The sequence below is a fragment of the Flagellimonas sp. MMG031 genome (assembly GCF_040112705.1).
GTDB lineage: Bacteria > Bacteroidota > Bacteroidia > Flavobacteriales > Flavobacteriaceae > Flagellimonas.
Genome location: NZ_CP157804.1, coordinates 3,343,880 through 3,458,337, shown reverse-complemented (window position 1 = coordinate 3,458,337; position 114,458 = coordinate 3,343,880). Strand labels below are relative to the sequence as shown.

117 protein-coding genes and 1 other RNA gene (2 of these 118 running past the window's edge) are annotated in these 114,458 nt (G+C 43.6%); 54 read left to right on the top strand and 64 right to left on the bottom strand.

Features of this window, described 5'->3' with window-relative positions:
* The 3 genes from ABNE31_RS15715 to ABNE31_RS15705 form a co-directional block, all read left to right on the top strand.
* Positions 1–127 carry the 3' portion of an Lrp/AsnC family transcriptional regulator gene (locus ABNE31_RS15715; protein ID WP_179384261.1) on the top strand. The gene continues 326 nt to the left of window position 1, outside the view, so the window shows 127 of its 453 coding nt (coding positions 327–453); the start codon falls outside the window, past its left edge; the stop codon is at positions 125–127.
* Positions 128–178: 51 nt separating this feature from the next.
* Complete coding sequence (locus ABNE31_RS15710) at positions 179–1,612, top strand: alpha/beta hydrolase (protein WP_349351810.1); 1,434 nt, start codon at positions 179–181, stop codon at positions 1,610–1,612.
* Positions 1,613–1,676: 64 nt separating this feature from the next.
* Positions 1,677–2,315: a DUF1684 domain-containing protein gene (locus tag ABNE31_RS15705; protein ID WP_349351809.1), complete on the top strand. Its 639-nt coding sequence runs from the start codon at positions 1,677–1,679 to the stop codon at positions 2,313–2,315.
* A 54-nt stretch (positions 2,316–2,369) separates the two neighbouring features.
* Here the strand turns inward: ABNE31_RS15705 and ABNE31_RS15700 are convergent, their stop codons facing one another.
* The 5 genes from ABNE31_RS15700 to ABNE31_RS15680 form a co-directional block, all read right to left on the bottom strand.
* Entirely contained in the window at positions 2,370–3,407 is a 1,038-nt protein-coding gene (locus ABNE31_RS15700) for an outer membrane beta-barrel protein (protein WP_349351808.1), read from the bottom strand.
* A gap of 145 nt (positions 3,408–3,552) precedes the next feature.
* Entirely contained in the window at positions 3,553–4,833 is a 1,281-nt protein-coding gene (gene amt / locus ABNE31_RS15695; RefSeq protein ID WP_349351807.1) for an ammonium transporter, read from the bottom strand.
* A gap of 33 nt (positions 4,834–4,866) precedes the next feature.
* Positions 4,867–5,205: a P-II family nitrogen regulator gene (locus ABNE31_RS15690; RefSeq protein ID WP_349351806.1), complete on the bottom strand. Its 339-nt coding sequence runs from the start codon at positions 5,203–5,205 to the stop codon at positions 4,867–4,869.
* Positions 5,206–5,476: 271 nt separating this feature from the next.
* Complete coding sequence (crcB, locus tag ABNE31_RS15685) at positions 5,477–5,848, bottom strand: fluoride efflux transporter CrcB (RefSeq protein ID WP_349351805.1); 372 nt, start codon at positions 5,846–5,848, stop codon at positions 5,477–5,479.
* Between the two features lie 313 nt (positions 5,849–6,161).
* Positions 6,162–6,350 carry a hypothetical protein gene (locus ABNE31_RS15680; protein ID WP_257023969.1) on the bottom strand — a complete coding sequence of 63 codons (189 nt, stop codon included), beginning with the start codon at positions 6,348–6,350 and terminating at the stop codon, positions 6,162–6,164.
* A gap of 39 nt (positions 6,351–6,389) precedes the next feature.
* On the opposite strand from ABNE31_RS15680, the gene ABNE31_RS15675 reads away from it, so the two are divergent.
* On the top strand, positions 6,390–6,776 hold the full coding sequence (locus ABNE31_RS15675; RefSeq protein ID WP_179384255.1) for a nucleoside triphosphate pyrophosphohydrolase family protein: 387 nt from the start codon (positions 6,390–6,392) through the stop codon (positions 6,774–6,776).
* Between the two features lie 25 nt (positions 6,777–6,801).
* Here the strand turns inward: ABNE31_RS15675 and ABNE31_RS15670 are convergent, their stop codons facing one another.
* A complete protein-coding gene (locus ABNE31_RS15670; protein WP_349351804.1) occupies positions 6,802–7,878 on the bottom strand; it encodes a branched-chain amino acid aminotransferase in 1,077 nt (358 codons plus the stop codon).
* 105 nt (positions 7,879–7,983) lie between these two features.
* Between ABNE31_RS15670 and ABNE31_RS15665 the strand changes: the two genes are divergently transcribed.
* The 10 genes from ABNE31_RS15665 (at position 7,984) to ABNE31_RS15620 (ending at position 17,472) form a co-directional block, all read left to right on the top strand.
* Positions 7,984–8,457: a DUF4920 domain-containing protein gene (locus tag ABNE31_RS15665; protein ID WP_349351803.1), complete on the top strand. Its 474-nt coding sequence runs from the start codon at positions 7,984–7,986 to the stop codon at positions 8,455–8,457.
* Complete coding sequence (mnmD, locus tag ABNE31_RS15660) at positions 8,454–9,119, top strand: tRNA (5-methylaminomethyl-2-thiouridine)(34)-methyltransferase MnmD (RefSeq protein ID WP_349351802.1); 666 nt, start codon at positions 8,454–8,456, stop codon at positions 9,117–9,119. Before ABNE31_RS15665 ends, mnmD begins: the two co-directional genes overlap by 4 nt.
* A gap of 137 nt (positions 9,120–9,256) precedes the next feature.
* On the top strand, positions 9,257–10,201 hold the full coding sequence (locus ABNE31_RS15655; RefSeq protein WP_349351801.1) for a TIGR01777 family oxidoreductase: 945 nt from the start codon (positions 9,257–9,259) through the stop codon (positions 10,199–10,201).
* Positions 10,202–10,346: 145 nt separating this feature from the next.
* The gene (locus ABNE31_RS15650) at positions 10,347–10,922 is read left to right on the top strand and encodes a nucleotide exchange factor GrpE (RefSeq protein ID WP_179384250.1); all 576 of its coding nucleotides are present in this window, start codon (positions 10,347–10,349) and stop codon (positions 10,920–10,922) included.
* Between the two features lie 6 nt (positions 10,923–10,928).
* A complete protein-coding gene (gene dnaJ / locus ABNE31_RS15645; protein WP_293284448.1) occupies positions 10,929–12,050 on the top strand; it encodes a molecular chaperone DnaJ in 1,122 nt (373 codons plus the stop codon).
* Between the two features lie 181 nt (positions 12,051–12,231).
* Positions 12,232–13,170: an ATP-binding cassette domain-containing protein gene (locus ABNE31_RS15640; protein WP_293284450.1), complete on the top strand. Its 939-nt coding sequence runs from the start codon at positions 12,232–12,234 to the stop codon at positions 13,168–13,170.
* Positions 13,160–14,503: an ABC transporter permease gene (locus tag ABNE31_RS15635; RefSeq protein WP_293284452.1), complete on the top strand. Its 1,344-nt coding sequence runs from the start codon at positions 13,160–13,162 to the stop codon at positions 14,501–14,503. Before ABNE31_RS15640 ends, ABNE31_RS15635 begins: the two co-directional genes overlap by 11 nt.
* Before the next feature lie 4 nt (positions 14,504–14,507).
* Positions 14,508–15,395 (top strand): mechanosensitive ion channel domain-containing protein, encoded by an 888-nt coding sequence (locus tag ABNE31_RS15630; RefSeq protein ID WP_179384246.1) that lies wholly within the window; start codon positions 14,508–14,510, stop codon positions 15,393–15,395.
* A 78-nt stretch (positions 15,396–15,473) separates the two neighbouring features.
* Positions 15,474–16,298, top strand: a complete 825-nt coding sequence (locus ABNE31_RS15625; RefSeq protein WP_349351800.1) for a DUF6268 family outer membrane beta-barrel protein — start codon at positions 15,474–15,476, stop codon at positions 16,296–16,298.
* Between the two features lie 10 nt (positions 16,299–16,308).
* Positions 16,309–17,472, top strand: a complete 1,164-nt coding sequence (locus tag ABNE31_RS15620; protein WP_179384245.1) for a sigma-54 dependent transcriptional regulator — start codon at positions 16,309–16,311, stop codon at positions 17,470–17,472.
* On the opposite strand, the gene ABNE31_RS15615 is transcribed toward ABNE31_RS15620, so the two are convergent.
* The gene (locus tag ABNE31_RS15615; protein ID WP_349351799.1) at positions 17,473–18,174 is read right to left on the bottom strand and encodes a hypothetical protein; all 702 of its coding nucleotides are present in this window, start codon (positions 18,172–18,174) and stop codon (positions 17,473–17,475) included. It lies immediately after the preceding gene.
* 180 nt (positions 18,175–18,354) lie between these two features.
* Here ABNE31_RS15615 and ABNE31_RS15610 point away from each other — a divergent pair, with 180 nt between their 5' ends.
* Positions 18,355–19,239 carry a PPK2 family polyphosphate kinase gene (locus ABNE31_RS15610; RefSeq protein ID WP_349351798.1) on the top strand — a complete coding sequence of 295 codons (885 nt, stop codon included), beginning with the start codon at positions 18,355–18,357 and terminating at the stop codon, positions 19,237–19,239.
* Positions 19,236–20,633 (top strand): M28 family peptidase, encoded by a 1,398-nt coding sequence (locus ABNE31_RS15605; RefSeq protein ID WP_349351797.1) that lies wholly within the window; start codon positions 19,236–19,238, stop codon positions 20,631–20,633. The genes ABNE31_RS15610 and ABNE31_RS15605 overlap by 4 nt, the downstream gene beginning before the upstream one ends.
* Before the next feature lie 93 nt (positions 20,634–20,726).
* Here ABNE31_RS15605 and ABNE31_RS15600 read toward each other — a convergent pair whose 3' ends face one another.
* The 5 genes from ABNE31_RS15600 to pepT all read right to left on the bottom strand — a co-directional run bounded on the left by ABNE31_RS15600 (position 20,727) and on the right by pepT (position 25,248).
* Positions 20,727–21,290, bottom strand: coding sequence for a PepSY domain-containing protein (locus ABNE31_RS15600; RefSeq protein WP_349351796.1), 564 nt, complete (start codon positions 21,288–21,290; stop codon positions 20,727–20,729).
* A 142-nt stretch (positions 21,291–21,432) separates the two neighbouring features.
* On the bottom strand, positions 21,433–21,720 hold the full coding sequence (locus tag ABNE31_RS15595) for a hypothetical protein (protein WP_306013379.1): 288 nt from the start codon (positions 21,718–21,720) through the stop codon (positions 21,433–21,435).
* A gap of 125 nt (positions 21,721–21,845) precedes the next feature.
* Complete coding sequence (locus ABNE31_RS15590; RefSeq protein ID WP_349351795.1) at positions 21,846–23,201, bottom strand: AAA family ATPase; 1,356 nt, start codon at positions 23,199–23,201, stop codon at positions 21,846–21,848.
* Between the two features lie 224 nt (positions 23,202–23,425).
* Entirely contained in the window at positions 23,426–24,016 is a 591-nt protein-coding gene (locus ABNE31_RS15585) for a DUF1801 domain-containing protein (protein WP_349351794.1), read from the bottom strand.
* A gap of 2 nt (positions 24,017–24,018) precedes the next feature.
* The gene (pepT, locus tag ABNE31_RS15580; protein WP_349351793.1) at positions 24,019–25,248 is read right to left on the bottom strand and encodes a peptidase T; all 1,230 of its coding nucleotides are present in this window, start codon (positions 25,246–25,248) and stop codon (positions 24,019–24,021) included.
* A gap of 102 nt (positions 25,249–25,350) precedes the next feature.
* Here pepT and ABNE31_RS15575 point away from each other — a divergent pair, with 102 nt between their 5' ends.
* From ABNE31_RS15575 to ABNE31_RS15560, 4 genes are read left to right on the top strand one after another with little or no spacing between them, the layout of a single operon-like run.
* A complete protein-coding gene (locus ABNE31_RS15575) occupies positions 25,351–25,770 on the top strand; it encodes a hypothetical protein (protein ID WP_349351792.1) in 420 nt (139 codons plus the stop codon).
* 56 nt (positions 25,771–25,826) lie between these two features.
* Positions 25,827–26,867 (top strand): quinone-dependent dihydroorotate dehydrogenase, encoded by a 1,041-nt coding sequence (locus tag ABNE31_RS15570; RefSeq protein ID WP_349351791.1) that lies wholly within the window; start codon positions 25,827–25,829, stop codon positions 26,865–26,867.
* 5 nt (positions 26,868–26,872) lie between these two features.
* The gene (locus ABNE31_RS15565; RefSeq protein ID WP_349351790.1) at positions 26,873–27,529 is read left to right on the top strand and encodes a LysE family translocator; all 657 of its coding nucleotides are present in this window, start codon (positions 26,873–26,875) and stop codon (positions 27,527–27,529) included.
* A gap of 21 nt (positions 27,530–27,550) precedes the next feature.
* Positions 27,551–28,414: a hydroxymethylglutaryl-CoA lyase gene (locus tag ABNE31_RS15560; protein WP_349351789.1), complete on the top strand. Its 864-nt coding sequence runs from the start codon at positions 27,551–27,553 to the stop codon at positions 28,412–28,414.
* Positions 28,415–28,464: 50 nt separating this feature from the next.
* Here the strand turns inward: ABNE31_RS15560 and ABNE31_RS15555 are convergent, their stop codons facing one another.
* Positions 28,465–30,687: a TonB-dependent receptor gene (locus ABNE31_RS15555; RefSeq protein WP_349351788.1), complete on the bottom strand. Its 2,223-nt coding sequence runs from the start codon at positions 30,685–30,687 to the stop codon at positions 28,465–28,467.
* A gap of 277 nt (positions 30,688–30,964) precedes the next feature.
* On the opposite strand from ABNE31_RS15555, the gene ABNE31_RS15550 reads away from it, so the two are divergent.
* From ABNE31_RS15550 to ABNE31_RS15540, 3 genes are all read left to right on the top strand, one after another.
* Positions 30,965–31,465, top strand: coding sequence for a hypothetical protein (locus ABNE31_RS15550; protein WP_349351787.1), 501 nt, complete (start codon positions 30,965–30,967; stop codon positions 31,463–31,465).
* A gap of 85 nt (positions 31,466–31,550) precedes the next feature.
* Complete coding sequence (guaB, locus tag ABNE31_RS15545) at positions 31,551–33,023, top strand: IMP dehydrogenase (RefSeq protein WP_127141366.1); 1,473 nt, start codon at positions 31,551–31,553, stop codon at positions 33,021–33,023.
* 93 nt (positions 33,024–33,116) lie between these two features.
* On the top strand, positions 33,117–35,411 hold the full coding sequence (locus ABNE31_RS15540) for a fibronectin type III domain-containing protein (RefSeq protein WP_349351786.1): 2,295 nt from the start codon (positions 33,117–33,119) through the stop codon (positions 35,409–35,411).
* Positions 35,412–35,423: 12 nt separating this feature from the next.
* Here the strand turns inward: ABNE31_RS15540 and ABNE31_RS15535 are convergent, their stop codons facing one another.
* Both ABNE31_RS15535 and lysA read right to left on the bottom strand, forming a co-directional pair.
* Positions 35,424–35,939, bottom strand: coding sequence for a DUF255 domain-containing protein (locus tag ABNE31_RS15535; protein WP_293289634.1), 516 nt, complete (start codon positions 35,937–35,939; stop codon positions 35,424–35,426).
* A gap of 98 nt (positions 35,940–36,037) precedes the next feature.
* On the bottom strand, positions 36,038–37,276 hold the full coding sequence (gene lysA / locus ABNE31_RS15530; RefSeq protein ID WP_179384231.1) for a diaminopimelate decarboxylase: 1,239 nt from the start codon (positions 37,274–37,276) through the stop codon (positions 36,038–36,040).
* Between the two features lie 171 nt (positions 37,277–37,447).
* Here lysA and ABNE31_RS15525 point away from each other — a divergent pair, with 171 nt between their 5' ends.
* The 5 genes from ABNE31_RS15525 to ABNE31_RS15505 all read left to right on the top strand — a co-directional run bounded on the left by ABNE31_RS15525 (position 37,448) and on the right by ABNE31_RS15505 (position 41,141).
* Positions 37,448–38,086: an LON peptidase substrate-binding domain-containing protein gene (locus ABNE31_RS15525; protein WP_293289638.1), complete on the top strand. Its 639-nt coding sequence runs from the start codon at positions 37,448–37,450 to the stop codon at positions 38,084–38,086.
* 117 nt (positions 38,087–38,203) lie between these two features.
* Positions 38,204–39,397, top strand: coding sequence for an ADP-forming succinate--CoA ligase subunit beta (gene sucC, locus ABNE31_RS15520; RefSeq protein ID WP_127141370.1), 1,194 nt, complete (start codon positions 38,204–38,206; stop codon positions 39,395–39,397).
* Between the two features lie 348 nt (positions 39,398–39,745).
* Positions 39,746–40,081, top strand: coding sequence for a hypothetical protein (locus ABNE31_RS15515; RefSeq protein ID WP_349351785.1), 336 nt, complete (start codon positions 39,746–39,748; stop codon positions 40,079–40,081).
* Between the two features lie 117 nt (positions 40,082–40,198).
* Positions 40,199–40,600 carry a TerB family tellurite resistance protein gene (locus ABNE31_RS15510; protein WP_349351784.1) on the top strand — a complete coding sequence of 134 codons (402 nt, stop codon included), beginning with the start codon at positions 40,199–40,201 and terminating at the stop codon, positions 40,598–40,600.
* A 115-nt stretch (positions 40,601–40,715) separates the two neighbouring features.
* On the top strand, positions 40,716–41,141 hold the full coding sequence (locus ABNE31_RS15505) for an Hsp20/alpha crystallin family protein (protein ID WP_127141373.1): 426 nt from the start codon (positions 40,716–40,718) through the stop codon (positions 41,139–41,141).
* A gap of 90 nt (positions 41,142–41,231) precedes the next feature.
* On the opposite strand, the gene uvrB is transcribed toward ABNE31_RS15505, so the two are convergent.
* The 4 genes from uvrB to ABNE31_RS15485 are packed head-to-tail and all read right to left on the bottom strand — an operon-like array spanning position 41,232 to position 46,771.
* Positions 41,232–43,220 carry an excinuclease ABC subunit UvrB gene (gene uvrB / locus ABNE31_RS15500; RefSeq protein WP_179384225.1) on the bottom strand — a complete coding sequence of 663 codons (1,989 nt, stop codon included), beginning with the start codon at positions 43,218–43,220 and terminating at the stop codon, positions 41,232–41,234.
* A gap of 49 nt (positions 43,221–43,269) precedes the next feature.
* The gene (locus tag ABNE31_RS15495; RefSeq protein WP_349351783.1) at positions 43,270–45,000 is read right to left on the bottom strand and encodes a T9SS type B sorting domain-containing protein; all 1,731 of its coding nucleotides are present in this window, start codon (positions 44,998–45,000) and stop codon (positions 43,270–43,272) included.
* A 29-nt stretch (positions 45,001–45,029) separates the two neighbouring features.
* Complete coding sequence (locus tag ABNE31_RS15490) at positions 45,030–45,863, bottom strand: ABC transporter permease subunit (protein ID WP_179384223.1); 834 nt, start codon at positions 45,861–45,863, stop codon at positions 45,030–45,032.
* An 11-nt stretch (positions 45,864–45,874) separates the two neighbouring features.
* Positions 45,875–46,771, bottom strand: coding sequence for an ABC transporter ATP-binding protein (locus tag ABNE31_RS15485; protein ID WP_179384222.1), 897 nt, complete (start codon positions 46,769–46,771; stop codon positions 45,875–45,877).
* Positions 46,772–46,849: 78 nt separating this feature from the next.
* Here ABNE31_RS15485 and ABNE31_RS15480 point away from each other — a divergent pair, with 78 nt between their 5' ends.
* Positions 46,850–47,926, top strand: a complete 1,077-nt coding sequence (locus ABNE31_RS15480; protein ID WP_179384221.1) for a hypothetical protein — start codon at positions 46,850–46,852, stop codon at positions 47,924–47,926.
* Here the strand turns inward: ABNE31_RS15480 and ABNE31_RS15475 are convergent.
* The 6 genes from ABNE31_RS15475 to ABNE31_RS15450 are packed head-to-tail and all read right to left on the bottom strand — an operon-like array spanning position 47,923 to position 53,393.
* A complete protein-coding gene (locus tag ABNE31_RS15475) occupies positions 47,923–48,981 on the bottom strand; it encodes a nucleoid-associated protein (protein WP_349351782.1) in 1,059 nt (352 codons plus the stop codon). The genes ABNE31_RS15480 and ABNE31_RS15475 overlap by 4 nt on opposite strands.
* 41 nt (positions 48,982–49,022) lie before the next feature.
* Complete coding sequence (locus ABNE31_RS15470; protein ID WP_179384219.1) at positions 49,023–49,526, bottom strand: hypothetical protein; 504 nt, start codon at positions 49,524–49,526, stop codon at positions 49,023–49,025.
* A 43-nt stretch (positions 49,527–49,569) separates the two neighbouring features.
* A complete protein-coding gene (locus ABNE31_RS15465; RefSeq protein WP_349351781.1) occupies positions 49,570–50,583 on the bottom strand; it encodes a COX15/CtaA family protein in 1,014 nt (337 codons plus the stop codon).
* Positions 50,580–52,010 (bottom strand): HD domain-containing protein, encoded by a 1,431-nt coding sequence (locus ABNE31_RS15460; protein ID WP_349351780.1) that lies wholly within the window; start codon positions 52,008–52,010, stop codon positions 50,580–50,582. Before ABNE31_RS15460 ends, ABNE31_RS15465 begins: the two co-directional genes overlap by 4 nt.
* A gap of 2 nt (positions 52,011–52,012) precedes the next feature.
* The gene (locus tag ABNE31_RS15455; RefSeq protein WP_349351779.1) at positions 52,013–52,573 is read right to left on the bottom strand and encodes an L-threonylcarbamoyladenylate synthase; all 561 of its coding nucleotides are present in this window, start codon (positions 52,571–52,573) and stop codon (positions 52,013–52,015) included.
* The gene (locus ABNE31_RS15450; protein ID WP_349351778.1) at positions 52,566–53,393 is read right to left on the bottom strand and encodes a zinc-binding alcohol dehydrogenase; all 828 of its coding nucleotides are present in this window, start codon (positions 53,391–53,393) and stop codon (positions 52,566–52,568) included. The genes ABNE31_RS15455 and ABNE31_RS15450 overlap by 8 nt, the downstream gene beginning before the upstream one ends.
* 66 nt (positions 53,394–53,459) lie before the next feature.
* On the opposite strand from ABNE31_RS15450, the gene ABNE31_RS15445 reads away from it, so the two are divergent.
* Entirely contained in the window at positions 53,460–54,293 is an 834-nt protein-coding gene (locus tag ABNE31_RS15445; protein WP_293284510.1) for a glycosyltransferase family 2 protein, read from the top strand.
* On the opposite strand, the gene ABNE31_RS15440 is transcribed toward ABNE31_RS15445, so the two are convergent.
* Complete coding sequence (locus ABNE31_RS15440; protein ID WP_349351777.1) at positions 54,275–55,078, bottom strand: glycosyltransferase family 2 protein; 804 nt, start codon at positions 55,076–55,078, stop codon at positions 54,275–54,277. The genes ABNE31_RS15445 and ABNE31_RS15440 overlap by 19 nt on opposite strands.
* 209 nt (positions 55,079–55,287) lie before the next feature.
* Here ABNE31_RS15440 and ABNE31_RS15435 point away from each other — a divergent pair, with 209 nt between their 5' ends.
* Entirely contained in the window at positions 55,288–55,965 is a 678-nt protein-coding gene (locus tag ABNE31_RS15435; protein ID WP_349351776.1) for a class I SAM-dependent methyltransferase, read from the top strand.
* On the opposite strand, the gene ABNE31_RS15430 is transcribed toward ABNE31_RS15435, so the two are convergent.
* Together ABNE31_RS15430 and ABNE31_RS15425 are read right to left on the bottom strand one after the other, a co-directional pair.
* Entirely contained in the window at positions 55,924–56,997 is a 1,074-nt protein-coding gene (locus tag ABNE31_RS15430; RefSeq protein WP_349351775.1) for a glycosyltransferase family 9 protein, read from the bottom strand. The two genes, ABNE31_RS15435 and ABNE31_RS15430, sit on opposite strands and share 42 nt — an antisense overlap.
* Positions 56,998–57,138: 141 nt before the next feature.
* Positions 57,139–57,954: a 2,3,4,5-tetrahydropyridine-2,6-dicarboxylate N-succinyltransferase gene (locus tag ABNE31_RS15425; RefSeq protein WP_349351774.1), complete on the bottom strand. Its 816-nt coding sequence runs from the start codon at positions 57,952–57,954 to the stop codon at positions 57,139–57,141.
* A 100-nt stretch (positions 57,955–58,054) separates the two neighbouring features.
* Between ABNE31_RS15425 and ruvX the strand changes: the two genes are divergently transcribed.
* The 3 genes from ruvX to ABNE31_RS15410 are packed head-to-tail and all read left to right on the top strand — an operon-like array spanning position 58,055 to position 59,558.
* Complete coding sequence (gene ruvX / locus ABNE31_RS15420; protein ID WP_293284520.1) at positions 58,055–58,465, top strand: Holliday junction resolvase RuvX; 411 nt, start codon at positions 58,055–58,057, stop codon at positions 58,463–58,465.
* Between the two features lie 3 nt (positions 58,466–58,468).
* Positions 58,469–59,059: a peptide deformylase gene (gene def, locus ABNE31_RS15415; RefSeq protein WP_349351773.1), complete on the top strand. Its 591-nt coding sequence runs from the start codon at positions 58,469–58,471 to the stop codon at positions 59,057–59,059.
* A 55-nt stretch (positions 59,060–59,114) separates the two neighbouring features.
* Positions 59,115–59,558, top strand: coding sequence for a DUF5606 domain-containing protein (locus ABNE31_RS15410; protein WP_179384207.1), 444 nt, complete (start codon positions 59,115–59,117; stop codon positions 59,556–59,558).
* Positions 59,559–59,561: 3 nt separating this feature from the next.
* Here ABNE31_RS15410 and ABNE31_RS15405 read toward each other — a convergent pair whose 3' ends face one another.
* Together ABNE31_RS15405 and ABNE31_RS15400 are read right to left on the bottom strand one after the other, a co-directional pair.
* The gene (locus ABNE31_RS15405; RefSeq protein WP_349351772.1) at positions 59,562–61,139 is read right to left on the bottom strand and encodes a family 20 glycosylhydrolase; all 1,578 of its coding nucleotides are present in this window, start codon (positions 61,137–61,139) and stop codon (positions 59,562–59,564) included.
* 12 nt (positions 61,140–61,151) lie between these two features.
* Complete coding sequence (locus tag ABNE31_RS15400; protein ID WP_349351771.1) at positions 61,152–61,796, bottom strand: GDSL-type esterase/lipase family protein; 645 nt, start codon at positions 61,794–61,796, stop codon at positions 61,152–61,154.
* 155 nt (positions 61,797–61,951) lie between these two features.
* On the opposite strand from ABNE31_RS15400, the gene mazG reads away from it, so the two are divergent.
* The 5 genes from mazG to ABNE31_RS15375 all read left to right on the top strand — a co-directional run bounded on the left by mazG (position 61,952) and on the right by ABNE31_RS15375 (position 66,757).
* Positions 61,952–62,725 (top strand): nucleoside triphosphate pyrophosphohydrolase, encoded by a 774-nt coding sequence (gene mazG, locus ABNE31_RS15395; RefSeq protein WP_349351770.1) that lies wholly within the window; start codon positions 61,952–61,954, stop codon positions 62,723–62,725.
* Between the two features lie 80 nt (positions 62,726–62,805).
* The gene (locus ABNE31_RS15390) at positions 62,806–64,173 is read left to right on the top strand and encodes an MATE family efflux transporter (RefSeq protein WP_349351769.1); all 1,368 of its coding nucleotides are present in this window, start codon (positions 62,806–62,808) and stop codon (positions 64,171–64,173) included.
* Positions 64,174–64,305: 132 nt separating this feature from the next.
* A complete protein-coding gene (locus tag ABNE31_RS15385; RefSeq protein WP_179384202.1) occupies positions 64,306–64,533 on the top strand; it encodes a hypothetical protein in 228 nt (75 codons plus the stop codon).
* Positions 64,533–65,102, top strand: a complete 570-nt coding sequence (locus tag ABNE31_RS15380) for a phosphatase PAP2 family protein (RefSeq protein WP_349351768.1) — start codon at positions 64,533–64,535, stop codon at positions 65,100–65,102. The genes ABNE31_RS15385 and ABNE31_RS15380 overlap by 1 nt, the downstream gene beginning before the upstream one ends.
* A complete protein-coding gene (locus tag ABNE31_RS15375) occupies positions 65,099–66,757 on the top strand; it encodes a glycosyltransferase family 39 protein (protein ID WP_349351767.1) in 1,659 nt (552 codons plus the stop codon). The genes ABNE31_RS15380 and ABNE31_RS15375 overlap by 4 nt, the downstream gene beginning before the upstream one ends.
* Here the strand turns inward: ABNE31_RS15375 and ABNE31_RS15370 are convergent.
* Genes ABNE31_RS15370 through meaB form a run of 3 tightly spaced genes read right to left on the bottom strand, consistent with a single transcriptional unit; the run spans position 66,754 to position 69,648 of the window.
* Positions 66,754–67,626: a lysylphosphatidylglycerol synthase transmembrane domain-containing protein gene (locus ABNE31_RS15370; protein ID WP_349351766.1), complete on the bottom strand. Its 873-nt coding sequence runs from the start codon at positions 67,624–67,626 to the stop codon at positions 66,754–66,756. The genes ABNE31_RS15375 and ABNE31_RS15370 overlap by 4 nt on opposite strands.
* Entirely contained in the window at positions 67,607–68,569 is a 963-nt protein-coding gene (locus tag ABNE31_RS15365) for a glycosyltransferase family 2 protein (protein WP_349351765.1), read from the bottom strand. Before ABNE31_RS15365 ends, ABNE31_RS15370 begins: the two co-directional genes overlap by 20 nt.
* 35 nt (positions 68,570–68,604) lie before the next feature.
* Positions 68,605–69,648, bottom strand: coding sequence for a methylmalonyl Co-A mutase-associated GTPase MeaB (gene meaB / locus ABNE31_RS15360; RefSeq protein WP_349351764.1), 1,044 nt, complete (start codon positions 69,646–69,648; stop codon positions 68,605–68,607).
* A gap of 206 nt (positions 69,649–69,854) precedes the next feature.
* On the opposite strand from meaB, the gene ABNE31_RS15355 reads away from it, so the two are divergent.
* From ABNE31_RS15355 to ABNE31_RS15340, 4 genes are all read left to right on the top strand, one after another.
* A complete protein-coding gene (locus ABNE31_RS15355) occupies positions 69,855–70,280 on the top strand; it encodes an Ohr family peroxiredoxin (protein WP_179384196.1) in 426 nt (141 codons plus the stop codon).
* A 205-nt stretch (positions 70,281–70,485) separates the two neighbouring features.
* Positions 70,486–70,968: a sigma-70 family RNA polymerase sigma factor gene (locus ABNE31_RS15350; RefSeq protein WP_349353056.1), complete on the top strand. Its 483-nt coding sequence runs from the start codon at positions 70,486–70,488 to the stop codon at positions 70,966–70,968.
* A complete protein-coding gene (locus ABNE31_RS15345; RefSeq protein WP_349351763.1) occupies positions 70,958–71,557 on the top strand; it encodes a hypothetical protein in 600 nt (199 codons plus the stop codon). The genes ABNE31_RS15350 and ABNE31_RS15345 overlap by 11 nt, the downstream gene beginning before the upstream one ends.
* Positions 71,529–72,977 carry a hypothetical protein gene (locus tag ABNE31_RS15340; protein ID WP_349351762.1) on the top strand — a complete coding sequence of 483 codons (1,449 nt, stop codon included), beginning with the start codon at positions 71,529–71,531 and terminating at the stop codon, positions 72,975–72,977. Before ABNE31_RS15345 ends, ABNE31_RS15340 begins: the two co-directional genes overlap by 29 nt.
* A 78-nt stretch (positions 72,978–73,055) precedes the next feature.
* Here ABNE31_RS15340 and msrA read toward each other — a convergent pair whose 3' ends face one another.
* Positions 73,056–73,751, bottom strand: coding sequence for a peptide-methionine (S)-S-oxide reductase MsrA (gene msrA, locus ABNE31_RS15335; RefSeq protein ID WP_349351761.1), 696 nt, complete (start codon positions 73,749–73,751; stop codon positions 73,056–73,058).
* A gap of 400 nt (positions 73,752–74,151) precedes the next feature.
* Here msrA and ABNE31_RS15330 point away from each other — a divergent pair, with 400 nt between their 5' ends.
* Positions 74,152–74,388 carry a hypothetical protein gene (locus ABNE31_RS15330; protein WP_293284548.1) on the top strand — a complete coding sequence of 79 codons (237 nt, stop codon included), beginning with the start codon at positions 74,152–74,154 and terminating at the stop codon, positions 74,386–74,388.
* A 162-nt stretch (positions 74,389–74,550) separates the two neighbouring features.
* Here the strand turns inward: ABNE31_RS15330 and ABNE31_RS15325 are convergent, their stop codons facing one another.
* The 8 genes from ABNE31_RS15325 to ABNE31_RS15290 form a co-directional block, all read right to left on the bottom strand.
* Positions 74,551–75,771: a sensor histidine kinase gene (locus ABNE31_RS15325; protein WP_293284550.1), complete on the bottom strand. Its 1,221-nt coding sequence runs from the start codon at positions 75,769–75,771 to the stop codon at positions 74,551–74,553.
* A gap of 158 nt (positions 75,772–75,929) precedes the next feature.
* Positions 75,930–79,292: a preprotein translocase subunit SecA gene (gene secA, locus ABNE31_RS15320; protein WP_306013343.1), complete on the bottom strand. Its 3,363-nt coding sequence runs from the start codon at positions 79,290–79,292 to the stop codon at positions 75,930–75,932.
* Positions 79,293–79,427: 135 nt separating this feature from the next.
* Complete coding sequence (locus tag ABNE31_RS15315) at positions 79,428–79,652, bottom strand: DUF2795 domain-containing protein (protein ID WP_013551418.1); 225 nt, start codon at positions 79,650–79,652, stop codon at positions 79,428–79,430.
* A gap of 125 nt (positions 79,653–79,777) precedes the next feature.
* Positions 79,778–80,335, bottom strand: a complete 558-nt coding sequence (locus ABNE31_RS15310; RefSeq protein WP_349351760.1) for a cob(I)yrinic acid a,c-diamide adenosyltransferase — start codon at positions 80,333–80,335, stop codon at positions 79,778–79,780.
* Between the two features lie 48 nt (positions 80,336–80,383).
* Positions 80,384–80,545: a hypothetical protein gene (locus ABNE31_RS15305; protein WP_179384187.1), complete on the bottom strand. Its 162-nt coding sequence runs from the start codon at positions 80,543–80,545 to the stop codon at positions 80,384–80,386.
* 17 nt (positions 80,546–80,562) lie between these two features.
* Positions 80,563–80,946 (bottom strand): hypothetical protein, encoded by a 384-nt coding sequence (locus ABNE31_RS15300; protein ID WP_349351759.1) that lies wholly within the window; start codon positions 80,944–80,946, stop codon positions 80,563–80,565.
* Positions 80,947–81,065: 119 nt separating this feature from the next.
* Entirely contained in the window at positions 81,066–82,937 is a 1,872-nt protein-coding gene (locus tag ABNE31_RS15295) for an ABC-F family ATP-binding cassette domain-containing protein (RefSeq protein WP_349351758.1), read from the bottom strand.
* Between the two features lie 21 nt (positions 82,938–82,958).
* Positions 82,959–84,128 (bottom strand): DUF4105 domain-containing protein, encoded by a 1,170-nt coding sequence (locus ABNE31_RS15290; RefSeq protein WP_349351757.1) that lies wholly within the window; start codon positions 84,126–84,128, stop codon positions 82,959–82,961.
* A gap of 103 nt (positions 84,129–84,231) precedes the next feature.
* On the opposite strand from ABNE31_RS15290, the gene ABNE31_RS15285 reads away from it, so the two are divergent.
* Both ABNE31_RS15285 and ABNE31_RS15280 read left to right on the top strand, forming a co-directional pair.
* Positions 84,232–84,963, top strand: coding sequence for a CDP-alcohol phosphatidyltransferase family protein (locus ABNE31_RS15285; RefSeq protein ID WP_349351756.1), 732 nt, complete (start codon positions 84,232–84,234; stop codon positions 84,961–84,963).
* Positions 84,941–85,396: a PH domain-containing protein gene (locus ABNE31_RS15280; protein ID WP_349351755.1), complete on the top strand. Its 456-nt coding sequence runs from the start codon at positions 84,941–84,943 to the stop codon at positions 85,394–85,396. Before ABNE31_RS15285 ends, ABNE31_RS15280 begins: the two co-directional genes overlap by 23 nt.
* 7 nt (positions 85,397–85,403) lie before the next feature.
* Here ABNE31_RS15280 and lptB read toward each other — a convergent pair whose 3' ends face one another.
* The 4 genes from lptB to ABNE31_RS15260 are packed head-to-tail and all read right to left on the bottom strand — an operon-like array spanning position 85,404 to position 88,349.
* Complete coding sequence (gene lptB / locus ABNE31_RS15275; protein ID WP_179384181.1) at positions 85,404–86,144, bottom strand: LPS export ABC transporter ATP-binding protein; 741 nt, start codon at positions 86,142–86,144, stop codon at positions 85,404–85,406.
* A 57-nt stretch (positions 86,145–86,201) separates the two neighbouring features.
* Positions 86,202–86,552 (bottom strand): carboxymuconolactone decarboxylase family protein, encoded by a 351-nt coding sequence (locus ABNE31_RS15270; protein WP_349351754.1) that lies wholly within the window; start codon positions 86,550–86,552, stop codon positions 86,202–86,204.
* Positions 86,542–87,384, bottom strand: coding sequence for a twin-arginine translocase subunit TatC (gene tatC / locus ABNE31_RS15265; RefSeq protein ID WP_306013336.1), 843 nt, complete (start codon positions 87,382–87,384; stop codon positions 86,542–86,544). Before tatC ends, ABNE31_RS15270 begins: the two co-directional genes overlap by 11 nt.
* Positions 87,384–88,349, bottom strand: a complete 966-nt coding sequence (locus ABNE31_RS15260; protein ID WP_349351753.1) for a KpsF/GutQ family sugar-phosphate isomerase — start codon at positions 88,347–88,349, stop codon at positions 87,384–87,386. The genes tatC and ABNE31_RS15260 overlap by 1 nt, the downstream gene beginning before the upstream one ends.
* Positions 88,350–88,546: 197 nt before the next feature.
* Between ABNE31_RS15260 and recQ the strand changes: the two genes are divergently transcribed.
* Positions 88,547–90,748 carry a DNA helicase RecQ gene (gene recQ / locus ABNE31_RS15255; RefSeq protein WP_349351752.1) on the top strand — a complete coding sequence of 734 codons (2,202 nt, stop codon included), beginning with the start codon at positions 88,547–88,549 and terminating at the stop codon, positions 90,746–90,748.
* Here recQ and ABNE31_RS15250 read toward each other — a convergent pair.
* The 3 genes from ABNE31_RS15250 to ABNE31_RS15240 are packed head-to-tail and all read right to left on the bottom strand — an operon-like array spanning position 90,745 to position 91,698.
* On the bottom strand, positions 90,745–91,056 hold the full coding sequence (locus tag ABNE31_RS15250; protein WP_179384176.1) for a CCC motif membrane protein: 312 nt from the start codon (positions 91,054–91,056) through the stop codon (positions 90,745–90,747). The genes recQ and ABNE31_RS15250 overlap by 4 nt on opposite strands.
* A 7-nt stretch (positions 91,057–91,063) precedes the next feature.
* Positions 91,064–91,387 carry a CCC motif membrane protein gene (locus tag ABNE31_RS15245; protein ID WP_179384175.1) on the bottom strand — a complete coding sequence of 108 codons (324 nt, stop codon included), beginning with the start codon at positions 91,385–91,387 and terminating at the stop codon, positions 91,064–91,066.
* Positions 91,388–91,398: 11 nt separating this feature from the next.
* The gene (locus ABNE31_RS15240) at positions 91,399–91,698 is read right to left on the bottom strand and encodes a DUF2752 domain-containing protein (protein ID WP_349351751.1); all 300 of its coding nucleotides are present in this window, start codon (positions 91,696–91,698) and stop codon (positions 91,399–91,401) included.
* 93 nt (positions 91,699–91,791) lie between these two features.
* On the opposite strand from ABNE31_RS15240, the gene ABNE31_RS15235 reads away from it, so the two are divergent.
* Positions 91,792–92,334 carry a Smr/MutS family protein gene (locus ABNE31_RS15235; protein WP_349351750.1) on the top strand — a complete coding sequence of 181 codons (543 nt, stop codon included), beginning with the start codon at positions 91,792–91,794 and terminating at the stop codon, positions 92,332–92,334.
* Here the strand turns inward: ABNE31_RS15235 and ABNE31_RS15230 are convergent.
* Positions 92,331–92,852, bottom strand: a complete 522-nt coding sequence (locus ABNE31_RS15230; protein WP_349351749.1) for a hypothetical protein — start codon at positions 92,850–92,852, stop codon at positions 92,331–92,333. The genes ABNE31_RS15235 and ABNE31_RS15230 overlap by 4 nt on opposite strands.
* Before the next feature lie 110 nt (positions 92,853–92,962).
* On the opposite strand from ABNE31_RS15230, the gene ABNE31_RS15225 reads away from it, so the two are divergent.
* A complete protein-coding gene (locus ABNE31_RS15225) occupies positions 92,963–94,111 on the top strand; it encodes a cysteine desulfurase family protein (RefSeq protein WP_349351748.1) in 1,149 nt (382 codons plus the stop codon).
* Positions 94,112–94,124: 13 nt separating this feature from the next.
* Here the strand turns inward: ABNE31_RS15225 and ABNE31_RS15220 are convergent, their stop codons facing one another.
* Both ABNE31_RS15220 and ABNE31_RS15215 read right to left on the bottom strand, forming a co-directional pair.
* Positions 94,125–94,772, bottom strand: a complete 648-nt coding sequence (locus tag ABNE31_RS15220) for a hypothetical protein (RefSeq protein WP_179384170.1) — start codon at positions 94,770–94,772, stop codon at positions 94,125–94,127.
* A 138-nt stretch (positions 94,773–94,910) separates the two neighbouring features.
* Entirely contained in the window at positions 94,911–96,602 is a 1,692-nt protein-coding gene (locus ABNE31_RS15215) for a M23 family metallopeptidase (RefSeq protein WP_349351747.1), read from the bottom strand.
* A gap of 168 nt (positions 96,603–96,770) precedes the next feature.
* Here ABNE31_RS15215 and ABNE31_RS15210 point away from each other — a divergent pair, with 168 nt between their 5' ends.
* From ABNE31_RS15210 to rny, 4 genes are all read left to right on the top strand, one after another.
* A complete protein-coding gene (locus tag ABNE31_RS15210) occupies positions 96,771–97,061 on the top strand; it encodes a hypothetical protein (protein WP_179384168.1) in 291 nt (96 codons plus the stop codon).
* Positions 97,062–97,075: 14 nt separating this feature from the next.
* Complete coding sequence (locus ABNE31_RS15205) at positions 97,076–97,369, top strand: cell division protein ZapA (RefSeq protein ID WP_127141430.1); 294 nt, start codon at positions 97,076–97,078, stop codon at positions 97,367–97,369.
* A 54-nt stretch (positions 97,370–97,423) separates the two neighbouring features.
* Positions 97,424–97,533, top strand: a non-coding RNA gene (ssrS, locus tag ABNE31_RS15200) — 6S RNA.
* 53 nt (positions 97,534–97,586) lie between these two features.
* Positions 97,587–99,158: a ribonuclease Y gene (rny, locus tag ABNE31_RS15195; RefSeq protein ID WP_179384167.1), complete on the top strand. Its 1,572-nt coding sequence runs from the start codon at positions 97,587–97,589 to the stop codon at positions 99,156–99,158.
* Here rny and ABNE31_RS15190 read toward each other — a convergent pair whose 3' ends face one another.
* Positions 99,159–100,322: a hypothetical protein gene (locus ABNE31_RS15190; protein ID WP_349351746.1), complete on the bottom strand. Its 1,164-nt coding sequence runs from the start codon at positions 100,320–100,322 to the stop codon at positions 99,159–99,161. It lies immediately after the preceding gene.
* A gap of 306 nt (positions 100,323–100,628) precedes the next feature.
* Here ABNE31_RS15190 and ABNE31_RS15185 point away from each other — a divergent pair, with 306 nt between their 5' ends.
* Positions 100,629–101,054, top strand: a complete 426-nt coding sequence (locus tag ABNE31_RS15185; RefSeq protein ID WP_179384165.1) for a CBS domain-containing protein — start codon at positions 100,629–100,631, stop codon at positions 101,052–101,054.
* 62 nt (positions 101,055–101,116) lie between these two features.
* Here ABNE31_RS15185 and ABNE31_RS15180 read toward each other — a convergent pair whose 3' ends face one another.
* From ABNE31_RS15180 to ABNE31_RS15130, 11 genes are all read right to left on the bottom strand, one after another.
* Positions 101,117–103,177 carry a DUF349 domain-containing protein gene (locus ABNE31_RS15180; RefSeq protein WP_349351745.1) on the bottom strand — a complete coding sequence of 687 codons (2,061 nt, stop codon included), beginning with the start codon at positions 103,175–103,177 and terminating at the stop codon, positions 101,117–101,119.
* A 142-nt stretch (positions 103,178–103,319) separates the two neighbouring features.
* The gene (locus tag ABNE31_RS15175) at positions 103,320–104,051 is read right to left on the bottom strand and encodes a shikimate dehydrogenase (RefSeq protein WP_349351744.1); all 732 of its coding nucleotides are present in this window, start codon (positions 104,049–104,051) and stop codon (positions 103,320–103,322) included.
* Positions 104,026–105,063 (bottom strand): DUF368 domain-containing protein, encoded by a 1,038-nt coding sequence (locus ABNE31_RS15170; protein WP_349351743.1) that lies wholly within the window; start codon positions 105,061–105,063, stop codon positions 104,026–104,028. The genes ABNE31_RS15175 and ABNE31_RS15170 overlap by 26 nt, the downstream gene beginning before the upstream one ends.
* 19 nt (positions 105,064–105,082) lie before the next feature.
* Positions 105,083–106,000 carry a DUF368 domain-containing protein gene (locus ABNE31_RS15165; protein ID WP_349351742.1) on the bottom strand — a complete coding sequence of 306 codons (918 nt, stop codon included), beginning with the start codon at positions 105,998–106,000 and terminating at the stop codon, positions 105,083–105,085.
* Positions 106,001–106,022: 22 nt separating this feature from the next.
* Entirely contained in the window at positions 106,023–107,423 is a 1,401-nt protein-coding gene (locus tag ABNE31_RS15160) for a tetratricopeptide repeat protein (RefSeq protein ID WP_293284599.1), read from the bottom strand.
* 86 nt (positions 107,424–107,509) lie between these two features.
* Positions 107,510–108,706, bottom strand: coding sequence for an aspartate aminotransferase family protein (locus ABNE31_RS15155; RefSeq protein WP_349351741.1), 1,197 nt, complete (start codon positions 108,704–108,706; stop codon positions 107,510–107,512).
* A gap of 2 nt (positions 108,707–108,708) precedes the next feature.
* Positions 108,709–110,412 carry an OstA-like protein gene (locus ABNE31_RS15150; RefSeq protein WP_349351740.1) on the bottom strand — a complete coding sequence of 568 codons (1,704 nt, stop codon included), beginning with the start codon at positions 110,410–110,412 and terminating at the stop codon, positions 108,709–108,711.
* 97 nt (positions 110,413–110,509) lie between these two features.
* Positions 110,510–110,950 carry a DinB family protein gene (locus ABNE31_RS15145; protein ID WP_349351739.1) on the bottom strand — a complete coding sequence of 147 codons (441 nt, stop codon included), beginning with the start codon at positions 110,948–110,950 and terminating at the stop codon, positions 110,510–110,512.
* A 5-nt stretch (positions 110,951–110,955) separates the two neighbouring features.
* Complete coding sequence (locus tag ABNE31_RS15140; protein ID WP_293287959.1) at positions 110,956–111,435, bottom strand: Dps family protein; 480 nt, start codon at positions 111,433–111,435, stop codon at positions 110,956–110,958.
* Positions 111,436–111,520: 85 nt separating this feature from the next.
* Positions 111,521–113,632 (bottom strand): glycoside hydrolase family 97 protein, encoded by a 2,112-nt coding sequence (locus tag ABNE31_RS15135; RefSeq protein WP_349351738.1) that lies wholly within the window; start codon positions 113,630–113,632, stop codon positions 111,521–111,523.
* A 96-nt stretch (positions 113,633–113,728) separates the two neighbouring features.
* On the bottom strand, positions 113,729–114,458 hold the 3' portion of the coding sequence (locus ABNE31_RS15130; protein ID WP_293284609.1) for an adenylosuccinate synthase. Its footprint extends 539 nt past the window's final position; 730 of the gene's 1,269 nt are visible here — the last part of the coding sequence; the start codon falls outside the window, past its right edge — the gene reads right to left on this strand; it ends in the stop codon at positions 113,729–113,731.

Genomic DNA, 114,458 nt, shown 5'->3' with positions numbered 1-114,458 from the left:
GCGGGATCAGTCGCACCTGGAAAAATTTATTGATGAGCTTATCGTCTACGGGGAGTGCCGCACCCATATTGTGCTATCCAATGTTGTTGGGAATGCCCCCATCAAAAAAAGCAAATCAGTGAAGTAGATGTCATTTTAATTTGATAATTTCAGAGTAAACTTTGGCCAGATTTTTGTTATGATAAGAATTATGAGAAAAGCATATCTGTTACCGCTCCTGACTATTTTTTGCTCCGTTCACGTTTTTTCGCAACAAATAGTGCTTCGAAAAGGGGAGATTATCGAAAACCTTCCCATGAACGATTCCACCCAAAACACCTATTCATTATATCTCCCAAAGGATTTTACCAAAGATAAAAAGTGGCCGCTCCTTTTGTTGGCCGATTTGGATGGGAATGATGAAAAGGTGATTTCCATGTTTTTGAACGCTGCAGAGGAGGAGGGATATGTTTTGGCGGCTCCAAAGCTATATGACAGTATTTCGCTGACCAATAAAATGGTGTTGATAGGCAATACCATCCAGCGGGTCGGTGATATGTTGCCCATTCATACGGACCGTATCTACACGGGTGGTGAGGATTCCAGTGGTCGTTTTGCCACGCTGGCACCCGTATTGCTCAATGGGGTAAATGGTTCTTTGGCCATTGGAGCATCACTGGCCAATAGCGAATTGATCAATGTGAAAAAACCATTTCACTTTGTGGGTATTATAAGTAAGGAAAACTATAATTACCCTTATATGCTCACGGATTCCAAGCTCTTGGACCGCTTAAAGTTTCCCAATCAGGTGTTGATCTACGACGGCAACGGGGAATGGCCAAGTACCGCCTATATCCGAAAAGGTCTCCAATTATTCACTTTGGATGCCATGGGCAGAAAGTGGATACCCAAGGATACGATGTACGTTGAAAATGCGTACAAGGAGGACTTGGAAAAGGTCAATCAACTTATCGGAATTGGCGATTTCTTATGGGCGGAGCAGTACATGACCGAGATGATGTCCATGTACGGTGCCCTCAAAAACACGGATTCCTTAAGGTCTGTCCAGCGGGATTTGAGACGCGACAGGGAGTATAGGGTGATGCAGCGTGCCGAAAACGCAGCCTTTTTGCAGGAATCCATTCTAAAGGAGGATTACCAATATTATATGGAGGATGATATGTACACCCATAACTTCAATAATTTGGGATGGTGGAACTATCAAATGGGAGAGATCGGGAAGTTTATAGCCAGTGCGAAACCTTTTGAGAGGCAAATGGGACATCGATTAAGAGGTTACGTGAACGCCTTGGCCGAAGACAGTATTACCCTTGTGCTGGCTGAGGAAGTGGTGGATGAGGACGCGCTCGCTTTTTTATACATGTTGAAAACCATCTTGGATCCCGAGGATACCGAGTATTATTTTAAGATCATTTCATTGAGCGCCAAAAATGATGATTTTGGTACTTCGCTGTTCTACTTGGAGGAACTATTGAAAAAAGGCTACAAGGATCGCGAAAAAATATACAGTTTGGAGGATACGGCGCTCCTGCGTATCACCCCAGAATTTAATGAAATGGTTTCCAAATACTTGGAAGATGCCAGGTACGACATTAAGATTGAGGACAATTAAGGTGCTTCTGACCTAATCCTTTGTTTGTGCGGGATAAGCTGTATTTTTGCACAAATACTTCAAGATGAAATATGCAGTCTTACTTTTGGCAATTGGCTTGGTGGCCTGTGGTAGAGGTAAAAAGTACCACGACGAGGAAGACACAGTTACCGCCACATCTGATTTGGTAGCAGAAATCTTGGAATACCAAAAACAGCAGAACGAAAATTTCAAAGACCCCGATTCTTCTCCCTTACCCGATAAATACCGAAAGGATTTTGAGAGTTTGGACTTCTTTGAGCCCGATACCTCTTACATTGTAAAGGCCAGGTTTGAAAGAACTCCTGATGCCGAACCTTTTTTGATGCCAACAACAACAGATAGGCAGACTCAGGAAGTTGTCTACGGCATTGCCCATTTTTCGTTGAACGGTAAAGCGCATCAATTGGAAGTGTACCAGAGTTTGGGCCTGCTGGACGATGAGGAATTTGAGGATTACCTTTTTTTGCCTTTTATGGATGAGACCAACGGTGAGGAAACCTACGGTGGTGGTCGGTACATCGACCTTTCCATTCCCGATGGGGATACCCTAGTGATCGATTTTAACCGAGCGTACAATCCCTATTGTGTGTACAACAAAAAGTTCTCCTGCCCTCTAGTGCCAAGGCAAAATTATTTGAGAACTGAGGTGAGAGCAGGAGAGAAAAATTTTAACAAGGATTAAAAAAAGCCTTAATCCTATTGGAATAAGGCTTTTTTCATATCATATCTATATCGGTTAGAAAGAGTAAATAGCGGCAATCAAGAAAGAAGATTGATTGCTGGTAAAAGCTCCATCACCGTCGTTATAAGGCTCTATATCGTTCCCCCAGCTATCCAAACGGATTTCAGGTTTGATGATGAGGTTGTCCTTGGTGAAACTACCTGTCAAGGTTAGTCCGAGAACGGGAGAATCATCCTCAACAGCATCATCGGTAAATGTCATGTATTCCCCACGAAGTCCGATTGCAAAACTATCAGATGTTGTTAATTGTGGGTAAATGGCCGCACCATAGAAACCAGTTCCAGTTTCTGAGTTGTCGTTATAGGCTGCATTGATTCCAAAGAAGAAATCTTCGGTGATATCAAATCCGCCGGTATAATCAATTTCGAAACCAAGACCGCCACTTTTTCCGCTGTCATAGTAAAGGTTCAAGAATTGATCGTAAAAGCCCAACTGACCACCTAAAGAGTATTCACCAGTATCACTGATGTCGTTGGTATCCCAAGGATTCATTACTGCAAGCATTAAGCTTACATCATCAGATAAAGCAAAATCTGCTTTTAAGCCCAGGTGCGAAAATGGTCCGTTGGAAAACAAGTAGGAAACACTATAGTTGAAGTTTGCTTGTGGAGCGATTACTTCATATCCTAAAAAGGTGTTGAAACGACCCATGGTCAAAGTAGTGCTTTCGGAAACATTCCAGTAAACATATGCCTGGTTGATGATACCGTTGAGTACATCATTGTTAAAAGTGGCTTCTGTACCTCTTGGACCAAAAACCAAATCAACCACAACACCTGTATCTCCCATATCGTAGGTACCTATCAAGTTGGCCATACCTAATGCAAAACCTGTTTGGTTTGCAAATGATGTAAAAGTAGCAGTTGTAGCTTCGCCTCCATCTTTTGTGGTAGTTCTGTAATAAGCGTCAACAGAACCACTTAAAGTAAACTTTGATTCTTCTTCCTCCTGTGCAGAGACAGAGAAAGTTACCATGAAAATCATGGCGATAGCCAAAAATTTTACGAAATTTGTATTTATAATCGTTTTCATATCATAATCGTTTAAAGATTGTCCTTTTAGTCAAGGACAGTTAGTTGTATAAATGTGAGTTTGATTGAAAAGGTTATTAGACGGAGCGTTTGGCAGAACGCTCCGTTCCTTTTTGTACAATCTTGTGAGTTTGATTTACTTGTTTTTATTTGTCTTGAGAAATGTGTTCTGGATAAGATTCCACACCGTGTTCATGGATATCCAAACCTTCGACCTCCTCTTTTTCGGACACTCGCAATCCAATGGTTTTCTTCAAAATGAAAAGTACTATGAAGGATGCAACGGCTGCCCAAAGTATGTAAGCCAATGAGCCGTAGGTCTGTACCCAAAGCAGTTTTCCACCACCACCGTAGAACAATCCACCGTCCAGTGCAAAAAGGCCAATAAGAACGGTTCCAAGGAATCCGCAAACTCCGTGAACGGAAATCGCACCTACTGGGTCGTCAATCTTAAGTTTTTTATCGATAAATTCAATGGAGATTACCACTACGATACCGCATAGTAGACCAATGGCAAGTGCTCCCCATGCGTTTACAGAACCACATCCGGCAGTAATACCTACCAAACCGGCCAAAGCGCCGTTCAATGTCATGGAAATATCAGCTTTTCCGTATCTGGCCCATGTAAAGAACAGGGCACCAATGGCACCAATGGCGGCAGCTAAGTTGGTATTGATGATAACACTGGTCGCTGCGATGGTATCGTCACCGCCCCAAGCCAATTGGGAACCACCGTTAAATCCGAACCATCCCAACCAAAGGATGAATACACCCAATGCTCCGAAAGCCATGTTGTGACCAGGGATTGCCTGCGCTTTCCCGTCTACGTATTTACCAATTCTTGGCCCCACTAAAATGGCAGCCACCAATGCAGCGGCACCACCTACGGCGTGTACTACGGAAGAACCGGCAAAATCAACAAATCCTGCGGTGTTCAACCAAGCATCGTCATCAAATGGCCAATACCAGCTACCGGAAATTGGGTAGATCAACGTGGTAAGTACGGCAGAGAAAATCAAATAGGTTGAAAATTTGGTTCTACCTGCAATTGCTCCAGATACAATGGTTGCGGCTGTGGCACAGAATACCGTTTGGAAAAACAGGTTGTACCAATCGTCCGCACTAAAAAAGAAGTATCCTTGGTCCGATGGACTTGATCTAAAAAATCCTCCACCTACAAGGTCGCTACCATACATAATGGCATAACCTACTGCCCAGAACATGACCGAACCAACGGCCAAATCCATAACGTTTTTCATAATAATGTTACCAGTATTCTTGCTACGGGTAAAACCTATTTCCAACAATGTGAACCCTGCCTGCATAAAAAAGACCAAAATGGCCGCAAGGGTAATCCACAATGCACCCATGTCGCCAGTAATGGCTTCCACGGCTTTATCTATCGCTTCTTGTTCTTGAATAATCATAATCTAAGTTTTTAAGTTTTTCGGCTATTAATGTTAGTTGATTCCTGCGCTTCCGCTTTCCTTGGTTCTGATCCTGTAGACCTCGATGACATCGGAGACGAAAATTTTTCCATCACCAACGTTACCGGTACTTGCGGTGTCCAATAAAACATTCACGGTTTTTTCCAGGAAGTCATCGCTAACCACGATAACCAAATACCTTCGCTGTATATCGCTAGTGCTGTACGATATGCCACGATACACATGTCCTTGTTTCTCATTTCCAACTCCAGTTACATCCCAGTAACTAAAGAAGTTCACCTCAATTTGATGCAGGGCTTTTTTTACCTCATCAAATTTGGATTTTCTAATAATTGCCTCGACTTTTTTCATAATTAAGTAGTTAATTGATGAGTCAAATATATAGGATAAAACGGAAGACCATCAAAAATGGGAGGGGGTGATGGGTATTTTTATGGGTATAAGAAAAATACCCCCAATATTTTAGGGGTATTTAATTTTATAACTTATTTTCTTAGCTACTTGTTGATTTTTATTTAACACAAAACAATTGAAAATGCATTTTTTGCATCAAACGGAATAAATGAATTGATTTTGTTCAATTTTTAACAAATTTTCACTGTAAAAATGTAATCTGTAACGGTTATAGTTGTTTGGATAGCCAAAGCCCCAAAACTACGGCCAATACGCCTATAATGATGCTGGAAACCATGTAAATGGCGAAAGGCAGTAGGTCGCCATTTTTTAAAAGGGAATGTTTTTCAAAAGCAAATGCGGAAAAAGTGGTGAAGCCTCCACAAAATCCCGTGGCTAAAAATATAGTGTTGTTATAGGATAGCAAGTTGCCTTTGGCAGATAACCCCAAGAATAGTCCAATGAGGAAACAACCAACAATGTTTACCAAGAAGGTGCCCAGAAAAAAATTTTGGAAAACGGGATTAAGAGATTTTGAGATGAGATAGCGCAATACGCTTCCAAATCCCCCGCCCAAAAAAACAAGTAAGGCCTGTTTCATGCCTTAAAAGTACAAACTAAACCGCTTCTTTGTACTCGGTCTCTAAAGCCTCTCGGGGGAAAAGTTTGGTAGTAGAGGTTGCTGAAATCCGCTGAATCGGTTTTGTAAATCTTTCTTTTGCTCCGTTGACGCTGAAAATCAACAGAATGGCATTAATTGCAAGCAAAACGAACAGAATACTAAAAAAAACAGTCATTTAGGTTAGGTGCTAAATTAGTGTTAAACAAAAGTACGGTTTTTCCTATAAGAACGAAATGGAACGGTCACTATTGTTGCAAAACCGCTCATTTTTGTGGTTAAGTCAAATCTGTTGTTAATTTTTAAGAAAGAACTTAATAATGAAGAGGATAATTATAAAAGTTATGAAAGAAACCAGGATCCAAATAACGCCCTTGTAGTTCTTTTTGTGCAATTTTTTGTCCTTTCGGTAGGAAAGGGAGATGATTACAACAAAAGCGATGAAAAATAAGGCGGCAAAAATGAGCTGTCCCGTGCTGAACATATTTTATATTTTTATGCAAAGCTAAATCAAAATTAAGTAATGAAACGTAAAATTAAAGCAGTGGAGCTCTTTCACAATTCCTTTGGATTGGGAGTTTTGCAACAACCGAAAGCCAATTTAGGTCCCGAAAAGAACACATTGAGGTTTAATTTAATGGATGAAGAAAATAAGGAATACCTCGAGGCCGCGAACAGTGGCGACCTAGTGGAAGTAGCCGATGCTTTGGGAGATATGCTCTATATTTTGTGCGGAACCATTTTGGAGCATGGCATGCAATATAAAATAGAGGAGGTTTTTGAAGAGATACAGCGTAGTAATATGAGCAAATTGGGTGCCGATGGAAAACCGATATACCGGGAAGATGGAAAAGTGCTCAAAGGACCCAATTATTTTAAACCGGATATACAGACCATCATGGATAAGTAAAAAAGGCGCCAAATGGCGCCTTTTTTTATTCTTGTGAAACCACTTCTTGTCTCCATCCAAAGGGGTCGGATGCGCGGTTGTATTGAATGTCCGTGATTCTTTTCTTTAAGCGGGAAGCATAGCTTTCCTCCAATTCGGGCAGATCGTAATCCTTGCCGCTATAGCCAAAGCCCGAGATGGGGGATATGACCGCTGCGGTTCCAGCTCCGAACATTTCCTTTAGGGAGCCGTTCTTGGCGGCTTCCACCAATTCGTGTACCGAAATTTTTCTCACCTCGGTTGGGATCCCTTCGTCCTTAGCAATGTCCAAAATACTTTTTCTAGTGATTCCATCCAGGATACGGTCACTGGTCGGTGCCGTCAGGAGGGTATCATTAATACGTACAAAAACGTTCATGGCACCTGCTTCCTCAATAAACTCATGGGTATTGTCATCTGTCCATATCACCTGTTGGTATCCTTTGTCGGCTGCCAATTTGGTAGGATAGAACTGTCCAGCATAATTACCACCTGCCTTTGCATACCCAACGCCACCATTTGCCGCGCGCGAGTAGGTCTCTTCAATCAACACCTTGACCTTACCTGAAAAGTAGGAGCCCGAAGGTGCACAGGCGATTATGAATTTGTACTCATTGGCAGGGGAAGCGTGGAACCCATTTCCTGAGGCAAACACAAATGGCCTTATGTATAAGGAACTGCCTGGGTTTGTTGGAATCCAATCGCGCTCCAAATCGATAAGCGCGTTCAACCCTTCCATAAAGTAAGCTTCTGGAATTTCGGGAATGGCCAATCTTTTGGCGGATTTATTCAATCGTGCACAGTTTTGTTCCGGTCTAAAAAGCCATACCTTTCCATTTTCATCCTTGTAGGCCTTCATGCCTTCAAAAATGGACTGTCCGTAATGGAATATTTTTGCCGAAGGGTCTAAAGTGATGGGCTGGTAGGGAACAATCTTAGGGATTTCCCATTTTCCGTTTTTATAATCACAGACCAACATGTGGTCCGAATACACACTTCCAAAGGAAAGGTTGTCAAAATCCACCTGTTGGATCTTCGAAGACTTCGTTTTTTCTATCGCTATTTTATGGGCCACTGTTTCCATATCAGTTATATTTTCAGGCTAAAATTAGCTAATTATTGTTAGTTTTGGACTTTTCTCAAATCTAAATATGATACTTCATCTTAATTCATTTAAATCTTATCAAAAATGAGGGTTTTTAACATTTTCACTGTTGCACTTCTAGGTATTTGCTTGGTTTCCTGTAAGCAAGAGACCATGAAAGGAGATTATTTTGGCGAGGAATTTGCCATTTCCGACCAAGCATCAAAGACTGCCGCTCCGTATGATCAAATTGTGGGGAAAGATTCATTACAAACACAAGTGGTTGGGGAAATAAAAGAGGTTTGCCAAGCCAAAGGTTGCTGGATGAAGGTCCAATTGGGGTCCAACGAAGAAGTTTTTGTCCGTTTTAAGGATTACGGTTTTTTTGTGCCCAAGGATGCTGCCGGAAAAAGGGTGGTAATGAATGGATCCGCCTTTTTTGAAGAAATGTCGGTAGAAGACCAAAGGCATTATGCCGAAGATGAAGGTGCATCGGAAGATGAGCTGGCCTCGATCACCTCACCAAAGAAAACGCTCAGGTTCGAGGCCGATGGTGTGCTGATCGAAAGCCAACCTTGAAACGAAAAATCATCACCACTGGAGATGGTTCCAAAACCATCCAAATAGAGGACTGGAACGAACAGTACCACTCCAAGCACGGCGCCATTCAGGAAGCGTACCACGTTTTTATCCAGCATGGCCTCAGATTGTTCAACAGCACTGAGGTCAAGCTTTTGGAAATTGGTTTTGGTACGGGACTTAACGCATTGATTACGTTGTTGGAAGCCCCCAAGTTGGAGCTCGCCATTGATTATGTCGGGGTGGAGGCATACCCCGTGTCCATGGAAGAAATTGAGGCCTTGGATTATGTACATCAATTGGGAGTTGATAAACTGCAGGAGCCTTTCCAACACATGCACTCTTCACCATGGGAAAAGCACATCTCCATTGCTGATCACTTCTCACTTTGTAAGCAAAAGAAGGATTTTAAGGATATTGATGCCCAAAACTTGTTCAACCTTATTTATTTTGATGCCTTTGGGGCAAGGGTGCAGCCCGAGTTATGGACAGAGGAACTTTTTTCCAAGATGTATGAAGCCGCCAAACCCAGAGGTGTTTTAGTGACCTACGCCGCCAAAGGCAGTGTGCGTAGGGCCATGCAAGCAGTCGGTTTTGTCGTGGAAAGATTGCCCGGTCCACCAGGAAAAAGGGAAATGTTGAGGGCTACCAAACCCGGCTAGTTGCCAACAATCTGTTAAGGAGAGTTCTTTGGGTGGTCATAAATTGTTTTAAAGTTTGAACAAATATGTTAAACCTAAATTAAGGTCTCATAAACAGTCGATTAAACCTATAACTTTGTGTCAAAGAATAGGATAGTATGAAGGTGTTGATAACAGGAGCGACGGGATTGGTTGGGCAGGCCATTGTAAAGGTGCTGTACCAAAAAGGCATTCCCGTAAATTATTTGACTACGAGCAAGGATAAAATTTCCACCGCGGAAGATTATACTGGTTTTTATTGGAATCCCGCTAAAGGGGAGATTGATTTGAAGTGTTTTGAGAATGTCCAGGCCATTATCAATTTGGCAGGGACCAGTATCGCCAAACGCTGGACTCCAGAGCACAAAAAAAAGGTGCTTTCCAGCAGAATCGATAGCTTGAGAACCCTTAAAAAGGGAGTGGAGCAGTCGGAGAGCCATGAGGTGGAATGTTTGGTATCTGCTTCGGCCATAGGAATTTATCCAGATTCCACCAGTGCCTATTACCATGAATCCACTACCGAGAGTGATAATGGTTTTTTAGGTGAAGTAGTGACCAAATGGGAGTCCGAAGCCGACACTTTTAAAGCATTGGATATTGACGTCGCCAAAATCAGGATAGGTTTGGTATTGTCCAAAGAAGGAGGGGCCCTGCCCAAAATGGCCCTGCCCGTTAAAAACTTTGTAGGTGCACCTATTGGTAGCGGTGACCAATGGCAATCTTGGGTCCATATCGAGGATTTGGCCCAGTTGTTCGTGTTTGCCGTGGAAAACAATCTAACAGGAGTGTACAACGCAGTGGCGCCCAACCCGGTAACCAATGCCAAGTTGACCAAGGAGCTCGCCAAAGTTTTGGAACGACCCTTGTGGTTGCCCAATGTTCCTGCCTTTGTGCTCAAAATGGTTTTAGGAAAAATGGCAACCCTCTTATTGGCCAGTCAACGAGTAAGTGGCAAAAAAATAGAGGAAGAGGGCTTCGTATTTCAGCATGCCAACATCTGTCAGGCACTTGAGGCCATTTATGCCTCCCATGAAAATGGTGTTGCGGCATCCTTGGAGGTATAATATCCTTGATACATTCGTTACAATGAGTTTGTCATTATAGAAAGACCGCTTCGGCGGCTTTTTTTATGTTTTGCGGTGACATTTTGACATTTTTAGACAATTGGCAGTACTTTTGCCATTTCAAATCCGAATAAAACAATAGAATATGAGCAATAAAAGTAAGGTTGAGGAAATGGAAGATGAGCCTAAAAAAGGGCAAACCGAAGAGAGTACTGAGCTGAACGATGAGCATATAGAGGGCGATACTGCCGAAGAAAACGAGGAGGAAAAATCCGAAGAGGAGCAGTTGCGCGAGGATTTGGCCAAGGAAAAGGAAAAATTTCTACGGCTTTTTGCCGAGTTTGAAAACTACAAACGCAGAACATCCAAGGAGCGAATGGACCTGTTCAAAACGGCAGGACAAGAGGTCATGGTAGCACTGCTTCCCATTATGGACGATTTTGACAGAGCGTTGAAAGAGCTTTCCAAGTCGGAGGACAAAGAAATGTTCAAGGGTGTGGAGCTCATCAGTAATAAGTTCAAGGAAACCCTTAAAAACAAGGGCTTGGAGGAAGTAGAGGTAAGTGCTGGGGACGCTTTTGATGCCGAGGTGCACGATGCCATCACCCAAATCCCTGCACCTGATAAAAAAATGAAAGGGAAAATTATCGATGTGGTGGAAAAGGGCTTCAAATTGGGAGACCGCATCATTAGACACCCAAAAGTAGTAGTAGGAAACTAGAGTTTTATGAAGGAGGATTATTACGACATATTAGGAGTTTCCAAAGGAGCTTCGGCCGCAGAAATCAAAAAGGCCTACCGAAAAAAGGCAATTGAATTCCACCCGGATAAAAATCCCGGAGATGCCAAAGCGGAGGAAATGTTCAAAAAATCTGCCGAGGCTTACGAGGTTTTGGGCAACCCTGACAAAAGGGCAAAATACGACCAGTTTGGTCATGCCGCATTCGATGGAAGCGGCGGATTTGGCGGTGGCGGCATGAACATGGACGATATCTTTAGCCAATTCGGCGACATCTTTGGCGGCGCCTTTGGAGGCGGTGGCGGATTCAGCGGATTTGGCGGCTTTGGTGGCGGACAGCGCAGGGCCAAGGGCAGCAACCTTCGCATCCGCGTTAAATTGACACTGGAAGAAGTAGCCAATGGCGTGGAGAAAAAGGTGAAGGTGCGTCGTAAAAGACAAGCGGATGGGGTTACCTACAAAACCTGTCCCACCTGTAATGGTACTGGACAAATCACGAAAATCACCAACACCATTTTGGGCCGAATGCAAACGGCTACCACCTGTACCACTTGTGGTGGGGCAGGCCAGTCCATTGATAACAGACCGGCAGGTGCCGATGCGCAAGGCCTTAAGGTAGAGGAAGAGACCGTATCCATTAAAATACCGGCTGGAGTGGAAGACGGGATGCAGCTCAAAGTTACCGGAAAAGGAAACGATGCACCAGGCAATGGCATCGCTGGTGACTTGCTTGTAGCCATTGAAACGGTGGAGCACGAAACCCTAAAACGTGAGGGAGACAACCTGCATTACGATTTGTACATCAGTATCCCCGAAGCCGTGTTGGGCAGTTCAAAGGAAATTGATGCTATCGGCGGCAAAGTACGGATCAAATTGGAGCCTGGACTTCAATCCGGAAAAATTTTGAGACTACGTGGAAAAGGTATCAACAGCCTTAATGGTTATGGTGCGGGGGATTTATTGGTCCACGTAAATGTGTGGACCCCAAAAACGGTGAACAAGGAACAGAAGGAGTTTTTTGAGCGCATGCAAGACGATGAAAACTTCGCTCCAAGGCCCGAAAAATCGGATAAATCCTTTTTTGAAAAGGTAAAAGATATGTTCTCTTAAAATTTAGAACTGTCTGTTTAAATAAAAAACGTATATTTGAAACTGATGTTGGGTGACCGATATCTAATTTTCTTTTTCATAGCAATTTTTTTCCCATCCTTGATTCTTTTAAGGGTGGGTTTTTGTTTTTAGGGAAAATGTAGGTATGCCGCAAATGCATATCTTTGAAAAAATTGTTTACATGGATCATATCCTTGTTGCCAAAAATGTGACCAAAACGTATGGTGACTACACAGCGTTGAGCAACATTTCGCTTCAAATTCCCAAGAATTGTATTTATGGACTTTTAGGTCCGAATGGAGCCGGCAAAACCTCATTTATCCGAATCATCAACCAAATCACTTACCAAGATGCTGGCGAACTTTGGCTCAATGGCGAGCCCTTGGCCCCGAAGCATATTGCATCCATTGGCTATTTGCCCGAGGAGCGCGGGTTGTACAAGAGCATGAAGGTAGGTGAACAGGCACTCTACTTGGCACAATTGAAAGGATTGACCAAGGCAGAGGCCAAAGTGCGATTGGCCCATTGGTTCGACCGTCTGAATATTGGCGACTGGTGGGACAAGAAGATTCAGGAACTCTCCAAAGGGATGGCCCAAAAGATTCAGTTTATCGTCACCGTATTGCACGAGCCCAAATTGCTGATTTTTGATGAACCTTTTAGTGGTTTTGATCCCATTAATGCCAATATCATAAAGGATGAAATATTACGGTTGAAGGAAAATGGTACTTCCATTATTTTTTCTACCCATCGCATGGAATCCGTGGAGGAGCTTTGCGAGTACATCGCACTGATTCACAAATCCGAAAAAATTCTGGACGGCAAGCTATCCGATATCAAAAGAGCCTATAAAAACAACATTTTCAATGTAGGCGTGCATATAGAAAAGGATGCCGATGCCTTTCTAAAGTCTTTGGAAGAGAAATTCAATATTCTTTCTTCAGAAATCGACCCTATGGAGCATCAATTGAACTTCAAGGTACAATTGCCTTCGGACCATACCGGAGAGATTCTGGCAGCACTTTCAAAAGTGTCAAACATCAATAGGTTCGAGGAAACCATACCTTCGGCCAACGATATTTTTATTCAAACCGTAAATAGCAAGGACAATGGCAAGTAAGCTTGGGCTGATCATAAAACGCGAATATTTGGCCAAAGTGCGGAATCGTTCCTTTATAGTGATGACGATTTTGAGCCCGATTCTTATTGTGGGAATGATTGTGCTTATCGCTTTTTTGACCAAGATCAATGATGATGAAACACGCGTAATCACCATTTTGAACGAAAGCACTTTTTATCGAGATGCGTTTAAGCCATCCAAGAATATATCTTTCTTGCAATTCAATGACTTGACGGTAGAGCAGGCCAAGGACTCTACAAATGCCTTGGAGTATTATGGTTTGCTGCATATTCCTGAAGGGGCAACCGTGGAGGAAGTTGCCAGGTCGGCCTTTCTCTTTACCAAGGACAACCCTAATACTTCGGTCACCAAGGAATTGGAGAACGTATTTCAAAATCGTTTGCGACAGGAACGTTTGCAAAAATTGGGAGTAACACCCGAACAGTTTTCGAGTGTTGAAAAGCCATTTGAAATTAATCTCTCCACTTTTGATGGGGAGCGTAGCATTCGAGGGGTCAATGAAATTAAGGCCATCATTGGCGGCAGCTTTGGCTATGCCATTATGATGTTCATCATTATTTACGGCGGTTTTGTGATGCGGAGCGTGATCGAGGAAAAGACCAGCCGAATCATTGAAGTGATCATATCATCCGTAAAACCATTTCAGTTGATGCTGGGAAAAATTATCGGTAATTCCTTGGCCGGGGTGACCCAATTTTCCATTTGGATTGTTTCTGCATCAGCTTTGCTGTTTGTTGCCGTATTGATTTTTGGGATAGACCTAAGTGCATTGTCGGAGAACAATGCCATGCCGCCCAACGCAATGGGAGGCATGTCCGAAGTGGGAGGTATGGACGGAAAAATGCTTTTGTACGCCAAGGAAATTTATGGCATCCCGTGGGGACTGCTCATTGTTTCGTTCTTTATCTACTTCGTACTTGGCTATTTGATCTACAGTTCCATTTATGCGGCCATTGGTGCGGCAGTGGACAATGAGACCGATACGCAGCAATTTATTTTCCCCATTATATTACCTTTAATGTTGGCCATTTATGTTGGATTCTTTTCCGTGTTCAGCAATCCGCATGGGCCCATTGCAGTAGGGTTTTCATTATTCCCGTTGACCTCGCCCATAGTAATGCTGATGCGTTTGCCCGGAGGTATAGGGGAAGGAGGCGTACCCTTATGGCAGTTTATAGTGTCCATTTCACTATTGATTGTGACTTTTTTAGGAATAGTGTCGTTAGCGGCAAAGATTTATAGAACGGGTATCTTGATGTACGGTAAGAAGCCTACATACAAGGAATTGTTTAAATGGTTGAGATATAAATAGGAGTATGCAAGACGGAACGGAAGATATAAAGGAAATAATCAAGGAAGATGTTTGGGGGTCCATTAAAAACTTTTTGGACCTTGGATTTCATATTGGCGAAGGGGAAAAGGCCATAGACCTTACCATTGGACTTCTATTGCTCTTAACAGTCACTATTGTGGTGGTAAAATTTCTCCTAAAGTGGTTGCGGTACATCTTTACCCGAAAAATGCAGCAGGAGGATAAACAAAAGTTTACCAGCGTATTCAAGTTTATCAACTATGTCATCTATATCATTGCCGTACTCGTTACCTTAAGTGCGGCAGGTGTTGATATTACTTTGGTGATTACCGCCTCCGCGGCCCTTTTTGTTGGTTTGGGTCTCGCCCTGCAAGAACTCTTCAAGGATGTCTTGGGCGGAATTTTTATCATTATTGACAAATCCCTTCAAGTCGGCGACGTGGTCGAGGTAGATGGCAAAGTAGGTAAGGTGTTCGAGATAAAGCTCAGGACCACAAGGGCCATCACTCGGGATGATAAGGTGTTGATCCTGCCCAATCATAAATTTATCAGCGATATTGTTTATAACTATACCCAAAATCACAGGACCACTAGGGAAAGAGTGAGCGTGGGCGTTGCCTATGGCAGTGATGTGGATTTAGTGACCAAAATTTTGGAAGAGGTGGCATCGACCCAAAAGCAAGTGCTCAAAAACCCAAAGCCTTTTGTGCTTTTTGAGGACTTTGGGGATTCCGCACTGATTTTTTCCATATACTTCTTTACCAACGACACCTTTCGAGATCCTAGGATAAAAAGTGAAATGCGCTATAAAATAAATACCAAATTCAAGGAGAACAACGTTACTATACCGTTCCCGCAGCGCGACGTACATATTTTTCAGCCAAAACAATAGAAAGCGATAAAAACCTCAGCCCACCATAATACACTCTGGAAGTCATTGGCTTTCGTTGTAATGCTTTGCAGTTCTGTATTGAGTGCTCAGAGTACGGATATTTTTCGAGTGGAATACCTCAATATCCCGGAAAACGATAGCGGTGTAAAGACACAGCGCTATAAAGCATTGCTCAATTTTCCCATTCAATTGAACGATAACAAGGATTACCTCGTAACTGGCGCCGAATACAACCGTTTTGATATGGGATATTCCGCCGACTTGCCGTTTGATAAAAAGGAGATGATCAGGTTCCATGTGATTGACTTTAACTTGGGAATGGTCAAAAAATGGAACGAGAATTGGAATGTAGTGGCCATTTTAACCCCAAGGATAGCCTCCAATTTATTGGATGGAGTATCTCAGGACGACTTTTTTATGAATGCCTCCGCAGCTTTTTGGAAGGAAAAACCAAAGGCCGATAAGCCTTTCAGGATAGTTTTGGGGCTTACGTATAACAGTACAACGGGTATTCCTGTGCCGTTACCACTGATTCATTATTATAGAAAGTTCCATCCAGATTGGTCTTTTGTAATGGGCGTTCCAAAATCCAATCTAAAATATCATTTCAACGAAAAGCACAGTTTGGAGTTGGCACTGTTCTTGGATGGTTACTTTTTGAACCTTCAAAACGATATTATTTTGGATAACGGATTGGCAGCTTCTCGAATTTCCTTCAATACGTTGGTGGGCAGTTTGGGGTATCAATATAACCTGTCCAAGAGCATGTCCTTTTTTGCGATTGCCGGAAGCAGTGTCTACCAAGAAGGCAAATTGAGGGACAAAGATCGCGGAGAGGTGTTTTTATTCAATAACGATTGGAATTTTTATATTAGAACAGGCTTCAAAATCGGAATATTTTAAATAGCAGCATATGTCAAAAATACTGGTAATAGAGGACGAATCGGCAATTAGAAGGGTATTGGTCAAAATATTGGCCGAAGAAAACGATAGCTACAATGTGGTAGAGGCAGAGGATGGCCTGGCCGGTATGGAGGTTATCAAAAAGGAAGATTTTGACCTTGTGCTGTGCGATATCAAAATGCCAAAAATGGACGGTGTGGAAGTGCTAGAAGCCGCCAAAAAGATAAAACCCGAAATTCCTTTTATCATGATTTCTGGTCACGGTGATTTGGATACAGCGGTAAATACCATGAGGTTGGGGGCGTATGACTATATTTCCAAGCCACCGGATTTGAACCGATTGCTTACCACGGTGCGCAATGCACTCGAACGAAAAGAACTTGCCGTGGAGAACAAGGTGCTCAAGAAAAAAGTCTCCAAAAATTACGAGATGATCGGTGAGAGCAAGGAAATCGAGGCGATTAAGGAGATGATAGAAAAAGTGGCTCCAACGGATGCCCGTGTGTTGATTACGGGTTCCAACGGTACCGGAAAGGAACTGGTGGCCCATTGGGTGCACCAAAAAAGCCCACGTTCCTCTTCCCCGTTTGTTGAGGTCAATTGTGCCGCCATCCCATCCGAGTTGATTGAAAGTGAATTGTTTGGCCATGTAAAGGGTGCGTTTACATCGGCAGTAAAAGATAGAGCCGGAAAGTTTGAAGCAGCCAACAAGGGTACCATATTCCTTGACGAGATTGGAGATATGAGTCTTTCTGCGCAGGCCAAGGTGCTTCGAGCATTACAGGAGAACAAAATCAGCAGGGTCGGTTCCGATAAGGACATCAAAGTGGATGTTCGCGTACTTGCAGCCACAAATAAAGATCTAAAGAAGGAAATTGAAGATGGAAAATTCCGGGAGGACCTCTATCACCGTTTAGCGGTTATTTTAATCAAGGTTCCCTCATTGAACGATAGGAGGGACGATATTCCGTTATTGATAGAACATTTTTCCAAAAAGATCGCTTCCGAACAGGGAACGGCCCAAAAGAGCTTTTCCAAAAAGGCCATTGATCTCCTAAAAAGTTATGACTGGACAGGTAACGTTCGGGAATTGCGAAACGTGGTCGAGCGCTTGATCATTCTAGGTGGTAAGGAAGTATCCGAGGAAGATGTAAAACTCTTCGCCAGTAAGTAATCAGTTGCAATCGCCCAATTGTTGCAGGGCCTCTTGTGTCAAGGTCTTCACTCTTTGGTGGTATTCCTTTTTATGCTGTGATAACTCGGTGTTCAATAAAATCAGTCGGGATTCTTCATAAATATTGGTGATAAATCGGTGCGCATCTTCGCAATCCACTTCGGTCACCACTTTCTCCAAGGAGGATTCAAATCCCAGCAAACATTGATGCACCTGTTTTTTTACGGCGGAACCCTGGGTCAAAAACATTCCATCTTGAAAATCAATTGCATTTTTAGTGTTCAGCACCAAAACGTTGCTGCCATATTCGCTAGAGGTCTCCTGTGCAAAGGCATTAAGCACGTTGCTACCGATAGTCGCCGTTTCCAAAGCCTTGTGCAAAGCGGATTTCGATTTTTTCAAGTCGCTGGATTTGGTTGCCGACTTTAAGTGGGTCAGGGTGTTTTCCAAACTCTCCAGAGCGCCTTCGCAGCCGCAATCCAAAAAGTTTTCCCTAGTCTTTTCAATACCGTTGAGTGCTTTGTAGGCATGGTACTTTGCCATTTGCAAGGCATCTGCCATGATGGCTTCCTGAATTTTACTTTTGATATATTCCAAGTTGGAACTAGCATATTGGCAAGCATTGGCCGGCTTGGAAAAGGATGTCATAATAAAGAGGCCCATGGCGAGCCCCACAAGTAGGATACTCTTTGAGGTTTTCATAACGCTATACAGATTTGGGACGTGGCGTCATTGATTTTCATAAAGTTACATTTTCATCCGTTGGGCGGACAAATAGATCGATTAAATCCCGATCTTGAGGTATAAGTGGTCAAACCATCGATGAACTGCACTTTTGCAAAGGGCTTGAAGGAATAATCAAAAAGAAGTATATTCAGTCCTATGAAAGAAATCGACACAGAAAAGTATCGGGTCAAAGGAGATGTCCGTTTGTCCGAAATAACTACCTATCAGGATTTTGGTGCCTCCAAGGATGAGCTCAAAGACCAATTAAAGGATATTAGAAAGGATCTCGGCGATTTTCAGGATACGCTTTACGCCCATGGAAAATATGGGGTTTTGGTCTGCCTGCAGGGAATGGATACGGCAGGGAAGGACAGTTTGATTCGGGAAGTATTCAAGGATTTCAATGTGAGGGGAGTGGTGGTACACAGCTTCAAAGTGCCATCCACCAAAGAAAAGAAACACGATTACCTTTGGCGACACTACATCGCCTTACCAGAAAGAGGCAAGTTTTCCGTGTTCAACCGGACCCATTATGAAAATGTATTGGTGACCAAGGTCCACCCAGAATATATTTTGGCCGAAAACATTCCAAAAATTGATTCGGTGGAAGATATAGACGAAGCTTTTTGGGAAAGGCGCTATGAGCAGATCAATGCCTTCGAAAAGCATATTTCGGAGAACGGGACCATTATATTCAAGTTTTTTCTACATCTGTCCAAAGAAGAGCAACGCCATCGGTTGTTGCGACGCATCCGATTAAAGCAGAAAAACTGGAAGTTTTCACCAGGGGATTTGAAAGAACGCAAACTCTGGGACAAATATGTGGCTTGTTATGAGGAGGCATTGGGTAAGACTTCCAAGGAACACGCTCCTTGGTTTGTGATTCCAGCTGATAACAAAAAGGCGGCGAGAGTGATTGTGGCATCCATTCTTATGGAAGCGTTAAAAAAGTACAAAGATATCGAGGAACCTGAGTTGGACGATGAAATAAAGGCTAATTTAGAAATCTTTAAACAGGAATTGGAAAAAGAAACCACATGAGAACCGTACTACTTTTGGCCTTTTTGATGGTCAGTACCCCCTTTTTAGCCCAAACCGAGGATGAGAAACAGATAAAGGCCATCTACGACGAAGCATTGACCAATGGGAAGGCCTATGATTGGCTCAATTACCTCTCCAACCAGATTGGTGGGCGACTTTCGGGCTCCGTACAGGCTCAACAGGCGGTAGACTATACCAAGGCCCAATTGGACTCGTTGGGACTGGACAAGGTTTGGCTACAACCCGTAATGGTGCCCAAATGGGTAAGGGGCATTCCTGAATTTGCCTACTTTGAAACCAAACCTGGACTAACGACCAATGTGCCGATTTGTGCTCTCGGAGGTTCCGTAGCCACCCCAGATGGTGGCCTTAAGGCCAATGTAGTGGAAGTAATGGGGATTGAGGACTTGGAAAAATTGGGACGCGACCAAATTGAAGGGAAGATTGTCTTTTACAATCGCCCTATGGACCCTACGCTTATAAATACTTTTGCCTCCTATTCCGGATGTGTGGACCAGCGATATTCCGGTGCAGCAGAAGCAGCCAAGTACGGTGCGGTCGGTGTCATAGTGCGTTCCATGAACCTTCGGTTGGACGATTATCCACATACCGGATCTATGGGATACGGAGATATGCCAGTCAATCAACGAATACCGGCGGCAGCCATCAGCACCAACGGAGCGGAGTTGCTGAGTACTACCTTAAAATTAAATCCTGACGCCAAGTTTTATTTCAAACAAAACTGTAAGCAACTGGAAGATGTGCAATCCTACAATGTAATCGGGCAGATTACGGGAAGTACCTACCCTGATGAAATTATGGTAGTCGGCGGACATTTGGATTCCTGGGATTTGGGCGATGGTTCCCACGATGATGGTGCAGGATGCGTGCAGAGCATGGATGTGCTTCGACTTTTAAAAGAAACGGGATACCGTCCGAAGCGAACCTTGCGTGTAGTTCTTTTTATGAACGAGGAAAACGGACTTCGCGGCGGAAACAAATATGCCGAGGTGGCACGTAGCAAAAATGAAAGGCACATTTTCGCCTTGGAAAGTGATTCTGGCGGATTCACGCCCAGAGGTTTTTCCATTGATGCCAATCCCGAAAATATCCAACAGATTCAAGGTTGGAAAGAATTGTTTGAACCCTATCTGATACATTTATTTTACGAAGGTGGAAGTGGGGCGGATATTGGACCTTTAAAGGATGAAGGAATCGTTTTGGCAGGATTGCGTCCCGATTCCCAACGGTACTTTGACCACCATCATGCCGAAAACGACACTTTTGAGCACGTGAACAAGCGCGAATTGGAGTTGGGAGCGGCCACCATGGCCAGTTTGGTTTATTTGATAGATAAGTATGGAACCATACCAATCAAAAAGATAAAAGGATAAACAGGATAGATGTAACTAAAATTCATCAGTTCGAGTTCGTTTTCGCATCAAAGTGTAGAAAACGAGCATCGAGAATTGTTGTTTTTTGAGGTCTTACGCTTTGTTGGCCTTTCTCATACGCTTGGGCCCGTACCACAACCAAAACCCGGTGATGGTAAAAATCAATAGGGAAATTCCCATTACAGAGGTGTAAATCAGTTTGAAATATCCCTCCCAACCTAGATAGTCGTCTACCAAAGACCCATCATGAATGTTTTCCAAAAAATCGGACCTTCGTTTGCCGATGGAAAGCACATTTCCTGTGGCGCCATCCAATTGTATCTCATAAAAAGAGTCCACAAATACAAATTTTACAGACCCTTTTTCCTTCCGCATATCAATACGGTCTATTTCTAAGGAAAGATTGGGTGAAACTTCGCTGTGTAAGGTGGTACAGGCAATGGTGTGCAAACTGTCCACAGGTAGCCATTGTTTTAGGTCGGCCGTAGTTCCCTTTTGTGTTTCGGGAAGGATATAGCCGTTGGAATTCTTCTTCCAGCCCAACAATAGTCCTGAAATGGATATGAAAAAGAAAAAAATAAAGAGTAAAGCCCCTGTGGTTCGGTGTACTTTTCGAAATATGCGTAATACTTTGGCCTGCTTCTTCCGTTTGCCCATTCTTGCCCATTAAAAACCCTAAATATCCATAAATTTTGTGGAACGCAAACAGGAGGGTTCCAGCAATTTTTGGCAGATGCTCCGCATTTAACAAAAATTTTGGAAAACTGGCGTTTGGATGCTCTTTAAAGGGAAGTTACAATTAACTACCGGCGAAGGGAGTTCCGAATACTCCAATGGCCAATTCTGCCCAGACCAAAAGGAATATGGCCACAAAAACGGTGATGGCAATTACTCTTTTGGATAGGGTTTTGACTTTTCTCAGAGCAAAGTCAATTGAAAAACCCAAGGCCAATAACAATCCGCCAGCCACCACAAAATCGAACAACGACCATTGTACATCGGGTGAGAACTGCATCGCAATCAATGGAATGGCTAGCAACACTAGAATTGAAGAAAGAATGATGGTTTGTCTTGTACTTATGGTCATGGCGTCTTTATTTATAATGCTAAAGTAAGATATAACTTGCTGTACTGAAAATAAATAAGGAAAAATTAACTTTGGATGTAGTAGCGCAATTAGGGGCTTTACTCTTTATTAATTTCCTTTTTGATCTAGTGATTGTCTAAGAAATAGCCTATGTATTCAGGCAATTTGGTGCCCAAATAGTACGGTAAATTCATTAGCTTGTAAGGTTTACGGAGATTGGGTGTTTCGTGTTCTTCAATGTTAAATTCTCCAGCGTACAACCGGATGGCATAGCCGTGGTTTGTGCGCTCGACAAATTCATGTAGGGATTTTAATTTCCCAGAAGGACCGGATTTGATTTCGATGGGAACTACCTTGTTCTTGTATGAATAAACCAAATCAACTTCTGATGATGCCTGTGATTTCTCCCGTACCCAAAAATGTGGTTTTTTGGTGTCAAAAATATTCAGCGAAATAATTTCCTGAGTAACCATATGTGGTAAAATGGCTCCCTTGTATGCATAGCTTAAATCATTCAAAGCAAGTAATTCTCCCTGGATTTTTAGACCGTGATTTACAAGTCCAGTATCCAAAAACTGTAATTTAGGGGATTTTTTGATATCGGGTTTAACAGGAGTTAGCAAATCTGTTGTTGGATATATCAATTGTATGATTTTGGCATCATCTAAATTTCGAAAGGCTTCCCCAACTTCTCGTGAGCGATAATTGGAATTTCCAAAATTCTGAAATTTAATGCGCTGGTCAACATACAAATGGGCGACGTTTACGATGTGCCTAATTACATTACGCTCCGAATTGTTGGAAGTGTACTTTTCAACATCATTTTTGTAGGCTGCCCAAATACTCTCGTAAACTCTTGGAAGATCAGCCACACTTTTTGTCTCCTTATACGTTTTAACGATTTCGGGCATTCCACCTATTATGGTGTACGTATGGAATAATCCCAATAAAGTGTTATGGGCATAATTGTTTATGGGTAAGTTATGGAGTTGTTCCAAAGCATTTTCATGCCCTAAGGCCATAAGAAATTCCGAAAAATTTAATGGGTGCAGGTATATAAATTCTACTCTGCCAACAGGGAAACTGTCTACCTTCTCTAGCGCAAATTCCAATAAAGAACCAGCAGCTATTACATGTAATTCTGGTATTTCCTCAAAAAAATAGCGTAAGAGTTGGATAGCTTTGGGTGATTCCTGAATTTCATCAATGAAAAGTAGTGTGTTGGCCGTCTCTTTTGTGGATATATTAAATTTAAGGAAAAGTGCTTGCGTAATTGTTTTTACATCCTCGTAATCTTGAAAAAACCGGAGCTCACTCGGTTTTTCTAGATTCAAAAGAATTGATTTTTTGTAGGTTTCCGAAAATTCTTTGATCAACGTAGTTTTGCCAACTTGTCTGGCACCCCGTAAAATAAGTGGTTTACGGTTCTTCGATTCCTTCCAGTTCGTAAGGTGTTTTTCTATATGTCGTTTAAAGTTCATTACGCCTAAAGTACTTGTAATCTAATGACAAAATATAAATTTGTAACAAAGAATAAGGTAAAAATATGGATTGTTGTAACAAAACAAACCATTAATGATATTTTCTATGTATAGAAAACAAGGTTGATGGCGTATGACATTCCTAGTTCAACAACCCAAGCAGTAGTTGGGTTGACTTTCTGGACGTTTGAATTGGTACAAAACACTAGAAAAGCTATTGAGTACTACCGATACCCATCATTCAAACCAACACCTTCAATGATCATAGGTATTATTTTCTCCAACCTTCGCAATTTGGTTTTTTCCTGTTTGGCTTCGGAAATATGTTCGCTAAACTCTTTCTGTTTGTAAGGGGATAGTGCATTAAAGGCCTTCCGCAGTGTAGTATCTTTTTTAAATTCAGAAAACAGTAATTCTGGAATGACCACCTCTTTCGTTTTCTCCGCCTTTACTTCCATTCCTTTTTTCTGGTTGTCCAATGCTTCTTTCATGTAAGACAGGACGGTTTGTTCATCCACCGCTTCCAAACTTTGAAACTTCCAGTGTCGCATGCCCTTTGTTTTACCTTCTTGTGCATTTTCCAAGACATTTTTTGGGTCCTTTAAAAACACACCGTTAAAAAACCAAACCCCAAAGTGGCTCTTGAACTTACAGATACCAAAAACGTTTTTCCCGTTGAGTGTATACACGGGAATACTCCATTTAAAATCTTCCCTGGCTTCCGTTTTCAAGGCTATTTTTCTCAGTATGCCGATACCTTTCTTAAACGGATGCTCTTTTTCGTAGTACGTTTCCAGTTTTTCCATTTTGCCCATAACTACTTGATTTGAATGGCGGTAAGTTCGCAGATTTTAACAATGACCATCACTGCCTTTTGCATACTTTCCAAAGGAACATACTCGTATTTACCATGAAAATTATGTCCGCCGGCAAAAATATTGGGGCAGGGCAACCCCATAAAACTTAGTTGCGAACCATCGGTACCCCCTCGAATAGGCTTGATGATGGGCTCAATTTGAAGCGATTTCATGGCTTCCTCGGCAATCTCTACAATATGAAAAACAGGTTCAACTTTTTCACGCATGTTCTTGTACTGGTCCTCTATGGTAAGGTCGATGAATTCCCCATACTTTTTATTGAGCTTTGCTTTGATGTCGTTCAATAGATCTTTCCTCGCCTGAAAATGAACGGCGTCATGGTCACGAATGATGAGGTCTATCTCCGCCTTTTCAATTTCCCCTTTGATTTTGTGCACATGAAAAAAGCCTTCCCTACCGGTGGTATGTTCGGGAACTTCACTAGGGGGTAGGTGGGTCAAAAAATCGTTGGCAATCCCAATGGCGTTTACCATTTTGTTCTTGGCATAGCCCGGGTGGACACTTTTACCGGTAATGGTGATTTTGGCCTTTGCGGCATTAAAGTTTTCATATTCCAGTTCGCCCACTTGGCTGCCGTCCATGGTGTAGGCCCATTCCGCACCAAACTTTTCCACATCGAACTTATGGGCGCCGCGTCCAATTTCCTCATCGGGCGTAAAGGCAATTCTAATTTTACCGTGTTTTATTTCAGGATGCTGAATCAAGTATTCCATGGCCGTGATAATTTCGGCAATACCTGCTTTGTCATCGGCTCCCAACAAGGTGGTACCATCTGTAGTGATCAAAGTTTGACCTTCGTAGGCTTTAAGTTCCTCAAAATAATCGGGAGAAAGCACAATATTGTTCAATCGGTTCAGGATGATGTCCTTTCCGTCATAATTTTCGATAATCTGTGGCTTTACATTTCTACCCGAGAAATCAGGAGAGGTATCAAAATGCGAAATAAACCCAATGGTGGGAACTTTTTTATCGATATTGCTGGGCAATGTCGCCATGATGTAGGCATTCTCGTCAATCGAAACCTCTTGCATGCCAATTTGGTGCAGTTCCATCACCAATTTTTTGGCCAAGTCCCACTGCTTTTCTGTGCTGGGGGTGGTTTGGGAATACGGGTCGCTTTGCGTATCGGTAGTGACATATTCCAAAAAACGGGGCAATAATTTTTCCATGGTCTGAGTTGCTTTTCATCAAAAATACAGCTTATTCAAACGCTATTTTACCAATTAAAGCCATTAATAAGTATCTTTCCTCAACCTAAATGCATACTGAAGTTGAAAGCGACTATTTTTTTCCTTTATCTAATGTGCGGGTTTTGCGGTATGGCCCAAATGGACTGTATTTTGGGCGTGGGCGGCCGTGACAACGAAGCCATTATCAAAGTGTTTGAACTTACCGAGCAGCAACAGGAAAACCTGAAAAACTGGAGTGCCGAGGTAAAGATAAGGAACGATGTTTTTAAGGAAAAGGCCAAATATCTGATGAAGCAGAACGAGGAAAGCTCCCCCGAGGTGCTTATCGAAGTGTCCAAAAAATATCAATCTTACATTGATAGCATGGCAAATAATGTCCGTTTGATTGACAAGCGTTTGCTGGGTACCTTCAGCCAGGCACAATATGATAGGTACTTGAAATTATGTGGTCAATTGACCTTGCGCCCCATCTACATTAATAGGTCTGTTGACGAAAATTGACCGAAATGGCAAGAACTGTTTGAAGAGTTTTTATTTTTGTGCAAAATCCGATTGGAATGTACAAATACCTGATTCGCCCGGTACTTTTTTTGTTTGACCCCGAGGCCGTTCACCACTTTTCTTTTAGGGCCATCAAATTCTTTTCCATATTGGGATTGGGCGGGTTGTTCAGAAAAATATTTGTCGTAAACGACCGCAGATTGGAGCGTGAGGTATTTGGAGTAAAATTCAAAAATCCGGTGGGTCTTGCCGCCGGTTTTGATAAGGATGCCAAATTGTACAACGAATTTTCCGATTTTGGCTTTGGCTTCGTGGAAATAGGAACGGTGACGCCCAAGCCGCAACCCGGAAATCCCAAAAAACGGTTGTTCCGTTTGCGGGATGACCAAGCGATTATCAACCGCATGGGGTTTAACAATAAAGGTGTTTTTGATGCCGTGGAACAGCTTAAGAAAAAGCATCGGGTCATCGTGGGCGGAAATATTGGTAAGAACAAGGTTACCCCGAATGACGAAGCCCTAAAGGATTATTTGATTTGTTTTGAGGCACTGTATGAGCATGTGGATTATTTTGTGGTGAATGTGAGCTCTCCCAACACACCAGGACTTAGGGAGTTACAGGACAAAGAACCTTTGACAAAGCTGCTCAAAAAACTAAAAAATCAGAATAAGAAATTGGCAAAGAACCATCAAAGGAAGGAAAAGCCAATTTTATTGAAAATAGCGCCGGATTTAACGGATGACCAGTTGTTGGACATCATCGAAATTGTGGCAGATACGAAAATTGATGGGGTCATCGCCACCAACACCACCATTGCACGCCAAAATCTAAAATCCCACCTTACCTTAACGGAAGAAATGGGTGGGCTCAGCGGAAAACCATTGACCAATCGAAGTACCGAGGTAATTCGGTTTTTATCGGAAAACAGCAGAAAGGCATTTCCCATCATAGGAGTTGGGGGCATCCATGCTCCCGAAGATGCACTGGAAAAATTGGAAGCTGGGGCCGATTTGGTTCAGCTGTATACCGGCTTCATTTATGAAGGTCCGGGACTCATTAAAAAAATCAACAAGGCCATTTTGGAAAAAATGGCGTAGGAAACATGGAAAGCCTAGCGATATTTTTGGAAACCATCCATTATCCCATATTGATAGGTTTCTTCCTGTCCGCTCTTGCCTTGGCCCTTTCCCCCGGTCCCGATAATATTTTTGTGCTCACCCAAAGTATGGGTCATGGAACAAAATCGGGCTTGGCCGTTGTCTTTGGTCTCGTTTCTGGCTGTTTGGTGCATACGACCTTATTGGCCTTTGGGGTTTCGGAGATTATCAAACGGAGCGACGCTCTCTTTTTTATCATCAAATTGTTCGGTGCGCTGTACTTATTGTTTTTGGCGATGAAGGTCTACAAAAGTGATGCGCCCATTTCATTGGAGGATGGAAAAAGTGCCCAAAAATCGGGGAAGAAGCTATTTTGGACCGGTTTTACCATGAATGTGCTCAACCCCAAGGTGACCATATTCTTTCTTGCGTTTTTCCCGGGTTTTCTATTCAGTGAAACAGTGAATACCGTGGTTCAATTCTATGTGTTAGGGTTGATTTTTATGCTTTCGGCCACCCTAGTTTTTGGCATGATTGCTTTCTTGGCGGGCTCCATTTCCAATTATCTGAAGCACCATAAGAAAGCGGGACTTTACTTAAAATGGATGCAGATTATTGTTTTTGTAGGGATTGCCATTTATCTATTTGTATCGGATAAATAAGTGCTATTTTTACGGAAGCTTATGCCACAGGTAAAACTCATAGAATGTCCCAGAGACGCCATGCAGGGAATCAAGACCCATATTCCTGCCAAGGAAAAGGCGAAGTACATCCAATCTTTGCTGGGCTGCGGCTTTGATACTATTGATTTTGGAAGTTTTGTATCGCCAAAGGCCATTCCACAAATGCGGGATACCGCAGAAGTGTTGGAGCTATTGGACCTTTCCCGTACCCAAAGCAAACTGTTGGCCATCGTTGCCAATGTCCGTGGGGCACAAGATGCCTGCGAGCACGAAGCCATCGACTATTTGGGCTTTCCTTTTTCCATTTCCGAGAACTTTCAAATGCGGAACACGCATAAAACCATTGACCAATCCGTGGAAACCTTGAAGGGTATTCTGGAATTGGCGGATAGGCATGGCAAGGAAGTGGTAACTTACATCTCCATGGGGTTTGGAAATCCCTATGGAGACCCTTGGAACGTGGAGATAGTAGGGGAGTGGACCGAAAAACTGGCTGAAATGGGAACCCGTATCCTTTCCCTATCTGATACGATAGGCAGTTCCACCCCGGAAGTAATCGATTATCTGTTTTCCAATTTGATTCCCAAATATCCGGATATTGAATTTGGGGCCCATTTGCACACTACCCCCACAAAATGGCATGAAAAAGTGGATTCAGCCTATAAAGCAGGCTGTCGTCGTTTTGATGGCGCCGTTCAAGGCTTTGGTGGTTGTCCCATGGCCAAGGATGAGCTTACTGGGAATATGCCGACCGAAAAGATGTTGTCCTATTTTACCGAGCAAAAAGCGGATACCGGGGTCAATTGGATGGTGTTCGAGGCTGCCTTCAACAAGGCAACTGAGCTATTTTCGGTATACCACTAAAAAAAGGCACCCCGAAGAGTGCCTTTATCTACTTTTTTTACGAACAACTATTAATATCGAAGTTCGATACCTGCGTAAATCCCGAAGGGATGTCCTGGTCGTAGCCCTGCGGGAACCCTGGCCACCGCATAGGTTTCATCCAATAAGTTGATGGCATTCGCAGTGAGGGCCAAATGCTTGTTGAATCGGTATCGTCCACCAAGGTCCACAATAAAGTTGGAGGCCACTTTTTCATCGGCCGGAATAGGGCCACTGCCTGCCAAAGTTCTAAACGCACCATTGTACCTTCCGCTGAGGTTGATTTCAAAATTTTGATGCTCAAGGGATAGGGCAGCATTGAACTGATGCTTTGCAATATAAGGAAGCTCATCACCGGAATTCACTTCGCCCCAAATATCATTTTCACTACCAAAACTGTTTAAAAACTCCGTATCGGTCAAGGTATAGCCAAAGGTTAAGGGAAGTTGTAAATTGGGGTTGTTCTCCAAGAAATTGTAGTTGAGCAATACTTCAATACCTTGAACTTTTACTTCTCCAGCGTTGAATTGGTCCAAGGAACCCGTTCCCCCGGTAGCAGCAAGGTCGCTACCCAAAAGATTGCTATAATCATTGTAAAAACCGACCAGTTCCCCAGAGATTCCAGCAAAAGAAAAGCGGCTTCCCAATTCGTAATTGATACTTTCTTCGGGATTTTCACCAGGTTGATTGCTAGGTGGGGAGAACCCTTTGTGAACTCCACCAAATACGGATAGTTTATCAAAATTATAATTGAACCCAATACCTGGGATAAAGACATCGACCTTGTTTTGTCGCTCAGAAATATCCGTGCCTTCACGGGAGATATCATCCGTGCCATAGTCCAATCGCTCCAAAGAGATATTCTCGTAACGAAGCCCAGGGGTCAGGGTCAAATCGTTGATCTTCACTTTGTACATCGCATAAGAGGCAAAGGCCCTCGCACTACTGATTCGGTTGGCATTGGTTCCGGGAATACCAGCATTGACCAATTGCATATTGCCGTTCACCATAGCATAATCGTCTATCCATTGAAAGCGGTCCTCTTCGTCATAATGGTAGCGCAATCCAATTTCCAAATCATGGTACGTGTTCTCACCGTTCCAGTGGTAGTCCAATTTGGTCTGAACTCCGGTGGATAGATAATCACGATTGTTATTGCGGGCATTGAGGAAATCGTCTCCATCACTGTCAACAGCACCTGTCACCAAATCAATGTAGCTATCAAAAGTGGTAGGGTCGCCAAATATGTTTCCGATTCCTTGGCGTTCCCCATCAACGGTCACGAAGTCGACCTTGTACCAATTGCGGCTAAAATCGTTGTAATACCCAATGGTTGTGATTCGGAATTGGTCACTAAACTTTAGGGCATGGGTTCCCATCACCTGAAAATGTTCCGTATTCATTTGGTCGTTTTGGGAGCCTGCATAACGACGGAAAGGATCTGCATCAAAATCTTCCTGGGTCAAACCAAGATAGGTTTCATTGGAAGTTTCATCCGAATACTGGAATTTCACTTCAAACTCTTGCCCCAAAGGAGCCTCGGGATTGGTATTGATTTTAAATTTGGCCACGAGGTCATTTTTATCAAAACCGGTATTTTCCCCATTTTCAAGATTTTTGAATCCGTTGGAATTGTAGTTGAGGTATTCCACGGCATAACCAAAATTTTTCTGGGTATCCCCCAGTTGTGCATGGATACGGCCACTTTGGAAACTTCCGTAGCTACTGTTTAAAAATATGCCAAAATCATCCGGAACTTCAGTGGAAATCATATTGATGGCTCCGCCAGTAGTGTATGGACCGTATTGTACTTGACTGCTTCCTTTCAGAATTTCCACGGCCTGCATACGGGCTATGGTAGGGAAATAATAGGCCGATGGAGCACTGTATGGGGCTGGGGCGATGAGTACGCCATCTTCCATCAATGTGATCTTCGAGCTTCTTTCAGGAGAAGTTCCCCGCAAACTGATGTTGGGCCTTAGGCCAAATCCATCTTCTTCATAAATATTGACACCGGGCACAGAACGTAGGGTGCGGTTGATATCGGTATAATTAAACTTTTTGATTTCCTCTGGAGAAAGGTAGTACGATGAGCCAGTCCGGTTTTTGGCGACAAACTTGCTTCCGAAAATAACCTTGGCGGAAAGGACTACTTCGCTCAATTGGATGGTTGATGAATCGGTTGAAATCGGGTTTTGTTGCCCAAAAAAAGTTAGACAACTCAATAGTGCAATGGTAAGGGATAATCTGCGCATAACGTTAATTAAGACTTATTTTAAATAAGCGGTAGTTTTGGTCGGCAAATGTATGAGGTCTTGTGGAGAAAACAAACTTTATTTAGAATAAATAAATATTGTTAGATTGGGGTGGGATGCCATTTTGGTTGAATGTCCTTACTGCTGCTGTAATCTCTTTTAGCGATAAAAGTTGGGTTGGTTTTACTTTACTGCTGACGATGATGTAGTTATCCTTTAATTTATTTAGATTAATTCTAAATGAATATCTTTGGCGTATCAAAAAAAGGTTTTTCACATGAATTACAATGGTGTACTACCAGCCCTACCCAAAGAACTACGCTTATTTGTCGCTGTTTTTGTTGTGGTGCTTTCGGTGGGTTATTATACAGGCCTGCTTTTTGTGCAGGAAACTGAAGCAACCACCCCATTGGGGGTACAGGAAAATTATTTGGGCAACGAGGATGATATGGAAGCCGAAGTCATGAAGTTTAAAAAAGGCAATCGTGAGATGCTTACGGTAATCCATACGCATATCCTTTCCATGTCCCTGATATTTTTCTTGTTGGGTGGATTGGTTTGGTTGACCAAAGCCCCGAAAAAACTAAAACTGTTTTTGACCCTCGAACCCTTCCTATCCGTCATACTAACGTTTGGTGGTATCTATTTGATGTGGTCGGGTATTGGTTGGTTTAAATATATCGTGGTGTTTTCGGGCATCTTAATGACCGTGACCTACTCAACTGCCGCAATTTTGGTTTTGGTTCAGTGTTGGAGAGGAGAAAAACGTATGGTTTAATTTCTTTTGTGCTTCACTTTTAGCGGGATTGGTGACAATCCAATAAAATAGTGGTATATTTGCACGCAATTAATCCGTAATTGCAATGGAAGCTCACCAAAACAAAATTGTTGGCGAAGGACTTACTTACGATGATGTTCTTCTTGTGCCTGCTTACTCCGAAGTACTTCCCCGAGAAGTCAATATTCAATCAAAATTTACCAAAAATATCACCATCAATGTGCCCATTGTTTCTGCGGCCATGGATACGGTGACCGAATCCCGTATGGCCATTGCCATGGCTAGGGAAGGTGGGATTGGAGTTCTACACAAGAACATGACCATTGAGCAGCAAGCTTTGAAGGTCCGTAAAGTAAAGCGGGCCGAAAGTGGTATGATCATGGATCCTGTGACGCTTCCGTTGGACTCCGTGGTCCGTGATGCAAAAGCCAGCATGAGGGAACACAGTATTGGCGGAATCCCGATTGTGGACGACAATAAAAAACTGATCGGAATTGTCACCAACCGCGATCTCCGTTTTGAAAAAAATGATGACAGGCCCATAGCGGAGGTTATGACTTCCGAGAACTTGGTGACTGTGGGCGAGGGAACTTCCTTGCAGCAAGCGGAGGTGATTCTCCAAGAAAATAAAATAGAAAAATTGCCCGTGGTCAACGATAAGGAGGAACTTATCGGCTTGATTACGTTCAGGGATATCACCAAACTCACCCAAAAACCGATTGCCAACAAGGATCAATACGGTCGTTTGCGCGTGGCAGCAGCCATTGGGGTAACCGCCGATGCGGTGGAGCGGGCAGGTGCCTTGGTGAAAGCTGGGGTGGATGCCATTATTATTGACACTGCGCATGGACACACCAAAGGTGTGGTGAGCATTTTGAAATCGGTGAAAGAGGCCTATCCAGAATTGGATGTGGTCGTTGGAAATATTGCCACCGCTGAAGCAGCCAAATACTTGGTGGAGGCTGGAGCTGATGCCGTAAAGGTCGGTATCGGGCCCGGTTCCATCTGTACCACACGCGTTGTGGCAGGTGTAGGATTCCCGCAATTTTCCGCGGTTTTGGAAGTAGCAGCAGCCTTAAAAGGCACCGGTATTCCTGTAATTGCCGATGGTGGAATCCGCTACACTGGGGATATTCCCAAAGCCTTGGCGGCAGGAGCTGATACGGTAATGTTAGGTTCGCTGTTGGCAGGTACCAAAGAATCTCCCGGGGAAACGATTATTTATGAAGGACGTAAATTCAAATCGTACCGAGGAATGGGTTCTGTTGAGGCCATGAAGCAAGGTAGTAAGGACAGATATTTCCAGGATGTAGAGGACGATATCAAAAAATTGGTGCCCGAAGGCATTGTAGGCCGTGTACCTTACAAAGGGGAATTGGTGGAAAGTATGCACCAGTTTATCGGTGGTCTTCGTGCTGGTATGGGCTATTGTGGCGCAAAGGATATTGAAGCCTTGAAAAACAATGCACGCTTTGTGAAGATAACTTCAAGCGGTATCCACGAGAGCCATCCGCACAACGTAACCATTACAAAGGAGAGTCCTAATTATAGCAGATAGTAAAAGTTAATTTATTCGGTTTTTTTTCAATTGTAGCTTTTTTCTGATATAGGTTTCGTATACTTGAGGTGAATAATCAACCTCACTTATACTATGTTCAGAAAAGTTGCCTTTTCCCTTTTTTCTCTATTTCTATTATTTTCTTGTGGAAGTGATTCTGGAAGTGGTGAGGAGCCAGTTGAAGTTAACTTGCCATCTGTGACCACAATTGCGGCTAGCTCCATTACCAATAATTCTGCCCGAGTTGGAGGCAATATCACCAATGATGGTGGAGCAACAATTACAGCAAGAGGTATTGCTTGGGGAACAAACTCAAATCCTACTATTTCCGGTAATAAAACAACCGATGGAACAGGTGACGGGGAGTTCAGTGCTGCCTTATCCGATTTAGAAAGTGCTACACAGTATTATTTTAGGGCTTACGCAACAAATTCCGAAGGAACTGCCTACGGGGACGAAAAAACCTTTACCACCAACGTATCCCTGGCAGCTGTTTCTACAAAGGATGTAACCGATATAACCGACAGTTCTGCTGTAAGTGGAGGTCTTATTTCTGATGATGGCGGAACTACTATTATTTCCAAAGGAATATGTTGGAACACGAATGGCAATCCAACAATAGAAGACGATATAACCGAAAATGGGCAAGGCGCGGATGAGTTTGTTAGTGAGTTAAGTGGGCTTTTGCCTAACACCACGTATTCAATTAGAGCTTATGTAGTAAATTCTGAAGGGGTTTCTTATGGTAATGAGGTTCAATTCACAACAAATCCATCTTTACCATCCGTTACAACCAAAGAAATTACTGAAATAGGTCAAATTTCAGCAATAAGTGGCGGAGTTATCTCGTCTGATGGAGGTGCTGATATTACAGCACGGGGTGTTTGCTGGAGCACCGATCCAAATCCTACTATAGAAGATAATAATACCTCCTTTGGTTCAGGAATAGGAGATTTTGAAATTACCCTTCAGGACTTGACACCCAACACCCAATATTACGTGAGGGCTTATGCCACCAATGACGCTGGCACTGGATATGGTCAAGAAATCTCATTTACAACATTAGAGGTCAGCACTATCTATGATGGAGATATTGTTTTATTGACCCAACAAGAGGTTGATGATTTTGGTTCCAATAATTTCTTGGAAATTACTGGGAGTTTGACGATTGGGGATAATACTGGTATTGTCTCAGACATTACAAATTTGGACGCATTGAGTTCATTGGAAACTGTGGGCAATTTTCTGGCAATTTATAACAATGATCAACTAGAAAACTTAAACGGTTTAGTCGGTATTACGTCAGTTGGAGGAGATTTATTGATTGGTATGAATGACTTGTTTACTGAAATCAATGGATTGGGCAACCTAACGGTTATCGGTGGAGCACTTGAAATTTTCAGCAATGATTTGATTCAGAACATTCAGGGATTATCAAATGTGACATCACTTGGAGGTGGTGTAAGGATAGTTAGAAATGAAGCACTTGCCAGTTTGGCTGGTTTTCCCAGCTTAACGGAAATCGATGGCAATATTACGATACAAGAAAACGCAATTACAAGTCTGATGGGTCTTCAAAGTTTGCGAAATATTGTTGGAGATTTTTCAATTCTTAATGAAGTTTTGTTGCAAGACTTGGCAGCTATACAAAGTTTGGAATCTGTACAAGGGTATTTTGGTATAACTGGTACTGCTATTACCGAAATCAACGGGTTTAACGATTTATCGCTAGTGTCAGGTCTGATTAGGATAAGTGGAAACAATCAACTTACTTCGGTTCAGGGTTTTTCTAGTATAACCACTTGTAGTGGTATTCAAATTCAAAACAACGATTTATTGGTATCTATATCCGGGTTTGACGGACTTGAGACAGTAATGGGCGATTTTAGGATAAATATTAATGGTTCTCTTAGTTCCATCGGTCTGCTCAACAGTCTAACCGCTATAGAAGGAGATCTATCCTACAGCTCCAATAGTACTTCGGACATGGGATTTCTGGCGAATCTTACCTTGGTGGGAGGCAATGCTCGCATAGCAGATACCTCTACCCTTACATCCCTATCTGGAATGGAAAATTTAGCGCAGATAAATGGAGATTTAACCATAGATAATATTCAAGCAACTTCATTGTTGGATGGTTTGGCAGGTCTAATTACCGTTGGGGGAAACATCAATATAAAAGAAAACACCAGCTTGCTAAGTGTTGGTTTTTCAAATCTAACAAGTGTATTTGGGGATATTCAAATATCCAATAACGTAAGTCTTACTAATTATTGCGAACTCCAAGCCTTTTTGATTAATGATGGACTTGGAGGTACATTTGGCGCTGTTGGTAATGCATATAATCCCACAGCACAAAATATTATAAACGGAAACTGTACTAACTAATTTGGGAAGGCATTATTTCCCAGCATAACTTTGCCAATCCTTGTCCTTGTAGATATTGTCGCCAAAATACTTGGCAATCTGCATAAAGGGCTCTACTTTTTGATATCCGGGTACGGGAGACAACATATTGAAATTTTCATCCAAAAAAACAACGGTGGGGTAGCTCATCTTGCCTTGCAATAAAGCTGCGGCCAGCTCGTGGTATCCCCTTCTTCCCGAGGGTACAAACTTAAAGGTCTTTCCTTGGTATTGGATGGGGTCTTTGCCCTCTGCATCCATTTTTACCATATAAAAGTTGTCCTGCATATATTGGGAAACCTGTGGGTTTTGAAACGTATCCTTGTCCATTTTTTTACACCATCCACACCAGTCGGTGTACACATCCACAAAGATTTTTTTGGGCTGGGCATCCGTCTGGGAAAGTTGCACGGCTTCTTCCCAAGATATCCAATTAATGTCTTGGGCCTGTACGTTAAAGCCGATAACTGCTACAAAAAGTAAACTGATTTGGGTAAAAATTGAGCGCATAGTCTTTGATTTTGACACTAAAGTCGTCCTGTTGATACAAAACTAACGAAAATTGTGCCAAAAAAGTATGGTCTTTAACAGTCCCTAAAGCTTTGTGCTTACTTTACCGCTTGGGTCTTGGGCGACTCAAATAAATCCTTCACATCCACTTGATTGGCCAAGATGTCGTCGAAGGTTTCCCGTTTTCTGATGAGGTGTCCCTTGCCTTTGTGCCAAAGGACCTCTGCGGGGCGATATCTCGAATTGTAATTGCTAGCCATGGTAAAGCAATAGGCGCCGGCATTTCTGAAGCAGAGAATATCGCCTTCGGTGATTTCATTGATCCTGCGGTTGCTACCGAAGGTATCGGTTTCACAGATATATCCTACCACCGAATAATAGCGCTCCCTGCCGTTTGGATTGGAGATATTGCTAATTTCGTGGGTAGACCCATAGAGCATGGGCCGTATCAAATGGTTGAAACCTGAATCCACACTGGCAAAAACCGTGGATGTGGTTTGCTTCACCACATTCACTTTGGCCAAAAAGAAGCCTGCTTCGCTCACCAAGAACTTACCGGGCTCAAAAGCAAGGGTGAGCTCCCGCCCGTATTCCTTACAAAACTCGTTGAATCTCTTGGTCAGTTTTTTGCCCAACTCGTCCACGTTGGTCTGTATGTCCCCTTCTTTGTAAGGCACTTTAAAACCGCTGCCAAAATCGATGAACTCCAAGTCCTTGAAGTTTTTGGCCGTTTCAAAGAGAATTTCCGAAGCGTACAGGAATACATCGATATCCAAAATATCACTGCCGGTATGCATGTGTATTCCGTTAATGTTCATGTCGGTGAGTTCCACAATGCGCAACAAATGTGGTATTTGGTGAACGCTTATCCCAAATTTGGAATCGATATGGCCAACAGAAATATTGGAATTTCCGCCCGCCATCACATGAGGGTTGATTCGGATACAGACCGGGATATCGGGATGCTTGCTGCCAAATTGCTCTAAAATGGATAGGTTGTCGATGTTGACTTGTACCCCAAGCGCAGCAGCTTCTTCAATTTCTTCCAAAGACACCCCGTTGGGAGTGAAAATGATGGACTCTGGCTTAAAGCCTGCCAAAAGCCCCAATTTTACTTCTTGTATGGATACGGTGTCCAAACCACTGCCCAAACTGTTCAATAATCTGAGAATGCTGATATTGCTCAACGCTTTGGCGGCATAGTTCAACTTTAAATGGGGCACCCCTTTAAATGCGTGGGTCAGTTTTTTGTATTGGGACGTAATCTTATCAGCGTCATACACATACAATGGCGCACCAAATTCTTCGGTAAGTTGAAGTAAGTCCTTAGCATTCATAATGAAACAGATTATTTGAAACAAAACTAGGTGTTACGGGTCTTACTTACAAGAAATTTAATTTAATCTATCAAAATATAACAAATTGTTTGTTTTGCAACAATAGTCGATATGGCTACTATTGTGGCTTTGATTTTTGATATGTATTTTTAAGAAATCTCAACATTGAACATGAAGCTTCCATTATTTCCATTACAGTCGGTGTTTTATCCGGGCGAGACCGTGCCCCTTCACATATTCGAGGATCGGTACAAGCAATTGATCCATGATTGTAGGAGGGAGGCCCTCACCTTTGGTATTCCCGTGTATATAAATAATTCCATCTCGTATGGGACGGAAGTTCAATTGGTGGAAGTGGTTAATACCTATGAGTCCGGAGAAATGGACGTAGTCTGCGTGGCGCGACAGATTTTTAAGGTTTTGAGTTTTGAACAACAATTGGAAGGGAAACTCTATGCTGGTGGTGAAGTCGCCTTCTTGGAAACGGAGAACGATGCCGACGTGGATTTAAGGGCGGAAGTCCTGCAAAAAGTAGAGGAACTTTATGATATTATGGATGTTCCTTTTACCAAGACCTCGCCCAAGCAATTCAACAGTTACTCTTTGGCACACAAAATGGGGCTTTCGTTTGAGCAGGAGTACGAATTATTGTTAATGACCAAGGAAACCGATCGTTTGAACTTTATCAAAGCGCATTTGGAAGCCACGACCCATGTATTGAACAAAGTCAACCGTACCAAGGAAGTGATCGAAATGAACGGGCACTTCAAAAACTTTGATCCGTTGGACTTCAAAGATTTTAAGTTGTAGCGGTTTCATTGGAAAAGCACTCCGTTATTCTGTTTTAAAAGGTAATTATTCATTTAACAACTTCAATTTGTCAGCGGTGTTTTCTATTTTTGTCAGCAAACAAAAGTAAACTCACAGATGAATCTTCACGAATATCAAGGAAAAGAGATTTTAGCCAGTTTTGGCGTTAGGATCCAACGAGGAATAGTTGCGCACAACGCCAAAGAAGCGGTAGACGCCGCAAAACAACTTACAGAGGAAACCGGTACCGGATGGCACGTTATAAAGGCCCAAGTACATGCAGGTGGTCGTGGTAAGGGCGGTGGTGTAAAACTGGCCAAGAACTTGAAGGAAGTGGAAGAATTGGCGGGCAGCATTATCGGGATGAACTTGGTGACCCCCCAAACATCTGCTGAAGGTAAAAAAGTACACCAAGTGTTGGTGGCCGAAGACGTGTATTATCCCGGCGACAGCGAAACCAGCGAGTTCTATATGTCCGTTCTTTTGAATCGGGGCACTGGAAGAAACATGATCATGTACTCTACCGAAGGAGGTATGGACATTGAAGAAGTGGCCGAAAAAACCCCGCATTTGATTTTTACAGAAGAGGTAGACCCAGGATTGGGATTGTTGCCTTTCCAAGCCCGTAGGATTGCCTTTAACCTAGGTTTGTCCGGAACGGCTTTTAAGGAAATGACCAAATTCGTGATGTCACTTTACAAAGCATACGTAGAAAGTGATGCCAGTCTTTTTGAAATCAACCCGGTATTGAAGACATCGGACGATAAAATTATGGCTGTTGACGCCAAAGTAACCATAGATGATAACGCACTGTACAGAAGAAAATCCTACGCCGAAATGCGAGACCTTCGTGAGGAGAACCCCATCGAGGTGGAAGCTCGTGAAGTTGGCCTAAACTATGTGGATTTGGATGGCAACGTGGGCTGTATGGTAAACGGTGCCGGTTTGGCCATGGCGACCATGGATTTGATCAAAATGGCGGGTGGAGAACCAGCCAACTTCTTGGATGTAGGTGGAACTGCCGATGCCAAAAGGGTGGAGGAAGCTTTCCGTATCATCCTAAAGGATCCCAACGTAAAGGCCATTCTTATCAATATCTTTGGTGGAATCGTGCGTTGCGACCGTGTGGCACAAGGAGTTGTGGATGCCTATAAAAATATGGGCGATGCCATTCAAGTGCCCATTATTGTAAGATTGCAAGGTACCAACGCTGAGTTGGCCAAGGAAATTATCGATAACTCTGGTTTGGCGGTGCATTCTGCGGTGCAGTTCAAAGAAGCTGCCGATAAAGTGGAAGAAGTATTGAGCTAGTCTCACCTATCATATTTTTCAGAAGGGCAATACCCAAGGGTGTTGCCCTTTTTTTATAAAATTGGTTCGTTTTGTATCCATTTTTGGTTGGAAACGGAATATTCATCCCTTAGTCCGTTCGTTTTGAGAGCTTTCCCAAAACACCCAAGAAATTACCAAATGTATACCGGCCCCAATCCACGTATTAGGCCAAGGTTAGGAACATTAAACATTTGTTAAATCCCCAGATACTGTAACATTTTAGATTTTTAATCGTCTTATTTTTGAGATGTCTTTAAAAAGAGCTCTTGAATAGGGTTCTTTTTTAACAAATCATTAATCATCAATAAAAATCAAAAAACAGAAATCATGAGAAAATTTAAGACGATTACAGTGGCGTTGGCTTTGTTCGTAACCATGGGTGCGTTCGCATCAGAAGGTAAAAAGGAAACCAAGGAAAAAAGTCTTTCCGGGCAGATTTACGAAATGTTGAAAGACAACCAATTCAATGTGGACTACAAAGAATTGAGCGCCGAAGTTCGTTTCATTGTTACCGAAAATGGCGAATTGATCGTACTATCCGTAAAAACGGAAGACGAGGTATTGGATGGCTTTGTAAAAAACCGTTTAAACTACAAAAGGGTACAATTGGAGAATGTTGCGCCAGGTAGAGTGTACGAACTTCCAGTAAGAATTACCGCTTAAAAAACGGAAATTGTTTGAGTTAGCTAGTAAAAGCCCTGAATTTTCAGGGCTTTTTTGTGTACTAAAATGAAGGTTTTGGAGTTATGTAAGTGGAGCAACAAACCAAAACCTCAACATATGGGAACTTATGAGGAAAAATTAAGTATACTTTCGGAGATGATCGCCTTTGCTAGGGTAGATCATTCCCTAAAGCAATCCGAGTATGACTTTTTGCTTCAAGTTGCCAGGAGTCTAGGTGTGGATGAGGATACCTTCAAAGGGCTCTTAAAGGAAAGACCACCCAAGGTCCGCTTAAAAACCCAGGCCGATCGAATAGTACAGTTTCACCGATTGATGCTCCTTATGAACATCGACGATGAGCAGCATAAAAAGGAAATCGACAGACTTTACAATATCGGGCTCCGAATGGGCCTGCCTCCTGCGGCCATCAGTCAGGTTTTGGAGGTGATGCACCGCTACCCCGACAAGATTGTTCCGCCCAATATACTGATCAATATTTTCAGGGCGCATTACAATTAATGTCACAATGACACCTTATTTCTTTTTAAAACTGCCAAAAAGTCAGTTATTCTGAATTGGTATATGATTTGACTTATACTGTGTGATTACAAAGTTTAACTAAAATTGAATCGCCATGAGTATAGTAAAAAGAAATAACCTGTTTTTTCCATCATTGATGAACGATTTTATGGGACCCGATTGGTTCGGAGGAACCGAAAAATGGAACGCTACCATGCCAGCTGTCAATATTAAGGACAATACCGAAGGGTTTGAATTGGAATTGGCAGTCCCAGGCATGAAAAAGGACGATTTCACCGTGGAAATCGATAACGACGTATTGACTATTTCAAGTGAAATCAAGACTGAAAATGAAGATAAAAATGAGAATTACACACGCAAAGAGTTCTCATATAGTTCATTTAAAAGAGCCTTTACACTTCCTGAAACTGTGGATGGCTCTAAAATCGACGCCAAATACGAGGATGGAATTTTGAAATTGACCTTGCCGAAAAAACAAGAGGCATTGCCAAAACCAAAAAGATTGATTGAAATCGCATAAGACAACAGAACACCAACTATAGGTGTTTCATGATGGTTGGATTAGTTGGTTAGTTTGGGACGCGCTCCTGCTTTGCAGGGGCGCGTTTTTTTATTCCTTCTCCTGTAGCATTTTGATTTCGTCCCGAAGTTTGGCCGCCTCCATGAAATTGAGCTCCTTGGCCGCCTTTTCCATAGCCTTTCGCTTTTCCCTGATCAGTTTCTCCTTTTGGTCCTCAGTAATATATTTTAAATCAGGTTCGGCAGCTCGTAGTTCTTCCTTTTGAAAATGATAGGTAGAGACGGAGTTTTTGGCCAGGGCACTATCGAGGTTTTTCTTCAAGGCTGTGGGGGTAATGTTGTTTTCCTTGTTGTAAGCCATCTGTTTTTCCCTACGATAATTGGTCTCGTCGATGGTCTTTTGCATACTCTCGGTAATGGTATCGGCGTACATGATGGCCTTGCCGTTCAAATTACGTGCAGCACGGCCCACCGTTTGCGTCAGGGAGCGGTTGCTTCGCAAAAAACCTTCCTTGTCCGCATCCAATATGGCTACAAGCGATACTTCGGGCAGATCTAGTCCCTCCCTCAGCAAGTTCACCCCAATGAGTACATCAAATAACCCCTTTCTTAAATCCTGCATAATTTCTACCCGTTCCAAGGTATCCACATCACTGTGGATGTAGCGGCAGCGAACATCGATACGGGACAGATACTTGGTAAGCTCCTCGGCCATTCGTTTGGTCAAGGTGGTCACCAAGGTACGTTCATCCAGTTCTACTCGTTGTTGGATTTCCTCCACCAAATCATCAATCTGGTTTTCGCTGGGGCGGACTTCTATCACGGGGTCCAACAAACCTGTAGGGCGGATAATTTGTTCCACATAAACCCCTTCGCTCAATTCAAGTTCGTAATCGGCGGGTGTGGCGCTAACATAAAGCACTTGATTCTGAAGGGCCTCAAATTCTTCAAACTTTAGAGGACGGTTGTCCATGGCAGCAGGTAGTCGGAAACCATATTCCACCAAGTTCTCCTTTCGGGAACGGTCGCCACCGTACATAGCATGCACTTGGGGTATGGTCACATGGCTTTCATCCACCACCATCAAGTAATCATCAGGGAAATAATCCAGTAGACAGAACGGTCTGGTACCTGGTTTTCTTCCATCCAAATATCTGGAGTAGTTTTCGATTCCCGAGCAGTAGCCCAACTCACGGATCATTTCCAAATCAAAATTGGTTCGCTCCTCCAAACGTTTCGCCTCCAATGGTCGTCCAATTTCCTTAAAGTAATCCACTTGCTTCACCAAATCATCCTGAATTTCGCGAATTGCATTTTGAAGCACATCGGGAGAGGTAACGAACATGTTCGCTGGGTAGATATTCAGGGTATCGTATATCTCAATGACTTTGTTGTTGAAAGGGTCCAGTGCCTCGATTTCCTCAATTTCATCCCCAAAAAAATGGATGCGGAACGCGTGGTCGGCGTATCCGGGGAAAACGTCCACCACATCACCCTTTACCCTAAAATTACCGTTCCTGAAATCGGCAGTGGTGCGAGCGTAAAGACTTTGCACCAATTGTTTTAGGAATTTGGTCCTGGAGATTACCTGGTCTCGGTGGATGGTGATGACATTCTTCTGGAATTCGATGGGGTTACCAATACCGTAAAGGCATGAAACGGAGGCGACCACCAATACATCCCGCCTTCCTGACAAGAGGGAAGAAGTGGTGCTCAATCGCAGTTTTTCAATATCCTCATTGATGGAAAGGTCCTTTTCTATGTATAATCCACTAGTGGGAATATAGGCCTCCGGTTGATAGTAATCGTAATAGGATACAAAGTATTCCACCGCATTTTTTGGAAAAAACTGCTTGAACTCGGAATATAATTGTGCGGCCAAGGTCTTGTTGTGCGCGAGAACCAAGGTAGGTTTTTGCACCGATTCCACCACATTGGCTACGGTAAAGGTTTTTCCAGAACCCGTTACCCCTAGCAGCGTTTGGTGTCGTGTATTTCCCTCAATGCCTTCGACCAATTGGCGTATGGCTTCGGGTTGATCGCCCGTAGGCTTAAATTCGGATACTACCTGGAATTTCATGGGTTAAAAATACTAAAGGCTTGTCCCAAAATGAAGCAAAAAGGAGATATTATCGTTTTAGGGTAAAATGCCCCTTGTATTCGCGATTGGTATCATCCACCGCCAAAAACCAATAGTCGCCCGATGGTAACCGATTCCCACGAACTGTGCCGTCCCATCCCTGCGAATCTTGGGAAATTTGCTTTAAAAAGGTACCAAACCGATCAAAAATCCGAATGCTCTGAAAAGTGACGGGGTCGGAACCCCTAGGCTGGATGAATTGCCAATAATCGTTGATGGTGTCCCCATTCGGCGTAAAAAACTTTGGAAAACCTTCCACGGTCAAATCTTGGGTAAACAATCTTTCGGCAATGCCGCAGCCATTTTTATCCCGTACATAAATAGTGTGATTTCCCAAAGCAACATTCGTAAAAATGTTGCTATCGGAATAAGGTCCATTGCTATTGTCAATGGCATACTCATAATCACCGTTTCCAGAGACGATAACGGTCAATTGCAGGGATTGGCCCGTTCTTCGGGCCAGAATATTATCGATGGTTGGTCGTTCGGACGAGAGCACCTCAAAAACTTGGGAGGAGGGGCACTCAATAAAATTCCCATTCTGGACCACGGTATTGTACGCTTCGTAGCGATAGGTGCCGTTTTCGGTAATGGTTACCTCACTGGTGGAGGATATAATATTCTCGTTGCCAAATTGGTCAATTTGGTACCAACGATAGCCTTCGGCAACGTCATCGGAAGCGATAACCAGCGGACCCTCATTTTCGCAGGACGAAAAAGTCTCCGGAAAATCAATGACCGGGTTTATGGTAATATATTCACCAGACTGAAAATCCAAATAGGGCCCACAGCCCAAAAGTGTAGAGAAACTGGTTTGGACACAGCCTTCGGCCTGCCCGGCATCGTTAAAGGGAACAATGGTGATAAAAAAGGTTTTGTTAGGCTCAAAATTCACCACAGGGGTGGAATTGGTATTAAAAATGGCACCATCCAAAATATCGGTTGCTATGGGTGTAGTGCCAATGGTCACAGTGTAACCAGTGGCGTCCGGGACGGCACTCCATTCCAATAAAGGGGAAAGCGGTACGTTGGTCTCCCCGTTCTGTGGGTAGATGATCGTGCTACAATCCGGTATGTCCGATGCCTCTCTGGTGGTGAATTGCTGAAACGTACAGCCAACGGCATTGCCCAATGGGTTGTACGGAGTAACCGTGGCATAAAAAGTGGTCTGTTCCTGCAATTCCATGGTGGGATTGTACGAAAGTGTATTGCCCACGTCCAGATTATTGAGCAGTTCCGTTCCCCCTGGCGTAGTGCCCAGGCTTAGGAAATATCCCGTAGCACCATACGCATATTGCCATGAAATATTGGTGTTGGGGTTAATGTCCGCGGCCATATCCGGTGGATTGGTCACCTGTGTGCAATTGGGTATCGCCGTCAAAGGCTCTGTGGTAAAAGTAGTACTGGGACAGGTAATGTTGGGTTGGTTGAAAAAGAACAATGTAATGGTCACATAAATGGTCGTATTTGCCGGTAGGCCCAGTGGCGGGGTGTAGGAGGAGCCTCCCGCAAATTGAGAGCTTAAAATATCATCACCACCTGGTGTCGTGCCCAAGGTGATATTATAAGAAGGCACTCCATCCACAGATTCCCAGTCAATGGTGGCATTCAAAGGGACATTGGTAGCGCCATTGGCCGGGAATACCATATTGGGGCACTCCTGTGCATAGGTGGATAGGCCCATCAAAAGGACCAAGAAAATGTATAATCTGCTCAGCATTTACATGATTATGTGCATCTCACAAGATACTACAAATCACGTTTCTTCAATAATGCGTAGGATAAATAGATAAAAATGGCTGTCCAAACGATGACGATCAGAAACTCATACCAATACACATGATAATCGAATTTCATGTCCTCCCCAATCTGTTGACCGATGTTTTGTACAGCAGAGAGTCTTGTAAAAGGTTCTTTGATCATGTTGCCCATCGATTCCAATGGAAAAAAGCGTTTGACCGATTTGGCAGCTTCCCAGCTCATCACCTTCCAGCCCAATAGACCAAACACGACTTGTTCCAAAATGGTCCAAAGAATGAGAAACCCTAGGGCAAAGGCCGAACGTTTGACCAAAATCCCCAAGAAGAGACAGAAAGAAAAAAAGGCAACCAGTTTAAAAAAGAATGCAGGCAAAAATTCCATATCGGAGAAGATGATGGAAACCTCGTTGTAATCGGAATATATCAAGCCAAGAATCATCGAAACCACAAACACAAATACTGTGGAAATCAATGCAAAGGAAATCACCGTGAGTACCTTGGACAGAATAAATTCCTTTTTGGACAATCCATCGATCAGGTTTTGTTTGATGGTCTTGTTACTGTATTCGTTGGACATCATGGACACTATGACAATCGCCAAAAACAGTTTAAACAGTGCTGTAACAAAAGTGTTGAAGTGCCAGATATATGGAAAATTAAAAATTCCTTGGTCGGCCAAGTGAAACTGTACCGGGCCAATATCAAACTTTATGGCAGCAATAAGGGCGATTGAGGTAAGGAGCACAAAATAAGAGATGATCAGCACCTTGCTGGCCCTATTGTTCCAAAGTTTTATAAATTCTATTTGTAGGAGACGTAACATTCGTTTTTTGATTATTGGTTCTTGGTCAGGGTTAAAAATTGCTCTTCCAGGCTTTCTTTTCTTTTAACGAGGTGTGACAGCACAATGCCTTTATCGAACAGCATTTTGTTCAAACTTTGTGCATCCATTTCCTCTTTCAAATAAGCCGTAAGCGTTCCGTTGAAGTTTTCGATTTTTCCAAAACTGGCACTTTTTTCAAGAAGTGACTGCAATTGGTCCAAATCGTCACAGCGCAGCTCAAAAAAGCCATGGCTTGCCAGCATACTGTCCACTGGACCAGAATATAGGTTTTCCCCTTTTCGAAGAATGATAACGTGCGAACATACTTTTTCCACCTCGTCCAGCAGGTGCGAAGCCAATAAGATGGTAGTGCCCTGACCGGCAATTTTTTTAATGATTTCCCGAATCTGATGAATTCCTTGCGGGTCCAAACCGTTGGTAGGCTCGTCCAAGATCAGGATTTCAGGGTCGTTGAGCAGGGCAGAGGCGATGGCCATACGCTGCTTCATCCCCAACGAATAGGTCTTGAACTTACTGTTGCGCCGGTCCCACAAACCTACCAACTCCAATTTTTCTTGAATCTTGGTTTCGGGTACATCCTTGATTTTACAGACCAACCGCAAATTCTGGATGGCATCCATGTAAGGATAAAAATTGGGACGCTCGATAATGGCGCCTACTTTTTTAAGGGCGTCGTGGGTGGAGGTGGTGCCATCAAACCAACTGAATTCCCCTGAAGTTCGGTTGACTACATTGAGAATAATGCCCAGCGTGGTAGATTTTCCACTGCCATTGGGTCCCAAAATGCCATAGACATTCCCTTTTTCAATAGAAAAGGAAAGGTCCTTCACGGCGGTGAGATACCCAAATTTTTTGGTGAGATGGTTTACGGTAAGTATTGTTTCCAAAAGATGCTATCGTTTTTTGAATGGTTTATACTAACTTGACGATGATTAGTGAAAATTGTTACAAAATAATCGAATACAATGTCCGAAGAAAAGTTGATGTCGAAGAAAAAACCGGCTTATCCCATAAACGAGGAGCTGGATGAATACTTGGAATATTACAATCGAAAGATTGAGATTCCCATCCATTATGATGACCTGCTCCGGTTCTCGGGAAGTGTTGCCGTTTATGATGCCAACGATGAGGATACCCTATGGGTAAGGGTTTTTTATCCCGAGTTCGATCGCGATGAAATCGACTTGGCGCTGAAAAGGGTCTATTCCAATTTTGTATCGGATGGTAGTGATAAGATTTTCCAATATCTCAATGTGGACTATGTGGATTACTGCACGTTTGGGAACTCGAAACCTTTCCGAATCAAAGTGCGTAATATATTGAACGACAACTACACCCTGTTCTATGTAAAGAAGACCGATGCCTCCCGTGTTTATGGTTTGGAACTGGAGCACATGCTATCTCCGTACAACTTGAACTTCGTCATTTATGAAAATACGCTTATCGAGGAACACATCGTAGGCATCCCTGGGGATGTTTTTTTCAAGAAGAACCTACCGGAATGTTCCGAGTTCGATAAGGCGCAAATTGCCAAGGAATTTGTGAAGTTCAATGAGCGTTGCATGATTCGCCTGTTGGGCGATATGCGCTCGTATAACTACGTAATTGTTCCTACCCACGATTTTGATAGCGTGAACTATAAAATCAGGGCCATCGATTTTGACCAGCAATGCTACGAAGGAAAAATAAAGGTGTACCGCCCCCAATTTTTTAAGGAAAACAAGGTGATGGTCGATTTGGTGCAGAGCAAATTAACGGTCGATTCGGTGAACCAATATATAGTGGAGGAACGCTCCATTATCGCCAAACGGATATTGAGTTGGGGCCGAAGGCTCAAAAGGCTATTGGAGGTCTGCAAAGAGGACAACATTGCTCCATCCGAAAACACGGAATTGCTCAAAAGTCAGTTGTTGGACCTTACGGGGGATATCAATTTTAGGGATAGCAAAACTATGGGAGAAGTACTTATCCATGCACTTGACTTCGTGAAGCGAAATTACGAAGACGTGAGCATGAAACAGATTATCGACAAAAAGTTCTAGCTTTTCTGTTCCTTGTTGAAGTACACTAAATAGTAGTACATCTGGCGCTCCTCGTCCCATCCCTTTTCCACAAACTTTTCAGCGGATTCTGGGTTGATAAAGTCCAACTTGATTTGGATGTTGGTATCCAGATTGATGACATTCTTGATTTTTTTACGAGCATCACTCACCGCCTTATTGGCAATATCAAAATTGGAAACGTCCTCAATGCTATATTTGGGGCCTTTTTCCACTTTGTAGTGCTTAAACTCGGGAATCAGGTCCGGGTTTTCCATTACCTCGTTCAAAAATGAGGTTTCCTCAAAATTGTCGTTTTTCGCGAAGTGGTTCACCGCGCGGTTCATGAACATCACCTCCTGTTGTTTGTCCTCCGCCGGAAGCACCACATCCTTGGCAAAGTTTTGACAAAACTTTAGGTAGTTTTTGGTGTAAAAGTTCTCATCGGTCATGGGAGCTACGCCTAAAAAGTTCTCCAGCCAGTACTTGGCATCGTAGCGATTGCTATCCACCGAAAGTACTTTGTACCCTTCTTCCTTTTGCACATTAAAAACAATGCAGCCCTTATCCAGTTTGTTGATATTGATGCCTTGTCGAATCAAGATTTCCAAGTTGTGTTCCTTTTCCTCAAACTGCAGAAAATCGTGTTTCAATTCACTTTTAAAAATCCCGACGGCATCCGTTTTTTGGTTATCGATCACCATATCCGAAAAATGCACCACGTATACCTCCCCACTTTTAATATGGGGGTGGTTCGATTGTTCAAAAAGGTGGGTGGTAATCTTTTTGGAAAGCCTATGGTTATCCGAAGGGTTCTCAAAAATACCCGTTACCGCAGCGCAAACCTCATTGAATTCCAAATCCACTTCGTGACTGAACTTATAGTAGTTCTCCTCCTTTTCCCGAAAAGGCTTAAAAAAGTATTCCTTGAGCAATCCGGCCATTTCATCGTTCAGTGAAAAGGGTTCGGCAGATAGGAATGCGGATTCGTTTTTGCTTTTATTGCCCACGCGGTGCAGCGATATGCTCTCGATTTGGGCCGAATATAGGTTTAGCATTTTTTGGGTAGGGTGTTAAAGGTTAAAACGTAGTTTGGGGTTTAGTTCCAGTTTTCGTCAAAGTCCATATCATCGTAGCGGTCCAAGAGGTCGTCAAAGTCACCTTCGTCCTCACTGGGCTTGGCTTCAAACTGCTTTTCTGGTGGGGCATCTGGCAGTTCGCCAAAAGTGAACAGTAGGTTGGGATATACCCGTCCATCTTCCTTTTCCACAATGTCCGCAAGTTCCACAAAAAAGGTCCACATGCTAAAAAAGTCGTACACGTAGATCATTTTGGGGTTGTCCTCCGTTAAAACGTCATCAAGGGATGTTTCGTTCATCAATCGGATATCGGAACCGCTCTCGCTCATATCGAACAGGGCAATTTCCTCTTCTTGGTTCCATTCTTCGTCACAGGTGTAAAAGGAGGCCATTTCACTTCCCTCAAAACCAAAAGCTTGGGTTATGGCATTATGGAAATCCTCCAGATTACTCTGGTCCTCAATTTCGATATCCCGAAAGATATCTTCCTCAGCATCAAGTATTATCCTGATTTTATAAATCATCCATCAAATTTTAAAGTGGGTTCAAAGGTACAATAATTAGACCTTATTTGCTGAACCGGTGCAAGGTAAAAGTCATGGCCGCCAAAAGGAAAAATGCCCCGATTTGATGCACTACCCCCAACCAAATGGGAACGGCATAGATCAAGGTGAGCACACCCAGTAAAAACTGCACAAACATCATGACCAAAAGTGCTTTTAGTCCATTTTCCTGAATTGGTGTGGTCGCTATTTTCCGTGTCCTGAACCATATCAAAAGAATGAAGCCCACCACAACATAGGCCAAATAACGGTGTACAAATTGTACACCACTTCTTCCTTCGATAAAATTCTTGATGACAGGTTGTTGTTCAATGTAAACGGTTTCATGCATCAGTTTTCCTTCGTTCATCAAGGGCCAATGGTTATGGATAAAACCTGCATCCAATCCCGCTACAAAGGCTCCCCAGATAATTTGTATAAGAAGCACTACCAATCCTGCTCTGATGAGGTTTCGGATGCCTTTGTGGATTTCCTTTTTTTGGGGATAGATAAGGTCCAACGCCACCCATAAACTATAGGCGAAGGTGAGGAAGGCCGTGGTGAGGTGGGCCGCCAACCTATAGTGCGATACATCCGGGCGGTCCACAAGACCACTCTTTACCATGTACCAACCCAAGAACCCTTGGAATCCGCCCATAAAGAGCAAAATCAAACATTTTTTGATGGTCGACTTGTCCAGTTTTTTGGTGAACAAAAAGTAGAGGAAGGGCAGAATGAACACAATGCCGATAAATCTACCGATGACCCGATGCAGCCATTCCCAAAAATAGATATCCTTAAATTCCTCAATACCAAAATGATAATTAAGCTTTTGGTACTCCGGATATTGCTTGTACAGCTCAAAGGCTTCCTCCCATTCCTGCTCGTTCATGGGTGGGATGGTACCCTGGATAAGCTTATAATCGGAGATGGAGAGACCAGAGTGGGTGAGGCGCGTGATGCCGCCCACCAAAACCATGACAAAGATGAGAAAACATCCTGTCAGCAACCAATACACAACAGCTTTGTTCGTTTTCATTCGGAGTGGACTTTAAGGTTCATTTTCTTGCCTTTTTCCAACATAAAGTCGTAGGCAGCTTCATACTCGTTAGGAATTTCACCTTCCAATATGGCCTCTTTTATGGCCTCTTTAATGATCCCAATTTCTTTTGAGGGTTTCAGGTTGAAGGTTTTCATGATTTCCTCTCCCGAAACCGGTGGCTGGAAGTTTCGGATATGGTCCCTTTCCTCAACTTCCTCTATTTTTTGTCGAACTATCTTAAAATTGTTCTTGTACTTTCTTTGTTTCTTCGGGTTTTTGGTCGTGATGTCGGCTTCGCATAAGGTCATTAGGTCCTCCACATGCTCTCCCGCATCGAACACCAAGCGTCGAACCGCAGAATCGGTTACGTGGTCTTCGGATAGGATGATGGGTCTGGAACTCATCAATACCATTTTTTGAACGAATTTCATCTTTTCGTTCAAGGGCATCCGTAACCTTTTGAAGAGTTTGTACACCATTTTTGCCCCCACAAATTCGTGTGCATGGAAGGTCCACCCGATTTTTTTGTGGAACTTTTTGGTAGGTGCCTTACCAATATCGTGCAGCAGGGCGGCCCAGCGCAACCAAAGGTTGTCTGTGGTTTCCGCAATATTGTCCACCACTTCAAGGGTATGCCAGAAATTGTCTTTATGGCGTTGCCCTTCCTTTTCCTCGATGCCTTGCAGTGCTGTTAGCTCTGGTAAAATGAGCGGCAACAATTCGGTTTGGTGCATCAGTTTAAAGCCAAGGGAGGGCTGGGAACTCATCAAAATCTTATGGAGTTCGTCCACAATGCGCTCCTTGGACACAATTTTAATGCGCTCCTTGTTTTCTGCAATGGCCTGTAAGGAGGGCAGTTCAATTGTAAAATGGAGTTGGGTCGCAAAGCGAATGGCGCGCATCATCCGCAAAGGGTCATCGGAATAGGTAATTCCGGGCTCCAACGGTGTGCGAATCAGTTGTCTGTCCAAATCGGCCAAACCATCGAAGGGGTCTAAAAGCTCTCCAAAATTGGATGAGTTCAGCGCCAAGGCCATGGCATTGATGGTAAAGTCCCTACGATTTTGGTCATCTTCCAAGGTGCCATCTTCCACAATGGGTTTTCGACTATCCTGATTATAGCTTTCCTTGCGAGCGCCCACGAATTCCAGTTCAAGGTCTTTGTATTTGATCATGGCGGTCCCAAAATTTTTGAAAACCGATATCTCGGGCTTGCCCTGTAGTTTGGAGGCTACTTTGTTTGCCAGCTCGATACCACTTCCGATGGCCACGATGTCGATATCCTTTGGGGTGCCACGTTTTAAAAAGTAATCGCGGACAAATCCCCCGATAACATAGGCATCCATGCCCAGCTCGTCCGAAGCTTCGCCAATGAGTTTAAAAATAGGGTGTTGTATTGCCTTTGTATGGAATTCCTTCGCCATTGTTATTCCCGTATCACCTTCACCTGTCCGTCGTTGCTCAACTTAATGATAGAGGAGGGGGAAGGGTTGAAATTTTCATTTTGCAAATTTACCACATAGTCCACTCCTTTTAAAATTTCTGGTTGAATATCGTTGAATTGTTTTGGGTGGGGTTGGCCTGAAATATTGGCCGAAGTGGAGACGATGGGTTTCCTGAATTTATTGATGAGGTATTGGCAAAATTTATCTGAAGCGACCCGTATACCCAAAGTGTTGTCTTCGGCCACCAGGTTCTTCGCAACGCCCAAGGGTTGGTCAAAAATAATGGTGGTGGGCTTGGTGGCGAAGTCCATGATATCATAAGCTACATCGGGAACTTCCTTTACATGGCGTTCCAGCATTGCTTGGTTGGCAACTAAACAGATGAGCGGTTTGGAACTTTCCCGTTTTTTTAGGGCATATATTTTTTGCACCGCTTCGGGGTTGGTAGCGTCGCAGCCAATGCCCCAAACGGTATCGGTGGGGTAGACAATGAGTCCGCCCTCTTGTAGGACCTTAACACAGTTGTTGATTTCTTCAATCAATGTTTTCGAATTTTAGTTGAAAATGGTCGGTCAATGCCTGCCATTGTGTTCTGTTTTTGTCCATACCAATATTACCTTTCTTCAGGGAAACTTTCTGCGACCCCCAAATCGGGATAGGTTCCTTTCCGCTGTTCTGGGCCTGAATGGATTTGGTGCCTTTTAAGAGTCCCATCGCCTTAAACCAAAGATCATCGGCTTTTGGGGTGAGTTGTAGGAACAATTCTTGGTTAAAAACCGTTTTATCCATGGAATCGGGCGGGTATAAGGTGCCTCCGGCACCAATGGGGAGTGTCAATAATGGGTTTTGGCATCCCGATTCGTTCGGTTTCCACGCCTTGTAGGAAAGGAGTTCCCCATCGCTACCGTAAGTAATGCAACGCGTTTGGTTGGCTACAATATGGTCGGGATGGTTTTCATGGGCCTGATAGAGTTTGGACAACCAGTTTTTTCGGTACATCATATCGTCATCACAGGTAATGATTATTTTATTGGGATACAGTTTTAGGGGTTCTACCAATTTTCTGTGTGAGCTGAAATAGTCTGCATATTTGATGGAAAAAAGGTCGCCTACCAAAACGTTCAGTGATTTGGGTATGCTGTCCTTCAAATCTTCATGAAGCCAAAGCACTATTTTCTCTGGTAGCACATCCTGATTGAGTATGCTGCGGATGGTAAGATGTACGATACCTAGTCTGGAAGGAATCGAAGCCAAGGAAACGATGACCGGGACCTGCTTTTTGTTAGCGATGAGCTTTCGCTGCGATTGCCAGGATAACTTGGCTTGATGAAAAAGTGAAACTGGAATTTCCTTGACCTTCATTCTGGAAGTTTAGAATCACAAAATTAAGGATATGAGATAACATTTAATATTTCTATTTTTGTCCAGATGAGCCCAGAGGAAACAGAATCACCAAAAATATCGGTTATTATCAGCACTTATAACGCCGAGGAGTGGCTAAAGAAAGTGTTGTGGGGCTTCAATTGCCAAATCTTTAAGGATTTTGAGGTGGTGGTGGCCGATGATGGCTCGGGTCCCAAGACCAAACAATTGTTGGAGGAGCTATCTGAAAAGGTCTTTTACAAAATTGTGCATGTGTGGCAGGAGGACGATGGTTTTCAAAAATCACGTATACTGAACAAGGCGGTGGAAGCCTGCAGCGCGGACTACATTATTATGACAGATGGTGACTGTATTCCTCGGGAAGATTTTGTCGAGGTGCATTACATCAATAAAGAACCGGGTTACTTTATTTCTGGGGGGTATTATATGTTGCCCATGAACATTTCCAAAATGATCACTTTGGAAGATATTGAAGAACAGAATTGCTTCGATATTAATTGGCTAAAGGCAAAAGGGATACCCAAAACCTTTAAGAACAACAAACTTACTGCCAGTGGTATGATTTCCAAACTGCTGAATACCATTACCCCGACCAACGCCAGTTGGAACGGCCATAATTCATCGGGCTGGAAAAAGGATATTTTGAATGTGAACGGCTTTGATGAGCGAATGCAGTACGGAGGTCAAGATCGTGAATTGGGCGAACGATTATTTAATTTTGGGATTAAATCCAAACAGCTGCGTTATAGCGCGGTTTGTGTGCACTTAGACCACAAAAGGGGTTATAAAACACCGGAATCCATTGCTAAAAATCAGGCTATCCGAAAAGAGACAAGGTCTCAAAAATTGGTGTGGACACACTACGGCATCACCAAGTAGTAGGCTAGTTCATTCTTCTTTTCCAAGCGTTTCAGCTCCCTGAACCGTTCCAGAACACCAAGGGCGTTCAAGTAACATATGGTCCATCCTTTTTTGCCATCAAGGATTCCTAATCGGAGAATGTAGTGGTTGAAGAATTTCCAGATGGGTTTCACCGTCATCAAAAGGTAATTGAAGTGCCGCTCCTTATAAAAATCCTCTTTGGCCTTTAAACGACCATATTTGAGCATTTTGCCCTTGTAATCTTCGTAGTTTTTGTAGCAAAAATGGATTAATTTTTCCTGTAGGATGCCGGATTCGCCATCCACTACCAATGTTTCGTGTACAATCTTTCGGTCCGTAAAATGGGCTTTGCTCTTGCGAAAGAGCCTATAGTTTTTATCGGTCTGCCAGCCACTAAAGTTAAGGGGTTCATCTTGGAACATAAACTTGCGGTAAAACCAGTAGGCTTCTTTGGCGTCGGGCTGGTTGATGGTATGCAAAATTTCTTTTTCAAGACTATCGGTAACTACCTCATCCGCATCCAAAAACAAAACCCAATCATTTGAGGTCTGTTTAAGTGTGAATGATTTTTGTGCAGTGAAATTATCAAAAGGATTTTGGATTACGGTCACTTTTGGGTGGTCCAAAAGGTACTCGTAGGTACCATCGGTGCTATAAGAATCTACTACGATGATTTCATCAGCAAAGGAAACGGAGTCGATACACTTTTCAATGTAACCCATTTCGTTGTAGGTTATGATCAGTGCTGATAATTTTTGCTTTGGGGTGCGCAATCCAGCCATATTTATTGGTGTAGTGTTTTGGTATTTTACAAAGCTATAACAAAAAAACAGGTTAAAAATTGTTTGTGAGTGACTTTTTCTTACAAACAATCAACTGGATAATTTCCCTACCCGTTTTATGTTAAAATCCTCTTTTTGATATTCTAGGTTTACTATGAAGACGAGAAAATGTATCTTGGGTTGCTTTAAAATTTGTGAAATTCTTTTAGATGGATATACTTCTTTACGTAGTTGCTTTGGGTGTTGTTGCCTTTTTCACGGGTAAATTTATCAAACATAAATCGTTGTACCCCTTTATGCCCTTTAAATACGATTTCCGAAAAAGACGGGATACTTTCCTGAAGACCATGGAGTTGATGGAGCAAATCAACGCTAAAGTGATTATTGAGACCGGCACCTCGCGTGAAGGTTTAAAAGGAGCCAAGAGCAATGGTGCGGCCACCATCGTATTTGGAAAATGGGCAAAAGAGCACGGTGCAGTGCTCCATTCGGTGGACATCAATTCGGAATCCATTGCCAACTCCAGTGCAGAAGTGGAGCGACAGGGCCTGCAGGATACGGTGACCCTTCACCATTCCGATTCGTTGGATTTTCTTAAGGATTTTGCTCAACCGGTCGATATGCTCTATTTGGACAGTTACGATTATAGTTCACATGACGTTGAAATTCAGCGGAAAAGCCAAGAACACCATTTGGAGGAGTTTAAACGAATAGCAGATCAGTTGCACGAAAACACCATTGTTTTGATCGATGATTGCGACTTGCCCAATGGAGGGAAGGGTAAATTAGTGATTGCCTACATGTTGGAGCATGGCTGGAAAATTGTTATGGAATCCTATCAAGTGCTATTGGTCCGAAACAACTTCGCTTTGGAGAAAGCTGTCTAATTGCTCCAAAAACAACTCAGGTTTAAATTGTTGATACAATGCTTCGGCATTGGCTTTCCGTTCCTTTTTGGGCATTTCCAAAATCTCTGGGGCAAAATCCGCTAAATGTACGGCTTGGTTTTTCTGATTTTGGTTAAAAGTAAGCCAAGCGGTCTTGGAAATCCATGGAGAAAAAATGGAAAAATTGGGAATACCAATGGCTTTGGCCATGTTGGTGCTACCACCCTCATTTCCGATATATGCGTCACATTGGTCCAAAATTGCCATAAACGATCGCAAGGAAGGACAAAACACCTCTTCCTTGATGTTATTTCGCGTTTTGGGCGAACAATAATCCAGAAATTCGTCCAAACTTGCACTTTGGTGCGGCAAATAGTTGAGCAAAAAGGTCACCTGATACCGCTCCGAAATAAAATCTAAAGTCTTTGCCAGATACGCTAGCGGATAGGTTTTACTGGGTTGACTGCCCAACAAGCCTACCATAATTAAGGGTTTGGAAGTGTCGATTTGATGATTGGTCAGTAGTTTTTTGGCCTGCTCCTTTTCAGGTGTGCACAGATATATTTTTGGTGCCAGATTGGGCTGTTTCAATTCTGGAATCAGTGGAGCAAGCAAAATAAGCCTGTTTTCAATCGCATGCCCCAAAGTAGTGTTCGGGTTGTTGGTGTAGGAAAACAAATGGGTGTAAATAAACTTGGAATACCATTTTTTATAGGAAATCTTTATATCGGCATTCGAATAATAACTGATCAGATTGCTTTCCAGTTTGCAGTAAACATCAATGGTTGCATCGTACTTTTCTCTTTTCAACGATTTTAAAAACTTGAAGAATGCCAGCTTGTTTTCCCGATATTCGTTTTTAAAGAGAATGATTTTGTCAACAAAAGGATTTTCCTCCACCACCGCCAAAGTAGATTCGTTGATGACGTAGTGGACTTCGCAATCGGGGAAATGGGTTTTTAGGTGTTCACAAAGAATTGTGCTTGCCAGCACATCCCCGACCATTTTTTGCTGAATAATCAAAAACCGCATTTGAGCTGTGTTTTGCAAATAGCTTTTTTTTAAGGGAGGTTGACTTTATGTTTTTCCAAATGTATAAAATAGAAAAGGACAGACAAGGTAAACAAAATTGTTCAACATTGACTGTCCCAATAAACTATAAAGCTTTGAATTCTATACCGCTACATCGTGCTCGCGCAGGGCATTGTTCAAGGAGGTCTTCTTATCGGTGCTTTCCTTGCGCTTGCCTATGATCAGGGCACAGGGCACTTGATATTCTCCTGCAGGGAATTTTTTCGTATAGCTTCCAGGAATCACTACCGATCTTGCAGGAACCCGACCTTTAATTTCAACAGGTTCCTCTCCAGTAACATCAATGATTTTGGTAGATGCCGTTAGCACCACATTCGCGCCCAAAACAGCCTCTTTCTCAACGCGGACACCTTCAACAACAATACATCGGGAACCGATAAAGGCATTGTCTTCAATGATCACTGGGGCAGCCTGCAAAGGTTCTAAAACCCCACCAATGCCAACACCACCACTTAAGTGAACGTTTTTGCCAATTTGTGCACAACTTCCCACCGTGGCCCAAGTATCCACCATGGTTCCTTCATCTACGTAGGCACCTATATTTACGTAACTAGGCATCAAAATAGTGCCTTTGGAAATATAGGCTCCGTGCCTGGCCACTGCATGGGGAACCACACGGACCCCTTTTTCTTTGTAACCCTTTTTCAAAGGTATTTTATCATGATATTCAAAGATGCCAGCTTCCAAAACTTCCATTTTTTGGATGGGGAAGTACAGCACCACCGCCTTTTTCACCCATTCGTTGATCTGCCATCCATCAGTGGTTGGCTCGGCACAGCGAAGCTCGCCAAGGTCGATCAGGTTGATGACTTCTCGTATGGCCTCTTGCGTCTTTCCCTCTTCCAATAAGGCCCTATTGTCCCACGCTTGCTCGATAAGCGTTCTTAATTCTGTCATTTTTCTTAAAGTTTTGACAAAGATACGCCCCATGGCAGAATTATGGTTCCCATTTTTAAGTGCATAACATTTTTAGGGTTATTTTTGCCAAAAAATTGTTTTGGCTAGAATTTTGGCTTTGGATTTTGGAAAGGTACGGACAGGAATTGCGGTTACTGATGAACTTCAGTTGATCGCTTCTGGGTTAACGACCGTTGAGACCAAAGACTTGCTGGACTTTTTGGAAGGATACACCCAACAGGAATCCGTTGAACGATTTGTGGTGGGTTTACCCAAACAAATGGACAACACAGCCTCGGAGTCCGAAGTGCTCATCCAAAACTTTTTGAAGAAGCTGACGGCCAAGTTTCCTTCGATCCCCGTGGAACGCCAAGATGAGCGATTTACCTCCAAAATGGCATTTCAATCCATGTTGGACAGCGGAATGAAAAAGAAGAAACGAAAGGATAAGGCCCTAGTGGACGAAATTAGCGCCACGCTCATATTGCAGGCCTACTTAAACAGATTTTGATTTATGATTTTACCGATAGTAGCTTACGGAGACCCCGTTTTGCGAAAAAAAGCAAAGGATATTACGGAAGATTATCCCAAACTTGACGAATTGATCACCAATATGTGGGAGACCATGTACAACGCTCATGGGGTTGGATTGGCCGCTCCCCAAGTAGGGCTCCCCATTCGGGTTTTTTTGGTGGACACCACGCCTTTTGCTGATGATGAAGACCTGACCGAAGCTGAACAAAAACAGCTCGATGGATTCAAAAAAGTGTTCATCAATGCCAAGATTGAGGATGAAAATGGAAAGGAATGGGACTTTAATGAAGGTTGTTTGAGCATCCCCGACATTCGGGAAGATGTAAAGCGCAAGCCTGAAATCACCATTAGTTATTTGGATGAGGATTTTAAATCCCACACCGAAACCTTTGATGGGCTATTGGCCCGTGTGATTCAGCACGAATACGACCATATCGAGGGGATTTTGTTCACCGATAAGCTTTCTTCCCTTAAAAAACGATTGTTGAAAAGCCGTTTGGAAAAGATTTCCAAAGGAAAGATCAGCGTGGACTACCGGATGCGGTTTCCCAATATCAAAAAAGGACGTTAAAAAAATCGCGGTTTGCGATAAAAACATATTTTTGCGCCCATAAATTACTATTTGAATGGCATTAGACAAGATTTTATCTATTGGAGGTAAACCAGGACTTTACAAATTATTGACCCAAACCCGAGGTGGCTTTGTTGGCGAATCCCTATTGGATGGCAAGCGTGTGACCGTTGGTTTACGAAGCAATGTGAGCGTGCTGTCCGAAATAGCCATTTATACCTTGGAGGAAGAGATTCCCTTAAAGGAAGTGTTCCAAAAAATCAAGGAGAAAGAAGATGGGAAAAAGACCTCCATCAGCCACAAGGCGGACAAAATCGAGTTGGAGGAATATTTCTTCGAGGTACTTCCCAATTATGATGAGGACCGTGTGTACGCTAGTGACATCAAAAAGATTATACAGTGGTACAACATCCTTCTCGACAACAACATTACTGAATTTGTTGAAGCGGAAAAGGATGCTGAAGAACCTACTGTGTCTGCCTCCGAAGAGGAAGAATAAACACTATTCTTTGTTCCAGTCCACCAACTTTGTTGGATAATAATTGATATCCATGGCTTCCAAATAGGGAACCTGTGCGGTAAGGCGTTCTTTGTAGTCGTCCCAATTAAGATGTTCGCTGGGTGACCATCCCAATTCGCCGTAGCCGATCACTCTAGGAAAGGCCAAATACTCCAATTCGGCACTGTTACTAATGGTTTCGGACCATAACGGGGCTTCAATCCCCAAAATGTGCTCTACGGGAAGTCCTTCCACATAGCTTTCTGGATCCCACTGGTAACCCACATCAACAGGAATGTACCCCGCCCATTTTAAACCGTATTCGGAAATGGAATCATATTTCATGTCCAAATAGGTCTTTTTAGCTGGCGACATAATGATTTTGGACCCGTTTTCCGCAGCTTTAAGTGCATTTTCAGGCTCGTTCCAAAATTGGGCAATGGAACTGGCGTCAATATCGGCTTGGGCGATTTCATCCCATCCAATCATTCTTTTGTTGTGTTTTTGGACAATCTTTTCCACTTTTTCCACAAAAAGGATATAATCACTTTTTTTGGTCACATGGCTTTCATCACCTCCAATATGAAAGTAGGGCCCAGGGGTCATGGCAGCTATTTCGCCGATCACATCATCCAAAAAGCTGTACACCGTATCTTTTTGGGCATCAAACGAACTGTAACCCACCTTCATGTCGGTTCTTACTCGTGGAGTCTCGGCACCGGCATAGTGTAAAAAGGGATAGCTCAATGAAGCAGCATTGGTGTGCCCGGGCATATCGATTTCGGGAACGATGGTCATATGTCTATCCGCAGCATAGGCAACAATGTCCTTGTATTCCTCTTGGGTGTAAAAGCCACCTTCGCCGCCACCTACTTCGCTGGCACCGCCTACCTCAGTGAGTTTGGGCCATGATTTGATTTCAATACGCCAGCCTTGATCATCCGATAGGTGCAGGTGTAGCGTATTAAACTTGTAGTAAGCGAGGGCATCAATATATTTTTTGACCTCTTCCACGGTGAAAAAGTGTCTCGCTACGTCCAGCATGGAACCGCGATACCCAAATTTTGGGGCATCCATGATCTTTCCTGAGGGAATTACCCACATCCGTCCGTCCGTAAGGGTATCGTTGCTTTTTTCGGGAATGAGTTGTCGAAGTGTTTGTACCCCTCTAAAAGCACCCGCAGCGGTCTTGGCATTCAATAAAATGGAATCTTTTTTAATATAAAGTTGATAAGCCTCTGGATTGTCCAATTCCACACTATCCGATTGGTTGATGTAGATCAAACGCTCCAAGTTGGCTTCGGATGGCGTGTTTACCCCAAGGGCAAGTCCTGTTTTAGACTTGATTTGATCGGATAAAAACTGGCCTACTTTTTCAAATTCGGGGTCCGTGGTGGTCGTGTAAATCGCAGTACCTGCATCCAAGCCAAACGCACTTCCCGTGGAAATGGTTTTAATGGGCTTTGGAATCAGCGGAGCACTGGCTAGGTCTGTTTTAGGAAAGTTGATTTCCCTTTTTTCGGTTTGGCAAGCTGCTATGCAGAGTACTGCAACGAACAGCAAAATAGATCTGTAAATCACGTTTGTTTAGTTTTAGTCCATGTAATTTTTGATGACATCGTACCAGATGTCATATCCTTTTTCGTTCATGTGCAGGCCATCCTCCACAAAAATGTCTTGCTTTACCTTTCTGTTGTCCAACATAGGGTACCAAACATCGACAAAAACGATTCCTTCAGTTTTGGATGCCAATCGGTCCAGTTTTCTGTTCAATCTTCGATACCTGCCACGGTATTTCCAGCGAGAAATACTGGGTTTGGCGGAAATCAGCACAATTTCCATGTTTGGGTTTCGTTCTTGTAAGGTATTTAGAATGGCTTCGGCCTTTTTCAGGATTTTTCGAGGCCTTTTTTTGGCGAAAATATCATTATCCCCTTCATAAATAAAGACCTTTACAGGCTTGTAATTCAATATCAGTTCATCCAAATAAAGCTCCAAATCCGAGAATTGGGAACCTCCAAATCCCGTATTGAGCACTTGGTGCTGGGGAAACCGCTGTTGGACATCGTTCCAAAAACGGATACTGGAACTACCGGTAAAAACAATGGTTGGGCGAGAGGAATCCCAAAGGGAATCATTTTTTTGCTGTATGGATTTTACCTCGTCCTTGAACGGATTATCGGTTTGCCCAAAAACCAAAAAGGGGGCCAAGAGCAACGCAATAAAAAGATGTTTCATGTTACCGGGGTTTGCCTTAAAACGACGTTGAAGATAATGATAATTTTCGGTAACTCTGGTTTGTTGAAAAGTTGGTAGGGCTCTTTTCATAAGTAAGTCTTGTGAAAGGAATCTCAACCCTTGAGACTTTGTACTTTTGAACAAAATTCAAAGCCATGAACATGAGATCGGAACAGTTGGCCGCTTTTGACCGTCTTTTGACCATAATGGACGAGTTGCGGGAGCAGTGCCCTTGGGATAGGAAGCAGACCATGCAAAGCCTACGTCACCTGACCATTGAGGAGACCTACGAATTGGGCGATGCCATTCTCGATAATGATTTGGAAGAGGTAAAGAAGGAACTGGGCGATATTTTACTGCACATCGTTTTTTATGCAAAAATCGGTTCGGAAACACAGGATTTTGATATTGCCGACGTAGCCAATGGCATCTGTGAAAAACTCATCAACCGCCATCCGCATATTTATGGTGATGTTAAAGTAGAAAATGAAGAGGAGGTCAAGCAAAACTGGGAGAACATCAAGCTAAAAGAGGGGAAGAAAAGTGTGTTGGAAGGTGTTCCCAATGGGTTGCCATCCTTGGTCAAGGCCAACCGTATCCAAGACAAGGTGGCAGGAGTGGGATTTGATTGGGAAAAACCCGAACAGGTCTTTGAAAAACTGCAAGAGGAATTGGCCGAGCTTCAAGAGGAGGTGCGGACGCAAGATGCCGATAAAATGGAATCTGAATTTGGCGATGTGCTTTTTTCCATGGTGAATTACGCCCGTTTTTTAAAAATCAACCCGGAAAATGCTTTGGAACGGACCAATAAAAAGTTCATCAAGCGCTTTCAATATCTGGAACAGAAAGCCAAGGAAAATGGAAAATCCATGAAGGATATGACCTTGGCAGAAATGGATGTTTACTGGGAAGAGGCGAAGAAACTTTAATTTGTGGCGCCTCCCATGTAAGAAGTCGCCCAAATTGCCGTCAATCTAGCTATATTTGCCATCCTTTTTAAGTAATCACCGTGTTTCAAAACTACACCAAGGAATTTGCCTATAATCTAAAACTGTCGTATCCCGTGATTTTGGGAATGTTGGGGCACACTTTTGTGGCCTTTGCGGACAATATCATGGTAGGGCAATTGGGAACGGCCGAACTGGCTGCCGTTTCTTTGGGAAACAGTTTTGTTTTTATTGCGATGTCACTCGGAATCGGTTTTTCCACAGCCATCACCCCTTTGGTGGCCGAAGCGGACGGCGCCAAGGACCGGGCTGCCGGGAAAAGTGCCCTAAAACATGGTTTGGTGCTCTGTACCTTGTTGGGATTGTCCCTTTTTGGGCTCATTTTGCTGGCCAAACCGTTGATGCACCACATGAAGCAACCTCCCGAAGTGGTGGAATTGGCCTTACCCTATTTGGATTTGGTCGCTTTTTCGTTGGTGCCCCTGATTATTTTTCAAGCATTTAAACAGTTTTCGGAGGGACTTTCCCAGACCAAATACCCCATGTATGCGACCATATTGGCCAATGTGGTGAACATCACCTTAAATTATTTGTTCATTTTTGGTTCCTTCGGATTCCCCAAACTAGGTATTGTTGGTGCTGCGATAGGTACCTTGGCTTCGCGTGTGATTATGGTGGCCTTTATTTGGTATCTGTTGAAGCGAAAGAAGAAATTTGAATCCTATGTGACCCATTTCAATTTTAAGGAAATTGAGAATCGGGTGATGAAAAAAATCATAAGTCTTGGTTTTCCCTCGGCCCTGCAAATGTTTTTTGAGGTAGCCATCTTTACTGCGGCCATCTGGTTGAGTGGGGTGTTGGGTAAAAATGCTCAAGCGGCCAACCAAATTGCCTTGAACCTGAGCAGTATGACTTTTATGGTGGGCATGGGGCTCAGTGTGGCGGCCATGGTCCGTGTGGGCAATCAAAAAGGACTGCGCAACCACAAGGAATTGAAACGAATTGCGGAATCCATTTTTTTCCTGACCCTGATTTTGGAAGTGGCCTTCGCGGCTATTTTCTTGTTGGGAAGGCATTGGTTCCCTACCATTTATTTGGACGTGGACGATATTGTCAACCAAGCCGATAACGCCGAAGTGATCATTGTCGCAGCCGAGCTACTTTTGGTGGCGGCCTTCTTTCAGATTTCCGATGGCCTACAGGTCGTGGTTTTGGGCGCATTGCGGGGTTTGCAAGATGTGAAGATACCTACTTTTATCACCTTTGTGGCCTACTGGTTAATTGGTTTTCCCATTAGTTATTATTTGGGGCTGTATACCCGGTTTGAAAGCGCGGGCATTTGGATTGGATTGTTGTCCGGGCTAACCGCATCTGCTGTAATGTTGTATCTTCGATTTAACTTTTTGACCAAGAAATTGATTGAAGAATAGTTTCGGCACCCTGAGCTTGTCTCAGGGTCTCATTATAAAATGAAAATATATGTGATGTTGAAACAAGTTCAACATGACGCATTAAAAAATATAAAATATTAGATTTCATATTGGGAATCAAAATACGAGCACATGGAACTACCTAAATTTTTATTGGCCGACAATACGGATCATCCCGATGCCATCTTTATTGTCCATACCGAATACCCACGTTTTATTATCAATTTGGAAAATGATGAGGTGGAATGGATGGAAGAGTTCTCCAAGGAGGACGAGGCCGATTTGATGGAAGAAGCGGAAAGCTTGATCGAGGCCGCTACCGCGTTTTATGATCGGGAAGTCTCCAGATACGATTCTTGATGCTGGAGCAACTACTGCAATACGATAAAGAACTGTTTTTGTTTCTCAACGGATTGGGGACCGAAACTTGGGACGGCTTTTGGATGTTCATGACCACCACCCGAAATTCCGCTCCACTTTATCTGCTATTGCTCTATTTGTCATATCGAAGCTTTGGCTGGAAGGGAACGGGAATTGTTTTGGTATCCATTGCCCTGCTGATTACCTGTACGGACCAACTATCCAACTTTTTTAAATATGGCGTAGGTCGATTGCGGCCTTGTCACGATCCAGAAGTAAGTCCAGCCATGCGTTTGGTGAAAAGCTATTGTGGCGGGCAATTTGGATATTTTTCCGCCCATGCAGCCAATTCGTTTGGTCCCGCTATTTTCTTTACGGTGATGTTCAGGAACAAGGTAAAGTACATTTCTTGGGTGTTGTTGCTTTGGGCCGGTGTGGTGGCCTATAGCCGAATTTACATTGGTGTGCACTATCCGTTGGATGTGCTTACTGGCGCTTTGGTAGGTTCACTGTTCGGGTGGTTATGGGCCAAGTTGGCTATATTTGCTTTCCAAAAAACAGGGGTATGATATCCACCACGCGATACTGGTTTTACTTGGCACTGATTGTATTGGTGTACATCATTGGGATGTTCGTCACCTTAATGGAAAACGATTCGGCCCAATTTGCCGTAATGGCGATGCGCATGGTGCAGGAAAATGATTTTTTAAGCCTGTTCAAAGGGCCCGAAGAGTATCTGGATAAGCCCCACATGCATTATTGGTTGGCCGCACTTTCGTACAAATTGTTCGGTATCCACGATTGGGCATACCGTATTCCCGGTATTTTGTCGACCTTATTGGGTGCCTACAGCTGCTACCACCTGGGAAAATTATTGTATAACAAGGAGGTGGGACGATTGGCCTCTTTGATTTTTATGACGGCCCAAACCATCGTATTGGCCAATATCGATGTACGTACCGATGCTGTTTTGACCGGATTTGCCATTTTCTCCATTTGGCAACTGGTTACCTATGTAGAGAAAAATACCCTAAAAAGCATCGCTCTAGGTGCCTTTGGGGCAGGCATGGCCTTTTCCACCAAAGGGCAGATAGCCTTGGTGGTCATCGGGATATCGCTGCTCTGTCATTTGGCGTATACCCGAAAGTGGCAATCATTGCTACATTGGAAGGTTGTTGTGGCGATTTTGGTATTCGCGTTGACCATTTCGCCCATGCTTTATGCCTATTACCATCAATTTGATTTGCACCCCGAGAAAGTGATTCGCGGAAAGGACAACCGCAGTGGTATCTTTTTTATTTTTTGGGAGCAGAGCTTCGAACGGATGAGCGGAGAGGGGATAGGGAAGAACAGTAGCTACTTTTTCTTTTTCTTCCATACGTTTTTGTGGGTGTTCCTGCCGTGGACCGTACTCGCCTTATTGGGGTATTGGATGAAGGTCAAGGCGTTTTGGAAGGTCAAGTTCTCTTACCGTCCGAATTTGGAATTTTTGACCGTGGGCGGAATTTCGATTTTGTTCCTCCTCATCAGTTTTGCACAGTTCAAACTGCCCCACTACATGAACATCCTCATGCCACTGTACGCAATCTTGTCGGCAGGATTTTTATTTATGCTGCATCAAAAGGAACAAAAGAAAATGGCAAAGGTGATTCTAGGCATCCAATATTTTATATTGGGGTTGGTGGTCATCTTTATGGTATTGATCAGTTTTTTAGTGTTCCAATTGGAACATTGGTACGGTTATGCGCTGTTGCTAATAGCCATTGGTACGGTTGGTTACATCATCCTACAAAAAGATACACCATATACAAAAATTGCCACGGTTGCTTTATGGAGCTCGGTACTATTGAATGGATTTATGAATGCCCATTTTTATCCCAAACTGCTCGAATATCAGGGTGGCTCTAATATGGCCGCTATAGTTGAAGAGACACAGATTCCAGTGGACAGGATCTACAAGATTTCGGAACGCTATTCATGGTCGTTGGATTTCTATAATAAAAAACCGGTTCAAATCACCTCGCTGGACGACATTGCCTCCAAAAGTGATGTTTGGGTCTATGCCACGGATGATGAATTGCAGAAGCTGAAGCAAAAAGGTGTGGCCTGGGATGATCAGATTACGGTAGATCAATTCCGAATTACCCGATTGCAGATCAAATTTTTGAATCCGAACACGAGGGAAGAAAAATTGAACCAAATGCATTTGGTGCACTTGGACTAAGTTACTGATTCCAGTTTTGGCTTTTTAAAATGATAGATGACTCCAAAAAGAGAAATCAGGGCGGTAATCAAAAAGAAAGCAAAACTGACCCCAATGGACGTGCTTTCATCCAACCCCAACCATTTGGCACCATATAAAAAAGTGACTTCCCGACTTCCAATACCTCCAATGGTCAAAGGAATGACCGATACAATGGAAGAAATCAGAAATACAAACAAATACTCGACGGTGTCCAAACTAACGGACAAGGCCTTCAGAATAAACAAAACACTGATGAGCTGAGCCATTTGTACCATGGCCGAAAACCCCAAAGATTTCCAAAAAACGGGTAGAATCGATGTAAAAAATGTCTTATTCACGAACCAGAACACCACAATGCTCAGGGGAAAGGCAGCTATAAATAGGCCGTAAAACTTTTGAAAAAAAGCGTTTTTGGATAGTATGGCCAGCAAGCAGGCATACACAAAAAGCAGGAGCATACCGCTCAACCGATCTAAGAGTATGCTCGACACCACTTTTTTGGTTCCCGGTTGATATTCTCTTTGGACGACGTAGCCTTTGTACGCATCACCGCCAATTCCACCTGGCAAAAACAGGTTATAGAACATCCCCAACAGGGATAATTTTAGATTGCTCCATTGCGTAAGGGGCGCTCCAATTTGATGAAAATATAAGTTGGTCCGAATGGCCGAAATTACCTTCGACAACACAAAAAACAACACAGCCAAGGATAAGTAGAGCGGGTCGCTTTTTTTTAGCGTTTGCAGTACATCTTTCAGCTCTATTTTGGTGAAAATAAAGTAGATCAGCACTGCGCTAATCACAATTTTTAACGCGGTGATACCTTTTTTACGCAGCTTTTCCGTCACCTATGCTGATTTTTTTGATGCGATACGGACGTTTTTGCTGGGATTCGTAGTAGGTACGGATCAAGAGTTCCATTACAATTCCGATAGTAAACAATTGGATTCCCCCCACAATGAACATCATCCCGAAAATTAGCAATGGCCGGGTACCGATATCCTGTCCAAAGCCGAGTTTGACGATTAATAGGTACACATTGATTAAAATACCAAGGATTACCAGCAATACCCCGAAAATCCCGAACAAGTGAATGGGCCGTTGGAAATATTTTCGAATAAAGAGCAACAGCATCATATCGGCCACTACCTTAAAAACACGCTCCAACCCATATTTGGAAACTCCTGCGTGCCTGGCATGGTGCTTTACGGGGACTTGTTTGATCTGTGCGCCTTCCAAATGGGCCAAAAGCGTAATAAAACGGTGCATTTCCCCATAAAGGTTTAGGCTTTTGGCAATATCCTTGGTAAATACCTTGAGGGCGCAACCATTGTCCTTAATGTCCAATTTGGTTACCCTGCGCACCAAAAAGTTGGCGATTTTGGAGGGAATTTTTTTAACAAGGGAGTCTTTCCGTTTTTGACGTATTCCGGTGACCAGATCATATTCTTCACCAATGGCATATTCCAGCATGCCCGGAATATCGGAGGGATCGTTTTGCAGGTCACCATCCATGGTGATAATGTATTCGCCTTCGGCATAGTCAATTCCGGCAGCGAGGGCCAAACTTTGGCCATAATTTTTTTTGAGTTCGATCAAGTGGACTCTTTTATCGTCCATTTCCTTGACCTTGAAGCGCGTTTTGTCCGTGGAAAAGTCATCCACATATACAATTTGGTAGTTGTACCCCTCCAGACTTTCGTTGATCTTCTGGGTCAAAAGAACCACATTGTCCTCCTCGTTGTACAAAGGAACCACTATGGATAACAGGGAATCGGTAACGGTGCTCATTCGGTATAAAATCTGTGCAAATTTATCGCTTTTATTTAAAGTTCCTTGGTAATCTTGTCCAACAGGAGTTTTGCGGCATAAAAGGGGGAGATTTTGTGTGATTCGATATCCGTCAATAGTTTGGCCTGTTCCTTTTTAAAGGTTTCTTTTTGATGGAAAAATTGCTTAATGTATTCATCCACGGTCTGAAGGAACCAATTTTTGTTCTGTTGCTGCCGGTTCTTTTCAAAAAAACCATTTTCCTTGGTGTGCGACACAAAACGTTGTACCATTTCCCAAATTTCTATGATTCCCGTGTTTTCTACCGCAGAGCATTTCTTCACTTTGGGTATCCAACCATTAGCTTTGGGAGGATATAGGTGCAAGGCCCTTGAAAATTCAGTTACGGCCAATTGCGCATGTTCCTTGTTGCTGCCATCCGCTTTGTTGATGGCAATGGCATCGGCCATCTCCATGATGCCCCTTTTGATGCCCTGCAGTTCGTCTCCCGCTCCCGATAATTTGAGCAGCAGAAAAAAATCGACCATGCTGTGGACGGCAATTTCGCTTTGGCCCACACCGACCGTTTCCACTAAAATCACATTGTACCCTGCAGCCTCGCAGAGCATGATGCTTTCTCGGGTTTTTTGTGCCACCCCGCCCAAAGAGCTACCGGAAGGGGACGGACGGATAAAGGCATTCGGGTCCTTTGCCAAGGTCTCCATTCGTGTCTTGTCGCCCAAAATGCTCCCCTTGCTCAACGAGCTGGTCGGGTCGACGGCCAAAACGGCCACCTTGTTGCCCTTTTCGGTCAAGGTTTTGCCCAAGGTTTCGATGAACGAACTTTTGCCGACTCCGGGAACACCTGTGATACCCAACCGAATGCTTTGGCTGGGCTTGGACAGACATTTTTCGATAACCGCGTTGGCTTTTTCTGCATGTTCCGGTTTGGTGCTCTCCAAAAGCGTGATGGCCTTGGCCAGCATGGCTTTGTTTCCATCAAATATTCCTTGAGCCAACGCATCTGCCGAAAGTTCCTGTTTTCGGAGTGCCTTGATTTTGGAAATGGTGTTTTCGGGTGTTTTGTTATCGTCTGCCAAAGGGAATCGTCGGTTTATACGAATTTATAAAGATTTTACGGGTTTAATTCTATGGGGCGACAAATCGATACTTTTTCCATATTTCCATTTCACAAAAATTTAATATCCATTCCTCCACACTTCCGCTCACAAATTGGTACCTTATTCGGTCAGTAATCGGTTGTATTGAACGAACCGATTTTTATGAACCTATAAACAGTTAAAAGATGAAGACTATTTTTGAGGCTCAGGCCACCAATACGGGCGGAAGGTCAGGACATGTAAAGAGTGAGGACGGTGTTTTGGATTTTCCGATAAGCATGCCCAATTCCAAAGGAAAACCGGACCCAAAATCCACCAATCCCGAAGAACTCTTTGCGGCAGCCTATTCCACCTGCTATGCCGGTGCCGTGCAGGCCGTAGCCAAAAATCACAATATTGACGACCTAGGGGATTTTAATGTAACCGCCATTGTGGCCTTTAATAAGGAAGAGGATGGTTTTTTCTTGGAAGTGACCTTGGATACCTATTTACCTACGGTAGACAAGGAAATGGGGGAGACCATTATCAAGGAAGCCCACGAAATGTGCCCGTATAGCAAGGCTACCCGCGATAATATCACCGTTCACTTAAACTTAATGTTGGACGAATAAACTGCGTAACCTATTAAAAATGAGCCCCGTTGTGATGTGCAGCGGGGCTTTTTTGTTAAAAATACGCCAAAAACTACCTAATTTGCAACGTTGCGTTTTTTGCATCGTCCTTAGTACAGAACCACTAAAAAAACCGAACATAGAACCAAGTGCGCTCCATATCGAGCTTGTAGAGCAGTGCAAGGCAAACGACCGTCATGCACAAATGAAACTGTACCGTCAGTATTGCGATGGGATGTTCTGTGTGGCCATGCGGTTCCTTAAAAATCCGGATGATGCCGAAGATGTGTTGCAGGATTCGTTCATAAAGGCGTTTCAGCGGATTGAGCAGTTTAAGGGTGATGTCACGTTCGGGGCTTGGTTGAAACGTATAGTGGTGAATGGGAGTATCGACTTTTTAAAGTCGAAACACCAACGAACGGTAGAGTTAAACGAAAATTATATGCAAGTTGCCGCCGATGATGACTGGTCTGTGGAAGAAGGCATCTCCATGGATCAGGTCAAGGAAGCCATCGACGAACTGGCACCAAAATATAAATATGTAGTGCAATTGTTTCTGGTGGAAGGATACGACCACAGTGAGATTTCCGAAATTCTGGACATAACGGAAACAACATCTAGAACGAGGCTCTTAAGAGGAAAGGCACAACTGAAAGAAAAATTAAAGGATTTGGCTTATGGCACGTGATCTTAGAAAATTGTTTGAAAAGGAAAGGAAGGAGCGAGGTTTTACCATGAAAGAGGGACATGAGGACCGGTTCTTTGCCAAGTTGGAGCAGGAACTCCCCAAAAACCCTCCAAAACAAAAGGTGTTTTCCCTTTGGATGCAGATAGCAGCTTCGGTTGTTGTAGTACTTGGACTGTCCATCTACTATTTCTCTAGTTCGGATACTCCTTTGCCCGATGAAAAAGTAACGGTAGTGGACCGAAACAATCCTAGTGGGGAGGCGCAGGGTATTTCCTTGGGTGACTTGTCTCCAGACCTTAAAAAAATAGAAACCTATTATACGACCAACATCAACCTACAATTGTCCGATTTGGCCGACGACCCTGGGAACAAGGAATTGGTGGACAGTTATATGGAACGTTTGGCCGAACTGAATCAAGAATATCAACGATTGAACCAAGAACTGAACGAATTGGGTCCCAACGACCAGACCATCAGTGCCTTGGTGAACAACCTACAGCTACGGTTGCAGTTGTTGCAAAAATTAAAATCAAAGTTAAATCAATTAAAATCATCAAAAAATGAACAGGAATCATCAAATATGGTGTAGTGGATTGCTGCTTGTGCTCGTCGGTTTTACCGGTATGGCACAACAAAAGTCCAAAACCTACAAAGAAACTTTCAATGTCAACAAGGACACGGAGTTGAACATCACGACCAGTTATGCGGACATTGAGTTCCAAACATGGAATAAGGACGAAGTGGAAATCACCGCCATCATCGAGTTGGATGGGGTGGATCAAAAGGAGGCCGATTCCTATTTTGATAGGGATTTGGTGAAGATTATGGGAAATAGCAAGGAAATCGAGGTCAGTACCAAAGGGGCATCACCTTATTCCTTTGACTTCAATACGGTAAGTATTGGTGTTCCCGATATGCCATCGGTAGCGGAAATTATGGCGAGTGTGGAAATCCCCGAGATTGTGCTGCCAGAAATTGCCGTAATGCCTTCCATGCCACCTTTGCCGCCACTGCCGCCCATTGAATTTGATTATGATGCGTATAAAAAGGACGGTGAGAAATATATGAAGGAGTGGCAAAAGGAGTTTGAGAAAACCTTTGATAAGGAATATAAGGAGCGCTTTGAAAAATGGGGCAAAGAAATGGAGAAGATGGCCGAAGAGCGCGAAGCCCGAAGGGAAGAGATGAGGGGAGAACGTGACAAACTCCGTGAAGAGCGTGAAAAGGTGCGCGAGGAAATGCACGAACAATTGAGGGAGCAGCGCGAAGAACTTCGTGCCCAAAGGGAAGAGCTCAGAAGCGAACAGGCGGAACTCAGAAAACAACTACGGGAAGAGGCCAGGACCATACACGGAAGCCCCAATGTGTTCTATTTTTCTTCTGATGGAAAACATAAGGAATACAAGGTCAAAAAACGAATCATCATTAAAATGCCCAAGTACATTAAATTAAACATGAACGTGAGGCACGGTGAGGTGAAACTTGCCGAAAACACCAAAAACATCAATGCAAGCTTGTCCTACGCAAGCTTGCTTGCTTCTACCATTGAAGGTGCCAACACCGATATTCGTGTGTCCTACTCCCCTGTAGTGGTACAGAACTGGAACTATGGTAGGCTCAGTGCCGATTATTCGGATAAAATCAATCTAAAGGAGGTGAAGGAGCTGCGGTTGAATTCGGTATCGTCCAATGTGGTCATCGGAAAAGTGATGGGCAAGGCCTTGGTGACGAATAATTTTGGTGCCTTGAGCATAGATCATGTTTCCGATGGGTTCCAAACCATCGATATTTCGGTGGAGAATGGGGAGTTGGATTGTGTTCTTCCAGAAGCACCCTATGCCATTTCGGTGAACGAGACAATTTCTGGTTTTCAATATCCAAAATCCCTAAAGTTAACATCCACCAAAAGGAATGGAGGCAACTCCTATACGGGTTATCATTTGAACAAGACAGATGGGAAAACCATCAAGATCAACTCCAAATACAGCGAGGTGGTTCTTAAGAACTAGCTTGTACAGCCAGTCCCAAAAACCACCTCGAACCTCATAGGCATTTTCTCCTACAAGCAACAACCTACCTCCACTTCATTAATGTGCATCTTCCTTTAGGTAGGATTGAAAGTTTTCTTTGAACCGGTTCAATCTGGGAATTGAAACATTTCGGATATAACTATTGTTTGGATTACGTTTTTCATAGTCTTGATGATACTCTTCGGCCATGTAGAAGGTATCAAAAGCTTTCACCTCCGTTACGATAGGACGGTCGCCATACACATTTTCGGTTTCCAGCTTGTTCATGTAATCCTGGATGATCTTTTTTTCCTTATCATTTTTATAAAAGGCAATGGAACGGTATTGTGGACCGCGATCAGGGCCTTGTCTGTTGAGGGTGGTGGGATCGTGGGAACCAAAGAATACCTGAACCAATTGTGCAAAAGAAATGACCTCTGGGTCATAAAACACCTTTACGGCTTCTGCATGGGTGGTCCTTCCATAGGAAACCTCCTCATAGGTCGGATTTTTTTCGGTGCCTCCGGCATATCCGGAATAGACTTCTTTTACGCCTTTAACGCTTTCAAAAATAGCCTCCACGCACCAAAAGCATCCACTGGCAAAATAGGCGGTCTCGTAATCCTGCAATTGCTCGGCCGTTAATTTGGTTTCCAATTGGGCTTCCGCCGGTTCACTTTTGGCAACATCTTCTTTGTTGGACTTGTTTTTGGGTTGGCAACTAATGGATGCCAATAACAGTAGAATTAAAAATGGAGTTTTCACGGTATTCATTTTAGTTTCTTGTTTAGTTGTATCAAGATACCAACTATTACACGGATGGCCGTTAAAATTTGTTAAGCTTCTATTTGATCGAGACAATATCGTTCTCCAATCTTATTCAACAGACGAGGATTGTTGTTGTTATTTCTTACATGAGCCTTACAAATTATAATCTTTTTCCTACAAATAAGATATTGAACTTCAATAGGTTACACATCCTTCAAAAGTGATATGATCGATGAAATGCACATGCGTTCGGTGTGCTGTTTTTGGTGTCGAAAACGTTCGTCGAGGATAAAAAACACTTCACCCGAAAAAAATGTATTCACCGAAAGAAAGGCGTCATTGAGCGAAGGAAATCGGGCTGGGGCTGTCGCTGAAATTAATTTTACATCGTAAAACAATCAGAACAATGAAGACAATTTTCACCATTATCGCAATCACTTTTTTCGGAACAATGGCTTCTGCTCAGGATCTATCCAAAGAGGCTAAAGTGGAAACGATTGCCATGGGTGTTGAGTTGAAGGTTGAAATTAACAATGAAGTAAGAAAGGACAGAAAGACCGCAAGATTGTACAAATTCAAAAACTCACGAATCAAAAAAGAGCTTTCTTTCAAAACGAAGAAGGACCGAGCTAAACTAGCTTAATATGATGTTGGAAATGTTGATACCTTCCGTGTTGTTTTTAAGTACTGCCTTTGTTTTGGCAAGTATTGCTTTCTCTTTTCGGGAAAGAAAGTTTTAGAAGTTTAAGTTTATAGTGGAATAGGTATTGATGAAGGTCGGTGTTTTACACCGACTTTTTTTGTCTTAATTATCCACAGAATTAAATTGTTCGATTACCTCCTCAAATTCGATGGTGTAGTGGGTCCCCTTTTTGGAGTAGTCACGGGTAATGGAGCCCCTCAACTGCCTAGCGAGGTTATAAATAAGTTTTAAACCTAAAGAATTGGACGTTTTAGGGTTAATTTCTTCGGAATACCCGATACCATTGTCGCCCAAGTACATTTTGTAGCGGTTTTCATTGATTTTTTCAACGGAAACATGGATTTCCCCGTTCGGTACTTCGGCAATACCGTATTTTAAAGCGTTGGTAATGGTTTCGTTGATGATGAGCCCCAATGGAATCACTGTATCGATGCTCAACTTGTAGTTTTTGATGTCCAAGTTCACTTTAACGTCCCTACCGCTTCCTTCTACGGATCGTACCAAATAATCGCACAATTCCTTCACATAAGGTTCCAGTTCAATTTTGGAAAGGTAGTCGTCCCGCTTGTAGAGCATTTCGTGAACCATGGCCATGGATACCACCCGGTTTTGGCTACTTTTTATGATATTACTGATCTTACTGTCGTCAATGGAACGCGATTGAAGGCTCAGCAGACTGGAAACGGTCTGTAGGTTGTTTTTGACCCTATGGTGTACTTCCTTTAACAGGGTTTCCTTTTCATCGATACGAAGTTGGATCTCGTTGCGGGATTTGTACAATTTATGATGGGCCCTTAACAAGTTCTTCCCAAAAACGCCTCCCAAAAGGTACACGGCAAATACTGCACTCAAATAGGCAAACCAGGTTTGGGATGCTTCTGGTACGGTGTTCTGCGATATTTTAAAGTCCCCGATTTCATAAAGGAACAATAAGGTGAGTACCGCAAGGTTTAAGATGAGGTACAATTGGCCAAAAACTTTGGTGGTGACATATCCGGCAAAAACAATAATGGCCAAAACAAAAATGAACGGACTTTTGATACCTCCACTGTACATGGTAATCACCACGGCCCCTAACATGGATAGGATAGAGGTTAAATTATAGGTAAGCACCAATTTTTGATGTTGCTTGTACAAAAGTGTGTTCACTATATTGATAAAGGCATAGGCCAAGAAAGTGTAGGGAATCACCCCTTCAATATGCAAAAAGAAATAGCACACCAATCCGAAAATGGCAGCAAAGAATGATGAATTGTAGTTTACCTTGAGTATCAAATCAATCTTATCTTGTAATCGATATGTATCCTTTCTAGGAACTTTCATATGCTGCGCGTGAATGTGCCCTGACCACAAAATAGGTTGAATGGTGTGTGGTAGAGCTGCTTGTTGGGGTGTTTCAAGCTGTAAATCTAATTATGTTTTTGATATAAAAAAAGTGGCAGCTATAATAACTGCCACTTTGTGTGTTTTGAAGGCTTTCACTAGTCGTTTACCAGTACCCACTCCCCTTTATCTATTAGGGGTTCGGCCTGTTTATATTTCACGGTCTTGCTTTCGCCCGACATTACATTTTTAATGGTTACCCTCTCGTTTCTACCAATTTTCGGTTTTTCCCGAACAATGGTTTCCGTAACCTGTGGACGTTGTCCTTGGGTTTGACCAGCAGCTCTATTCTGGGCCGCTAATTCGTCGCTATTGGGAATTTCTTCCTTCGTGGTCTGAAGATTTTCCTTTGGACGGCGTGCCGCACGTGCTTCTTGGATTTGATTGGTGTTCTCGGAAGGCAGTTCCCCTTTGAAAAGGAAAGAGATGACCTCACGGTTCACCTTGTCCATCATCTCCTTGAAAAGTTCAAAAGCCTCAAACTTATAAATCAACAAAGGATCTTTTTGCTCATGGACGGCCAATTGCACGGATTGTTTCAACTCATCCATTTTGCGCAAGTGTGTTTTCCAAGAATCATCGATGATTGCCAGTGTGATGTTTTTCTCGAAATCGGTAATCAACTGCTTACCATTGGTATTGTACGCCTTTTCCAAATTGGTCACCACATTCAGCGATTTGATACCATCGGTGAAAGGCACCACAATGCGTTCGAATTTATTGGATTCGTCCTCGTATACCTTTTTAATGACCTGGAATGCCACACTGGCGCTACGCTCCATCTTTTGCTTGTAGAAAGCATAGGCCTCGTCATTGATTTTCATGGCAATCTGCTGGAAACTCATTCTTTTGAACTCTTCCTCACTTATCGGTGATGTAATGGAGAAGTATTTGATGAGCTCAAACTCGAAGTTCTTGAAGTCATCTGCCATTTTGTTGGTCTCGGCTATGGCCTCACAGGTATCGTAGATCATGTTAGCGATGTCCACTTTGAGGCGTTCCCCTTCCAAAGCATGGCGTCTTCGTTTGTAAATGACCTCACGCTGCGCGTTCATCACATCATCATATTCCAACAAACGCTTACGGATACCAAAGTTGTTTTCCTCTACTTTTTTCTGGGCACGCTCTATGGATTTGGTCATCATGGAATGTTGGATTACTTCACCTTCTTCCAAGCCCATGCGGTCCATCATTTTGGCCACACGATCCGATCCGAACAAACGCATCAAATTATCTTCCAGCGAAACATAGAATTGGGAACTACCGGGGTCTCCTTGACGTCCGGAACGACCCCTCAGCTGCCTGTCCACACGTCTGGAATCGTGGCGTTCCGTACCAATAATGGCCAAACCACCGGCTTCTTTCACCTCTGGGGACAGTTTAATATCGGTACCCCTACCGGCCATGTTGGTGGCGATGGTCACCACTCCAGCCTTACCAGCTTCGGCAACGATATCCGCCTCTTTTTTGTGGAGCTTTGCGTTCAATACGTTGTGCGGCACTTTGCGTACGCTCAACAATTTGGACAGCAACTCTGAAATTTCAACAGAAGTAGTACCAATCAACACGGGCCTACCGGCCTGCGATAGTTTGGTAACCTCGTCAATGATGGCATTGTATTTTTCACGTTTGGTCTTGTAGATCAAATCGTGTCTGTCGTCACGGGCGATGGGTCGGTTGGTTGGGATTTCCATTACGTCCAACTCGTAGATTTCCCAAAATTCACCTGCTTCTGTCACCGCTGTACCCGTCATACCGGACAGCTTGTTGTACATTCTAAAATAGTTCTGAAGGGTGATGGTGGCAAAGGTCTGGGTCATCGCCTCGATTTTTACGTTCTCCTTGGCCTCAATGGCTTGGTGGAGACCATCGGAGTATCGACGCCCGTCCATGATACGACCGGTTTGTTCATCCACGATCATTACCTTGTTGTTCATCACCACATACTCCACGTCTTTTTCAAAGAGGGTGTAGGCTTTCAACAATTGGGTCATGGTGTGGATGCGTTCGCTCTTCACGGCAAAATCCTTGAATAGTTCTTCCTTGAGCTCCGCTTCTTTTTCGATTTCCAGACCTTGGTTCTCGATTTTTGCAATCTCACTTCCAATATCGGGCATCACAAAGAATTCCTTGTCCTGATCATCGGAGATGTATTCCACCCCTTTGTCGGTCAACTCTATTTGGTTGTTCTTTTCATCGATAACGAACAATAGGTCCTCGTCCACTTTCGGCATTTCCCTATTGTTGTCCTGCATATAAAAGTTTTCGGTCTTTTGAAGCAGTTGCTTTACGCCCTCTTCGCTCAAAAACTTGATGAGTGCTTTGTTTTTGGGTAATCCACGGTGCACGCGAAGTAAAAGAAAGCCTCCTTCTTTGGTGTTGCCTTCCTTGATCAATTTTTTGGCCTCGGCCAATACGCCTGTCAGGTGCTGGCGTTGCTTTTGTACAATGTCGGCAACTTGGGGCTTTAGCTCATTGAACTCATGTCGGTCACCTTCTGGAACCGGACCCGAGATGATCAAAGGGGTACGGGCATCATCGATCAAAACCGAATCCACCTCATCCACGATGGCGTAATGGTGTGGACGTTGCACTAGATCATCTGGAGTGTGGGCCATGTTGTCCCTCAGATAATCAAAACCAAACTCGTTGTTGGTACCGTAGGTAATATCGGCATTGTAGGCGGCCCTTCTTCCATCGGAATTGGGTCGGTGCTTATCGATGCAGTCCACGGAAAGCCCATGGAACTCAAAAATAGGGGCCATCCAAGCGCTGTCCCTTTTGGCGAGGTAATCGTTTACCGTTACCAGGTGGGCGCCTTTCCCAGCCAAAGCGTTCAAATAGAGTGGGAGGGTGGCTACCAATGTTTTACCCTCACCTGTTTGCATTTCGGCAATTTTTCCTTGGTGCAGGGCTATACCACCGATCAGCTGAACATCGTAATGCACCATGTCCCAGGTCACTTCCTTGCCTGCGGCATCCCATGAGTTTTGCCAAACTGCTTTATCGCCTTCCAAGGTCACGTAATCCTTATCACCGGATAGCATACGATCAAATTCGCTTGCAGTGACCGTTAGGGTTTCGTTGGCCGCAAATCGTTTTGCGGTTTCCTTGACCACGGCAAAGGCTTCTGGAAGTATATCGTTCAGGGTTTTTTCCGAAATTTTGTAGGCTTCCTCGTTGAGTTTATCGATTTCGGAATAAATCTCCTCGTTCCGGTCAATATCGTTGGAGTTTTCGACCTCTGCCTGTAACTCGGCTATTTTGTCATTGATTTCTTTGCAATCTTCGGCTATTCGGGCCTTGAATTCGGCTGTTTTCTGTCTCAGTTCGTCATGTGACAATCCTTCCAGCTGCTGCTCAAAGGATTTGATTTCTTTCACCAAAGGTTGCAGGGATTTCACATCCTTCTCCGATTTGTCTCCTACAAATACCTTTAGTACGGAATTAATAAAACTCATGAAATATGTTTTCTATTGATTGTCAAAAGTTGTTCCATCGATGGGATTGCGATGAAAATCTTTCGCTAGGCTGTCAAAATTACATAAAAAAAAGCCTCAAAAGAGACTTTTTAACGTGGTTTATGTGTTTCGATTCTAATATTCATCCTCGTTCCAGAGGTAATCTTCCTCGGTAGGATAGTCGGGCCAGATTTCTTCAATCGACTCGTATATTTCGCCACCTTCTTCTTCCATAGATTGTAAATTCTCTACAACTTCCAACGGTGCTCCTGTACGAATGGCGTAATCTATCAGCTCGTCTTTGGTTGCTGGCCAAGGCGCATCACTTAAATATGAAGCTAATTCTAAAGTCCAGTACATAGTAACGGTTTGATTTTAAATTTTTTGCAAAAATAATTTTTAAACCCAATTTGCCAAGTAAAAACAGTATTATTTAAAAATTATTTTATTGTTGGCAAAACATTTAGGTCAAAAAAGTGATTTTCTCAGTCCAACTTCTCTGGAATCCATTTGACCTCTTGGGCTTTCAAATCCTTTGACAACTTGCGTGCCAGTACGAACAAATAATCCGAAAGTCGGTTGATGTACGACAAAACGTTATCTGGAACCGGTTCATTTTCATGCAGATAGGAAATCATTCGCTCGCCTCGACGGCAAACGGTCCTGGCGATATGACAGTATGACACGGTGGTGTGGCCACCGGGAAGGATAAAATGTGTCATTTCTGGTAGTTCTTCGTTCATGCTATCCATTTCTTGCTCCAAAAACTCAATATCTTCTGAACTAATGCGAGGTATCTTTAATCTATTGTCCTTTTTGGGCTCCGTGGCCAATATGGAACCGACGGTAAATAGCTTTTCTTGGATCATGGTGAGTGTTTTTTTGGAATGTTCGTCGATATTCTGATCGCGAAGCAAACCCAAATGAGAGTTGAGCTCATCCATGGTACCGTAACTTTCTATACGGGCGTGGTGCTTGGGTACTCGGGTTCCGGTAAATAATGCTGTGGTGCCCTTGTCGCCAGTCTTGGTGTATATCTTCATTTTCTTTTGATAGTAAGTTGTACGTTGTCGCTGTTAAAGTATCGGAAGCTATTGGTCACGGTCTTTGTCGCGTTGGCGTTTGCCTTCCATAAACTTTCTAGACCGTCTACGTTTGGTCGCTTTCTTGTTACGGAACAAAATAATCAAATAAATGAGGCCCAAAACGCCCAACACGTACCAAATGGTGTTATCTGATGCTACATTTTCCATACCCTAAAATTACCGTTTTATATCCGAATCCTGAAATGTTCTTTTACCTGTTCCCGTCGGGTGGATAACAGGCCGCAATGAAACATATCGATGCTTACCGTTATTTCTGGGAGGGCTATCAAATGGTTCCATTGTTCCAAATCTTCCGCAGTCCGATGAATGGAATCCACCAAAATAATACTGTCGTTATGCAATTTTCCTTCGGAAAGCAGCTGCTGTAAGGTTCCACTGCCCAATTTATCTACAAAAAGCAGGTCGAAGGGATACCCATCAAATTGAATTTTAGGGAAGGTTTGTTGGACGAGCTCTTTTACTTGCGTTCTATTTTTGATGCTGACTTTTTCAAAACCGAAGTACGCAATGGTTTTGAGCAATACATTGATGCTCCTGTTTTTGTGCATCTTCTTTTTGGAATAAAGACACTGCGTTACATAACGGAATACAAAAGGGGAGTGCACACCATGTTGGTTGGTGGAAACCATTAAAAATTTCAGATATGAAACGAATCGGAACCACATGGCTATCCTTCTAAAATGGAAGAAAGCTCGAACCAGCGTTCCGTTTTTTCCTCTATGGCATCGGTAATTTCTTTGAGCTCGATGGAGAGTTTGGCAATGGCATCGCCGTCCAAATCGGGGTCGGTGAACTTGTGCTGTAAACCCACTTTCTTTTCTTCCAGTTTTTGAATGTCCTTTTCCAACTGCTTGTACTCCTTTTGCTCGGAATAGGAAAGTTTGCCACCGCTGGTGTCCCGCCAATTATTTTCGGTCTTTTCGGAGGTAGTGGTCTTGTTTTCCCGTTCTTCGATGACCTTGCTGCTCTCGTACACCCTGTAATCCGAGTAATTTCCTGGGAAATCCTCTATAATGCCCTCTCCCCGAAATACAAATAGGTGGTCTACGATTTTGTCCATAAAATAGCGGTCGTGGGAGACCACGATCAAGCAGCCGGGAAAATCCAACAAAAAGCTTTCGAGCACATTCAGGGTAACAATGTCCAAATCGTTGGTGGGTTCATCCAGAATCAAAAAGTTGGGATTTTGAATGAGCACGGTACACAAGTAAAGCCGCTTGCGCTCCCCGCCACTCAGTTTTTCCACAAAATCGTATTGTTTTTTCCTATCGAACAGAAAACGCTCCAACAATTGCTGCGCGGAGATTTGCCTGCCCTTTTTTAAAGGGATGTAATCGCCGAACTCACGGATGACATCGATTACTTTTTGACCTTCTTTATCGGGAATTCCCTTTTGGGTGTAGTAGCCAAATTTTACGGTGTCCCCGACCACCACTTTACCACCTTCCACACTTTCCTGTTGGGTAATGATATTCAAAAAGGTGGATTTCCCTGTTCCATTTTTTCCGATAATGCCCACACGTTCACCTTTGGTGAAATTGTAATCGAACTTGTTCAGAATGGTTTTGTCCCCGTAGGATTTGGAGATATTGTGAAGCTCCAAAATCTTGCTTCCCAGACGTTCCATGTTCAGTTCTAACTGCACTTCGTGGTCCTTGCGACGTTGATGGGCCCGTTGTTTGATTTCGGCAAAGTCATCAATACGCGATTTGGACTTGGTGGTACGTGCTTTGGGTTGTCTTCGCATCCATTCCAACTCTTTTTTGTACAGCATTTTGGTCTTTTGCTGCTCCACGGCCTCACGTTCCATGCGTGCCTCCTTTTCGTTCAAATAGTAGGAATAGTTGCCTTTGTAGGTGTAGAGTTGGTTGTTGTCCAGTTCCAATATTTCGTTGCACACCCTATCCAAAAAATAGCGGTCGTGGGTTACCATAAAAAGGGTAATGCTTTCCTTGGCAAAATAGGCTTCCAACCATTCGATCATTTCAAGGTCCAGATGGTTGGTCGGCTCGTCCAGAATCAATAGGTCGGGTTTGTTGAGCAGCGCATTGGCCAGTGCCAATCGCTTTTTTTGCCCTCCGGAAAGGGTGCTTACCTTCGCATTAAGGTCAGAAAGCTGCAACTGGAAAAGAATTTGTTTGTACTGTGTTTCAAAATCCCAGGCATTAAGTCGCTCCATGGCCTCAAAGGCCTTTTGGTATTGGGTGGTGTTGTCCGGGTTCTCCACTGCCTTCTCATAAGCGGCGATTACCTTCAGGATTTCGTTGTCGGTGGTAAAAATGGTCTGCTCAATGGTCAAATTCGGGTTCAGGTCGGGTTCCTGTTCCAAAAAAGAGATTTTGATGCCTTTTCGAGTGGTGACCTGTCCCGTTTCGGAGGTGTCCTTCCCCGACATGATATTGAGAATGGATGTTTTTCCGCTCCCATTTTTGGCGATAAGGGCTATTTTTTGGTCTTTGTTGATTCCAAAGGAAATGTCCGAGAAGAGCACCAGCTCTCCATAGGATTTTGATATGTTTTCGACCGTGAGTAGATTCATGAGTATGGTTTGAGGACCTTCTTACAATTTGGAATACCTGATGAGGTACACGTATCGTATGGCCAGGGTCAAAAGTAACGGAATCAGTACGGGAGAAAAAATCTGCACCTTTAGTATCCAAAGGAGGAGCATAATAGCCATCAACCCAAGAGCGAACATAAAATATTTTGGGCTCCATTGCGGAACCTTATCTTGAAACAATAGGGTGAAAGAGACTATTAGGTTGATAGGAAACGCCCATAAAATATTGTAATTATAGGGGGTGGAGGTATGGTCCGCAGCCACCCAAAGCAGAAACAAAAAGGTGCCTGCCAATCCGGTAATGAACAAGAGTGAAAAGTCCAGCCACCGACTGCGCGCCTTGTGTTTAAAATCAAAATAGGTGATGATGCCCGTGAATGCCAGCAATAAGATAAACCAAAACAAGGGAGACAAGGGAAAAAATCCCCTTTGTAAATGTTCGTTGTAATCCAAAATGGTGCGTTCCCTTTGCACAATGGGCTTGCCATTAAAAGTGGTGTGCCGCAACTGCTCCATCGTATAGTAGGGCAAAAACATATGCTCCTGAACGGTGGCCTTTCGGTCTACGGGTGACCCAAAGGCCAAGTCGATTCCGAACATGGACCAAGTGTTCACGGGCATAAATTGCCGCACCAACTGCCTAAAGGTGTATTGCTTTTCCAAATGGGAGCCGTCAAAAACGATGGCTTCCCCAAACTGTTCCTTTAAAATATCGCCCGTGATGCTGGAGCAATTGTTCAGCAGGGGGTCGTAGAGATAATCCCGGTTTTCAGGCAAATAGTTTTCCTCAAAAAACAGGAGAAGCTGATTGCGCTGCGCTACGGTCAAATCCAAAATCTGTTCCTTTACCCATCTTTTTTCAAGTTCATATTCGTAGAGGAACGCCTCAAAACTCCTGCGGGAAAGGGAATAAATCATTTTACCTTTGGTAAAGTTGAGGTAAAAATTGGGTTGTTCAAAATCAAACGTACCGTAGTTGTATACCACATCGATGCCCAAGGCCGTGTCCTGCACCCGAAATGCGGTGTGCCCAAAAGCAGAGTACAGTGCGTCCCCCGAAGCGCAAGTGATCACGCTTACTTTTGCATTTTCCGTAAGTGTAGGTGTTTGGGAAAAAAGGAAATTCCCTAGTGCAAAGAAAAATACTAAAAGTTGGAGTTTTCGATTCATTTTGATTTTTATCAGGGCAAATATCTGAATAAAAACGGCACCTTCTGTAGTAAGTGGCCCACAGTTCAATTTTTCCTTTATTTTTACGAAAATCTTAAGATACATGAAGTCCTATATTCCCAATTTCCTGACCTTGCTCAACGTGATGAGCGGTTGTATTGCCACGGTATTTGCAGTGCTCAATCATTTGGAGTGGGCCGCATTGTTCGTGTTTATCGGGATTTTCTTTGATTTTTTTGATGGATTGGCTGCACGGGCCTTGAATGTACAGAGCGAGATCGGTGTACAACTCGATTCCTTGGCGGATGTGATTACCAGCGGTTTGGTGCCCGGAGTAGTTATGTTCCAATTGTTGAGCATGGCGGAACGGGGCGGATGGAACCTTGGGTTTATTGGTCATGATGCCGATATTACCCTACTGCCCTTTGTGGGCTTTGCCATAACCCTGGCTTCGGCCTACCGTTTGGCCAAATTTAATGTGGACGAAAATCAGGTTTCGTCTTTTGTGGGACTGCCGACACCTGCCAATGCGCTTTTGATCCTGTCTTTGCCCATGATACTCTTGTACCACAACAATGAAGCGTTGAACAACATCATACTCAACCCATGGTTTTTGGTGATTTTGACAGTGGTGAGTTCGTATCTGCTCAATTCGCCCATTAAATTGTTCGCCCTCAAGTTCAAAAATTGGAGCTTTAAGGAGAATGGAATTCGTTATTTGTTCATCATCGGGAGCTTGGTGTTACTGCTGACTCTTCGTTTTTTGGCGATTCCGGTGATTGTTTTCGTGTATATTTTGATGTCATTGATCGATGGAGGAGGAAAAACTGCTTAGCAATCAGGAAGGGAATAAAGTTGTTTATCCATCCAAAGTGGGTTGGGAGCTTTTATTGCCCATCATCATAATTTACGGTTTTTTGATAGCCAATTCTTTTGATAAAGCCAGTCTATTGGGGTTCACCATATTAATAGGAAGCTTAATTTTATTGGTAGTACTTTTTTATTCCATTTCCTATGAGGTGACCAGAGAAGTCCTAACGGTAATTTCGTTTTTCTTTATCAAAAAAAACATTCTAATTAAAGATATCACTAGGATAGTGGAGTCGAACAACCCCATAAGTTCGCCAGCAGCCTCTTTGGACCGATTGGAGGTGTATTATGGCAAATACAGCAGTGTCATTATCTCCCCGAAAGATAAAATGGGGTTCATTGCGCATCTGAAGCGCCTTTCTCCATCCATTCAAGTGGAGCTAAAAAAGAAGAAATAGTGAAAATCTAAAAATCGAGCTTCTTTTTGCGCAGCTCAAAGTTTTGGCCCAAATACACTTTACGTACCATCTCATCCACGGCGAGTTCTTCGGGTACACCTGCCTTTAGGATACCACCTTCGAACATCAAATAGGAACGTTCGGTAATGGCCAAGGTTTCCTGTACATTATGGTCGGTAATCAAAATACCGATGTTCTTGTTCTTTAATTGCGCTACAATACGCTGAATGTCCTCTACGGCAACAGGGTCTACCCCGGCAAAAGGTTCATCCAACAAAATAAATTTTGGGTCCGTGGCCAGGGCTCTCGCGATTTCGGTACGACGGCGTTCCCCGCCGGAAAGCAAATCCCCGCGGTTTTTACGGATGTGTCCCAAACCAAACTCATCGATAAGGGACTCCATTTTCATGTGCTGCTCTTTTTTGCTCAATTTGGTGAGCTGCAAAACGCTAAGAATATTTTTTTCGATGCTCAGTTTTCGAAAAACCGATGCTTCCTGCGCCAAATAGCCTATGCCATGCTGTGCCCTTTTGTACATGGGAAAACTGGTAATGTCCATGCCATCAAGGTAAATATGGCCGCCATTGGGTTTGATCAATCCTACGATCATATAGAAAGAGGTGGTCTTTCCTGCCCCATTGGGACCCAAAAGTCCAACGATTTCACCTTGATTGACCTCTAGGGAAATGCCCTTGACAACTTTTCGGCCGCGGTAGGCCTTCATGATATTTTCTGCGCGTAGCTTCATAGAAGTTTGCCAAAACTAAACATATTCTTTGTCTGGCGAATGCTCTTTTGGATTTTTTTAGGCTTCGCTTTCTTCCAAGGCTTCCCAATATTCGTAGGCGCGGCGCAAGTGGGGCACTACAATGGTTCCTCCCACTAAAGTGGCGATGCCCAAAGTTTCCATCACTTCTTCTTTGTTGGCGCCCGCATTTTTGGAACTTTCCAAGTGATATTTCACACAATCATCGCAACGGAGAACCGCAGAGGCCACCAGTCCCAATAGCTCCTTGGTCTTCACATCCAAAGCGCCTGACATATAGGCATTGGTGTCTAGATTAAAAATACGTTTGATGAGCTTGTTGTTCTCAGCAAGCAGCTTATCGTTCATCTTGGCACGATAAGCATTGAACTCTTCTACTTTATTTGGCATTTTGTCTAGCTTTCTCTTTTCTGGCTTCTCTTTTAACTACCATTCTGGATATAAAAATACTCACCTGATACAGGACCAGTACTGGAATACAAACGATAATTTGACTGGTGATATCAGGTGGTGTGATGATGGCCGAAAGTATCAAAATGATAACCAAGGCTATTTTTCTATATTTCTTCAGGATTTCGGGGGTCACTAATCCAACTTTTGTCAGAAAGAAGATGACAATGGGCAATTCAAACATGATTCCACAGGCGATTACGGAGGCCCTAACCGTACCCACGTAGGAAGCTAAGTCAATTTCGTTCAATACTTCCTTGCTCACTTGGTATGAGCCCAAGAAATTGATGGATAGGGGGGCTACGATATAGTACCCGAACAGCACCCCAAGAAAAAACAATCCAGAGGCGGTTATGATGAAGCCTTTGGAATGCTTTCGCTCGTTTTCATAAAGCCCTGGGCTGATAAATTTCCAAAGCTCCCACAAAATGTAGGGGAAACCTAGGATCACACCTGCCCAAATCGAGGTCCAGATATGGGCGGAAAACTGTCCGGCCATCAAACGGCTCTGAATGGTAAAGGGCAACGATTCCCCACAAAACTCGGAATCTACCCCAAAGAACTTCCCAATGTTGCAAAAGAACTGATAGGTGGGGAAGTCCATGTTTTTGGGACCGAACAATATCGTGTCAAAAATAAAGCCTTTGAAGGCAAAGGCTGCACAGGCAATGATGACCACCGCCAAGGTGGAGCGCACCAAATGCCAACGTAATTCTTCCAAATGGTCCAAAAAGGACATTTCATCTGGATTTTTTCTCTGTTTTTTAGCCATTATAGGATTCCCTCGTTTATCAGGTTATGGATGTGGACCACTCCCGCGTAGCTGTCACCATCAAAAGCCAATAGTTGGGATATGCTCTTTTCTTGGAGCAGTTTTAAGGCCTTTACGGCCAAAGTGTCCACGTCTACGGTCTTTGGATTGGAGGTCATAATATCCTTTGCGGTCAGTCCACTTATGTTATCATATTTGCTCAACATTCTTCGTACGTCGCCATCGGTTACAATACCTACCACTTTGCCTTCATCCATCACAGCGGTAACACCGAGCATTTTTTCGGAAATTTCAACGATCACCTCCTTAATGTCGGCATTGATGTCCACTTGTGGTTTTTGGTTGTTCACCACAATATCGGCGACGCGCAAATATAGTTTCTTTCCCAATGCGCCACCAGGGTGGTATTTGGCAAAATCGGCACTACTGAATCCTTTGAGCTCCAGCAGGCAAATGGCGAGTGCATCGCCCATGGACATTTGGGCAGAGGTACTCGTGGTAGGGGCCAAGTTGTTGGGACAGGCTTCTTTTTCCACGTAGGTGTTCAGCACAAAATCGGCCTGTTTGGCCAATACGGATTCCATGTTTCCGGTGATACCGATAAGTTTGTGATTTCCAACTTTAATGAGGGGAAGCAACGCCTTGATTTCGGGAGTGTTTCCGCTCTGTGATAAACAGATGACCACATCGTTTTCCTGAATGGTGCCCAAATCGCCGTGAATGGCATCTGCGGCATGCATAAAGATGGCAGGGGTGCCGGTGGAGTTTAAAGTGGCTACGATCTTAGAGGCCACAATGGCACTTTTGCCCACTCCGGTAACAATGACCCTTCCGTCGGATTCCATGATGTACTGTACGGCTTTCGCAAACTGTTCGTCCAAAAGACCGATCAGGTTGGCCACGGCCTTGCTTTCAATCTCAAGCGTCCGTTTTGCTATGGATAAAATGGATTTGGTGTCGTTCAAAGTATTAAAAAGTAATAAACCGATTTACTGATTGTATTCCTAAAAGAATGTCTTATCTTTAAGATTACAAAACTAATCAAACTATCTTTTACAGACTATTGTGAAAGTGAGAATAGATGCTTCTGTAAACGAGTGGTTAAATTGTAAAGCTTCAACTACCTATTAGGTTTGCTTGTTATTAATTGAAAAATGCGGAAATGAGCCTAACAAATACTGATTTGCACTCCTCGCTCAAAAAATATTTTGGTTTCTCGAAGTTTAAAGGGTTACAGGAAGGTGTAATCCAAAATGTGCTTAGTGATAATGACACTTTTGTCATCATGCCCACAGGGGGAGGTAAATCCCTGTGCTACCAATTACCGGCCCTGATGAAAGAAGGGACTGCAATAGTAGTTTCCCCGTTGATCGCCCTTATGAAAAACCAAGTGGATGCCATACGTGGCATATCCGAACAAAATGGAATTGCACATGTCCTCAACTCTTCTTTGACCAAAACAGAGGTAAAGCAAGTAAAGGAGGATATTGTGAACGGAGTGACCAAGTTGCTTTACGTAGCACCGGAATCCTTGACCAAGGAGGAAAACGTTGATTTTTTACGGAAGGTAAAACTGTCGTTCGTGGCCGTGGATGAAGCCCACTGTATTTCAGAATGGGGTCACGATTTTAGACCGGAATACAGAAACCTACGCGGTATTATCAATCGGTTGGGGGACAATATCCCGATTATTGGCCTCACCGCAACGGCGACTCCCAAGGTACAGGAAGATATCATTAAAAATTTAGGGATGACGGACGCCAAGGTGTTCAAGGCATCTTTTAACAGGCCCAATCTGTTCTACGAAGTGCGTCCCAAAACCAAGGATGTGGATGCGGACATCATCCGTTTTGTAAAACAGAACCAAGGAAAGTCGGGAATCATTTATTGCTTGAGCCGAAAAAGGGTCGAGGAACTCGCCCAAGTACTCCAAGTGAATGGAGTGAGTGCTGTACCCTATCATGCCGGGTTCGATGCCAAAACACGTTCCAAGTATCAGGATATGTTCTTGATGGAAGAAGTGGATGTGGTCGTGGCCACTATTGCCTTTGGTATGGGCATCGATAAGCCCGATGTACGCTTTGTCATCCACCATGATATCCCAAAGAGTATCGAAAGCTACTATCAGGAAACCGGTCGTGCCGGACGGGATGGTGGCGAAGGGCATTGCTTGGCGTATTACGCGTACAAGGATGTGGAAAAACTGGAAAAGTTCATGTCGGGAAAGCCTGTGGCCGAACAAGAAATTGGGAATGCACTGCTTCAGGAAATCGTGGCCTATGCCGAAACATCCATTTCCCGAAGAAAATTTATACTCCACTATTTTGGGGAAGAGTTTGATGAGGTCAATGGGGAAGGAGCCGATATGGACGACAATGCGAGGAATCCCAAACCAAAAGAAGAAGCCAAGGACGATGTTGTGAAATTACTGAGCGTAGTTCGCGATACCAACGAAAAGTTCAAGACCAAGGAAATTGTTAGGGTATTGGTGGGCAAGACCAATGCGATGATCTCATCACACAAAACGGATGAGAAAAGTTTCTTTGGAATCGGAAAGGATAAGGACAAGGAGTTTTGGATGGCCTTAACCCGGCAAGCCCTTGTTGCCGGTCTGTTAAAAAAGGAAATCGAACGCTATGGGATTCTCCATGTAACCGAGGAGGGAAAACAATTTTTGGAGAAGCCCACTTCGTTTATGATGACGAAAGATCATGTGTACTCCAAGGACGAAACAGGCAATATTGTCACCGCCGAAAAATCGAACGGGGCCGTTGCCGATGAACAATTATTGAAACTGCTTCGTGATCTTCGCAAAAAAGAGGCCCAGAAATTAGGTGTTCCACCTTTTGTGGTATTCCAAGACCCGTCGTTGGAAGATATGTCCTTAAAGTACCCCGTCACCATGCAGGAACTGATCAACATTCAGGGAGTAGGTGAGGGCAAGGCAAAAAAATATGGCAAAGCCTTTGTGGAGCTGATTTCCAAATATGTAGAGGAAAATGATGTGGTAAGGCCGGACGACCTTGTTGTAAAAAGTACGGGAGCCAACTCGGGATTAAAACTTTATGTGATTCAAAGTGTAGATAGAAAATTGCCTTTGGATGACATTGCTTCGGCCAAGGGACTGGAATTGCCGGAGCTCATCAAGGAAATGGAGCAGATTGTGTTCAGTGGAACCAAGTTGAACATTGGGTATTGGATCGATGAAATATTGGATGAGGACCAACAAGAAGAAATCCATGATTACTTCCTGGAAGCCGATACCGATTCCATCTCGGCGGCCATAGAAGAATTTGACGGCGATTACGAAGATGAAGAACTTCGGTTGTACCGCCTTAAATTTATAAGTGAAGTGGCGAATTAAAATTCGCCACTCAATTCTCCTGTAGTGATCGCCGCTACTATAAATCCAAAGTAAAGGATTGTAAGTACAAGGGACACTACTGCCAAAGCCAATCCGATATAGGATAGGATTTTGCCCGTTTTTACATTACTGTAATCGGTATAATTTTCGGGGTTTGCTTGGTACAACTGGTCTGCACTTTTAGCTTTTACCAATCCGATAATGCTAAATATGGCACCAAAAGGACCACAACAAAACAGAGTGAGGACAATGGAGAGTATCCCCATCGTCAACACCGTGCTTGCCCCAGGTAAGGGTTGTTGGCTCATATCTTTTTTATTGATATTGTTCCGTCATTTCCTGTACTTTTTCCATGTAGCCTTCCCAGCCTCCCATTTGGTTAATGGTCCACAGGGTATACAATAAGTACAACAGACCGAGTACCATACCAATGATAGCCAGTGTGCGAACGGTTTTTAAAGTTTTGTAGTTTTTGTAAAGCTCTGGGTTCTCGGCATAGGTTTTTTCATCTTTTCTAACGAGTAAAAAAGCTATTCCGCCCAAGACAAGCCCAGGTGCTCCTCCAAAACAGCAGCATAAAAATGATAAAATTGCCAAAACTAAGGCGATGGTTACATTTGGAAGGTTCTTTTGTTCCATGGTTTAAATGTTTAGTGTAAGAATTTTAGAATATAATTTATTAAAATCAAAGCTACCGTAACCACTCCTAATCCAGATATCCATCGGTGGTCCACCGATAAATTGAATATCTTACTGCTAATTACCAGTGCGAAGAGCGGTATTATGGTGTAAATGGCAGGATACATTTGAAAAGCTGCCACAAACTCTCCATGCAGGAGAAGGTGAGCCGAACGCTGTAAACCGCAACCAGGACAGTCCACTCCCAAAAGTTGTTTGTTTAGGCAGGGCAGCATATAGTCCTCTAGACTGAAGGCGGTTATGGTTGACATTAGGTTCGTCATAATACTGTCGAGCCCGAAAAATACTATTATTTTTGTATCTGTGATTAATTTTCACCTCATTTTTTAGAGAAGAAACGCAATATGGGCAAGTTTTCAATTGGAGATAGGGCAGAGGTACTGGACGAAGCCATTTCTGGAGTGATCCAGAAAGTGGATGGCGATAGGGTGACCTTGATTACCGAGGATGGTTTCCCGATGCACTTTATGGAGAACGACCTCGTGAAGATTGGAGGTGATATTTCGGTGACCAATTATGAAGTGGCCCAAGTCAAAAAGGAAAAGGCGGCTTCCAAAAAAAGGAAAGCCCCAACTATAAAGCCCAAAGAACGTAGTGCGCCAAAAATGGAGGTCGATTTACACATCCATCAACTGGTAAAATCGAGCAAGGGCATGAGCAACTACGATATGCTCAACATTCAGTTGGACACCGCCAAAAGACAATTGGATTTTGCCATCAGCAAACGGATCCAAACAGTGGTGTTTATCCACGGAGTGGGCGAGGGTGTGTTAAAAGAAGAGTTACGGTATCTGTTCAATCGCTACGATAACGTAAAATTTTATGATGCAGACTATCAAAAGTATGGCTCGGGTGCCACCGAGGTATACATCTATCAAAATGCCTAGTTGGGCACTGGCGTAGTTACTTCACCAAACTCATTGATGGCCAAGTTGGTAATGCGCTCTCCATTACTGGTCACAAAAGATATTCCACTAAGGCTTATGTTGTGCACAAAACGGGTAGTATCGCTTTCGGAGCGCATGGTTTCAATAATTACGGCTCCATCCTGTGCTACCACTTCTTGGATTACTGTTGGTTCCACCACAGGAATTTCATCACAGAAATAATCCTTGTTCACCGTACCGGAAAAAGCCCGATAGGTGACTTGGGATTGACCGGGCACCGCACTCTCGGTAATCACCGTTTCGCCCACGACCCCTTTGTTAAGCGTTCCGCTCTGTAGTTCGAGGATGAGCGCCTCGCTATCGTTTATTTTGAACATGAGGTTTTTGGCATTTGCGACCGGATTGGCACAAAACTGAAGGGGGGCACTATCAAAGTCGATGGTTTCTATTTCAAGGTCACCATCGCTGCAAGACCCCAACATACCCAAAACAAGTACTGAAAAGACGAATTTTCTCATGCGCCAAATTTAACGTAAATCAATTTTACTATACCAATCCTTGGGAATAGTTTAAAAGAAATTAACTTTATTTCCTGTACTTTTGCTCCTCTCAAAAAAAGAACTCGACCATGCAAAAAGTCTATTTGGACAATGCCGCCACCACCCAAGTGAGACAAGAGGTAATCGAACGGATGCAGGAGGCCTTGGCCCAGCATTACGGAAACCCTTCCTCTACCCATAGTTTTGGACGATCCGCTAAAACGGCGGTGGAGCAGGCTCGAAAAACCATTGCCAAGACCTTGAATGCCCAGCCTTCCGAGATTATTTTTACTTCGGGCGGGACGGAGGCCGACAATATGATATTGCGTTGTGCAGTTCGGGATTTGGAAGTAAAGACCATCATTACCTCCAAAATAGAACACCATGCCGTATTGCATACCGTGGAAGAGTTGGAAAAGGAGTACGGCATTAACCTATGGTTTGTAGATCTGGACGAGTTCGGAAATCCAAATCTGGGTCATTTGGAGACCTTGTTGAAAAAAGATGATTCCAAGAAACTGGTCAGTTTGATGCATGTGAATAACGAGATTGGGAATATCACCGATATTGCTGCGGTAGGAGAACTATGCAAAGCAAATAATGCCCTGTTTCATTCCGATACCGTGCAGTCCATTGGCCATTACCCATGGGATGTGCAGGGAGTGCATGTGGATTTTTTGGCAGCAGCAGCCCATAAATTTCACGGTCCAAAAGGAATCGGCTTTGCCTATATCCGCAAAAATTCGGGATTAAAGCCATTAATTTTAGGTGGGTCCCAAGAAAGAGGCTTCAGGGCTGGAACAGAGTCTTTTCACAATATCGTTGGATTGGAAGAAGCTTTTCTAAAGTCGTACGAGCATTTGGAAGAAGAGACCAAGACCATAAGAGAGCTCAAAAGGTACTTTGTGGAAAGGGTTTTGGCAGAAGTGCCCGGAGCCGAATGCAATGGACTCTCTGGCGATATGGAAAAAAGTACATACACCTTGGCCAATATCCGCTTGCCTTTTGATAAGCAAAAAGGGTTGATGCTTTTGTTCCATTTGGATATGAAGGGTATTGCTTGCTCCAAAGGCAGTGCATGCCAATCCGGAAGCAATCAAGGTTCACATGTGCTGAACGAAATTTTATCGGGAGAGGAGTTGGACAAACCATCCCTTCGTTTCTCGTTTTCCATGTACAATACCAAGGAAGAATTGGACTATACGGTCGAGGTGCTAAAGGAGTTCGCTAACAGCTAAGCGTTCCTGTAGCCTAGTTTCTATTTCTTCTTTTTTCCTTATCGTATGGAAACTTTCTGGATGCGGTTTTCATCATCTTATCGATAAGCTCATTCGTATTTTTGCCCGTCTTTTTGGAAATTTCATTCTCGTATTTCCATAGCAGCTTGCCGGTTTCGCCATCGCTTATTTTAACCCCAATGCGTCCATAGTTGGCATTGCCGCTGAAATAATCCAAAATGCTGAAATCTGTAGGGACCCCTTCGGAAAGTAAGATATTAAGGTTGAGGTTACCGCTAATGATGCCGTCCACTTCCAATATTTTGCACAGCTCCTTGGTGGTGTAGGTGTCAATGTTATCGTAAGTGATATTGTTCTGTGCCAAAATAGCGTTGGTATTGGCAATATTTTGAAAGTCAACGTTGAACTTTTTCCTTTTCTTACGTCGGGAAAAATAGGTTTCAAGGGCATTTTGCACCGCATAGCCTTCTTTTTGGGCCAATACGTCGAGCTCATCCTGGTCAACGGCTTTTTTTAGCTCCAAATTTGCGATAAAAGGTACAATGGCAAGAATCTCGTGGTCCTCGGTGTATTCGTCAAATCGTATACTCTCATAAATGTTCTTTTGGCCCATTGCCATCGTAGTGGCAAAAAGAGTAAGCACAAAGACAATCTTTTTCATTGATCTGTTTTTAATTCAACAATCTTCACTAAGGTTACGGTTGTTGTTTATAGATGGCTGACTTCATGTATAGTGCAAAAGCCATACAAAAAAGGCATGTTTATAACGCTGGCCGATTTTACGTGTGCAAAAATAAGGCTATTTCCTGAAAAAGTTGGCCGTATAGGTACTGGAATTGCCTACGTTATCGGTAACAATAACTTTTAGTTCACATTCGGTATCCGTCACAACATTATCATCAAAATCGTAGGTGATGGTGTTGGTCTTGGGTTCGTACTCCATCAATATCCATTTGCCGTTCAAGGTGGCCGAATAGGTGTCAATTCCGCTCAGGTCATCGGAGATGGTCAAACTGAGATAGCTGTAATTGCTCAACCATTGCTTTGCCTTAAAATTTTTGGGTCTTATCTCTGGGGCAACACTGTCCTTGACCAACGTATAGGTGCCCAAGGCACGGGTACGCGTGGTGAAAGAGCCATCCCTTTTATACGTTTTGGAGTAGGAGGGGCGCCCCCCGCGCTCCAAATGGGCAATGAACAGTTGTTTTCTATCCGCTTCTGAATGGCCAGAGGGGTCAAAACTAATGGTGAAGTTTCGGTGCGCCGCTACACTGTTATCGTGAATGGTAACGGTATCGGAGCCTTTTTCCAAGTGGATAAAGAAATCTTTATAAAACGTGTTCGCCGGGAAATATACTTTGGCCACACCCAAATCAAAATTGTTGGGCTTGTCCGCAATCACAAAATGGTCTGTGGTTTTGTCCGCTTTCCCAATTTTCTCCTCTTCCTGTTTGCCCTCAACAGGAATAACGAGCTTGGTGGTATTGCCGGCCAAATCGGAAATATGCAGTTCCACATTGTACGACATGCCATCCTCCACATCGATTTTACCGTCATTGTAGAGCGTTTTGTAGATGCTCAAATAATTGTAGGGTTCCTTAAAGCATTTTTGAATACGGTCCCTGTTGTTGTAATAATGTTCATAATCAATAAGTGTATTGATGTAGAGCGATTCTCCGAAGGAGAAAGTTTCAAAATCGAACTCGGAATATACCCTACCGTTCACCGTTTGTTTGATGGCGTAAACACCATTCTTATTGGCGGCCATATCCAAGCGGTCGAATGTATTGATGCCAAAACCGATGGTGCCGATCGCGCTTACCGGGTCGGCTAAAAAGGAACCATCCGATTGTCGGGTAAAGTTCAACTGGATTTTTTCGGCACTCTGGTTGATCAAAGCCCCATCGGATATGGGATATCCATAAAGCTCCAAAAGGGTAGGGTCTGTAGCATCCCTGACCTCGTAACCGTACAGAAGCGGGTTGGTAGGTTTACCGTTCACGCTGTTCCGTATTTCAAAATGCAGGTGCGGACCTGCGGAACCACCGGTATTTCCGGAATAGGCAATGGTATTTCCCTTGATGATCTTGAGGTCCCCATAATCTGGAAATATTTCCACTTCGTAGGACTGTTCCCTGTATTGCACTTTTTTGACATATTCCTCGATTTCGGGCCCAAACTTTTGCAGGTGGCCATAAACAGAAGTATATCCATTGGGGTGTGCTATGTAAAGAACCTTGCCATAACCCCAATGCGAGACTTTTATGCGGGTTACCGTGCCATCTGCAATCGCAAAAACAGGTAATCCCTCGCGCTGTTGCGTTTTGATGTCCACACCGGCATGGAAATGGTTGGAACGTAGTTCCCCAAAAGTTCCGGCCAACACTAAGGGAATGTCCAAGGGAGAGCGGAACGCATCTTGCGGATATTCTTGTTGTGCATGTAGGTGGAAAATGATGGAAAAAAGGACTAAAAAGCAGGTGTGGCGCATAGGGCAATTCAAAAATTATCTACGAATGTAACCAATGTTTTGATTTGATGAAAAGATTTGAACGCCCCTATTTTGCTTAAAGCAACACTTTAAGAATAAATCCAAAAAGTATTGCGAGGTTGGGCGAGGTTGGTTAACTTTGTGTAATACGTATTGTTGTTTGCATCTATGAGCGAACTTGTTGAGATTGTGGATTCTTTGGAGAACAAGGTGAGCAAACTGCTGCACAAAATGGAGCTGTTGCATCAATTGAATGCCAAATTGAGAAATGATTTGGAACTTCTGAAGGAGGAAAACGAACTTAAACAGAACGCTCTCAAAGAATGGGAGGAGAAATATGACTCCCTAAAAATGGCGAACACGATGCTGGGTAGTAATTCGAGTAAAACAGAAGCTAAGCTCAAAATAAATACATTGATCCGCGAACTGGATGTTTGCATTGCAAAACTGGCGGATTAAAGGTTACCGAAATTATGGACGAGAAGCTCAAAATAAAGCTTTCGATTGCCGATAGGGTATATCCACTTACGATTGACCCAAGGCAGGAGGAAGGGTTGCGAAAGGCAGCCAAGAATATTGAGAATCTGGCAAAGAAGTTTGAGCAAAACTATGCCGTTCGGGACAAGCAAGATGTGCTGGCCATGTGTGCCCTGCAGTTTGCATCCAAAATTGAGCAAGGCGGAATAGACCGTTCCGAAAATGCAGAGGCCGCTATGCAGCGACTCCGGGCGTTGGACGAGTTGGTCCATTCCAAACTGGGGGAATAAGTTCTTTTAAATAAAATATTGTTACTGCCCACATTGGTAAATATTTTTTGACAAACTCAACACTAATATAATTAGAAAGGGTGAGTTTAGGCTGTAAAAGCAGGCCCTACCCGTATAGGGATCCTTGATCAGTCTGTTAGCCCTAAACCTGTATTTTGGAGTTTGTACAAAACTTCTTCCGATGTGGGCTTTTTTTTTAACTAAACACAAACTAAACATGGATAATATCATAGTGATTGTTGTTGCGGCAGTCGTTGGATTGGCAATTGGTTTTGCCATTGCAAAGATGATGGAGAAGGGAAAAGCATCCAAGACCATTGCCAATGCAAAGCGGGAAGCGGCCAATATCGTAAAGGAGGCCAATAAGGAAGGGGAAAGCATCAAAAAGGATAAGATCTTTCAGGCGAAGGAGAAGTTTTTGGAGTTGAAGGCAGAGCATGAAAAGGTCATCATCAACAAGGATAAAAAAATCGCGGAAGCCGAAAAGCGCACCAGGGACAAAGAATCGCAGGTGAGCAGCGAATTGGCCAAGAACAAAAAACTGAACGACCAACTGCAACAGAAAATCAAGGAGGTCGATTACAAAAGCGAGATACTTGATAAGAAACAGGCCGAAGTAGAGAAATTGCACAAAAGTCAGGTGCAGCAACTGGAGGTCATTTCCGGACTCTCCGCAGAGGATGCCAAGGCGCAACTGCTAGAGTCTTTAAAAGAAACCGCCAAGAGCGATGCCATGGCTTACCTCCAAAACACTTTGGAAGAAGCGAAGCTTACCGCACAACAAGAGGCCCGAAAGATTGTAATCAATACCATTCAACGCATCGGAACCGAAGAAGCCGTTGAAAACTGCGTTTCCGTTTTCAATTTGGAGTCAGATGACGTAAAAGGGCGAATCATCGGTCGTGAAGGAAGAAATATCCGTGCACTGGAAGCGGCCACTGGGGTTGAAATCATTGTAGACGATACGCCTGAGGCCATCATACTGTCCTGCTTCGATTCTGTGAGACGGGAAGTGGCCAGATTGTCCTTACACCGATTGGTAACTGACGGTCGAATCCACCCTGCCCGTATCGAAGAGGTGGTCAAAAAGACTGAGAAGCAAATCAATGAGGAAATCGCTGAAATTGGAAAACGCACCGTAATCGATTTGGGTATTCATGGCCTGCACCCCGAATTGATCAAAGCTGTTGGGCGAATGAAGTACCGTTCCTCTTACGGACAAAACCTCTTGCAGCACTCCAGGGAAGTCGCAAAACTTTGCGGTGTAATGGCTGCCGAATTGGGTATAAATCCAAAATTGGCGAAAAGAGCTGGATTGTTGCACGATATTGGAAAAGTACCCATGGCCGAGGTCGAAGTGGAGACCCCACACGCCATTTTGGGAATGCAATGGGCACAAAAATATGGGGAGAAAGATGAAGTTTGCAACGCGATTGGTGCCCACCACGATGAAGTAGAAATGACCACACTTATTTCACCCATAGTTCAGGTGTGTGATGCCATCAGCGGTGCGCGTCCTGGCGCCAGAAGGCAAGTGCTGGATTCCTATATCCAACGTTTGAAGGATTTGGAGGATATCGCCTTTGGTTTCCACGGAGTGCAGAAAGCCTACGCCATTCAAGCGGGTAGGGAACTACGCGTGATTGTGGAGAGCGAAAAGGTGAACGACGACAAGGCCGCAGAACTTTCGTTCGAAATCTCCCAGAAAATCCAAACGGATATGACCTATCCAGGCCAAGTAAAGGTCACCGTAATCCGGGAAACCAGATCGGTGAACGTAGCGAAATAATTAGTACCCGGCATTCTTTAAAATCCAGCTTATGGGGAGATCCGTGTATTGCGTGCTGGATCGGTTTGTAGTATTGGTCGGATTTTTGGTCATAACTACCAACCACATACCATCACCATAAGTAATGGTCGTAATGGAGTATCCCTTTTCGGCCCGTTCCTTGATCCATTCGAACGGATAAGATGCATCCGTTTTCCAAGTTTGTGCCCCTAATTTGGAACCCTTGGTCATCGTTAAGGCCCATAATCCGTTACCGTAGGTGGCCGAAGTAATCGCATAGTCCTCGTTCCAGCTATCAATCATCCAATCCCTGGGTATATCGTAGCTTGTACGCCAACGTTGGGTGCCAAATCCAGTGTTCTTGTCCATGGCAAGGTACCAGTTGCCATCCCCGTACATCATGGAGGTAATGTGGTAACCATCATCCCATTTTTCGCTGACCCATTCCTTTGGAAAAGTTTCAGATTTTCTCCAAGATTGTGGTCCACGGCCAGAACCCTTGCTCATCAGAACCACAAAGGTTTTTTTGCTTTCATCATAATCGAAGGTGCTGATGTAGAAACCGTTCGCCCATTGACTTTTTATCCATTCACTGGGAAACTCTGTCGATTCTTTGATGCGCTGTTCCGAATAGGAGGTTTTGGTCTTGGAGTCCATTACGGCTGCCCAAACTGATTGACCATCCATGCCATTGGCCAAAACAGTAACCGAGTTATTGGGTACTGAAAAGGATAGTTCACCTTTGTTCATGTACATCAGTAACTGTAGCAATTCTTCACCTTCTAAAAAGTAATCGTCCAAATATCCCTTCGTCATCGCTTCTGGGTTGAGTTCTACCCAGTACAGCATTGGCTTCATCACTTGTGTGAAGTCGCCACTCGAGAACGCATTGTCATCGGCAGTATAGGCTTTGAAGGAGCCCCCGTTATTTTTCAGGTAAAAATTGTCCGCGCTGTAGCTGGAGCCGGATGGCCCGCGTACAATGTAAGCATCGTATCCATTCAGGTATTTGTCCGTTGTACCATCCGCTTTTTGAAAGTCCTTGTAACTGCAGATATAGCCCGCGACTTTATCTGCCCCGTTGGCATAATATTTTACACGGACCACTGCTTCGGTATCGCTATAAAAAATGACAAGGGCGGTGTATTTCACCTCGCCGCTCACCCAGCTGGTCTCAAAATAGTTTTGTGATGCCCGGAAGGCTGCAAAGCAAGAACAAAAAAAGAGTAAAAAAATTCTTCATTGGTATTGGATTGGTTGGTATTTTACTATAAAAATGAAGGTTCCTAATGGAAAACCCAAAAAAATGAGATGTAAGGATAAAAAATGGATGTGAATTTCATTTTGATGGAAGTCGAGACTCCATTTTACAGTTATGCTGTGTCGACAGGCGATAGGCTGACAATTATCATACTTTTCCAGTAGGTATTGGAGTAACTTCATTCGAGGAATTGATAAACTACTGGAGTGATGAAAAATAGTGTACCTATCTCAAAAATAATGACCAGAAAACTGGTCACGCTCTCTCCCCAAGATGATTTGGTGACCGCGGAGCGATTGTTTAAAAAGCACCATATACGACATATCCCTGTTGTTGAGGGGAATACCATCAAAGGCATGTTGAGCTATACGGATTTGCTCCGGATTAGCTTTGCCGATGCGGTGGACGAACATGAAGAATATGTGGATACCATTGTGTACAACATGTTTACCATACCACAAGTGATGGTGAGCGATGTGGTTACCGTATCTTCGACAACTTCCATTAAGGATGTCGCACGTTTTCTTTCAAAAAAGGAGTTTCATGCATTACCGGTGGTGGATAACGGAAAAATTGTGGGGATCGTTACCACTACGGACTTGATCAACTATTTACTCGAATGTATCGAAGCTTAGGCGAAAGAAAGGCAAAGGGCCGCTAAAAGCGGCCCTTTGTTGTTTTGCCAAAAAGGCAATGTTTATTCTTCCTCTTCGCTGCCCTCAGTTTCTTCCTCTTCACTTTCTTTATTGAGTTTATGCTCCAAGATATTGAGGTTTTTCATTTTTTCCTTCCACGTTTGGAGGGCTTCTTTTTGCTTGTTCAATTTTTGGACTACCTCTTTCACCAGCGGATTGTCCTCTGAGTCGTTGGAGAAAAACTGTAGATTGTTCTCCAATTGGCGAATTTCGGACTTGACTTCGTCAATTTTGCGTTTTACAAAAATACGCTCATTGCCAATGGCGTAATTGTCCTCGGTCTTGGCCAGTTCCTGTACCTTGTTTCCATACTTCAACAACTCGGATTGTTCCTTGGCAATCCCCAATTTTTTGAACAGGGCGTCCACAATTTTATTGAACTTCCCGTTGATGTGTTTTTTATTGTAGGGAATACGGCCATATTGCTTCCACTCGGACAAAAAGGCTTTGATGTCCTCGATATCCTTTTTCTTGTCTCCGCTCAATTGGAAAGCTTTTAAACGGTCAAGGCACTCGCTTTTCTTTTTAAAGTTCTCGAACTCTTCGTTATGGGCGTCGTTTCTTTCGGCATGCAAACGGTCAAAATAATGATTGCAGGCATCTTTGAACTCTTTCCATATTTTGTCGGAGTACTTTCGGGGCACATGCCCAATTTTTTTCCAGTCACGCTGTATGCGCTTCATCTGTGGGGTTACTTCGGCCCAATCATCACTATCCTTTAGGGAAACGGCCAACTGCAAAAGCTCCCTTTTCTTTTCAAGGTTTTGCTGTTGCTCCTTTTTTTGGTTTTTGTAAAAGGCGTTTTTGGTACGGTTGAACTTGCGTACGGTCTCCTTGAACTGTCCCCAGGTCTCCTCGTTCACTTTTTGGGGCACTTTTCCAGCTTTAAAGAAGGATTCGCGAAACGCCTCCACCTCCTTGATTTGCTGTTGAATTCCGCGATGGTTGTCGGCCACGTTTTCGGCAATCTTGGCTATGCCCGCAATAATTTCTTGTTTTTTCTCAAGGTTTTTCTCGTAGACCTTCTCCAACTCTTGGAAATGTTCTTGCCTCCGTTGGTGCATGGCCTTGGTGGCATTGCTGAACTTTTCCCAAATTTCTTCCCGATGTTCCTTGGCAACGGGACCAATGTCTTCCTTCCATATTTTATGAAGGGTCTGCAGTTCGCGGAAGGCCTTGTTCAGGTCCGGTTCATCGGCCAATGCTTCGGCACGTTCTACCAATTTCTGCTTCTCTTCAAGATTGTGTTTAAAATCAAGGTCACGCAATTCTCGGTTGAGGTGCAGGAAATCGTAAAAGATTTCCATGTGATGGTGGTAAGTGCGCCATACATCATTGTAATTGGCCCTTGGAATGGGCCCTGCATTTTTCCAGCGGTTTTGCAGGTCTTTGAAATTATTGTAAGTGGTGTTGATATCTTCCTCAATGTCGATGAGCCCTTTGAGTTCCTCTATGATTTCCAACCGTTTCTGCAGGTTGGTTTTTAAGGACTGGTCCAGTTGTTTGTAGTACTGGTCCCGTTTTTCCCTAAAATCCGAGTAGACTTCGTTGAACTGCCTTTTGGCCACCGAGTTGTACCTAAAATCCACTTCATTTCCTCCCTTGGAGATGAATTCTTCCTTTTTCTCATCCAGAAAATCCTGAAATTTCTGGTCAAATTCATATTTAATGGCGCTCACATGCTTGTTGATGGCCTGTACTTTCTCATTCTTGACCAAGCGCTGGAGCTCCCCAACCAGGTTTTCCATGGACATAGAATGATAGTCCAGCATGGGGATGGTGTGCCGTTTTTCGTTTTCGGTATCCTCGGCATCCTCGGCGTTGGATTCATCGATTTCATCCAAGTGATCGTTGGACTCTTCCTTTTTGGGGCTTTTATCGTCGCTATCCTCTGTGGGAACCGCTTTGGATTCGGGTTCATTGGAACCTTCGATTTCGGATGCCGTATCCTCGGCTACTTTTGGTTCGGCCTGAGTGGCTTGTTCCAATGGAGCCTTTGTTTGTTCTGTAGATTCCTCTTTGCCACCTTCAGCCTGCTGAAGTTTACGATCCTTGTCCTGCATTAGTCGCTAGTTTACCTAATTGATTGATGAAAGTTATAGCCAATTTAACAACTTAATTGTCTAATAGCAAAAGTATTGATTCTTCTTTTGTACGATTTCGTGGATGTACGGAAGGGCCGGATGTCTTTACCAAAGGTAATTTTTAGACTTGGTTCCAGATTTCCCAAGCCTTTTCTGCCTGTTGTTCGAGCATGTTTAGACCATTGCTTATCTGGGCACCCCCTGCTTCACCTGCTGCTAAAAAGCTTGTTTTTTCCGGGTTGTAGATCAGGTCGTAGAGTAAATGGTCGGTTCCTATAAACTCGTAGGGGATGTCGGGTTTATCCTCTGTTTTTGGATAGGTTCCCAAGGGTGTACAGTTAATAATGAGTGTATTTTCCCTGATGATGTCCCCGTTCAAGTCGTCATAGGTATATTGGCCTTCTTTGTTGCTGCGGGATACATAGGTGCTTTCAATACCCAATTCGTTGAGCACAAATCGTACGGCTTTTGAGGCGCCTCCTGTTCCCAGAATCAATGCTTTGGTATGATGTGCTTTTAAAAAGGGTTCCAGTGATGTTCGGAATCCAAAGGCATCGGTATTGAAGCCCTTTAGCCCTTTTCCTGTGAATTGAATGGTGTTGACGGCACCGATTTGAGCCGCTTTGGGGTCCAGTTCATCCAAATAAGGCAATACCTCTTGCTTGTAGGGAATGGTGACGTTAAGGCCTTTTACGTTTTTTTGTGCCAAGACCTGCTTAATATCGTCGATTTGCTTGATATCAAAATTTTCGTAGCTATGGTCTTGAAGGCCCAAATCCTTGAATTTTTGGGTGAAGTATCCTTGGGAAAAGGAATAGGAAATATTTCTACCGAGCAGCCCGTACCTGTTCATTCTTTTTTCTGTTGTTGCCATACCAATCCAAAATCAATAATACCAAAATCCCCATCAATATAAAAAGGATGGCCCACCAAGTTTCCGCCTCGACCATATTCGGGAAGTGTCGTGTATAATTTTGAATAATCTTGTCGCCGTTCGAATCCAATAACGGATTTCCGGCTTCATCCAACTTAAAAATAGTTCGTTTCCATGGCCAAAGAACCCCCAACGACCCCGTAATAAAGCCCAGCAGGACTGCCGTTGTAGTTGCTTTGAAATGCTTCAATACATAACTGAGCAAATGGGAAAAGGTGACCAATCCGGTAATTGAACCCAAGGTGAACACGCCTAAAATTTTTAGAATCTGAATACGTTCCCTGTTGTTGACAAAGCTGAAATCGCCCGAAAACACTTCGGAAAATGTATCGTAAAGGGCATTTACGGAATCAACCAAGAGCAGGACATAATTGCCCAACAGAATCAAAATAAACGAACCGGAAAGTCCTGGAAGCGTCATTCCAGAAACACTGATAATTCCGCAGAAGAAAATAAACAGCAAATTATCGTTCTCCTTGGCAGGGTTCAAAAAACTGATGGAAACACCCACCACCAAACCAAATATTCCTGCTGGAATGGTACGCTGGTTCCAAGGCGAAAAGTCTTTTCCGATATAGTAAATGGACCCGATGACCATCCCAAAAAAGGTGGCCCACACAAAGAGTTCGTTGTGATCCAAAAAATGGTCCAAAATCCGGGAAACGCTAAAATAGCTGACCAACATCCCAAAGATCAATAGCCCCAGAAATTTGGCATTGATGTACCTAAAAAAACTTTTGAATCTGCCGTTGAACAGCAGTTTTACCGCTTTGGAGTTTAGCTTTTGAAGCGAGTAGATGAATTCTTCGTAAAAACCGGCCACAAAGGCCACAATACCTCCCGAAACACCCGGAACCTTGTTCGCGGCACCCATGCAAAGGCCCTTAATGACCAAGAAAAAATTGTCCAGAAGTGTTCTAGGTTGCTGCATGCGCCTTTACGGGTTTTCCTTATTTTTTGGAAGCTAATCTTTCGAGGATAAAAATAAGTGAAAAACCTAGGATGGCTAACACTAGGGCAAGCATTAATTTGCTATCGCCCTCAAAAGCACCGGGAAGTACGTTCATATCGTCCACCACAATGGTCTTGTCACCAAAGGTTTTGGTTTCCAATACCTTTTTCCAGGGCCAGATTTTATTGAGCGAACCCAAAATAAAGCCTGTCAAAAGGGCCAAGGTGATGTTTTTATAGTGGTTGAACATCCATTTGAGCAATCGAGCGAAGCTCAAAAGACCAAAAATAGCTCCAATGCCCACCGTAAATATAATTTTAAAGTCCCTTTCGTGAACAGCGTCCAAAATGGTTTTGTAGGAGCCAAGCAGTACCAAAATAAATGCCCCTGAGATTCCGGGCAAGATCATAGCACAAATGGCCAAGGCTCCGGAAAGGAACAGATAGGGTAGACTATCCACATTATCGCTGGCCGGCAGTTCGGTAATAAAAAAGGCAAGGGCCGCACCCAAAAGCAGTACCACAATCGAACCCATGTTCCACCTCGTGATTTCCTTACCGACCATAAAAATGGAAGCCACCACCAAGCCAAAAAAGAAAGACCAGAGCAAAATGGGCTCATTTTCCAAAAGCCAGCTCAAGAATTTGGCCAAGGAGAGGACGCTGATAAAAATCCCAACGAACAATGCCAAAAGAAAGTTGCCATTGACCTTGTTCCAGACGGCTTTGATACCGTCTTTTCGCAACATTTTGATGAGGGAAAGGTCTATGTTGTTGATGGAGGTGATGAGTTCCTCATAAATTCCGGAAATAAAGGCGATGGTTCCTCCGGATACTCCCGGGACTACGTCGGCGGCACCCATGGCCATACCTTTAAGGGTGATAAATACGTAGTCCAGTGTACGACGTGCTTGCATGAATTTTTGGGCTATGGTGAGGTTACTTGGCGGTTCTCCTGACTTTGGAAACCAACGCTTTCACCCAATCAACTTCTATGAATTCTGGGAATTCCTTTTCAAACTGCCGCAATTTACCAATATCCACTTTCATGGCCTTTGACAAAATGGTTTTTGCTTCGTCCAAGTCGTTATTTTTTAAATGGAGACCCGCCAATTTGTAGGTGAGGTCGGAATTATCGGGATAAAACTCCAAACCTTGAATAAGTACTTGAATAGCGGAATTGTAGTCCCCAATTTGGTTGAGTACTTCGGCCCAGTTTCTCCATGTTGCCAATTCGTAGTTGCCCAAATCCACCGCTTGTTTGTATGCAAAGTCGGCTTCATCATAATTTTCGAGCGCTGCATAAATCTTGGCTGCTTTTTTCCAATATTTTGGGTTTTCACCATCTATATTGATGGCCTTGTTGATATAATACAGGGCTTTTTCGTAATTCTTTTGTCCATAATGGAAATCGGTGATGGCCAACCAACCTTTGTCCAACAAAGGGTCTTCATGTACGGTATGATAGTAATAATACTTGGCCAGATCGTAATTGCCCAGTTTTTCATGGCATTTGCCCAAACGTAAAAAAGCATAGGAAGTAGGGTCTTCCATAGTGATGGTGGACTCGTAGTTTTCTATGGCTTCGTTGTACCTGCCCAGTTTTTCCAACACCTTGCCTTTTTCAAAATAGGCCCCGATGAAAGAATCGTCTGAAATCACCGCAAAATCAAATGCCGTCAATGCTTCCAGATACAAATTTTTGGCCAAGTACATTTTACCGAGTTGATGCCAGGCCACTTCGCAGTAAGGATTGCGGTCCAAATAATCGTTCAGGTAGTAGATGCTCCCATCAAAATCTTCCAAAAACTCAAAACAGTACACCACATTGTATAGGGATGAATAGTCACTGTCGTCCATTTCCACACAGCGCATAAAGCTGAGCTTGGCCTGCTCGTAGTTATCCATGAACAGGTATTCCATTCCCAAAAGGGAGTGAATGTCAAAGGAGTGGTCGGTCACGTTAAGTGCTTCCAAGAGTAAGTTTACTGCTTCCTGGTGTTTGTCCTGCTTGGAACGGATATTGGCTCTTTGGATGTAGATTTCTTCATTGCCCGCATTGATGTTCTGGATTTCATCCAAGAGCGTCTCGGCAGCTTCAAATTTGTCCTCAAAAGCCAAAACCTCAACCTGCAAAAGCTTTAATTCCATGGAATTGGGATGTTGTTCCAAACCAATTTGGATGGCTTTTTTGCCTAGGGATATTTTGCCGTTGTTCAGGTAGTGGTGGATGATTTCCTCAAAGTCCTCCGCATCGAAGAAGTAGACGTCATCTGTCTTGAGCATGGACTCAAATTTGCTTATCGATTTGTCAGGATATTCGTTAGATTCTAACGCCATAGGAACGTTTTTGGTTGAACTATGGACTTAAAATTAACCTTTTGGGTTGCTCTTGAAGTCCATTTTTAGGGTATGTTATCAACAAATTAGTTAACAGTAGGGGTTGGATAGTCGTTTAAAATGCCAATGATTAGGTCGCAACCTTCCTCAATTTCTTTCATGGAAATGGTGAGTGGAGGCGATATTCGAACGGCTCGCTGCTCGAACAGTAACCAGAATAAGATGAGTCCTTTTTTTGCGGCTTCCAGCACCACGTAATTGGCTATCTCCTTGTTTTTCATTATGGGAGCCAGCATCAACCCTTTGCCTCTAACTTCTTCTATTAATGGATGTTGTAATAGTTTTCGGAACAGCTTTTCCTTTTCCAAGGTCTGTTCCATGAGGTTGGTTTCGGTAATTTCCTTCAAGGTGGCCAAACTGGCGGCTGCGATGACCGGATTTCCCCCAAATGTGGTGATATGCCCCAGTTTTGGGTGGTCCATCAAATCGCTCATCAATTCGTGCGAAGCCACAAAAGCGCCCACGGGCAAACCAGAGGCCATTCCTTTGCCGATGACCATAATATCGGGAATGCAATTAAAGTGTTCAAAAGCGAATAATTTGCCCGTACGTCCAAATCCGGGTTGAATTTCGTCCAATATCAGCAAGGCACCGACTTCGTTGCAGCGTTTTCGTACCTTTTCCAGATAGCCATTTTGGGGCACAATAAACCCAGCCCCTCCTTGGATGGTTTCCAGTACCACTGCGGCAGTGCGTTCCGTGATTTGCTCCAAATCGTTCTCCGAATTGAACTCAATAAACCCCACATCGGGAATCAAAGGGCGGAAGGCACCTTTGCGTTCTTCGTAGGTCATCAAACTCAAACTGCCCATGGTATTGCCATGATAGGCGTTCTTGGCAGCGATAATTTGGGAGCGGCCTGTATGTCTTCGGGCGAGTTTTAACGCTCCTTCCATGGCTTCCGTTCCGGAGTTGACCAAATACGTGGTACTTAGGTTTTTTGGAAGGAGGGAGGCCAGTAGCTTGGTATATGATACGGCAGGCTCCTGTACATACTCCCCATAGACCATAACGTGCATGTACTGGTCCACTTGTGCCTTGATGGCCTCCACCACCCTTGGGTGTGCATGTCCCAAACTACAGGCCGATACACCTGCTACGAAATCCAAATGCGCATTGCCCTCCTTGTCGTAAATATAGCTTCCCTTCGCATGAGAGACCTCCAAGGCCAGTGGATGCGGGGAAGTTTGGGCTTGGTATGTGAAAAAATCGTCTTTGGACATGGCTATTGGGTCTGTGCCTTCTTTTTGAGCACCGGTTTCTTTGGTTTTGTCGCCTTGGTGTTGGGTGCGTTTATGGGGTCGTTCGTGTTGTTCTGACGCTCGTTTTCCTCGGCATCAATATCGATTGGGTTGTCGATACCCCTAATCTTGACCAATTCAATGTTGTTGTCGTCTTCATCAAAAATCTCTTCCTTGGACATGATCCGTTCTTCACCCCGCCATACAAAGCCCTTCAATTTTCGACTTTCCACGGGCAAATCGGTTTCCGGGAAAATATCACCATCAGGATTCACAAAAAAAGTGATGTCTTCAATGTCATTATTGGCCATTAGCAGTCTGATTTTGCTGCAAATGGTTTTGTCGATGCCCACAAGTTCCTCATCGTCATTGTAAACGTAATAGATGACTTCGGTGTTCTGGACCAAATCAATGATTTTCAGTTCATTTTCAATGAACTTGCCGAACAGATTTTTGCCCTTAGCTTGATTGTAGCCGGTTCTGCTGATGGTATCCAACGAAATAATAAAGGCATTTTCTATCACTTTGAGGGAATCCAGCTTATCGGTTTCCAAATCGGAAATCAAGTGAATGCTATCGCCAGTGATTTGATTATCCACATTCCATAAAATAGGGTCGGTGATCAATTGGGTGATGCCCGTTTTTTCCTCAAAATGGATGGAATCACATTTGCCGCTCAAATCTGTTTTGTAAAATTTGGCGTTTCTGAAAGCTCTCAGAACACGCTCTTCTTCCTTTCCGGTCACCATCAAGGTATCGCCGTGCATGTACAGCGAGTCCTTTTCCACCAAACTGATGGAAACCGCTCTTTTGGTGGCAAAAACAGAATCTTTGGCTTTGTGCACCTCGGCGTAGTGTGCCCGAATCACCCCATTGTTGATGGTGTCCGTGATTTGGATATTGTTGGTGGCCGAAGCAAATTCCTTGAACTTATCGAAATACAGGCTGTCGCCCTCGATGATTTTATTGTCGTAATCAATACGGGTGTTTTTGATACCGTAGCCCTGTTCAATCTTGGTGTCGTAGAAGCCGCGCTCACAATAGATTTTATATTCCTCTCCCGTTATCGTGGAAGGGCCGTACATATAGGCGTTTTTGGAAGTGGTGTAATAGTCCAATTGCTCCGAATCTATGATATAATCCGGGTTGTCGATATGTACATTGCGCTGAAATTGGTACTTTTTTGGGGTTATAAAGTAGGTGCCCACCTTGCTGGTCAGCACATTGGCCGAGTCAACTACCTTACCTCCTGAATTGTAATAGGCCTCCTGCTTTTCCCTATTAAAATAGAGCGTATCGGTGGTCAACCGCATCTGTCCGTTCGTAAGGTCCACTTTTTCCCAAGCCTTTGCGAGTTTGGTGTTCCCGTCGTAATCCATCTTCCCGCTGTTCATTTCAATGGAATCACCCTGTTGCAAGCGGATATTTCCAATGGCTTTTAACCGGTTTTCTTCCGCATAAAAAATGGCGATATCGCACCAAAGGTCCGCCCCCTGATGCTCAAACTGCACCTGCCTTTCGTCGTCCTTGCTAAAAATCGAAGCACCGGGGAATTGGGCCTCATCCTTGGTGAAGTTGGCCCCATACACGATGTTGATTTGTCTTCCACCTTCTGGCTGTTGTTCTTGGGCGAACCCACTCACAAAGGCAAAAAACACTATGAAAAATGCACTATTTTTCAAATTCATTGAATTTTGCCCAAAAGTAGGATTTTTAACGGAAGTGGCACACATCCTTTAGAAAGCTTTGGCAATTGTATCCCAAAGGTCTACAGCTTTCAGAGTTTTATTTTCCCCTTTTGAGAGCTAGGGTGATTTGACCGCAATGATAGCTGTTGTGGTACAGGATATGTCCGAACAACTTGATTCTGGAAATTGGTCCAAAAAATGGAGTTTCAATGGTTTCCATCCACTCCTCCTCGGAAAGGTTTTCCACCAAATCCTGTAGTATTTGATAGCCGTCTTCCACCAATTTCTTGCTTTCTTCCCAATAGTAAGTTTTGCCAGTATCCTGTTCCCCCATGGTCGTATTTTGAACTGAAGTGGGAATACCAAAAAACTGACTGATCAAGTGCATGATTTCTCCTATGTGCCGATAGATAAAGCCCACGGAAGCGGTATCGTCGTTCAATCGTAAGGAACTGTTCTTTTGGTCGATTTCCTTAAACGTGTAACTGCACGTTTTTAGATTTTGATCCAATAAATCCTTAAGGAGGTGTTTGGTCATATAAATTATTGGTTTAAGTAAGCAGAGTACATCCAAATTAATTTTTCTTGCTCCCGGATGTAATCGCTCATCAATGCATTGGTACCTTCGTCACTTGAATCTCCGGACATTTCCAATAACTCCCTCTCAAGTGGCAGCAGTACTTCGTATCCATTCAAAATTTCTTGAATCGCTTTGTTACCATCGGATACGTTCTTGGCCGCTTTAATCTTGGATATTTTGGAATAATCGGCATAGGTGTGCAAAGGAACAAACCCCAAGGTCAGAATCCGCTCTGCGATTTCATCGATTTTGACCAATGAATCGTTGTACAGTTCCTCAAACTTTATATGAAGCTCAAAAAACTTTTCGCCTTTAATGTTCCAATGAAAACCACGGGCATTCATGTAAAACAGTTGGTAGTTGGCTAACAGTTCATTGAGTTTATTGGCCAGTTCATTTGATGCTTGTTTGTCCAGTCCAATTCTGTTGAGATGATGTGTCATGTCTTGCTAATTTTGATTTTAATCAAAAATAACCCTGTTCTTTCTAAGCTACAGTGACCCTAGTCACATAACTTTAGGGTGCCAATCATTTAGTTTTCATCAAACTGATAGCAAAACCTCCACCCTCTGCCATAGGAATGGTCATTGATGACCCTTTGCTGATAGCTACATCTTCAATGGTAATGGCCGTAGGATTGTTTCGGTAATGCGCATCCGCTGCATCTTTATAAAGGGTGGCCTTGTAGGTTACACCATCTTCCAGAAAATCAAAATTGAGGGTAACTTCTCTGGCGTTTTCATCGGTAATCCCACCAACGAACCAGTTGCCTGTTTCCCGCTCTTTTCGAGCAATAGTGACGTAATCGCCCACCTCGCCATTTAGTACATGGGTTTCGTCCCAATCTACGCCCACATCCCTGATAAACTGGAAAGCAGGCTGGTTTTCATAATTTTCCGGTAGGTCGCAGGCCATCTGCACAGGGCTATAAATGACCACATAAAGTGCCAACTGCTGCGCAATAGTGGTACTGACCCGATTGTTTTCCTTGCCGGGAATTTCAATATCAAAAACACCGGGTGTAAAATCTATTGGACCGGCCAACATTCGTGTAAAGGCAACAATGGGTAAGTGTTCGGGCGGATTTCCACCATCGGCCGACCATGCGTTGAATTCCTGACCGCGAAGTCCTTCCCTGGCAATGGCGTTGGGATAAGTTCTTCGGATTCCTGTGGCTTTGATGGGTTCATGGGCGTTAATGGCCACCTTGTACCCTGCAGCTGTTTCCAGCACTTTTCGGTAATGGTTCACCATCCATTGGCCATGGTGGTATTCTCCTTTGGGAATGATTTCGCCCACATACCCAGTTTTGACCGAACTCATGTCGTATTTTTTCATCAGTTGGAAAGCCGTATCCAATTGTTGCTCGTAGGTCCGCGGTGCAGCGGAGGTCTCGTGGTGCATGATGATTTCTACTCCCTTTTCCTTGGCGTAGCGGTTCAATTCTTCCAAATCGTAATCGGGGTAGGGGGTCACAAAATCAAAAACGCCTTCGCGGTCCTCAAAACCTATCCAATGTTCCCATCCCGTATTCCAACCCTCGACCAACACCCCTTTGATGTTGTTTTTGGCCGCAAAATCGATATATCTTTTGGTGTTTTCGGTGGTTGCGCCATGCTTCCCCGTGGGTTTTAAATCTTGGGTGAAGGTGTTCATGTCCTGCGAACCGGCATAGTCCCAAGTGGATTGGCCCACATGCATTTCCCACCAGATGCCCACATATTTTTTGGGTTCGAACCAGCTCATGTCCCCAAGTTTATTGGGTTCGTTCAAGTTGACAATCAATTTGGATTCGATGAGTTCACTGGCCTTGTCCGCAATCTGGATGCTTCGCCACGGTGTTTTAAAGGGAAGTTCCCGTTTTACTTTGTATCCCGATCGGTCGGAACCCACCAATTCACTGGTCAACCGTAAAGACTCCGTATCCACTTTCAAGGTCATTCCGGCATAGTCCGTAAGGTTGGCTTCATGAAAGCTCAAGTGAAGTCCATCTTCGCCCCGCATGGTCACAGGGGTGTTCACAGCGTTCTCGGGAATGTAGGTTGCGGCAAGGTCGGCATTGTTCCTTTTGGATAGGGCATCGATTTCCGAGACTTTGGTGGTGTTGTAGAGGTGTTCGTAAATATCCCAGTCACCGGGAATCCACCAGGTAGTATAGTCTTCGGTCAGCTGGAATTCGGTATTCTCGTCCATGATGATAATACTGTCTCTACCCTGTTGGGGAAGAAACTCGTACCGAAATCCGATACCGTCGTCATAAGCCCTGAAATAGATATTGAATTGACGGTTGGGGGCTGCTGATTCCTCCAAGGTAACGACCATCTCGTTGTAGTGGTTCACTACCTCCCTTTGTTCGCCCCAAGGCATTTCCCAAGTTTCATTTACGGTATTTTGGGTGGAGCTAACCAGGTTTAACCTTGATTTTAAAGGCTCTTGGCCCTTAAAGTCGAATCCCATGGCTGAGGAGTCGATAACGGTTTTTTCCCCGTGACGCACCAAATAATAAGGTGTTCCATCTTCGGAAAGATGAAAATGGATGGCGTTGTTACCGCTAGGTGATGTTACGTTTAAGGTGGCAGGTTCCTTAGTACAGGAAACCATCGTTCCCATCAAAAAAAGAAGTGTCCAGATTTTATTCATAGTACAGTTTTTTATCGATACAATTGGCGAAATAGGGTTGTTACCCAAACTCAATCGGACAAAAAAGATACTGAAAAATGAACAAAAAACCGAAGCCTATCGGTGGATGGTCTGGAGCCTGTCCGGACCTACGGATACAATTTTAATGGGTACGTTCAACTGTTGTTCCAAAAAGGCGATGTAGTCGTTCAAATTGGCGGGCAAATCTTCCGATTTTGACATTTTCGTCAAATCCTGCGACCATCCTTTCATTTCCTTGTAGATGGGTGTTACGTATTCCTCCTCAATGTTGTAAGGTAAGTGTTGGATTTCTTCCCCTTTGTATTTGTAGGCGGTACACACTTTAATGGTTTCAAAACCGCTGAGTACATCGGCTTTCATCATCATCAGCTCTGTCACCCCGTTGATTTGTACGGCATATTTGAGTGCGACCAAATCCAACCAGCCACAACGGCGTGGTCTTCCTGTGGTGGCTCCAAATTCGTTGCCCACTTTGGCCATGGTGGCCCCATCTTCATCAAAAAGTTCGGTTGGGAAAGGTCCGCTGCCCACACGCGTAGTGTAAGCCTTGAAGATGCCCAAAACCCGCTTAATATTGTTCGGTGCTACGCCCAGACCGGTACATGCACCTGCGGCCGTAGTATTGGAAGAAGTTACATAAGGATAGGTGCCAAAGTCGATATCCAATAGGGAACCTTGAGCTCCTTCGGCCAAGATTTTTTTTCCTTCGGCCTGTGCTTTGAAGATGTATTCCTCACTATCGATAAAGGTGAGTTTTTTCAGGGTTTCCACTCCTTCGCAGAACTCGGCCTCCAACTCTTCCAAG

Bases quoted from the DNA above. Each gene is read 5' to 3' on its own strand.
- ABNE31_RS15595 (WP_306013379.1), bottom strand. From the start codon at position 21,720: ATGACCATAAGTACAAGACAAACCATCATTCTTTCTTCAATTCTAGTG.
- ABNE31_RS15185 (WP_179384165.1), top strand. From the start codon at position 100,629: ATGAAAAATAGTGTACCTATCTCAAAAATAATGACCAGAAAACTGGTC.
- ABNE31_RS15160 (WP_293284599.1), bottom strand. From the start codon at position 107,423: ATGGCGTTAGAATCTAACGAATATCCTGACAAATCGATAAGCAAATTT.
- crcB (WP_349351805.1), bottom strand. From the start codon at position 5,848: ATGAAACAGGCCTTACTTGTTTTTTTGGGCGGGGGATTTGGAAGCGTA.
- ABNE31_RS15385 (WP_179384202.1), top strand. From the start codon at position 64,306: ATGGAACTACCTAAATTTTTATTGGCCGACAATACGGATCATCCCGAT.
- msrA (WP_349351761.1), bottom strand. From the start codon at position 73,751: ATGAATACCGTGAAAACTCCATTTTTAATTCTACTGTTATTGGCATCC.
- ABNE31_RS15285 (WP_349351756.1), top strand. From the start codon at position 84,232: ATGAAGTCCTATATTCCCAATTTCCTGACCTTGCTCAACGTGATGAGC.
- ABNE31_RS15690 (WP_349351806.1), bottom strand. From the start codon at position 5,205: ATGAAAAAAGTCGAGGCAATTATTAGAAAATCCAAATTTGATGAGGTA.
- ABNE31_RS15145 (WP_349351739.1), bottom strand. From the start codon at position 110,950: ATGACCAAACACCTCCTTAAGGATTTATTGGATCAAAATCTAAAAACG.
- ABNE31_RS15615 (WP_349351799.1), bottom strand. From the start codon at position 18,174: ATGAAAACCTCAAAGAGTATCCTACTTGTGGGGCTCGCCATGGGCCTC.
- ABNE31_RS15505 (WP_127141373.1), top strand. From the start codon at position 40,716: ATGAGTATAGTAAAAAGAAATAACCTGTTTTTTCCATCATTGATGAAC.
- ABNE31_RS15355 (WP_179384196.1), top strand. From the start codon at position 69,855: ATGAAGACTATTTTTGAGGCTCAGGCCACCAATACGGGCGGAAGGTCA.
- ABNE31_RS15620 (WP_179384245.1), top strand. From the start codon at position 16,309: ATGTCAAAAATACTGGTAATAGAGGACGAATCGGCAATTAGAAGGGTA.
- ABNE31_RS15180 (WP_349351745.1), bottom strand. From the start codon at position 103,177: ATGCAGGACAAGGATCGTAAACTTCAGCAGGCTGAAGGTGGCAAAGAG.
- ABNE31_RS15665 (WP_349351803.1), top strand. From the start codon at position 7,984: ATGAGGGTTTTTAACATTTTCACTGTTGCACTTCTAGGTATTTGCTTG.
- ABNE31_RS15445 (WP_293284510.1), top strand. From the start codon at position 53,460: ATGAGCCCAGAGGAAACAGAATCACCAAAAATATCGGTTATTATCAGC.
- ABNE31_RS15365 (WP_349351765.1), bottom strand. From the start codon at position 68,569: ATGAGCACCGTTACCGATTCCCTGTTATCCATAGTGGTTCCTTTGTAC.
- ABNE31_RS15605 (WP_349351797.1), top strand. From the start codon at position 19,236: ATGAGAACCGTACTACTTTTGGCCTTTTTGATGGTCAGTACCCCCTTT.
- ABNE31_RS15515 (WP_349351785.1), top strand. From the start codon at position 39,746: ATGAGAAAATTTAAGACGATTACAGTGGCGTTGGCTTTGTTCGTAACC.
- ABNE31_RS15245 (WP_179384175.1), bottom strand. From the start codon at position 91,387: ATGGAACAAAAGAACCTTCCAAATGTAACCATCGCCTTAGTTTTGGCA.
- ABNE31_RS15435 (WP_349351776.1), top strand. From the start codon at position 55,288: ATGGATATACTTCTTTACGTAGTTGCTTTGGGTGTTGTTGCCTTTTTC.
- ABNE31_RS15670 (WP_349351804.1), bottom strand. From the start codon at position 7,878: ATGGAAACAGTGGCCCATAAAATAGCGATAGAAAAAACGAAGTCTTCG.
- ABNE31_RS15565 (WP_349351790.1), top strand. From the start codon at position 26,873: ATGGAAAGCCTAGCGATATTTTTGGAAACCATCCATTATCCCATATTG.
- mazG (WP_349351770.1), top strand. From the start codon at position 61,952: ATGAACATGAGATCGGAACAGTTGGCCGCTTTTGACCGTCTTTTGACC.
- ABNE31_RS15475 (WP_349351782.1), bottom strand. From the start codon at position 48,981: ATGCTAAACCTATATTCGGCCCAAATCGAGAGCATATCGCTGCACCGC.
- ABNE31_RS15560 (WP_349351789.1), top strand. From the start codon at position 27,551: ATGCCACAGGTAAAACTCATAGAATGTCCCAGAGACGCCATGCAGGGA.
- ABNE31_RS15215 (WP_349351747.1), bottom strand. From the start codon at position 96,602: ATGCGCCACACCTGCTTTTTAGTCCTTTTTTCCATCATTTTCCACCTA.
- ABNE31_RS15280 (WP_349351755.1), top strand. From the start codon at position 84,941: ATGGAGGAGGAAAAACTGCTTAGCAATCAGGAAGGGAATAAAGTTGTT.
- ABNE31_RS15345 (WP_349351763.1), top strand. From the start codon at position 70,958: ATGGCACGTGATCTTAGAAAATTGTTTGAAAAGGAAAGGAAGGAGCGA.
- ABNE31_RS15610 (WP_349351798.1), top strand. From the start codon at position 18,355: ATGAAAGAAATCGACACAGAAAAGTATCGGGTCAAAGGAGATGTCCGT.
- ABNE31_RS15680 (WP_257023969.1), bottom strand. From the start codon at position 6,350: ATGTTCAGCACGGGACAGCTCATTTTTGCCGCCTTATTTTTCATCGCT.
- ABNE31_RS15555 (WP_349351788.1), bottom strand. From the start codon at position 30,687: ATGCGCAGATTATCCCTTACCATTGCACTATTGAGTTGTCTAACTTTT.
- uvrB (WP_179384225.1), bottom strand. From the start codon at position 43,220: ATGAAATTCCAGGTAGTATCCGAATTTAAGCCTACGGGCGATCAACCC.
- ABNE31_RS15540 (WP_349351786.1), top strand. From the start codon at position 33,117: ATGTTCAGAAAAGTTGCCTTTTCCCTTTTTTCTCTATTTCTATTATTT.
- ABNE31_RS15380 (WP_349351768.1), top strand. From the start codon at position 64,533: ATGCTGGAGCAACTACTGCAATACGATAAAGAACTGTTTTTGTTTCTC.
- ABNE31_RS15325 (WP_293284550.1), bottom strand. From the start codon at position 75,771: ATGAAAGTTCCTAGAAAGGATACATATCGATTACAAGATAAGATTGAT.
- pepT (WP_349351793.1), bottom strand. From the start codon at position 25,248: ATGGAAAAATTATTGCCCCGTTTTTTGGAATATGTCACTACCGATACG.
- ABNE31_RS15375 (WP_349351767.1), top strand. From the start codon at position 65,099: ATGATATCCACCACGCGATACTGGTTTTACTTGGCACTGATTGTATTG.
- ABNE31_RS15570 (WP_349351791.1), top strand. From the start codon at position 25,827: ATGTACAAATACCTGATTCGCCCGGTACTTTTTTTGTTTGACCCCGAG.
- ABNE31_RS15290 (WP_349351757.1), bottom strand. From the start codon at position 84,128: ATGAATCGAAAACTCCAACTTTTAGTATTTTTCTTTGCACTAGGGAAT.
- ABNE31_RS15175 (WP_349351744.1), bottom strand. From the start codon at position 104,051: ATGAACAGGTACGGGCTGCTCGGTAGAAATATTTCCTATTCCTTTTCC.
- ABNE31_RS15640 (WP_293284450.1), top strand. From the start codon at position 12,232: ATGGATCATATCCTTGTTGCCAAAAATGTGACCAAAACGTATGGTGAC.
- ABNE31_RS15225 (WP_349351748.1), top strand. From the start codon at position 92,963: ATGCAAAAAGTCTATTTGGACAATGCCGCCACCACCCAAGTGAGACAA.
- ABNE31_RS15230 (WP_349351749.1), bottom strand. From the start codon at position 92,852: ATGAGAAAATTCGTCTTTTCAGTACTTGTTTTGGGTATGTTGGGGTCT.
- ABNE31_RS15170 (WP_349351743.1), bottom strand. From the start codon at position 105,063: ATGCAGCAACCTAGAACACTTCTGGACAATTTTTTCTTGGTCATTAAG.
- ABNE31_RS15270 (WP_349351754.1), bottom strand. From the start codon at position 86,552: ATGCCAAATAAAGTAGAAGAGTTCAATGCTTATCGTGCCAAGATGAAC.
- ABNE31_RS15310 (WP_349351760.1), bottom strand. From the start codon at position 80,335: ATGAAGATATACACCAAGACTGGCGACAAGGGCACCACAGCATTATTT.
- ABNE31_RS15250 (WP_179384176.1), bottom strand. From the start codon at position 91,056: ATGAGCCAACAACCCTTACCTGGGGCAAGCACGGTGTTGACGATGGGG.
- ABNE31_RS15150 (WP_349351740.1), bottom strand. From the start codon at position 110,412: ATGAATTTGAAAAATAGTGCATTTTTCATAGTGTTTTTTGCCTTTGTG.
- ABNE31_RS15550 (WP_349351787.1), top strand. From the start codon at position 30,965: ATGAATTACAATGGTGTACTACCAGCCCTACCCAAAGAACTACGCTTA.
- ABNE31_RS15205 (WP_127141430.1), top strand. From the start codon at position 97,076: ATGGACGAGAAGCTCAAAATAAAGCTTTCGATTGCCGATAGGGTATAT.
- ABNE31_RS15600 (WP_349351796.1), bottom strand. From the start codon at position 21,290: ATGGGCAAACGGAAGAAGCAGGCCAAAGTATTACGCATATTTCGAAAA.
- ABNE31_RS15350 (WP_349353056.1), top strand. From the start codon at position 70,486: ATGAAACTGTACCGTCAGTATTGCGATGGGATGTTCTGTGTGGCCATG.
- ABNE31_RS15210 (WP_179384168.1), top strand. From the start codon at position 96,771: ATGAGCGAACTTGTTGAGATTGTGGATTCTTTGGAGAACAAGGTGAGC.
- ABNE31_RS15165 (WP_349351742.1), bottom strand. From the start codon at position 106,000: ATGCAAGCACGTCGTACACTGGACTACGTATTTATCACCCTTAAAGGT.
- ABNE31_RS15460 (WP_349351780.1), bottom strand. From the start codon at position 52,010: ATGGCGAAGGAATTCCATACAAAGGCAATACAACACCCTATTTTTAAA.
- ABNE31_RS15705 (WP_349351809.1), top strand. From the start codon at position 1,677: ATGAAATATGCAGTCTTACTTTTGGCAATTGGCTTGGTGGCCTGTGGT.
- ABNE31_RS15300 (WP_349351759.1), bottom strand. From the start codon at position 80,946: ATGCACAAAAACAGGAGCATCAATGTATTGCTCAAAACCATTGCGTAC.
- tatC (WP_306013336.1), bottom strand. From the start codon at position 87,384: ATGGCTAAAAAACAGAGAAAAAATCCAGATGAAATGTCCTTTTTGGAC.
- recQ (WP_349351752.1), top strand. From the start codon at position 88,547: ATGAGCCTAACAAATACTGATTTGCACTCCTCGCTCAAAAAATATTTT.
- ABNE31_RS15510 (WP_349351784.1), top strand. From the start codon at position 40,199: ATGGGAACTTATGAGGAAAAATTAAGTATACTTTCGGAGATGATCGCC.
- ABNE31_RS15340 (WP_349351762.1), top strand. From the start codon at position 71,529: ATGAACAGGAATCATCAAATATGGTGTAGTGGATTGCTGCTTGTGCTC.
- ABNE31_RS15235 (WP_349351750.1), top strand. From the start codon at position 91,792: ATGGGCAAGTTTTCAATTGGAGATAGGGCAGAGGTACTGGACGAAGCC.
- ABNE31_RS15635 (WP_293284452.1), top strand. From the start codon at position 13,160: ATGGCAAGTAAGCTTGGGCTGATCATAAAACGCGAATATTTGGCCAAA.
- ABNE31_RS15490 (WP_179384223.1), bottom strand. From the start codon at position 45,863: ATGTTACGTCTCCTACAAATAGAATTTATAAAACTTTGGAACAATAGG.
- rny (WP_179384167.1), top strand. From the start codon at position 97,587: ATGGATAATATCATAGTGATTGTTGTTGCGGCAGTCGTTGGATTGGCA.
- ABNE31_RS15700 (WP_349351808.1), bottom strand. From the start codon at position 3,407: ATGAAAACGATTATAAATACAAATTTCGTAAAATTTTTGGCTATCGCC.
- ABNE31_RS15470 (WP_179384219.1), bottom strand. From the start codon at position 49,526: ATGATTTATAAAATCAGGATAATACTTGATGCTGAGGAAGATATCTTT.
- ABNE31_RS15295 (WP_349351758.1), bottom strand. From the start codon at position 82,937: ATGAATCTACTCACGGTCGAAAACATATCAAAATCCTATGGAGAGCTG.
- ABNE31_RS15135 (WP_349351738.1), bottom strand. From the start codon at position 113,632: ATGAATAAAATCTGGACACTTCTTTTTTTGATGGGAACGATGGTTTCC.
- ABNE31_RS15655 (WP_349351801.1), top strand. From the start codon at position 9,257: ATGAAGGTGTTGATAACAGGAGCGACGGGATTGGTTGGGCAGGCCATT.
- ABNE31_RS15535 (WP_293289634.1), bottom strand. From the start codon at position 35,939: ATGCGCTCAATTTTTACCCAAATCAGTTTACTTTTTGTAGCAGTTATC.
- amt (WP_349351807.1), bottom strand. From the start codon at position 4,833: ATGATTATTCAAGAACAAGAAGCGATAGATAAAGCCGTGGAAGCCATT.
- ABNE31_RS15465 (WP_349351781.1), bottom strand. From the start codon at position 50,583: ATGAAAACGAACAAAGCTGTTGTGTATTGGTTGCTGACAGGATGTTTT.
- ABNE31_RS15440 (WP_349351777.1), bottom strand. From the start codon at position 55,078: ATGGCTGGATTGCGCACCCCAAAGCAAAAATTATCAGCACTGATCATA.
- secA (WP_306013343.1), bottom strand. From the start codon at position 79,292: ATGAGTTTTATTAATTCCGTACTAAAGGTATTTGTAGGAGACAAATCG.
- sucC (WP_127141370.1), top strand. From the start codon at position 38,204: ATGAATCTTCACGAATATCAAGGAAAAGAGATTTTAGCCAGTTTTGGC.
- ABNE31_RS15495 (WP_349351783.1), bottom strand. From the start codon at position 45,000: ATGCTGAGCAGATTATACATTTTCTTGGTCCTTTTGATGGGCCTATCC.
- ABNE31_RS15675 (WP_179384255.1), top strand. From the start codon at position 6,390: ATGAAACGTAAAATTAAAGCAGTGGAGCTCTTTCACAATTCCTTTGGA.
- ABNE31_RS15425 (WP_349351774.1), bottom strand. From the start codon at position 57,954: ATGACAGAATTAAGAACGCTTATCGAGCAAGCGTGGGACAATAGGGCC.
- lptB (WP_179384181.1), bottom strand. From the start codon at position 86,144: ATGAAGCTACGCGCAGAAAATATCATGAAGGCCTACCGCGGCCGAAAA.
- ABNE31_RS15480 (WP_179384221.1), top strand. From the start codon at position 46,850: ATGTCCGAAGAAAAGTTGATGTCGAAGAAAAAACCGGCTTATCCCATA.
- ABNE31_RS15590 (WP_349351795.1), bottom strand. From the start codon at position 23,201: ATGAACTTTAAACGACATATAGAAAAACACCTTACGAACTGGAAGGAA.
- ABNE31_RS15650 (WP_179384250.1), top strand. From the start codon at position 10,347: ATGAGCAATAAAAGTAAGGTTGAGGAAATGGAAGATGAGCCTAAAAAA.
- ABNE31_RS15410 (WP_179384207.1), top strand. From the start codon at position 59,115: ATGGCATTAGACAAGATTTTATCTATTGGAGGTAAACCAGGACTTTAC.
- ABNE31_RS15710 (WP_349351810.1), top strand. From the start codon at position 179: ATGATAAGAATTATGAGAAAAGCATATCTGTTACCGCTCCTGACTATT.
- ABNE31_RS15585 (WP_349351794.1), bottom strand. From the start codon at position 24,016: ATGGGCAAAATGGAAAAACTGGAAACGTACTACGAAAAAGAGCATCCG.
- ABNE31_RS15155 (WP_349351741.1), bottom strand. From the start codon at position 108,706: ATGTCCAAAGACGATTTTTTCACATACCAAGCCCAAACTTCCCCGCAT.
- ABNE31_RS15330 (WP_293284548.1), top strand. From the start codon at position 74,152: ATGAAGACAATTTTCACCATTATCGCAATCACTTTTTTCGGAACAATG.
- ABNE31_RS15630 (WP_179384246.1), top strand. From the start codon at position 14,508: ATGCAAGACGGAACGGAAGATATAAAGGAAATAATCAAGGAAGATGTT.
- ABNE31_RS15430 (WP_349351775.1), bottom strand. From the start codon at position 56,997: ATGCGGTTTTTGATTATTCAGCAAAAAATGGTCGGGGATGTGCTGGCA.
- dnaJ (WP_293284448.1), top strand. From the start codon at position 10,929: ATGAAGGAGGATTATTACGACATATTAGGAGTTTCCAAAGGAGCTTCG.
- ABNE31_RS15240 (WP_349351751.1), bottom strand. From the start codon at position 91,698: ATGTCAACCATAACCGCCTTCAGTCTAGAGGACTATATGCTGCCCTGC.
- def (WP_349351773.1), top strand. From the start codon at position 58,469: ATGATTTTACCGATAGTAGCTTACGGAGACCCCGTTTTGCGAAAAAAA.
- ABNE31_RS15220 (WP_179384170.1), bottom strand. From the start codon at position 94,772: ATGAAAAAGATTGTCTTTGTGCTTACTCTTTTTGCCACTACGATGGCA.
- ABNE31_RS15525 (WP_293289638.1), top strand. From the start codon at position 37,448: ATGAAGCTTCCATTATTTCCATTACAGTCGGTGTTTTATCCGGGCGAG.
- ABNE31_RS15450 (WP_349351778.1), bottom strand. From the start codon at position 53,393: ATGAAGGTCAAGGAAATTCCAGTTTCACTTTTTCATCAAGCCAAGTTA.
- guaB (WP_127141366.1), top strand. From the start codon at position 31,551: ATGGAAGCTCACCAAAACAAAATTGTTGGCGAAGGACTTACTTACGAT.
- lysA (WP_179384231.1), bottom strand. From the start codon at position 37,276: ATGAATGCTAAGGACTTACTTCAACTTACCGAAGAATTTGGTGCGCCA.
- ABNE31_RS15305 (WP_179384187.1), bottom strand. From the start codon at position 80,545: ATGGAAAATGTAGCATCAGATAACACCATTTGGTACGTGTTGGGCGTT.
- ABNE31_RS15315 (WP_013551418.1), bottom strand. From the start codon at position 79,652: ATGTACTGGACTTTAGAATTAGCTTCATATTTAAGTGATGCGCCTTGG.
- ABNE31_RS15140 (WP_293287959.1), bottom strand. From the start codon at position 111,435: ATGACACATCATCTCAACAGAATTGGACTGGACAAACAAGCATCAAAT.
- ABNE31_RS15400 (WP_349351771.1), bottom strand. From the start codon at position 61,796: ATGAAACATCTTTTTATTGCGTTGCTCTTGGCCCCCTTTTTGGTTTTT.